The organism is Chitinophaga sp. YIM B06452, assembly GCF_039655965.1.
Taxonomy (GTDB): Bacteria; Bacteroidota; Bacteroidia; order Chitinophagales; family Chitinophagaceae; genus Chitinophaga.
Genome location: NZ_JAWLKY010000001.1, coordinates 576714 through 692056 on the forward strand (window position 1 = coordinate 576714; position 115343 = coordinate 692056).

At 53.4% G+C, this 115343-nt stretch carries 100 protein-coding genes and 1 pseudogene (2 of these 101 cut by a window edge); 40 read left to right on the forward strand and 61 right to left on the reverse strand.

Features of this window, described 5'->3' with window-relative positions; genetic code table 11:
- From surE to metG, 5 genes and pseudogenes are all read right to left on the reverse strand, one after another.
- Positions 1-109 carry the 5' portion of a 5'/3'-nucleotidase SurE gene (gene surE / locus R3I13_RS02000; protein ID WP_346316241.1) on the reverse strand. It extends 665 nt beyond the left edge of the window, so 109 of the gene's 774 nt are visible here — the first part of the coding sequence; the start codon lies at positions 107-109; its stop codon lies beyond the left edge, outside the window.
- A 53-nt stretch (positions 110-162) separates the two neighbouring features.
- The gene (locus R3I13_RS02005; protein ID WP_346316242.1) at positions 163-945 is read right to left on the reverse strand and encodes an ABC transporter permease; all 783 of its coding nucleotides are present in this window, start codon (positions 943-945) and stop codon (positions 163-165) included.
- Between the two features lie 26 nt (positions 946-971).
- The gene (locus R3I13_RS02010; RefSeq protein ID WP_346316243.1) at positions 972-1865 is read right to left on the reverse strand and encodes an ABC transporter ATP-binding protein; all 894 of its coding nucleotides are present in this window, start codon (positions 1863-1865) and stop codon (positions 972-974) included.
- A gap of 33 nt (positions 1866-1898) precedes the next feature.
- The gene (locus R3I13_RS02015; RefSeq protein ID WP_346316244.1) at positions 1899-4298 is read right to left on the reverse strand and encodes a 3-hydroxyacyl-CoA dehydrogenase/enoyl-CoA hydratase family protein; all 2400 of its coding nucleotides are present in this window, start codon (positions 4296-4298) and stop codon (positions 1899-1901) included.
- A gap of 113 nt (positions 4299-4411) precedes the next feature.
- Positions 4412-6514 (reverse strand): annotated as a pseudogene (metG, locus tag R3I13_RS02020) (methionine--tRNA ligase); the annotation flags it as partial.
- 139 nt (positions 6515-6653) lie between these two features.
- Here metG and R3I13_RS02025 point away from each other — a divergent pair.
- Positions 6654-7568 (forward strand): LD-carboxypeptidase, encoded by a 915-nt coding sequence (locus R3I13_RS02025; protein ID WP_346316245.1) that lies wholly within the window; start codon positions 6654-6656, stop codon positions 7566-7568.
- A gap of 41 nt (positions 7569-7609) precedes the next feature.
- Here the strand turns inward: R3I13_RS02025 and R3I13_RS02030 are convergent, their stop codons facing one another.
- Genes R3I13_RS02030 through R3I13_RS02040 form a run of 3 tightly spaced genes read right to left on the reverse strand, consistent with a single transcriptional unit; the run spans position 7610 to position 10627 of the window.
- Complete coding sequence (locus tag R3I13_RS02030; protein WP_346316246.1) at positions 7610-8425, reverse strand: alpha/beta fold hydrolase; 816 nt, start codon at positions 8423-8425, stop codon at positions 7610-7612.
- A 20-nt stretch (positions 8426-8445) separates the two neighbouring features.
- Positions 8446-9252 carry a HesA/MoeB/ThiF family protein gene (locus tag R3I13_RS02035; RefSeq protein ID WP_346316247.1) on the reverse strand — a complete coding sequence of 269 codons (807 nt, stop codon included), beginning with the start codon at positions 9250-9252 and terminating at the stop codon, positions 8446-8448.
- A gap of 31 nt (positions 9253-9283) precedes the next feature.
- Positions 9284-10627, reverse strand: coding sequence for a HAMP domain-containing sensor histidine kinase (locus R3I13_RS02040; RefSeq protein WP_346316248.1), 1344 nt, complete (start codon positions 10625-10627; stop codon positions 9284-9286).
- A 448-nt stretch (positions 10628-11075) separates the two neighbouring features.
- Between R3I13_RS02040 and R3I13_RS02045 the strand changes: the two genes are divergently transcribed.
- Positions 11076-11627 carry a YqgE/AlgH family protein gene (locus R3I13_RS02045; protein WP_346316249.1) on the forward strand — a complete coding sequence of 184 codons (552 nt, stop codon included), beginning with the start codon at positions 11076-11078 and terminating at the stop codon, positions 11625-11627.
- Between the two features lie 77 nt (positions 11628-11704).
- Here the strand turns inward: R3I13_RS02045 and atpC are convergent, their stop codons facing one another.
- Together atpC and atpD are read right to left on the reverse strand one after the other, a co-directional pair.
- Positions 11705-11956, reverse strand: a complete 252-nt coding sequence (gene atpC, locus R3I13_RS02050; protein WP_346316250.1) for an ATP synthase F1 subunit epsilon — start codon at positions 11954-11956, stop codon at positions 11705-11707.
- Positions 11957-11982: 26 nt separating this feature from the next.
- Positions 11983-13482: a F0F1 ATP synthase subunit beta gene (gene atpD / locus R3I13_RS02055; protein ID WP_346316251.1), complete on the reverse strand. Its 1500-nt coding sequence runs from the start codon at positions 13480-13482 to the stop codon at positions 11983-11985.
- A 216-nt stretch (positions 13483-13698) separates the two neighbouring features.
- Between atpD and R3I13_RS02060 the strand changes: the two genes are divergently transcribed.
- The gene (locus R3I13_RS02060; RefSeq protein ID WP_346316252.1) at positions 13699-14940 is read left to right on the forward strand and encodes an FN3 domain-containing metallophosphoesterase family protein; all 1242 of its coding nucleotides are present in this window, start codon (positions 13699-13701) and stop codon (positions 14938-14940) included.
- Between the two features lie 65 nt (positions 14941-15005).
- On the opposite strand, the gene R3I13_RS02065 is transcribed toward R3I13_RS02060, so the two are convergent.
- The 4 genes from R3I13_RS02065 to R3I13_RS02080 all read right to left on the reverse strand — a co-directional run bounded on the left by R3I13_RS02065 (position 15006) and on the right by R3I13_RS02080 (position 19766).
- On the reverse strand, positions 15006-15626 hold the full coding sequence (locus R3I13_RS02065) for a hypothetical protein (RefSeq protein ID WP_346316253.1): 621 nt from the start codon (positions 15624-15626) through the stop codon (positions 15006-15008).
- Between the two features lie 65 nt (positions 15627-15691).
- Entirely contained in the window at positions 15692-17158 is a 1467-nt protein-coding gene (locus R3I13_RS02070; protein ID WP_346316254.1) for a TolC family protein, read from the reverse strand.
- On the reverse strand, positions 17151-18500 hold the full coding sequence (locus R3I13_RS02075; RefSeq protein WP_346316255.1) for an ABC transporter permease: 1350 nt from the start codon (positions 18498-18500) through the stop codon (positions 17151-17153). Before R3I13_RS02075 ends, R3I13_RS02070 begins: the two co-directional genes overlap by 8 nt.
- An 18-nt stretch (positions 18501-18518) precedes the next feature.
- Positions 18519-19766: an HlyD family efflux transporter periplasmic adaptor subunit gene (locus R3I13_RS02080; RefSeq protein ID WP_346316256.1), complete on the reverse strand. Its 1248-nt coding sequence runs from the start codon at positions 19764-19766 to the stop codon at positions 18519-18521.
- Positions 19767-20054: 288 nt separating this feature from the next.
- On the opposite strand from R3I13_RS02080, the gene R3I13_RS02085 reads away from it, so the two are divergent.
- From R3I13_RS02085 to R3I13_RS02120, 8 genes are all read left to right on the forward strand, one after another.
- Positions 20055-21221: a hypothetical protein gene (locus R3I13_RS02085; RefSeq protein ID WP_346316257.1), complete on the forward strand. Its 1167-nt coding sequence runs from the start codon at positions 20055-20057 to the stop codon at positions 21219-21221.
- Between the two features lie 94 nt (positions 21222-21315).
- On the forward strand, positions 21316-23202 hold the full coding sequence (locus R3I13_RS02090; protein ID WP_346316258.1) for a DNA polymerase III subunit gamma/tau: 1887 nt from the start codon (positions 21316-21318) through the stop codon (positions 23200-23202).
- Between the two features lie 108 nt (positions 23203-23310).
- Positions 23311-24978, forward strand: a complete 1668-nt coding sequence (locus R3I13_RS02095; RefSeq protein WP_346316259.1) for a pyruvate dehydrogenase complex dihydrolipoamide acetyltransferase — start codon at positions 23311-23313, stop codon at positions 24976-24978.
- Positions 24979-25191: 213 nt separating this feature from the next.
- Positions 25192-25581, forward strand: coding sequence for a VOC family protein (locus R3I13_RS02100; protein WP_346316260.1), 390 nt, complete (start codon positions 25192-25194; stop codon positions 25579-25581).
- Between the two features lie 182 nt (positions 25582-25763).
- Positions 25764-26270 (forward strand): MarR family transcriptional regulator, encoded by a 507-nt coding sequence (locus R3I13_RS02105; RefSeq protein WP_346316261.1) that lies wholly within the window; start codon positions 25764-25766, stop codon positions 26268-26270.
- Between the two features lie 80 nt (positions 26271-26350).
- Positions 26351-27301 (forward strand): TIGR01777 family oxidoreductase, encoded by a 951-nt coding sequence (locus R3I13_RS02110; protein ID WP_346316262.1) that lies wholly within the window; start codon positions 26351-26353, stop codon positions 27299-27301.
- 75 nt (positions 27302-27376) lie between these two features.
- On the forward strand, positions 27377-27748 hold the full coding sequence (locus R3I13_RS02115; protein WP_346316263.1) for a CoA-binding protein: 372 nt from the start codon (positions 27377-27379) through the stop codon (positions 27746-27748).
- A gap of 164 nt (positions 27749-27912) precedes the next feature.
- A complete protein-coding gene (locus tag R3I13_RS02120; protein ID WP_120518413.1) occupies positions 27913-28386 on the forward strand; it encodes a ribonuclease H-like YkuK family protein in 474 nt (157 codons plus the stop codon).
- Here R3I13_RS02120 and yihA read toward each other — a convergent pair.
- Complete coding sequence (gene yihA / locus R3I13_RS02125; protein ID WP_346316264.1) at positions 28383-28991, reverse strand: ribosome biogenesis GTP-binding protein YihA/YsxC; 609 nt, start codon at positions 28989-28991, stop codon at positions 28383-28385. The two genes, R3I13_RS02120 and yihA, sit on opposite strands and share 4 nt — an antisense overlap.
- Before the next feature lie 42 nt (positions 28992-29033).
- Here yihA and ubiE point away from each other — a divergent pair, with 42 nt between their 5' ends.
- From ubiE to R3I13_RS02150, 5 genes are all read left to right on the forward strand, one after another.
- Positions 29034-29777 (forward strand): bifunctional demethylmenaquinone methyltransferase/2-methoxy-6-polyprenyl-1,4-benzoquinol methylase UbiE, encoded by a 744-nt coding sequence (gene ubiE, locus R3I13_RS02130; RefSeq protein WP_346316265.1) that lies wholly within the window; start codon positions 29034-29036, stop codon positions 29775-29777.
- Positions 29750-30454: an outer membrane beta-barrel protein gene (locus R3I13_RS02135; RefSeq protein WP_346316266.1), complete on the forward strand. Its 705-nt coding sequence runs from the start codon at positions 29750-29752 to the stop codon at positions 30452-30454. Before ubiE ends, R3I13_RS02135 begins: the two co-directional genes overlap by 28 nt.
- A 17-nt stretch (positions 30455-30471) precedes the next feature.
- Complete coding sequence (locus R3I13_RS02140; protein WP_346316267.1) at positions 30472-31809, forward strand: dihydroorotase; 1338 nt, start codon at positions 30472-30474, stop codon at positions 31807-31809.
- 127 nt (positions 31810-31936) lie between these two features.
- On the forward strand, positions 31937-33265 hold the full coding sequence (locus tag R3I13_RS02145; RefSeq protein ID WP_346316268.1) for a DNA mismatch repair protein MutS: 1329 nt from the start codon (positions 31937-31939) through the stop codon (positions 33263-33265).
- Positions 33266-33307: 42 nt separating this feature from the next.
- Positions 33308-34900, forward strand: coding sequence for a YifB family Mg chelatase-like AAA ATPase (locus tag R3I13_RS02150; RefSeq protein ID WP_346316269.1), 1593 nt, complete (start codon positions 33308-33310; stop codon positions 34898-34900).
- Here R3I13_RS02150 and R3I13_RS02155 read toward each other — a convergent pair.
- A complete protein-coding gene (locus tag R3I13_RS02155; protein WP_346316270.1) occupies positions 34897-37035 on the reverse strand; it encodes an elongation factor G in 2139 nt (712 codons plus the stop codon). The genes R3I13_RS02150 and R3I13_RS02155 overlap by 4 nt on opposite strands.
- A gap of 211 nt (positions 37036-37246) precedes the next feature.
- Between R3I13_RS02155 and R3I13_RS02160 the strand changes: the two genes are divergently transcribed.
- Together R3I13_RS02160 and R3I13_RS02165 are read left to right on the forward strand one after the other, a co-directional pair.
- Positions 37247-39049, forward strand: coding sequence for an ABC transporter ATP-binding protein (locus R3I13_RS02160; RefSeq protein ID WP_346316271.1), 1803 nt, complete (start codon positions 37247-37249; stop codon positions 39047-39049).
- Between the two features lie 86 nt (positions 39050-39135).
- Positions 39136-39600, forward strand: a complete 465-nt coding sequence (locus R3I13_RS02165; RefSeq protein ID WP_346316272.1) for a DUF983 domain-containing protein — start codon at positions 39136-39138, stop codon at positions 39598-39600.
- A 57-nt stretch (positions 39601-39657) separates the two neighbouring features.
- Here R3I13_RS02165 and R3I13_RS02170 read toward each other — a convergent pair whose 3' ends face one another.
- Positions 39658-39900: a hypothetical protein gene (locus R3I13_RS02170; RefSeq protein WP_346316273.1), complete on the reverse strand. Its 243-nt coding sequence runs from the start codon at positions 39898-39900 to the stop codon at positions 39658-39660.
- Positions 39901-39983: 83 nt separating this feature from the next.
- Between R3I13_RS02170 and R3I13_RS02175 the strand changes: the two genes are divergently transcribed.
- On the forward strand, positions 39984-41186 hold the full coding sequence (locus R3I13_RS02175) for a hypothetical protein (protein ID WP_346316274.1): 1203 nt from the start codon (positions 39984-39986) through the stop codon (positions 41184-41186).
- Positions 41187-41268: 82 nt separating this feature from the next.
- Here R3I13_RS02175 and R3I13_RS02180 read toward each other — a convergent pair whose 3' ends face one another.
- The 10 genes from R3I13_RS02180 to R3I13_RS02225 all read right to left on the reverse strand — a co-directional run bounded on the left by R3I13_RS02180 (position 41269) and on the right by R3I13_RS02225 (position 54527).
- Positions 41269-41844 carry a hypothetical protein gene (locus R3I13_RS02180; RefSeq protein WP_346316275.1) on the reverse strand — a complete coding sequence of 192 codons (576 nt, stop codon included), beginning with the start codon at positions 41842-41844 and terminating at the stop codon, positions 41269-41271.
- A 23-nt stretch (positions 41845-41867) separates the two neighbouring features.
- Positions 41868-44216 carry a TonB-dependent receptor gene (locus R3I13_RS02185; RefSeq protein ID WP_346316276.1) on the reverse strand — a complete coding sequence of 783 codons (2349 nt, stop codon included), beginning with the start codon at positions 44214-44216 and terminating at the stop codon, positions 41868-41870.
- Positions 44217-44292: 76 nt separating this feature from the next.
- Positions 44293-44634 (reverse strand): hypothetical protein, encoded by a 342-nt coding sequence (locus R3I13_RS02190; RefSeq protein ID WP_346316277.1) that lies wholly within the window; start codon positions 44632-44634, stop codon positions 44293-44295.
- An 88-nt stretch (positions 44635-44722) separates the two neighbouring features.
- Positions 44723-46300, reverse strand: coding sequence for a DUF1501 domain-containing protein (locus R3I13_RS02195; protein ID WP_346316278.1), 1578 nt, complete (start codon positions 46298-46300; stop codon positions 44723-44725).
- 19 nt (positions 46301-46319) lie between these two features.
- Positions 46320-47963: a DUF1800 domain-containing protein gene (locus R3I13_RS02200; RefSeq protein ID WP_346316279.1), complete on the reverse strand. Its 1644-nt coding sequence runs from the start codon at positions 47961-47963 to the stop codon at positions 46320-46322.
- A gap of 255 nt (positions 47964-48218) precedes the next feature.
- Positions 48219-49397 (reverse strand): acetyl-CoA C-acyltransferase, encoded by a 1179-nt coding sequence (locus R3I13_RS02205; RefSeq protein WP_346316280.1) that lies wholly within the window; start codon positions 49395-49397, stop codon positions 48219-48221.
- Positions 49398-49443: 46 nt separating this feature from the next.
- Positions 49444-50292, reverse strand: coding sequence for a DUF4249 domain-containing protein (locus tag R3I13_RS02210; protein ID WP_346316281.1), 849 nt, complete (start codon positions 50290-50292; stop codon positions 49444-49446).
- Between the two features lie 2 nt (positions 50293-50294).
- On the reverse strand, positions 50295-52940 hold the full coding sequence (locus tag R3I13_RS02215; protein ID WP_346316282.1) for a TonB-dependent receptor: 2646 nt from the start codon (positions 52938-52940) through the stop codon (positions 50295-50297).
- A gap of 35 nt (positions 52941-52975) precedes the next feature.
- Positions 52976-53956, reverse strand: a complete 981-nt coding sequence (locus R3I13_RS02220) for a FecR domain-containing protein (RefSeq protein ID WP_346316283.1) — start codon at positions 53954-53956, stop codon at positions 52976-52978.
- Between the two features lie 64 nt (positions 53957-54020).
- On the reverse strand, positions 54021-54527 hold the full coding sequence (locus R3I13_RS02225) for an RNA polymerase sigma-70 factor (protein ID WP_346316284.1): 507 nt from the start codon (positions 54525-54527) through the stop codon (positions 54021-54023).
- A 139-nt stretch (positions 54528-54666) separates the two neighbouring features.
- Here R3I13_RS02225 and R3I13_RS02230 point away from each other — a divergent pair, with 139 nt between their 5' ends.
- The 7 genes from R3I13_RS02230 to R3I13_RS02260 all read left to right on the forward strand — a co-directional run bounded on the left by R3I13_RS02230 (position 54667) and on the right by R3I13_RS02260 (position 59060).
- Entirely contained in the window at positions 54667-54990 is a 324-nt protein-coding gene (locus R3I13_RS02230) for a metalloregulator ArsR/SmtB family transcription factor (protein ID WP_346316285.1), read from the forward strand.
- A 6-nt stretch (positions 54991-54996) separates the two neighbouring features.
- Positions 54997-55464: an SRPBCC domain-containing protein gene (locus R3I13_RS02235; protein WP_346316286.1), complete on the forward strand. Its 468-nt coding sequence runs from the start codon at positions 54997-54999 to the stop codon at positions 55462-55464.
- A gap of 6 nt (positions 55465-55470) precedes the next feature.
- Positions 55471-55863, forward strand: coding sequence for a DoxX family protein (locus tag R3I13_RS02240; RefSeq protein WP_346316287.1), 393 nt, complete (start codon positions 55471-55473; stop codon positions 55861-55863).
- An 11-nt stretch (positions 55864-55874) separates the two neighbouring features.
- Positions 55875-56462 carry a YdeI/OmpD-associated family protein gene (locus tag R3I13_RS02245; RefSeq protein ID WP_346316288.1) on the forward strand — a complete coding sequence of 196 codons (588 nt, stop codon included), beginning with the start codon at positions 55875-55877 and terminating at the stop codon, positions 56460-56462.
- 31 nt (positions 56463-56493) lie between these two features.
- Positions 56494-57072, forward strand: a complete 579-nt coding sequence (locus tag R3I13_RS02250) for a YdeI/OmpD-associated family protein (protein ID WP_346316289.1) — start codon at positions 56494-56496, stop codon at positions 57070-57072.
- 173 nt (positions 57073-57245) lie between these two features.
- A complete protein-coding gene (locus tag R3I13_RS02255) occupies positions 57246-58277 on the forward strand; it encodes a quinone-dependent dihydroorotate dehydrogenase (RefSeq protein ID WP_346316290.1) in 1032 nt (343 codons plus the stop codon).
- 3 nt (positions 58278-58280) lie between these two features.
- A complete protein-coding gene (locus R3I13_RS02260; protein WP_346316291.1) occupies positions 58281-59060 on the forward strand; it encodes a TerC family protein in 780 nt (259 codons plus the stop codon).
- A 201-nt stretch (positions 59061-59261) separates the two neighbouring features.
- On the opposite strand, the gene R3I13_RS02265 is transcribed toward R3I13_RS02260, so the two are convergent.
- The 3 genes from R3I13_RS02265 to dnaB form a co-directional block, all read right to left on the reverse strand.
- Positions 59262-59972: an RsmE family RNA methyltransferase gene (locus R3I13_RS02265; RefSeq protein ID WP_346316292.1), complete on the reverse strand. Its 711-nt coding sequence runs from the start codon at positions 59970-59972 to the stop codon at positions 59262-59264.
- Between the two features lie 9 nt (positions 59973-59981).
- The gene (locus tag R3I13_RS02270) at positions 59982-61343 is read right to left on the reverse strand and encodes an MATE family efflux transporter (protein WP_346316293.1); all 1362 of its coding nucleotides are present in this window, start codon (positions 61341-61343) and stop codon (positions 59982-59984) included.
- Positions 61344-61421: 78 nt separating this feature from the next.
- A complete protein-coding gene (gene dnaB, locus R3I13_RS02275) occupies positions 61422-62999 on the reverse strand; it encodes a replicative DNA helicase (protein WP_346316294.1) in 1578 nt (525 codons plus the stop codon).
- 484 nt (positions 63000-63483) lie between these two features.
- Between dnaB and pheT the strand changes: the two genes are divergently transcribed.
- On the forward strand, positions 63484-65916 hold the full coding sequence (gene pheT, locus R3I13_RS02280; protein WP_346316295.1) for a phenylalanine--tRNA ligase subunit beta: 2433 nt from the start codon (positions 63484-63486) through the stop codon (positions 65914-65916).
- A complete protein-coding gene (locus tag R3I13_RS02285; protein WP_346316296.1) occupies positions 65917-66222 on the forward strand; it encodes a hypothetical protein in 306 nt (101 codons plus the stop codon).
- 145 nt (positions 66223-66367) lie between these two features.
- Here R3I13_RS02285 and R3I13_RS02290 read toward each other — a convergent pair whose 3' ends face one another.
- Together R3I13_RS02290 and R3I13_RS02295 are read right to left on the reverse strand one after the other, a co-directional pair.
- Complete coding sequence (locus tag R3I13_RS02290; protein WP_346316297.1) at positions 66368-66814, reverse strand: RES family NAD+ phosphorylase; 447 nt, start codon at positions 66812-66814, stop codon at positions 66368-66370.
- Between the two features lie 12 nt (positions 66815-66826).
- Positions 66827-67315, reverse strand: coding sequence for an antitoxin Xre/MbcA/ParS toxin-binding domain-containing protein (locus R3I13_RS02295; RefSeq protein WP_346316298.1), 489 nt, complete (start codon positions 67313-67315; stop codon positions 66827-66829).
- Between the two features lie 225 nt (positions 67316-67540).
- Between R3I13_RS02295 and R3I13_RS02300 the strand changes: the two genes are divergently transcribed.
- The 4 genes from R3I13_RS02300 to R3I13_RS02315 all read left to right on the forward strand — a co-directional run bounded on the left by R3I13_RS02300 (position 67541) and on the right by R3I13_RS02315 (position 71138).
- The gene (locus R3I13_RS02300) at positions 67541-67834 is read left to right on the forward strand and encodes a cell division protein ZapA (RefSeq protein ID WP_120518383.1); all 294 of its coding nucleotides are present in this window, start codon (positions 67541-67543) and stop codon (positions 67832-67834) included.
- Between the two features lie 157 nt (positions 67835-67991).
- Positions 67992-69554 (forward strand): ribonuclease Y, encoded by a 1563-nt coding sequence (gene rny, locus R3I13_RS02305; protein WP_346316299.1) that lies wholly within the window; start codon positions 67992-67994, stop codon positions 69552-69554.
- A gap of 101 nt (positions 69555-69655) precedes the next feature.
- Complete coding sequence (locus R3I13_RS02310; RefSeq protein WP_346316300.1) at positions 69656-70261, forward strand: DUF1080 domain-containing protein; 606 nt, start codon at positions 69656-69658, stop codon at positions 70259-70261.
- A 55-nt stretch (positions 70262-70316) separates the two neighbouring features.
- The gene (locus tag R3I13_RS02315; RefSeq protein WP_346316301.1) at positions 70317-71138 is read left to right on the forward strand and encodes a purine-nucleoside phosphorylase; all 822 of its coding nucleotides are present in this window, start codon (positions 70317-70319) and stop codon (positions 71136-71138) included.
- Here R3I13_RS02315 and R3I13_RS02320 read toward each other — a convergent pair whose 3' ends face one another.
- Positions 71139-71618: a LytTR family DNA-binding domain-containing protein gene (locus R3I13_RS02320; protein WP_346316302.1), complete on the reverse strand. Its 480-nt coding sequence runs from the start codon at positions 71616-71618 to the stop codon at positions 71139-71141.
- A gap of 210 nt (positions 71619-71828) precedes the next feature.
- On the opposite strand from R3I13_RS02320, the gene R3I13_RS02325 reads away from it, so the two are divergent.
- Positions 71829-73343: a serine hydrolase gene (locus R3I13_RS02325; RefSeq protein ID WP_346316303.1), complete on the forward strand. Its 1515-nt coding sequence runs from the start codon at positions 71829-71831 to the stop codon at positions 73341-73343.
- An 8-nt stretch (positions 73344-73351) separates the two neighbouring features.
- Here the strand turns inward: R3I13_RS02325 and R3I13_RS02330 are convergent, their stop codons facing one another.
- The 4 genes from R3I13_RS02330 to atpG all read right to left on the reverse strand — a co-directional run bounded on the left by R3I13_RS02330 (position 73352) and on the right by atpG (position 76669).
- Positions 73352-74071: a hypothetical protein gene (locus R3I13_RS02330; protein WP_346316304.1), complete on the reverse strand. Its 720-nt coding sequence runs from the start codon at positions 74069-74071 to the stop codon at positions 73352-73354.
- Positions 74072-74109: 38 nt separating this feature from the next.
- A complete protein-coding gene (locus R3I13_RS02335; protein WP_346316305.1) occupies positions 74110-74388 on the reverse strand; it encodes a hypothetical protein in 279 nt (92 codons plus the stop codon).
- 141 nt (positions 74389-74529) lie between these two features.
- Positions 74530-75684 (reverse strand): SMC-Scp complex subunit ScpB, encoded by a 1155-nt coding sequence (gene scpB, locus R3I13_RS02340; RefSeq protein ID WP_346316306.1) that lies wholly within the window; start codon positions 75682-75684, stop codon positions 74530-74532.
- Between the two features lie 100 nt (positions 75685-75784).
- Positions 75785-76669, reverse strand: a complete 885-nt coding sequence (gene atpG, locus R3I13_RS02345) for an ATP synthase F1 subunit gamma (RefSeq protein WP_346316307.1) — start codon at positions 76667-76669, stop codon at positions 75785-75787.
- A gap of 443 nt (positions 76670-77112) precedes the next feature.
- Between atpG and R3I13_RS02350 the strand changes: the two genes are divergently transcribed.
- Positions 77113-78474, forward strand: a complete 1362-nt coding sequence (locus tag R3I13_RS02350) for a DUF1080 domain-containing protein (protein WP_346316308.1) — start codon at positions 77113-77115, stop codon at positions 78472-78474.
- A gap of 103 nt (positions 78475-78577) precedes the next feature.
- Positions 78578-78922, forward strand: a complete 345-nt coding sequence (locus R3I13_RS02355) for an MmcQ/YjbR family DNA-binding protein (protein WP_346316309.1) — start codon at positions 78578-78580, stop codon at positions 78920-78922.
- A gap of 37 nt (positions 78923-78959) precedes the next feature.
- On the opposite strand, the gene R3I13_RS02360 is transcribed toward R3I13_RS02355, so the two are convergent.
- The 13 genes from R3I13_RS02360 to R3I13_RS02420 form a co-directional block, all read right to left on the reverse strand.
- A complete protein-coding gene (locus tag R3I13_RS02360; RefSeq protein WP_346316310.1) occupies positions 78960-80276 on the reverse strand; it encodes an IPT/TIG domain-containing protein in 1317 nt (438 codons plus the stop codon).
- 24 nt (positions 80277-80300) lie between these two features.
- Positions 80301-81209 (reverse strand): phosphodiester glycosidase family protein, encoded by a 909-nt coding sequence (locus R3I13_RS02365; protein WP_346316311.1) that lies wholly within the window; start codon positions 81207-81209, stop codon positions 80301-80303.
- A gap of 18 nt (positions 81210-81227) precedes the next feature.
- Positions 81228-82517, reverse strand: a complete 1290-nt coding sequence (locus R3I13_RS02370; protein WP_346316312.1) for a RagB/SusD family nutrient uptake outer membrane protein — start codon at positions 82515-82517, stop codon at positions 81228-81230.
- A gap of 48 nt (positions 82518-82565) precedes the next feature.
- Entirely contained in the window at positions 82566-85904 is a 3339-nt protein-coding gene (locus R3I13_RS02375; RefSeq protein WP_346316313.1) for a TonB-dependent receptor, read from the reverse strand.
- A gap of 93 nt (positions 85905-85997) precedes the next feature.
- Positions 85998-87170, reverse strand: coding sequence for a FecR domain-containing protein (locus R3I13_RS02380; protein ID WP_346316314.1), 1173 nt, complete (start codon positions 87168-87170; stop codon positions 85998-86000).
- Positions 87171-87236: 66 nt separating this feature from the next.
- The gene (locus tag R3I13_RS02385; RefSeq protein ID WP_346316315.1) at positions 87237-87833 is read right to left on the reverse strand and encodes a sigma-70 family RNA polymerase sigma factor; all 597 of its coding nucleotides are present in this window, start codon (positions 87831-87833) and stop codon (positions 87237-87239) included.
- Positions 87834-87989: 156 nt separating this feature from the next.
- A complete protein-coding gene (locus R3I13_RS02390; RefSeq protein ID WP_346316316.1) occupies positions 87990-89324 on the reverse strand; it encodes a Gfo/Idh/MocA family oxidoreductase in 1335 nt (444 codons plus the stop codon).
- A gap of 305 nt (positions 89325-89629) precedes the next feature.
- On the reverse strand, positions 89630-91000 hold the full coding sequence (locus R3I13_RS02395; protein ID WP_346316317.1) for a nucleotide pyrophosphatase/phosphodiesterase family protein: 1371 nt from the start codon (positions 90998-91000) through the stop codon (positions 89630-89632).
- 49 nt (positions 91001-91049) lie between these two features.
- Positions 91050-92258, reverse strand: coding sequence for a metabolite traffic protein EboE (gene eboE, locus R3I13_RS02400; protein WP_346316318.1), 1209 nt, complete (start codon positions 92256-92258; stop codon positions 91050-91052).
- 40 nt (positions 92259-92298) lie between these two features.
- A complete protein-coding gene (locus R3I13_RS02405) occupies positions 92299-93450 on the reverse strand; it encodes a 3-dehydroquinate synthase (RefSeq protein ID WP_346316319.1) in 1152 nt (383 codons plus the stop codon).
- Between the two features lie 110 nt (positions 93451-93560).
- Positions 93561-94463, reverse strand: a complete 903-nt coding sequence (eboC, locus tag R3I13_RS02410) for a UbiA-like protein EboC (RefSeq protein ID WP_346316320.1) — start codon at positions 94461-94463, stop codon at positions 93561-93563.
- Between the two features lie 44 nt (positions 94464-94507).
- On the reverse strand, positions 94508-95494 hold the full coding sequence (locus R3I13_RS02415; RefSeq protein WP_346316321.1) for a TatD family hydrolase: 987 nt from the start codon (positions 95492-95494) through the stop codon (positions 94508-94510).
- Between the two features lie 64 nt (positions 95495-95558).
- Entirely contained in the window at positions 95559-96437 is an 879-nt protein-coding gene (locus tag R3I13_RS02420) for an EboA domain-containing protein (RefSeq protein WP_346316322.1), read from the reverse strand.
- A 621-nt stretch (positions 96438-97058) separates the two neighbouring features.
- Between R3I13_RS02420 and R3I13_RS02425 the strand changes: the two genes are divergently transcribed.
- Complete coding sequence (locus R3I13_RS02425; RefSeq protein WP_346316323.1) at positions 97059-97466, forward strand: transmembrane 220 family protein; 408 nt, start codon at positions 97059-97061, stop codon at positions 97464-97466.
- A 368-nt stretch (positions 97467-97834) separates the two neighbouring features.
- On the opposite strand, the gene R3I13_RS02430 is transcribed toward R3I13_RS02425, so the two are convergent.
- The 7 genes from R3I13_RS02430 to R3I13_RS02460 all read right to left on the reverse strand — a co-directional run bounded on the left by R3I13_RS02430 (position 97835) and on the right by R3I13_RS02460 (position 107044).
- Positions 97835-101245 carry a ThuA domain-containing protein gene (locus tag R3I13_RS02430; protein ID WP_346316324.1) on the reverse strand — a complete coding sequence of 1137 codons (3411 nt, stop codon included), beginning with the start codon at positions 101243-101245 and terminating at the stop codon, positions 97835-97837.
- A gap of 100 nt (positions 101246-101345) precedes the next feature.
- Positions 101346-102071: a ThuA domain-containing protein gene (locus R3I13_RS02435; protein WP_346316325.1), complete on the reverse strand. Its 726-nt coding sequence runs from the start codon at positions 102069-102071 to the stop codon at positions 101346-101348.
- Between the two features lie 11 nt (positions 102072-102082).
- Positions 102083-102802: a DUF1080 domain-containing protein gene (locus R3I13_RS02440; protein WP_346316326.1), complete on the reverse strand. Its 720-nt coding sequence runs from the start codon at positions 102800-102802 to the stop codon at positions 102083-102085.
- A gap of 27 nt (positions 102803-102829) precedes the next feature.
- Entirely contained in the window at positions 102830-103237 is a 408-nt protein-coding gene (locus tag R3I13_RS02445; protein WP_346316327.1) for a c-type cytochrome, read from the reverse strand.
- A 65-nt stretch (positions 103238-103302) separates the two neighbouring features.
- On the reverse strand, positions 103303-104355 hold the full coding sequence (locus R3I13_RS02450; RefSeq protein ID WP_346316328.1) for a sugar phosphate isomerase/epimerase: 1053 nt from the start codon (positions 104353-104355) through the stop codon (positions 103303-103305).
- 254 nt (positions 104356-104609) lie between these two features.
- On the reverse strand, positions 104610-105773 hold the full coding sequence (locus tag R3I13_RS02455; RefSeq protein ID WP_346316329.1) for a Gfo/Idh/MocA family oxidoreductase: 1164 nt from the start codon (positions 105771-105773) through the stop codon (positions 104610-104612).
- A gap of 32 nt (positions 105774-105805) precedes the next feature.
- Positions 105806-107044 (reverse strand): MFS transporter, encoded by a 1239-nt coding sequence (locus R3I13_RS02460; protein ID WP_346316330.1) that lies wholly within the window; start codon positions 107042-107044, stop codon positions 105806-105808.
- A gap of 367 nt (positions 107045-107411) precedes the next feature.
- Between R3I13_RS02460 and secA the strand changes: the two genes are divergently transcribed.
- The 4 genes from secA to R3I13_RS02480 all read left to right on the forward strand — a co-directional run bounded on the left by secA (position 107412) and on the right by R3I13_RS02480 (position 113125).
- Entirely contained in the window at positions 107412-110732 is a 3321-nt protein-coding gene (gene secA / locus R3I13_RS02465; RefSeq protein WP_346316331.1) for a preprotein translocase subunit SecA, read from the forward strand.
- Positions 110733-110818: 86 nt separating this feature from the next.
- A complete protein-coding gene (gene deoC / locus R3I13_RS02470) occupies positions 110819-111481 on the forward strand; it encodes a deoxyribose-phosphate aldolase (protein ID WP_346316332.1) in 663 nt (220 codons plus the stop codon).
- Between the two features lie 43 nt (positions 111482-111524).
- Positions 111525-111950, forward strand: coding sequence for an SPOR domain-containing protein (locus tag R3I13_RS02475; RefSeq protein WP_346316333.1), 426 nt, complete (start codon positions 111525-111527; stop codon positions 111948-111950).
- Positions 111947-113125 (forward strand): M20 family metallopeptidase, encoded by a 1179-nt coding sequence (locus tag R3I13_RS02480; protein WP_346316334.1) that lies wholly within the window; start codon positions 111947-111949, stop codon positions 113123-113125. Before R3I13_RS02475 ends, R3I13_RS02480 begins: the two co-directional genes overlap by 4 nt.
- Positions 113126-113186: 61 nt before the next feature.
- Here the strand turns inward: R3I13_RS02480 and R3I13_RS02485 are convergent, their stop codons facing one another.
- The 4 genes in view from R3I13_RS02485 to R3I13_RS02500 are tightly spaced (at most 16 nt apart) and all read right to left on the reverse strand, a layout consistent with a single transcriptional unit that may run on beyond the window.
- A complete protein-coding gene (locus R3I13_RS02485) occupies positions 113187-113927 on the reverse strand; it encodes a hypothetical protein (protein WP_346316335.1) in 741 nt (246 codons plus the stop codon).
- A gap of 12 nt (positions 113928-113939) precedes the next feature.
- The gene (locus R3I13_RS02490) at positions 113940-114317 is read right to left on the reverse strand and encodes a GntR family transcriptional regulator (protein ID WP_346316336.1); all 378 of its coding nucleotides are present in this window, start codon (positions 114315-114317) and stop codon (positions 113940-113942) included.
- A gap of 16 nt (positions 114318-114333) precedes the next feature.
- Positions 114334-115155: a hypothetical protein gene (locus R3I13_RS02495; protein ID WP_346316337.1), complete on the reverse strand. Its 822-nt coding sequence runs from the start codon at positions 115153-115155 to the stop codon at positions 114334-114336.
- A gap of 11 nt (positions 115156-115166) precedes the next feature.
- Positions 115167-115343: the final stretch of an ABC transporter ATP-binding protein gene (locus tag R3I13_RS02500; protein WP_346316338.1), read on the reverse strand. It continues 660 nt past the right edge of the window; 177 of the gene's 837 nt are visible here — the last part of the coding sequence; the start codon falls outside the window, past its right edge; its stop codon occupies positions 115167-115169.

The window sequence follows — 115343 nt, forward strand, 5'->3', positions numbered from 1 at the left end:
CTACCACCACCACTTTTCCCAGGGGCCTCACGGCTTCGATGAGATTGCGTATGCCGGGGGCGGTAATGCCGTCGTCGTTCGTTACCAGTATCAGGTTTTCCTTCTTCACGATCTTACTTTTGCCAACAAATTTACATGCTGGGATTTATAAAATAGGGTTAATTATAGATCAACCTTCTTCATTTTATACCAGGAGAAGTATGTGAAAAGAGCAATATAAGCCCAGGCGATCAGCGTATACTCGGTTTTGGACGGGCCCGGTCCGCCTTTGCGCATCAGGTCGCGGAGCCTGTCGAACATCCCGGGAACGAGCCTGTCCGTACATTCAAGCGGTAAAAACCCGCCGAGGTGATACTTCACTTTAAAATCGAGCAGGCCGGCAATGGCGAACTCCCCTACGTATACATACATGATATAGATGCCGATAGCGATGCCGGCCCTTTTCATGAATACGCCGAGAAAGAACGCCATGGACAGGTATGCGAGGCTTTGCGTAAAAGTGTACCAGATGAAAATACTGCCATCGGTCACATCCCCGCCGCCGTTCTTCAATCCAAAAACGAGCGCTGTAACTGCAATTACGAGGGTAATGAAAAGCGATCCGGAAATCAGCACCCCGAATTTGGCGTTAATGTATTGGTTCCTGCTCCAGCCGTCTATGATATTCTGGCGAACGGTGCGGAAATTGTTTTCATTGGTGAGGAAAATGATCAGCATAATGCCGATCACCGGGGTCGCCAGGCTTCCGATCCACGCGGTGGTATCCCATACTTTCGGGAACGTGAAGGCGTTCAGGAACCGCGCTACCATTTCGTTTGTGGAGTTCAGTATGCTTTCAAACGCCCAGGTAAGCAGCGGCACAGCCAGCAGGAACAATCCGGTCAATATCCAGAAGGTGCGGTACGCTCTTACTTTGAGCCATTCTATTTTGAGAAGTTGTATCATTTTTCTGCGGTCAGGTTAAAGTGGTGTCAATTGGTAAGCTCGATGAACCTTGCTTCGAGGCTCTTGCGTTTTACGGCCAGGTAGCTGAGCGTGATGCCCTGTTCGAAGCAGGAACGGTTCAGCTGTTCGGCGGTTTGCCCGTCCCCGAATATCACCTGTATGCTGCCGTTGTGCCTGCGGAGGCTTTTCAGCCCGGGCATGGCGTTCAGCACATGTTCCAGCCGTTCAAGGTTGGAAGCGCTTAGCTCTATCATATCCTCGTTGGCCAGCACTTCATCCACATGACCGGAGGCCACCAGGTCGCCCTTTTTGAGGATGGCCACATGGGTGCACACTTTCTCCACTTCGTCCAGCAGGTGGCTGGCCATGATCACAGTGGTGCCTTCACTGCCGAGGTTGCGGATCAGTTCCCTGATCTCCGCGATGCCCGCGGGGTCCAGCCCGTTGGTAGGCTCGTCCAGCAGCAATACTTCCGGCCTGCCCAGCAGGGCGCCGGCAATGGCCAGCCGTTGTTTCATACCGAGGGAAAAGGTGCTGAACTTCGAATCCTTCCGCTCCCACAGCCCCGCAAGACGCAGCACGCGCTCAATATCATCCGCACCACGGCCTTTGATAGCTGCGCTGATCTCCAGGTTGCGGACGGCGGAATAGTAATGGTAGAAGTTCGGCGTTTCCAGCAGGGAGCCTATCCGCTTGCGCTGGTCGTGATGCGGCGGCAGGCCGAACCAGCTGTACGTTCCGGCGTTGGCTTTCAGAACGTCCATGATAATGCCGAGAAGGGTCGTTTTGCCGCTGCCGTTAGGCCCCAGTACCCCGAATACACTGCCTTCCGGAACATGGAAGGAAACGCCGTTGAGCGCCCGGATAGACCCGTAGTGCTTGGATACCTGGTGAAGGGACAGGATTTGCTTAGTTTCCAAAGTCGGTTATATTAATTCAAATGTAATATATAACTAATTACGCACGGGCTTCCCGGTTTTCAGCACGCTTTGCAGCCTTTCGAGCGTTTTTCTTTCGCCGCTGAGGCTCAGGAAGGCTTCCCTTTCGAGGTCCAGCAGGTATTGTTCGCTCACCAGCGTAGGTTCTGAAAGGTCGCCGCCGCACATGACGTAGGCCAGCTTGCGGGCGATCTTCGCGTCGTGTTCGGAAATGTAGTTGCCGAAGTGCGTGGCGTTGATGCCGGTGAGGATCGCGCCGAGGGCCGAACGGCCCAGCACGCGGATATCTGTGCGCTCAATGGGTTTCACATAACCGGCATTGGCCAGCTCTATGGCTTTCTCTTTAGCGTCGGCGATCACGCGGCTCTGGTTCAGGCTGATGGCGTCGGTGCCTTCGCGCAGCAGTCCCAGCTCAAAAGCTTCCTGGGCCGAAGTCGCCACTTTGGCCTGCGCGATGGTAAGATACCGTTCCTGCAGCACCGGGTTTTCGATCTGCCCTTCGCGGTACTGGTCCGAGGCGCGCAGCGTCAGCTCCTTGGTGCCGCCGCCGCCGGGTATCAGGCCCACGCCCAGTTCCACGAGGCCAATATACGTTTCGGCAGCCGCCTGCACATGGTCTGCATGCAGGCTCATTTCACAGCCGCCACCAAGGGTAAGCCCGTGCGGCGCCACTACCACCGGGATGGAGGAATAACGGAGACGCATAGTGGTTTTCTGGAACAGGCGCACGGCCATATCCAGCTCGTCGTATTCCTGCTCGGCCGCCAGCATGAAGATCATGCCCACGTTGGCGCCGGCTGAAAAGTTCGCAGCGTCGTTGGCGAGTATGAGGCCGCGGAAGTCTTTCTCCGCGCGGTCTATCGCCTTATGCACGCCTTCCAGCACCTCGCCGCCGATAGTGTTCATCTTCGTCTTCCATTCGAGCGACACGATGCCGTCGCCCAGGTCGTACAGGTTGCAGGCGCTGTTCTTCCAGATGATGTTGCCGGAGTGGTTCTCCAGGATGATGAACGCATCTTCGCCCGGCACAGCTTTGTAGCCCTTCGAAGCGAGGTCGTAGTAATATTTTTTGCCGTTCTCGATCTTGTAAAAATTCTTCACGCCCGCAGCCAGCATATCATTCACCCAGGGCGCAACGGTAAGGCCTTTATCCGTAATTGTTTTGATACCGGCTTCCACGCCCAGCAGGTCCCAGGTCTCGAATGCGCCGATCTCCCAGCCGAAACCTGCTTTCATCGCATCGTCCACCTTGTAGAGGTCATCCGCAATTTCGGGGATACGGTGAGAGATATACGAAAACAGCCTTGCATGAAATGCCTGGTAGAACTGCCCTGCTTTGTCCGGAGATGCAGCCAGCATTTTAATGCGCTGCTTCAGGTCTTCCACGGGTTTGGCGGCTTCGATGCCGGCGAATTTCGTTTTCACTTTCGGACCGTATTCCATGGTCTTCAGGTCGAGGGTGAGTATTTCTTTCCCGCCTTCGCCTTTGGTCTTTTTATAAAAGCCCTGCCCGGTCTTATCGCCCAGCCAGTTGTTCTCCACCACTTTTTGCAGGAAAGGCGGTATCTGCATAATGTCGCGCGCTTCGTCGTTGGGACAATTATCCGCAACGCCTTTCGCCACTTTCACCAGCGTGTCTATCCCCACCACGTCCGCCGTGCGGAAGGTAGCGGATTTCGGGCGGCCGATCACGGGTCCGGTCAGTGCATCCACTTCATCTATCCCCAAACCCATTTCCTGCATGATGTGGAAAATGGCCATGATGGAGAACACGCCCACGCGGTTGGCAATGAAAGCCGGCGTGTCCTTGCAAAGCACAGTGGTCTTACCGAGATAAAGATCACCGTAATGCATGAGGAACTCCGTCACTGCGGGATCAGTATGGGGCGTGGGAATGATCTCCAGCAGCCGCAGGTAACGCGGCGGGTTGAAGAAGTGCGTGCCCAGGAAATGCTTTTTGAAATCTTCGCTGCGGCCTTCCGCCATCAGGTGGATGGGGATGCCGGATGTATTGGAAGTGATGAGCGTGCCGGGTTTGCGGAACTGCTCCACCTGCTCAAATATTTTCTTTTTGATGTCCAGGTTCTCCACCACTACTTCTATCACCCAGTCGCAATCGGCAATGGATTTCATATCGTCGGTGAAGTTGCCTGTTTTGATATGCCTGGCTGCTTCTTTCGTGTAGAGGGGCGAGGGATTGGATTTAACGGCGGCCTGCAGGGCTTCGTTCACGATCCTGTTCCTCACAGCGGGATGCTCTGTCGTTAATCCTTTGGCCTTTTCCGCATCATTGGGTTCTTTGGGCACCATGTCCAGCAACAGCACCTTTACGCCTACGCCTGCAAAATGACAGGCTATCCTGGAGCCCATTACGCCGGAACCCAGCACTGCAACTTTGTTGATCCTTCTTTGCATATTATTTCCGCTTTAGAATAATGAATTTAGCATTTTTCTTGTTTGAACGGCGCAGCGCAAAGAAAAAAGGCCCCGGCGATATGCCGGGGCCTTTGTATGTTATGTTTTCGTGATCAGCTCACCCCGCTGCCGGGCGCTACGGCCTGGTCAGGGTTTACGAACACCAGTTTGCCATCTTTATCTTCGGCCATCAGTATCATGCCCTGGCTTTCAATGCCTTTCATTTTGCGCGGCGCAAGGTTGGCCACCAGCGTCACCTGTTTGCCAATGATGGCTTCAGGCGCGTAATGCAAAGCAATGCCGGATACAACGGTGCGCTGTTCCGTGCCGAGGTCTATCGTGAGCTTCAGCAGCTTGTCTGCCTTGGCTACTTTTTCTGCATGGGTAATGGTGCCGACCTTCAGTTCCAGCTTCGCGAAATCGTCGTATTGTATTTCTGCTTTGGCAGGCGCCGCTTCTTTCGCCGGTGCTGCTGCGGTTGCAGACTGCTGTGCAGCTGCTGATTGTTTCAAGCCTGCATGCAGCTTCTCTACCTGCGCTGTTACCTGCTCGTCTTCGATCTTTTTGAACAGCAGTTCAGGGGCGCGCAGGGAATACCCGACGCTCACGAGCTTCATGCTGCCGGCGTTTTCCCATTCCAGCATACGGTCCACCACTTTCAGCATATGACAGATCTTCTGCGCGGTGAATGGCAGGAAAGGGTTGATGAACACGGCAAGATTGGCCGTAAGCTGTAGGCATACGTGCAGGCAGTTGTCTATCTGCTGCTGGTTCTGCGCTTGCAGTTCGGGCGTTTTGGCCAGTATCCAGGGATGTTTTTCCTGGAGGTAGCGGTTGCCTTCGCGCGCCACGTTCATCACTTCGTTCAGCGCATCGCGGAAGCGGTAGGTTTCGAGCGATTCGGAGATCTTCATCTTCGCGTCCTGCAGCATGGTAAAGATGCCATCGTCCGACGCATCTTTCACGGCTGCGTGCATCGGGGGCACCTTGCCGCCGCAGAGCTTGTGCATCAGCACCATCGTGCGGTTCACGAAGTTGCCGAGGTTCGCCACCAGCTCGTTGTTATTGCGGTCCTGGAAATCTTTCCAGGTAAAATCATTGTCTTTGGTCTCGGGCGCGGTGGAGCAGAGCACATACCGCAGCACGTCCTGCTGGTCCGGGAAATCTTTGATGTAATCATGCACCCACACGGCCCAGTTGCGCGAAGTGCTCACCTTCTCCCCTTCGATGTTGAGGAATTCGTTGGCCGGCACATTGTCTGGCACCACAAACCCGCCGTGCGCCTTGAGCATGGCCGGGAAAATAATGCAGTGGAACACGATGTTGTCTTTCCCGATGAAATGGATCAGCCGTGTATCTTCTTTGCACCAGTAATCGGCCCAGTTCTCCGTCAGCTCTTTGGTGGCGGAAATATACCCGATGGGCGCATCGAACCAAACGTACAGCACTTTGCCTTCAGCATCAGGCAGCGGCACTTTGATGCCCCAGTTGCTGTCGCGCGTCATGGCGCGGGACTGCAGCCCGTTGTCCAGCCAGCTTTTGCATTGCCCGTACACGTTAGCCTTCCATTCCTTATGATCTTCGATGACGTATTGTTTCAGCCAGGGTTCATAGTTTTGGAGCGGCATGTACCAGTGCTTCGTTTTCTTTTTCACCGGCACGGCGTCGCTGAGGGCGGAACGGGGGTTGATCAGGTCGTCAGGGCTGAGGGAACTGCCGCAGCGCTCGCACTGGTCGCCGTAGGCTTTGTCGTTACCGCAGTTCGGGCAGGTGCCGATGATGTAACGGTCTGCCAGGAACACCTGTTTCACCTCGTCGAAATATTGTTCGGATTCCTTCTCTTCGAAAAGACCGTCGTCGTACATCTTTTTAAAGAAATCCGCCGCCGTCTGGTGATGCACCTGGTTGGAGGTACGGGAGAAAATATCGAAAGAGATGCCCATGGAGGCAAAAGATTCTTTGATGATCGCGTGGTATTTGTCCACGATGTCCTGCGGGGTCACGTTTTCCTGCATGGCCTTGATGGTGATGGGAACGCCGTGTTCATCCGTACCGCAGACAAATTTCACGTCCGCTTTCCTGGCCCTGAGATACCGTACGTAGATGTCAGACGGCAGGTAACAGCCGGCCAGGTGCCCGATGTGGACCGGGCCGTTGGCGTAGGGAAGGGCTGCCGTAACGAGGTATCTGTTAAATTGTTTCATTGATGCTTCCTCCGTTGAAAAAAATGTAAATTATTCAGAAAAATAGGGAAATGGATTTGCAGTTAACCCAATAACGACTACTTTGGCCGTTGAATGGGATAAGATTCCTTCTTCCTCATTTAATCAGCAAAGGTAAACTAAAGACTTTAGAATGATCAAAATTCCGCCCTATCTAAAAAAAGGCGACCTGATAGGGATCATGTGTCCCAGCAGCAAAATGGAGCTTCAAGCCGCCGAATTCGCCGCCAGTGTAATAGAGTCCTGGGGCTTCCGCGTACACCTGGGCATCACCGTAGGCACCAGTTTTCATAATTTTTCCGCGCCGGACGAGCTGAGGCTGGAGGAATTGCAGGACATGATAGACGATCCCGGCATCAAAGCTATCGTGTTCGGCCGCGGGGGCTACGGCATGGTGTCTATCCTGGACCGGATCAATTTCTCCCGCTTCCGTAAAGATCCCAAATGGCTCTGCGGCTACAGCGACATCACCACGCTTCACACCCATATACAGGAACGTTATAAGATCCCGACCATCCATTCCCTCATGTGCAGCGGCATTTCCCTTTCCACGAAAGATAACGCCTACGTGGGCAGCCTGCGCGACGCGCTGCTGGGCAAACGCAGCAAATACGAAACGCAGCCACACGCCATGAACCGCAACGGCAAGGCAAGCGGCAAACTTGTAGGCGGCAATCTCACGCTGCTCACCAATTTGTCAGGCTCTGTTTCGCAGCCTGATACCAAAGGGAAAATACTGGTGCTGGAAGACGTGGGCGAATACCGCTATAACGTGGACCGGATGATGTACAACCTCAAACGCGCGGGCTGGCTCAGCAAGCTGGCCGGGCTGGTGGTGGGCTCTTTCACGGAAGAAAGGGAAACAGAAACGCCTTTCGGGCAAACGGAATTCGAGATCATCCGGAATATGGTGCAGGAATACGATTACCCGGTGTGCTACAACTTCCCGGTGGGCCACCAGGAAGCGAATTACGCGCTGAAACTCGGCATCCCGCATGAATTGAAGGTGAGTGATAAAGGTGTGAGCCTCAAGGAAATAAAAGTATAAATTATTGACAGGGGCCAGGCCCCGTCCGGGGTTGACCCGCCCTACAGCTTCAGCAAAGAATCCAGCTTGGCCTGGAACAGCGGGTATTCGTGCAGGTTATTGTGCTTGCCGCCCTTGATCGTAAACAGGGTATCTCCCGGTTTAAAACATTCATCCGCCAGCTTTTTCCCCGACGCATAAGGAACTGTTTCATCTTTCGTGCCGTGAAAAGCCGCTACCGGCGCCGTTACTTTCGGCAGGTATTCGTTGGCCGGCAGCTTGAAATCGAGCAAAATGCTGTGGGGATAGATCGGGATGGACGATGCGGCAACGTCCTGCAGGCTGTAATAGGGCGTTTCCAGTATCAGCCTGCGGCAATCGCGGATGGCGGCCAGCTGGGCTGCAATGCCCGTCCCCAGCGACTTCCCGTAAATAACGATCTGCCAGGGCGCAAAACGGCTGCGGGCCACTTTGTACATCAGCAGGGCGTCTTCATACATGGCGGCTTCAGTTAACCGGCCGGTGCTTTTCCCGAATTCGCGGTAATCCATGATCAGCACGTCGTAGCCGTTGCGGGTGAATTCGGGCATGTATTGGGCGTAACGGTTGATGTTATGCGAATTGCCGTGAAAATACAGCACCATGCCCCGCGGGCGTTCGGCTTTGAAGAGCACGGCGCTCAGCTTCACTTTTTTATTGACGGGAATGAGCAGTTCCTGGAAAGGAATATCGAATTTATACTGGTAATTGGCCGGCAGCACTTCCGGGTGGAAGATCAGCTTGTCCTGCACGAAATACAGTACCAGCCCCGCTCCCAGGTATATGCCGATGGCCCAGAGGGCTATTTTTTTCAGATTTTTCCTGAGGTCCATCAGCATATCCGTATACTTTAATTGGTTTAGTCTTCCACGTCGGGCACTACTTCCAGCCCATATTCTTCCGGCGTCAGCAGGCCTGTTTCTTTCACGGCCGCGATCTTTGCGGGGTCGGATGCCAGGTCGGCCACGGTGAACTGCTGGTGCAGGTAGTTGAACGTGTGCAGCTTACCGGCGAGGCCCGGCACATCTGCCAGGTATTTGATGATCTCGTTTACCATCAGCAGCGCGGTAGCGCCATGCGTGGCGCCCATGGCCCCTGCGTCGAAATTGCGGAATTCATCCAGCAGGTATTCGTTGCAGCGGTAAGAAGCCAGCGTGGGATTGTTGTCAGGCTTCATGTTGAAGCCGCCCCACCAGGCTGTCCAGTTATGCACTTCTCCGGTCACGAAAGGTTTGTCCAGCAAAATGCAGGCGTCGTTCACCACGAGGTGCGTGGCGCGGTGCTGCGAGCAGTCCACCACCAGGTCGAAGCCGCTGAACACCTGCTTTGCATTGTCCGGCCTTATTTGTATGAGAAAAGGGTAATGCTTGTTCCAGGGATTGAGCGAAAACAGCCTGCTGGCGGCCATTTTAGCTTTGTGTTTGCGCAGGTCCTGCATATTGTAAAGCGGCTGGCGGTGGAGGTCTTCTTCGAGTATCACGCCGTAATCCGCTATGCCTATCACGCCCACGCCTGCCGCGCTGAGGTATTGTATCACCGGGCTGCCGAGGCCGCCTGCGCCTATCACCAGTATCCGGCTCTGCTTCAGTTTTTCCTGCAGGCCTACTCCCATGCCGGGCACCGCTATCGGGTGCTTGTATCTTTCCAGTTCTTTTTCTGACAACATTCTGCTTACTATTACTCGGTGCAAAGATAGCCTACTCCTGCGGAAACTCCATCGTGAAGCGGCTTCCCTTCCCTAAAATACTTTCCACCTTGATGCGGCCCTTATGCGCGTCCACAATGGCTTTCACATAGGTAAGCCCCAGCCCGAAGCCTTTTACGTTGTGCACGTTGCCGGTATGCGCGCGGTAGAATTTTTCGAATATGCGCGATACGGTATCGCGGCTCATGCCAATGCCGTTGTCTGCAATGGAGATCACAAGGAATTTACGTGTATTGGCAGTCGTGATACGCACTTCCAGGTTATCTTTCGAATATTTGATCGCATTGTCGAGCAGGTTGAAGATGAGGTTGGAGAAATGCACTTCGTCTGCTTTGATGATGGGCTGGATGGCGTTCAGCTGCAGGTCTACCTTGCCGTTCTTCCCGTCCAGCTGCAACTGCAGGTTCTCCACGGTGCTGTTGATCAGCTGGTGAACGTCTATCGGCTGCAGGTTGAGCGTCAGCTCTTCCTTTTCCATGAGCGCGGAATTCAGGATGGATTCCACCTGCTTGTTCATGCGTTTGTTCTCTTCCTTGATGATGCCTGAGAAGTAACGGATCTTGTCTTTATTGTCCATCACGCGCTCGTTGCCGATGGCGTCTATGGCGAGAGATATCGTGGCCAGCGGCGTTTTCAGCTCATGGGTCATATTGTTGATGAAGTCGCTTTTGATCTCGGACAATTTTTTCTGTCCCAGCATGGTGCGGATGGTGAGCGCAAAAGCGGTCACGATAATGGCGGTGAACAGGATGCCGCCAAAGATCATCCAGCCGAGGGATTTGAAGACGGTCAGGCTGCTCTGCGGCACAAATACGTGCAGCACTTCGAAGGTGGGCGAGTTGATGTTTTCCGCGAGCGGCACGATGATCTCCTGGTACAGGGCCGAATCGGTCTCGCGTTTGTTCAGCCGCTCAATGAAACTGGTGGAATACATCTGGATGAGCGCGTTGCTCACGATGCCGAATTCGAACACGGTATCGAGCTTGCGCTCTTTCATGGCCTTCCTGAGGAGGCCCGATACCTCGGTGCTTTCAAACTGCGCGCTTACGGGAATGGTCGGCTTGATAATGCCGTCTGTAATGGGTTCCAGCGTAAGGCGGTTGGAAGCGCCGTCCTGCTTGAAGCGGTCTATCTTGATGCGGGCGATAGGCGCGATGGAGCGGTTCATCAGCTCATTGCGGACGGCCTCTACGGCGTCCACCATTTTTTGTTCCTTTTCTTCCTTTTTGATATGGGCGGCATTCAGGATCCAGCTGTACTGGATGTAAATGATTCCCAGGAGGGATAAGGTGATCAGTGCGATTATGACAGGAAATATCTTCTTTAGTGGCAGCATGTTACGGACCTATAAAACGCTAAATATACCGAATTTCCCGGCGGGGGAAACTATTTGCTATAGCAACTATGATACAAAATTAAACCGTGAAAAGCCACATCTGTAGGGATGTATGATAAAAAATATCACTTTAACGTAATTTTAACGCAGAATTTATGCTGTAATTATTGGCAGTCCCCTTATCTTTGCATTGTTATCTGGTACCAAATTTGATACTGGTAACATACAAAAAGCGAATAAACTTTCTACATACATCGACGTGGATTCGTTCCATAAGCGATTTAGATTTTGGTTGATAAAATGGTAAGGGATCTTTCTAGGTCCCTTTTTTATTTTTACCCTGTTTCACATTCTCCTGGTTTTCCCCGGTTTAATAGGAAAAAAATAACGCCTGGTTTGGCTTTTGTTGGTTAAATTTGGATAGAGCTCAGGATAAAAAGGTAATGACATGGATACACTTGCGCCTGGAATATTGCTGATCGCGGACCCATTTCTGAAAGACCCGAATTTCGCCCGCACCGTAGTACTGCTGTGTGAACACCAGGAGGAAGGCAGCTTTGGTTTTGTGGTAAACCGGCAGTTCGACCAGCGGCTCGACGAGTTGATCCCCGCAGTGCTGACCCCGAATATCCCCGTTTATTTTGGCGGCCCCGTACAAATGGATACCATTCATTTTATTCACCAGGTGCCCGACCTGATCGAAGGGGGATTTGAAGTGTTTCCCGGCATCTACTGGGGTGGAGATTTCGCCACGGTTGTGGAATTGTTGAACACCGGTGCGCTGGACCTGCAGAAGATCAAATTCTTCATCGGTTACTCCGGCTGGAGCAGCGGCCAGCTGGAGGGTGAGCTGAGCGAAAAAAGCTGGATACTGAGCCGCATCAACCCGCCTTTACTGTTCTCCCGCGACGAGCAGGAGATCTGGAAGCAAAGCCTCCAGAACATGGGCCACAACTTCGCCATGATGGCCAATTTCCCGATCGATCCTTCCCTAAATTAACGGCTACCGTTATACCCGCATAAAAAAACCGTCCCGGCTAAGCCAGGACGGTCGTAAAAAATTGCCTTGCGGTGAGCTTACAGCGCGGTGGCGCCTTCTACCAGCACCGTCGCCTTGTTGTTCAGCACCTCCACGAAGCCACCTTCGATAGTGTACTGCTCCGAATGGCTCTTATCTTTCAGCACCTTCATTTTGCCTTTACCCAGGGCGGCTATCAGCGGGGCATGGCGGTCCAGCACTTCGAAGGAACCGTCTGTGCCCGGCAGCTGCACGCCGTATACTTCCCCTGTATACAGCTTTCTTTCCGGTGTCAATATTTCCAATAACATGTTAATCGGTTTTGTTTTGAAGAGCCTTATTTAGCGGCAGACATCAGCTTCTTGCCTTTCTCGATAGCATCGTCGATGGTACCTACGAGGTTGAAAGCTGCTTCAGGATACTCGTCCACCTCGCCGTCCATGATCATATTAAAACCACGGATGGTTTCCTCGATGGGAACCAGTACGCCTTTCAGGCCGGTGAACTGCTCTGCCACGTGGAAGGGCTGGCTCAGGAAACGCTCCACGCGGCGGGCGCGGGATACGGTAAGTTTATCTTCGTCGCTCAGCTCGTCCATACCAAGGATGGCGATAATGTCCTGCAGCTCTTTATAGCGCTGGAGGATCATTTTCACACGCTGTGCGGTGTTGTAGTGAGATTCGCCTACTACAGCCGGGGTAAGGATACGGCTGGTGGAATCCAGCGGATCCACAGCGGGATAGATACCCTTGTCCGCGATCTTACGGGACAGTACGGTAGTAGCGTCAAGGTGGGAGAAGGTGGTTGCAGGAGCCGGGTCGGTCAGGTCATCCGCAGGTACATACACCGCCTGTACGGAGGTGATGGAACCGTTCTTGGTGGAAGTGATACGTTCCTGCATCAGGCCCATTTCAGTGGCCAGGGTGGGCTGGTAACCTACCGCTGAAGGCATACGGCCAAGCAGCGCGGATACTTCGGAACCGGCCTGGGTGAAACGGAAGATGTTGTCTACGAAGAACAGGATGTCGCGGCCGCTGCCTGCAGTGCCGTCGCCGTCACGGAAGTATTCCGCCATGGTCAGACCGGAAAGGGCTACACGGGCACGGGCTCCGGGAGGCTCGTTCATCTGGCCGAACACGAAGGTGGCCTGTGAACCTTTCAGTTCTTCCTTGTCCACAGCAGCCAGGTCCCAGCCGCCATGCTCCATGGATTCTTTGAATTTATCGCCGTAACGAACGATGTTCGCTTCGATCATTTCGCGCATCAGGTCATTCCCTTCACGGGTACGCTCGCCTACGCCCGCAAATACGGACAGGCCGGCGTGGCCTTTTGCGATATTGTTGATCAGTTCCTGGATCAGTACGGTTTTACCTACACCCGCACCGCCGAACAGGCCGATCTTACCGCCTTTTGCATAAGGTTCGATCAGGTCGATCACTTTGATACCGGTGAAAAGCACTTCGGTATCGGTAGCGAGGTCTTCGAAACGGGGGGGCTGGCGGTGGATGGGAGCGCCATTGGTGGTGTCCAGCTGGCCCAGACCGTCAATAGCTTCACCTACCACGTTGAACAAACGGCCTTTGATAGCCTCACCGGTAGGCATTTTGATGGGAGCCTCGTTATCGACAACTTCCATACCGCGTACCAGGCCGTCAGTGGAATCCATGGCTACAGTACGAACGCTGTCTTCCCCAAGGTGCTGCTGAACTTCCAGCACCACTTTCTGGCCGTTTTCACGGGTCAGAACGAGGGAGTTGTAAATTTCCGGCAATTTTCCTTCAAAATGCACGTCCACAACGGGACCGATGATTTGTTTGATCTTACCTGTGTTAGGCATATTTCTTAGAAGTTTATAGAATGCAAGTAAATGTGCTGATGCAAAATTTCGCGCAAAGGTAACAATTGAAGCCAGAAAACCCAAAATTCCGGGAATTTGATTTGGGGTGATTTTCGTCAGGTTTTCCCCGCCAGGATTACAAATATATTAAGTTTTAGCAATAAGATATGATTTACGGCCACTGCCTGCTATTTTTATCGTTCAATTACTCTTTATATGGAAAAAGATAAGCCCTCATTAGACCGCCGGGACTTCCTCGGCAACATCACCAAAGCAGGCATCCTGGGCGCCATCGGCCTTACACCCGTAACCCGCGCAGCGGCCGCCACAGCAGAAGCCATACCCGTTTCAACCGTACTGGCTGGCGAGCACGCCTTCCTCTGCCCTCCTTATCTTCAAAATCCTGAACCAACAGGCATCACCGTAATGTGGATGAGCAATAAGCCCACCTACAGTTGGGTGGAATACGGGGAAACCAGCGCCCTGGGCAAAACCGCGCATAATGTGCAAGCCGGTATCGTGGATTCGTACGACAGGCTGCACCGCGTGCGCCTCGCCAACCTGAAGCCCGGCACTACCTATCATTACAAAGTGCTCTCGAAAGAGATCGTGGAATTCAGGCCCTACAAGCTCACCTACGGCGAAACCATCAGTTCCGAAACCTTCAGCTTCACCACCCCGGGCAAAAACCCGAAAGAAGTTAGCTGGCTGGTCTTCAATGATATACACGACCGCGGGGCAGACAGCTTCCCACACCTCATGGCGATGAACAAAGACCCATACGACTTTGTGTTCCTGAACGGCGATATGTTCGACTACCAGGAAGATGAACAGCAGATCATCGATCACCTGCTCGCGCCCCTGGGCAAAAGCTTTGCTTCGGAAAAGCCCTTCATTTTCACCCGCGGCAACCACGAAACCCGCGGCAAGTTCCGCCGTGAGCTGGGCAACTACTTCGACGGGCCATATGTTTTCTCCAAACAATGGGGACCGGTGCATTTTACCGTGCTGGATACGGGGGAAGACAAAGAAGACGAACACCCGGTATATGCAGGTATCGTGAACTTCGATGAATACCGGCGCCAGCAGGCGGAAGACCTGAAACAGATCGTACTGTCCCCCGCTTTTAAAAAGGCGAAATTCCGGGTGGTGATGATGCACATCCCGCATTATTATTCCGGCGACTGGCACGGCACCATGGAATGCCGCAAACATTTCGCGCCCATCTTCGAGCAGGCGAAAATAGACCTGTTCGTTGCAGGGCATACGCACCGCCCCGGCATTCACCAGCCTGTTGCGGGCCAGCACTCCTACCCGATCGTGATAGGCGGAGGGCCGAAAGACGGCAACCGTACACTCATCAAAGTCAAGGCCACCGAAAAGGACCTGAACCTCGTGATGCTGAAAGATGATGGGTCTGAACTGGGAAGGGTGGACCTGAAAACAAAGAGAGGATAGACCTGACTGATGCTTTTATATACAACCGTACCGGGCTTTCCCTGCGATCGCCCGGTATTTTTATGTCATTGCGGAAGCGGCTTCGCCGCCGGCACGCAGGCATAAGGATCAGGATCGCCGGGCGCCGCTTTTTTATCATGGCTCCAGCAGAAGTTCATCGCCTGGCTGGTTACGCTCATCAGGCGGATATTGACTTTCGTGCCTTTCCTGCTGTTGGAAGCCTGGATCGTTTGCGCGCCTTTCGCGGCAATATTGTGGATGGTGTAAGGCTCACTCTTGAACACATCGCCGTTCCCGCGCAGGTATTGCACCATCACCACAGCATTGTCCAGCGGGTATTCGGTCTGGTTGCGCAGGGTGATCTGCAGGTTGCGGATGCCGCCCAGGAAGCCGGTTTTATAATCCCCCGTGTTCAGTGAAATATACTGTTTCCAGTTCTTGCGGAAATATTCCCTGCGGTCTACGAACGTTGCCTGCGCCTGTGCCTGCATATCCTTGCGGCCGGCTATCTGCTCCGCCGTGCGGTTGCTCAGGGTCAGGCTGTTCTTCAGGTCGCGGTTCTCGCGCAGCAGCTGCTCGTTCACATGCAGCAGTTCTTTCGCCCTGCGCTGGTCGCGGCACGACTTCACTGCCAGCACCACGATCACGAAAAGCATAACGGCCAATACGATCCATCTTTGACTCATACGGCTGTTACAGAAAAAATAATGCCGGATTTCCTGCGAAACCCGGCACCATACCCAGTACAAATTTATTTCTCTTTGAATTCGTAGCGAATCTTTTCATTTTTCTCGAAGTCGTACAGCGTGAGCTTGCGCACCGTGTAATAGGCTCTCCAGAAGTTCCGCAGGGCAAACACATATCCCTGGGAGGCCTGGTCCTTCTCGCTTTGCGCCAGGTTGAGGTCTGTAATGCTGATCTTGCCGATCATATACCTGGCCTTGGTGATCTCGTAACGCAGGCGGGCAATGGTGTCTGCCTTGGCGGCGCTGGCCAGCAGGTTCTTCTGGATGTTGAACTGCTGCGTTTGCAGGTATACTTCCTGCTCAAACTGCCGCTCCGCCTGCTGCACATCTATCTCGATGAGGTCGCGGTTGGCCTTGGCCTGGCGCACCCTGTAGCGCGCCCTTCCCCAGTCCATCAGCGGGATGCCGATGCCTACGGAAAAGTTCTGCTGTATCTCTCCGCCGGAGTACACCTTCCCCAGCGTCTGCCCGTTATTGGTCTGCCCCAGCTGCGCCCGCAGGTTGAACTCATAACCGCTATACGCGCGGGCTTCGGCAACGTCCTGGCTGGCTTCCAGCCGCCTGCGCCTGAATTCGAGCACAGACTGGCGGTTGTTGGCGGCTTCGGCCACGGCTTTGTCCAGCGGTACGTTGAACAGCGGTACGGTTTCAGGTGCTGCAAGCTCTATCACTGCGTCCTTAGGCATGTTCAGGAAACGTTTCAGTTCCTGGTAGGCCATTTCTTTTTGCAGGGTAGACTGTTCGAGCGTATTGCGGGCGTTCAGCAGGCTCAGCTCTATCTGCAGCAGCTCGTTCTCCGCGATCTTGCCGAGGTCGAAGCGGCCTTTGGAAATTTTATACAGCGTGTCCTGGTTGGCCACGTTCAGCTGGTAGATCTTTTCCTGCGTCTGCGCGGCCAGCGCTTCGAAGAACATAGACGCGCCGTCGAGCGCGGCGGTTTCCAGGTCTTCTATGTACTGGCGTTTGCTTTCGTCGTAGATGATGGGCGACAGCTTGCGCTCCCAGTAGAAGGGGTTGTACACGATGCTGGGCTGGTTGTAGTTGATGGAAAAGGGCGTGGCCAGGTAATTGGTCGTATTCGTGGCAGAGAACTCGTCGAAGCGGTTCAGGTTGGATTGCACGGAAAAGGTACCGCCCGTCCATGGTACGTTCTGGCGAAGGCCGAGGTTGATGGCGGTGTTGGAGGTGGAGCGGCGTACGTATTCCACTTTGCCGTCAGGCTGCAATATCTCTACGGTCTCACCAAAGGGAGAGCTGCTGTTGTTGAGGCCCAGCACCAGCTGCGGCAATTGTCCTGCCCTGAAATACCGGTAAGCATACAGCGAGTTCAGCGCGCGGCTCTGCGCGCGGTAATAGCTGGGAGAATTACGCTGGGCAAGGGCTACCACGTCCTGCAACACAAGGCTCTGCTGCGCCTGGCAAATGGTAAAGCTGCACAGCAGGCAGGTTATTATAAATCTGATTTTAAGCATGGCGTAAACATTCAATTGGGTTCTGGTTTGCCGCTTTGCGCGCGGGGGAAATGCCGAAGATGAGGCCTACGGAGGAAGCCAGCACAAAGGATAACAGGATGGAAAGCGCGGAAATGATGGTCCGGATATCCGCCACTTTGTCTACCGTATAAGCGCCGGCCACCCCGAGGATTATGCCGATGATGCCGCCGCTAAGGCTGATGAGCACGGCTTCGAAAAGGAACTGCATCACGATGTCGCGCTTCTGCGCGCCCAGCGCCATGCGTATGCCGATCTCCTTCGTGCGTTCCAGCACGCTGGCCAGCATGATGTTCATAATACCGATACCACCCACCAGCAGCGAAATACCCGCGATGGCGCTCAGTACGATATTAAAAACGTCTTTCGTTTTCTGCTGCTGCTGAAGAAGCTGTTCGGGAATGGATACTTCAAAGTCCATCACGTCCGAATGCCGGCGCTTGAGCATGCGGCTGATGATACCGGCGGATTCAGTAAGCTGCTCGGGCTGCGATACTTTCACGATCAGCTGGTCCAGCTGGTGCACCGGCACGTCGGGGATATTCACGCGCTCGCCTTCGTCGAACCAGCCCTGCTGCTCCTGGATGCGGATGGCGGGATTGCGGTAACGGGTGAGCGTGGTTTGAATGGGCACGTACAAGTCCATGTTGTAATCCCTGATGCCAAGGTTCTCTTTGGTGGCGCTACTGATGAGTTTTTCATCGGTTACGCCTACTACTTTCAGCCATTGCTGGCCGCATTTGATGGTTTTGCCGATCGGGTCTTCAGACAAAAAGAATTTCCTTTTCACGCCCGCGCCAATGATGCAAACGCCTTCGCCGCCCCGCAGCTGCTCCTGGTTGAACATCTTGCCTTCTGATAGGCCGATGTTGTTCAATTCAAAGAAAGCCGGCTCCACGCCTACCATTTTAAGTTTTTTGCTTTTGCCGTTGTAGATCATGTCCTGGTCCAGGATCATCTCAGGACTGATCGCATCTACCGTAGGCACCATGCGCCGGATGCTGTGCGCGTCTTCGAGGCTGAGCCCTTTGGAGAATTTCTGTTTTTCCTTTTCCTGGCCTGCGGCGGCTTTCTGCTCTTTTTCATCTTCCTCTTTTTTATCCTCCGTTACCGGTTTGATCACGATGTTGTTCACGCCCACCAGCTTCATCTGGTTCATGATCTCTTCTTTCGCGCCTTTACCGATGGCCAGCATGGCAATTACCGCGCCCACGCCGAAAATAATGCCCAGCGCGGTCAGGAAGGAACGCAGCCGGTTCGCCACGAGCGAATCCAGCGCGATGCCGAGATTGTTCATGTTACGGGCACCCCATAATTTTCGCATAAAGTTTGTTTTATGAGGTTATTTTAAAACGACAAGGCTGTGATGTTTGGCGGATTCGGGCTCGGACATATACACTTCATCGCCGGCCTCCAGGCCTTTTTCGACGATCACTACTTCGTCGTTGCTCTTGCCCAGCTTCACTTCGTGCTTCTCTATGCCATTGCCCCTGCGGAGGTATACGAAGCTTTTTGATTTTTCGCTGAACACGGATTCGAGCGGTATGGTGAGCTTATCGGGGATCTGGTTGATCAGGATGTTGTTGGAAGTGGTCATGCCGGGCTTGAGGATGGAATCGACCTTATCCAGCTTGATGAGCACTTCAAACACCTTGGCGTTGGAGCCGGGGCGGTTTTCGCCGATATTGGCCACGGACGTGACGATGCCGGTGAGCTTCACTTCAGGGAAAGCGTCGAGCCCCATGGATACTTTTTGTTCTTTTTTGATCTTGCTGATGTCCACTTCGTTGATATAGGTTTTGGACAGCATGGTGCTGAGGTCCGGCAGCATGCAGATGCGCGGGTCCCAGGAGCGGATGGCGGAGCCGGCTTTCTTTTTGCCGCCGGTGGAATAGTCGGGGATGTATACCAGCAGGCCTTTTTTGGGCGCGGTGATGCGGAATTTGTCGCGGAGGTCTTCCAGCGCGGCCAGCTGTTCCTGCTTGCGCTTCACTTCGCGGGCGGCCTGTTCCATTTTGGCGGTGGCCTGCCTTTGCTGGATCTTATACTTTTCACCGAGCTGCTTCAGGTCGCGGTCTGCCTTCTCCAGGTCCAGCTCTGCCTGGCGGATGGTGGCGGGCGGTTCAAATTTGCTCAGCTCCAGCGCGATCTTTTTCTGTTCCATCTGGAAGCGGAGATTGGTGATATTGTCCCGCGATTCGCGCATCTGGAGCGTAGTATCCAACGCGGTCTGGGAAAGGGTAGTGATGGAACGGTCCAGCTCCAGCTGCACGTCGCCGATCTTTTTGTTCACCACGGCGGGGTCCAGCGTGGCAATATAATCCCCTTCCTTTACAGTGATACCTTCCGTCACCATATCCTGTATCTTGATCTCTTCATAGATCTGGTGCGTCTGGAGAGGCGGAGCCTGGATGTACACGGTGTTTTCGGCCATCAGTTCGCCGGGACTGACCACTACGTCGCGGAAGTGCTCTTTCTTCACTTTGGCCACAGCACTGGGGCCGGCTGCCTTCTTGCCGAAAACGAAATAGGCAATGATCGTACAAACGAGGAGTAACGCGGCAATGAGCCACCATTTTTTCTTAAACATAGGTTAATAGTGTGTGGTATATACAAGGGTGAAATAGCTACTGATCTATCTATCATAACGCAATGGCTCTCTGCACAGCATGGTTTCTTGTCAAGATGCACGGGTTCAACGATTCCATAAAATTATAAGCTGAATACTAAAGGAAACGTTAATTGTGACCAGTACCGGGATTTTCATTATAAACATTGATTTAAAGGGATAAGCTCTCTTTTTGCACTCAAACCCAACAATTTGCATTTCCCTGATAACGGTCTCGCAATTACTTTTATTTTTGCCCAAATGTCCCTGATGAAATTATTTGTCGTAAACGACGCAAGAACAGCCCGGGAATTCCTGGACGTACATGTGATACTGAACAAACACCATGAAGGCTGGATACAGCCGCTGGACAAGGATATAGAAGATGTATTCAGCCCGGAAAGAAATAAAACATTCCGTTCCGGCGAATGCGTGCGGTGGGTGATGAAAGATGCATCAGGCAAACTCATTGGCCGCATCGCGGCATTCGTAAATAAGAAATACAGGACCATGGGCGACGAGCAGCCCACGGGCGGCATCGGTTTTTTTGATTGCATCAACGACCAGGCCGCGGCCAACCTGCTGTTCGACACCGCCAAACAATGGCTGCAGGAAAGAGGCATGGGAGCAATGGACGGGCCGATCAACTTCGGCGACCGCGACCGCTGGTGGGGGCTGCAGGTGGAAGGATATGTGAACCCGCCGTATGGCATGAACTACAACCCGCCTTATTATGAAACGCTCTTCAGGAATTACGGTTTTGAAACATTCTTCAACCAGGTATGCTTCGCGCTGAATGTGAAAGACCGGATACAGGACAAGTTCTACGAGCGCCATGCGGCACTGGCGAAGGACCCGAACTATTCCGCGCGCCACATCAAAAAGAACCAGCTCGAAAAATTCGCGCAGGATTTCACTACCGTGTACAACAAAGCATGGGCGCAGCATGGCGGGGGAAAGGAGATCACCAAAGAGCAGACCATGACGCTGTTCAAAAAAATGAAACCGGTGCTGGATGAGAAGATCGTATGGTTCGCCTATTACAAGGAAGACCCGATCGCCATCTGGATCAACCTGCCTGAGCTGAACCAGTACTTCAAACATATGCACGGCAAATTCGGCCTGCTGCAGAAGCTGCAGTTCCTCTGGCTGAAAATGATCGGCGCCTGCCGCAAGTTCACCGGCATCGTGTTTGGCGTGGTGCCCGAGTTCCAGGCGAAAGGGGTGGATGCATATATCATCGTGGAAGGCGGCACCAAGGTGATCCAGGCGCAAAACCTGTATGATGATTATGAAATGCAGTGGATCGGGGATTTTAACCCGAAGATGATGAACATCGGCCAGAGCCTGGGCGCTTACCCGAGCCGCAGGCTGGTTACTTTCCGTTACCTGTTCGACCGCACGAAGGAATTTAAGCGCCACCCGATCCTGAAATAGCAGGAACAGCCATGGTGGCCGGTTCGAGCTTTTTCCCTTTTTACTTTTTGATTTTTGCGTTACTTTCGGCTTTTGGAAAGGAGCGAGTCCCATCATGGAAAATTTTATAGTATCCGCCCGTAAATACCGTCCGCAGAACTTCTCCACGGTAGTTGGGCAAGCCCATATCACTACTACACTCAAAAATGCCATCCGCAACAACCAGCTGGCCCATGCCTTCCTGTTTTGCGGGCCGCGCGGCGTGGGTAAGACCACCTGTGCGCGCATCCTGGCCAAAACCATCAACTGCGAGAACCTCCAGCCCGATGGCGAAGCCTGCAACGAGTGCAATTCCTGCCGCACCTTCAACGAAGGCAGCTCCTTCAACATCCACGAGCTGGACGCGGCTTCCAACAACTCCGTAGACGATATCCGGACGCTGGTAGACCAGGTGCGCTTTGCCCCCCAGGCCGGTAAGTACAAGATATACATCATCGATGAGGTGCACATGCTCAGCTCATCGGCCTTCAACGCTTTCCTGAAAACGCTGGAAGAACCGCCATCCTACGCGATCTTCATCCTCGCCACCACGGAAAAGCACAAGATCCTCCCCACCATCCTCAGCCGCTGCCAGATCTTCGATTTCAAGCGCATTACCATACAGGACACGGTGGACCATCTCCAGGAGATCGTTACCAAGGAACATATGACCGCCGAAGGCGACGCCCTTCACCTGATAGCCCAGAAGACCGACGGCTGCATGAGGGACTCCCTCAGCACGCTGGACAAGATCGTGAGCTTCACCGGCGGCAAACTGACCTATCAGAACACCCTCGAACATCTCAATATCCTCGACTACGATTATTTCTTCAGGGTCATGGAATCTGTGCTGGCGCAGGATATCGCCGGCGCCCTGCTGATCTTCGACGAAGTGCTGCAAAAAGGTTTCGAGGGAGACAACTTCCTGGGCGGATGGGCGGAATTCCTTCGCAACCTGCTCGTTTGCAAAGACGATAAAGTGCTGCACCTCATGGAAGTGAGCGCCAACCTGAAAGAGCGCTACAAACAAATGAGCGGCCGGGTGAGTTCCGCTTACCTCGTTACGGCGCTGCATTTGCTGAATGAGACCGAGATCGGCTACAGGATGGCCCGCAACAAAAGGCTGCATGTGGAAATGGCGCTGATCAGGCTGTGTTACCTCCAGCAGGCGGTAACCCTTGTGAGCAACGACCAGACAGGCGAAGTGGTAAAAAAAAACCTGATTCCTGAAGGAGCTCCCCAGCGCCTGAGGGCCCCGCTGCCCCAGCCGATCTACGGCAAACCCGCTACCAGTAAAACAATCACACCGCAGGAGCCCAGGCTCACCATAGAAGTGGAAAAGGGCGCAGCCGCCCCGGCGGCCTATGCCGCGCCTGAAAAAACGGCCCCGGCCTACACGCCGCCGCAGGAAAAGCCGGCAGCGCCCGTTCAGCAACCGGCGTATACCGCTCCACCGCCTTCCCAACCCGCTCCCGCAGCAGGGAATGGCGCTGCCAAACCCAAGCTGACCGGCCTGGCAGCCATGAAAGAAGCCATGGCAGCCAAACAGCAGCAGGTTTCCAACGTAACGTCCAGCTCCGTGCCCCTTACCGCCGGCGCCATCGCCGTGTACTGGGACGAGTTTATCGACCGGTTCAGGCAGGCCAACAAAATGACCGTGGTGAGCAATCTCCAACTGGCCCAAACCGCCATGCTGGGGCCTGAAGAGATCTGCATCGTGAGCCGCAATATTGTGCAATACCGGTTCATGGAAGAAGAAAAGCTGGAAATATCCGAGTTCTTCAAGCAGAAATTCCGCAACAACGCCCTCATTCTGACCCTTCAGCTGGACGAAAGCCAGCAGGAAAAGGCAGATACCGGCCCCGCGCCGCTTTCGAGCCGGGAACAATACGCGCGCATGGTAGAGAAATACCCGCTCGTGAAAGAATTGAAAGACAGATTGAACATGGAACTTGATTTCTAAACCGTTACCCGGTCCGGGGAATGGTTATTTTTTAAACACCCGCCCCCCGCATGCATTGCGTTTTTGCGCAAAAACATGTAGGTTTGGGCAAAATTTCGAAGAAACACTATGGCAGAAGTTATCAGAATGCCCCTTTTAAGTGATACGATGACAGAAGGGGTGATTGCGGAATGGCATAAGAAGGTAGGCGATACCGTAAAGTCCGACGATATAATTGCCGAAGTGGAGACCGACAAGGCCACCATGGAGGTAATGGGATATGCGGACGGCACGTTGTTATATATTGGTGTGGAGAAAGGAAAGGCCGCCAAGGTAAATGAGATCATAGCCATTGTGGGTAAACCCGGCGAAGATTACAAACCTCTGCTGGAAGGCAACGGAGGCGCCCAGGCCGCCGCTCCCAAAGCAGACGCAGCCGCCCCCGCCCCGAAAGCGGAAGCCGCTCCTGCCGCTGCTCCCGCTGCAGCACAGGTAGACAAAGGCGCGCTGGACGCAGCCCTGAAAGACGCTACCGTGATCCGCATGCCGCTGCTCAGCGACACCATGACCGAAGGAAAGATCGTAACCTGGAATAAAAAAGTAGGCGATACCGTGAAGTCAGACGACGTGCTGGCCGAAGTGGAAACCGACAAGGCGACCATGGAAGTGATCGGTTATGCAGACGGTACCCTGCTGTATGTGGGCGTTCCCGAAGGCCAGGTGGCCAAGGTGAACGGCATCATAGCGATCGTAGGTAAAAAAGGCACCAACGTAGAACCCATACTGGCAGCCGAAACATCCGGCGGCGCCGCAGCTCCCCAGGCTGCTGCAACCGGTGGTTCAGCCGCTCCTGCCGCATCCGCTCCCGCAGCGGAAGCAGCGCCTGCCGCAGCCGCCTCCGGCGACGGAAGGGTGAAAGCCTCTCCCCTCGCTAAAAAGCTCGCTGAAGAAAAAGGCATCGACATCAGCCAGGTGCCCGGCACCGGCGATGGCGGCCGTATCGTGAAAAAAGATGTGGACAGCTTCGTGCCTTCCAAAGCCGCCCCTGCCGCAGCTCCCGCAGCCGCTGCCGGCGCTCCTGCCCCGAAAGTGGCCGCATTTGCGCCCGCAGGCCAGGAAGGCCATACCGATACCCCCGTATCGCAGATGCGCAAAGCCATCGCGCGCCGCCTCGGTGAAAGCAAGTTCTCCGCTCCGCACTTCTACCTTACCATGGAGATCAACATGGACAAGGCGATCGAAGCCCGCGAAGCCATCAATAAAGTATCTCCCGCCAAGGTTTCCTTCAACGACATGGTGATCAAAGCCTGCGCCATGGCGCTGCGCCAGCACCCTGACGTGAACAGCAGCTGGCTGGGAGACACCATCCGCCATCACCAGCACATCCACATCGGCTCCGCCGTGGCGGTAGACGAAGGGCTGATCGTTCCTGTGATCCGCTTTGCAGACCAGAAGAGCTTCTCCCAGATCGCGGCCGAAACCAAAGTGCTGAACGATAAAGCGAAGAACAAGAAATTACAGCCGCAAGACTACACCGGCAATACCTTCACCGTATCCAACCTGGGTATGATGGGCATCGAGCAGTTCACCGCCATCATCAACCCGCCTGATTCCGCCATCCTCGCGGTAGGCGCCATCAAGGAAACAGTGATCGTGGAAAACGGCCAGTTCAAAGCCACCAACGTCATGAAAGTGACCATGAGCTGCGACCACCGTACGGTAGACGGCGCAGTGGGCTCCCGCTTCCTCGTAACGCTGAAAGGCTACCTGGAGAACCCGGTTACCATGTTCGTATAACAATATTGCAGTATATCAAAGGCCGTTCCGCTACCGGGACGGCCTTTTTATTTTCTCCCGACCGCATCTCCGTACATCCGTTCCCGTTAAAATACCATCATTCCGGGCTGCATAAGATTTTCCACTGTCTTTTTCGTTCAGTTTGTTTGAAAAAAATCTAAAAATCTCGCCATATTTTATTAAATTGATATCCATTCCCCCAAATAATACGCAATGCCGGTTCCCAAAAATGCCCTCAAATGGTTTGAAATACCAGTCAGCAATTTTGATCGGGCCAGAAAATTTTACAACACCGTATTTAATTTCGAGCTGCAGGAAGCCCGGGTGCGGGGCAACCGTATGGGATTGTTCCCCTGTGGCGAACAGCACGGCGGCGTGGGCGGGGCGATCGTGGAAGGGCCTGATGCGGTGCCAAGCCAGCGTGGCTGCGTAGTCTATTTTTATTGCGGGCCGGACCTCTCGGAGGTGCTGGAACGCGTACCCGGCGCTGGCGGGCGCATCGTGCATGAAAAAGCGCCTATCTCCAACGAGCAGGAAATGGGTTACCAGGCTGTATTTACAGACAGCGAAGGCAACCGGATCGGGTTGCACTCGGAAGCATGAGGCTTATCATCACATATAAATTTCTCTAAATCGATTTACTACGGTTCCATTATGGTATCCCTACTAAAGCCTTACTAAAGCCCTACTAAAGCCCCGGCTTATATGCACGTCTTTCTCCATTCTCTCCTAAAATAATTTTCAATAACTTTTGAAAGTTCAAAAACATTCTATAGCTTTGAGATATGAAATTGCCAGAAGCCAAAGCACAGTTCATCCAGGCATGGGGCCTGCTGGGCGCGCAATGGGGCGTTAACCGCACCATGGCGCAGATCCATGCCCTCCTCCTCATCGCTCCCGAACCTATGAGCGCTGAAGAGATCATGGAAGCGCTGGACATCTCCCGCGGCAATGCCAACATGAACGTACGCGAGCTGATGAACTGGGGCATCGTGGAAAAAGTGCTCGTGCCCGGCGAAAGAAAAGAATTTTTTATCGCAGAGAAAGATATCTGGAAAGCGGGCACCGCCATCGCCCGCGAAAGGAAAAAACGCGAGCTGGACCCTATCCTCAAAGTATTGCTCCAGCTCAACAAAGTGGAAGGCGACCAGAAAGACAAACACGTAAAGGCTTTCCGGGAAACCATCCAGAACATCCAGAAATTCGCGCACCAGACCGATGCCGCGCTCAACGCCTTCATCAAATCCGAAGAACACTGGTTTTACAGCACCCTGCTGAAGGTGATCCGCTAAGATATGCTTCCCGGGCAGCCTTCATCATTTTTATATTATAATGTTTCATTTTTTTCTGAAAGTTCTAAAACATCCCTTGTATGAAAAATAAAAAGATCGTGATAGCAGGAGGCTCCGGGTTTATCGGCGCCGGGCTCATTGAATATTTCGGCGGCAGCAACGATATCGTGGTACTCACCCGCGGGAGCGGGTTGAACGGGCATGCCCGGCCCAACGTTACCTATGTGCAATGGGACGGCCGCCATACCGGCCCCTGGACGGAAGCGCTTGAAGGGGCGGACCTGCTGGTGAACCTCTCCGGCAAAAGTGTGAACTGCCGTTACACCGAAGCCAATAAAGCCGCGATATTCGACAGCCGCACCGCCAGCACCACCGCGCTGGGCGAGGCTATCAAAGGGCTGAAACAGCCGCCCGCGCTCTGGATCAACGCCGGTTCTGCTACCATCTACCGCCATGCGGAAGACCGGCCGATGGATGAATTCACCGGCGAGATCGAAAATGATTTTTCCGTGCAGGTTTGTAAGAAATGGGAACAGGCTTTCAACGATATCGCGCTTCCGCACACCCGCAAAGTGATCCTGCGCATCGCGGTGACGCTGGGGAAAGGCGGGGTGATGGAACCTTACCTCAACCTCGTGAAATTCGGGCTGGGCGGCCGCCAGGGCAATGGCAGGCAGCGTTACAGCTGGGTGCACGTCACCGACGTGGCGCGGATGATGGAATGGCTCTGCCACCACCCGGAATGCGAAGGCACGTATAACTGTTCCGCCCCCAATCCCGTAAGCAACACCGAATTCATGGCCACCCTGCGCAAAACCGCGGGCCATCTCTTCGGCCTTCCCGCCCCGGCGTGGATGCTGAGCATCGGCGCCGCGCTGATAGGCACGGAAACGGAATTGCTGCTCAAAAGCCGCTGGGTGCTGCCCACGCGTATCACACAGGCCGGGTTCACCTTCAAATACCCGCATTTGCGCGAAGCCATGCAACAGATCGTGGGACAATTGCCCCGGAAGGCGTATCATTTGTTCTGAAATGCAACAATGTCATGCATTCCATCGTGGTATAACTTTTGAGCCGTTCTGCATGGAATCATTAACTTTGGACCCATGGCAGATACACCTAAACTGACCGTTGTTCTCGGCGCTTCGCCCCACCCGGACCGCTACAGCTACCTGGCCGTTACCCGGCTGAGGGCGCACGGCCACCCGGTGCTCGCCATCGGCCAGCGGGACGGCAACATCGGCGATACGCCCATCACGGCAGCGCATCCGCAGGCAGAAGGCGTTGATACGGTCACGTTATACCTGAACCCGCTCCGGCAGCAGGAATACTACGATTACATCCTCAGCCTGAAACCCAAACGGATCATTTTTAACCCCGGCACGGAAAACCCCGAACTCATCCAGCTCGCTGAAGCCAACGGCATCAAGGCACAGCCCGCCTGCACGCTGGTGATGCTGAGCACCGGCCAGTACTAATCCACACAATTTCCCCAATCCTCCACCCTTCATATTGCGGTAACACTCACTGCAGTAAAAAGTCGTATATTCGGACAATACTTCATACATCCTGTTAACCCCTCCGGCCAAAGACCCAACAGACAGGCATTCGTATACGCTTTACCGTTCTAAACTTACAACCCATGAAATGGAGAAGATTCAACGGCGAACCTATTCAGTTGCCCATTAAGGAGGAAGTGCGGCACGCCATCGTCCGGGAAACCGGCCTTGGCCACCGCTTAAAGGTCTGCATCGGCACAGACTCACAGGTAAAAGGGCTTGAAACGGAATTTGCCACCGTTATCGTGTTCCTGCGTGAAGGCCACGGCGGGTTCATGTTCATCCACAACGAAAAAACGCGGGACGTTTATTCCATCAAAGAAAGAATGCTGGTGGAAGTCGCAAAAAGCATCGAGATCGCGTATGAATTATGCGACCTGTTCACCGAGTACGATGTGGACATGGAAGTGCATGCAGACATCAACACCAATCCCCAGTTCAAAAGCAACCTGGCCCTCCGGGAAGCCATGGGCTACATCCTCGGGATGGGGTTTGCCTTCAAGGCCAAGCCTGAAGCATTTGCCAGCAGCTCCTGCGCCAACAAGATCGTGAATTAAGCGATGCGCTGAAAGCGCCCGTTCATTTCGTCGATAAACTCCAGGATCTTGTCCCGGCCTGTTTTCTTGACGGTGGATGTGACGTAATTCGCCGGCAGGAACTGCCAGGTTTCGCGGAGTTTGTTCAAAAAAGCCTTCACATTACGGCTGGTTTCCAGCTGCGTGTTCTTGTCTGCCTTTGTAAAAACCAGCTGGAACGGCACCTGCCACTCCCCGAGCTGGTTAATGAACTCTATATCGATCTTCTGCGGGGTCAGCCGGCTGTCTATCAGCACAAACACATTCACCAGGTTGGGCCGTTTCCTCAAATAATTTTCGATCATCTGCTCCCAGCTGCGGCGCTGGCTCTGGGAAACCTTCGCAAAGCCATACCCTGGCAGGTCCACGATGTACCAGTCTTTATTGATCAGGAAATGATTGATCAGCTGCGTTTTACCCGGTGTGCCGGAGGTTTTTGCCAGGTTATGCTGGTTGGCCAGCATATTGATCAGGCTGCTTTTGCCCACGTTGGAACGGCCGATGAAAGCGTATTCCGGCATATCCGGCGGAGGGCACTTTTGCCAGTCCACATTACTGATCAGGTATTCAGCAGATTTGATCACCATAATTTTCCCATTTTGCGGCCCTTCTGTTACCTTTGCCCCACTATGGCGAGCAATGATGTACAGAAAGTGGTTCCTTTTGAAGGGTCAAAATTAAGCAAGAAGGAGCAGATAGCCCACATGTTCGATGATATTGCAGGCAGGTACGACTTCCTGAACCATTTCATGAGCATGGGCATAGACGTTCAGTGGCGCAAAAAAGCCCTCAGGCTGCTGCAGCCCCTTCAGCCCAAAACCATGCTGGACGTGGCCACAGGCACCGGCGACGTGGCCATTATGGCCCAGCGCATGCTGCAGCCCGAAAAGATCATCGGCATAGATATTTCTGAAGGAATGCTGGCCCTGGGCCGCGAAAAGGTCACTAAAGCCGGGCTGGACAGCGTTATTACCCTCCAGCAGGGCGACAGCGAAACAATAAGTTTCCCCGATGCAACGTTTGATGCCATAACGGCGGCCTTCGGCGTCCGGAATTTTGAGAACCTTGAAAAGGGGCTGGCGGAAATGTGCAGGGTGCTCAAACCCGGCGGGAAAGCGGTGATACTGGAGTTTTCCAATCCCACCAAAACGCCCGTGAAACAGTTGTATAATTTTTATTTTCGCTACATTACGCCCTTGATCGGGAAATGGATAGCCCGGAACAAAGCAGCATACAGCTATTTGCCCGACTCTGTGAAGGCTTTCCCGCAAGGCCAGGCGATGTGCGATATTTTACACAAAGTTGGGTTCCAGGCTGTTACATGCAAAACGCTAACCTTCGGAATATGTTCAATTTATTGCGCTACCCGCTAACGGGGGCATTGTTACTCCTTTTAAGTACCATATCACTCTCTGCCAGCGCGCAAATGAACATGGAGGAACATGACCGCAAGCCCTACTACTTCGGCATCACCCTGGCCGCGAACCAGTCCTATTTCAGGCTCTCGCATTCAGACCTCTTCCTCCACCAGGATTCCATCATGGTGGCAGAACCGCTGAAGACCGTCGGCTTCAACCTCGGCCTGCTGGCCAATCTCCGCCTCAGCAACCGGTTCGACCTCCGCTTCAACCCGCAGCTCTTTTTCGCCAATAAGAACCTCTATTTCCGCGAAAACTACCCGGACCGCGCCACCGAAAAGAAAGTGGAATCCATCGTGGTGAGTTTTCCCCTGCAAATAAAATTCAAATCGGACCGCATCGGCAACATGCGCGTATACACTATCGCCGGCATGAAGCTGGACCACGACCTCGCGTCCAACAAAAGCGTGCGCCTGGCGGAAGATCTCGTGAAGATCAACAAGACCACTTATGGTTATGAACTTGGCGCGGGGTTCGAATTTTATTTCCCTTCCTTCATCTTCACCCCGGAATTCAAGATCAGCAACGGTTTGAACGATGTGCACGTGCGGGACCCCAACCTCCGTTATTCCAACGTGATCGACCAGCTCAATTCCCGCATGATCGTGTTTTCCATCCATCTTCAGGGGTAAAGTTTTACCTTTGCGGCATGCAAAATGTCATCATCAAAAATATATCCGTAGTAAATGAAGGCGTTACCAGCGTGCAGGACGTGCTGCTGCGCAACGGCCGTATCGAAAAGATCGCCCCGCAGATCAGTGAAACAGGCAAAGAGATAAACGGCACCGGCAAGCACCTGCTGCCCGGCGTGATAGACGACCAGGTGCACTTCCGCGAGCCCGGCCTCACCCACAAGGCCACCATCCGCTCAGAAGCCCGCGCAGCCGTGGCCGGCGGCACCACCAGCTTCATGGAAATGCCCAATACCAAGCCTGAAGCCGTTACACAGGAAAGATTAGAAGAAAAATACGACATCGGCGCCCGTACCTCGCTGGCCAACTACTCCTTTTTTATGGGCGTGGCCAACGACAATGCGGAAGAAGTGCTGAAGACCAATGCGAAGAAAGACCGCGTAGCCGGCGTGAAGATATTCATGGGCTCATCCACCGGCAATATGCTGGTAGACAATTTCCTTACCCTCGAAAAGATCTTCTCCGAAATAGAACTGCTGATCGCTACCCATTGCGAAGATGAAAAGATCATCCGCGCCAACATGGAGAAATACAAGCAGGAAAAAGGCGACAACCTTTCCGCGGCAGACCACCCGCTGATCCGCAACGAAGAGGCCTGCTTCGAGTCCTCGCTCGTGGCCGTGCAGTTTGCCATGAAACATAATTCCCGCCTGCACATCCTGCATATTTCCACCGAAAAGGAATTACAGCTGTTCAGCAACCTGCTGCCGCTGAAAGAAAAAAGGATCACCGCCGAAGTGTGCGTGCATCACCTCTGGTTTACCGCCAACGACTATACGAAATACGGCAACCTCATCAAATGCAATCCCGCCATTAAAGCGCCGCACCACCGCGAAGCGCTCTGGCAGGGCCTGCTGGACGATAAGCTGGATATCATTGCCACCGATCACGCGCCCCATACCTGGGACGAAAAGCAACAGGCCTACCTGCAGGCGCCTTCCGGCGTGCCGCTGGTGCAGCACAGCCTGCTCATGATGCTCGAGCAGGTAAAGGCAGGGCGTTTCTCCATCGAAAAAATGGTGCAGAAAATGAGCCACGCCCCGGCAGATTGTTTCCGCGTGCGCGAAAGAGGATACCTGCGCGAGGGTTATTTTGCAGACTGTGTGATCGTGGACCTCAATGCACAAACGACTGTCAGCAAATCCAATATCCACTACCATTGCGGCTGGAGCCCGTTTGAGGGACATACCTTCCCGGCGGCCGTTACCCATACCTTTGTGAATGGCCACCTGGCATACGAAAACGGTACGTTCAACGAAAACCAGCTGGGGCAACGGTTGTTATTCAACGCATAAGCTGCTGCCAATGAGCATAACGGGCCGGGAACCATGCGTTTCCGGCCCGTGTCATTTATGGAAAATTCACGGGCCTGCATCTTCCACGTTAACATGTTTCACTGTAAATTCACCAAAAATTCTGCGCATGGAGCTGGATAAAACAACCTACCTCGACCTGTCGATCTTTAACCGGGAAGACGAATATTCCCTGTTCCATAAGCTGGATTTTACCACTACCTCGGGCGGAAGGGAATACCTGCGCACGCTTTTCAGCAACCCGCTCAAAGACACCGAGGCCATCCGCAACCGCCAGCAAATGCTGCAGTTCCTGCTGGAAAAAGAAGACGCCTGGCCGCCGATGATCACCAACGGCACCATCGTGGTCGTGGAAAACTATCTCAATGCCGAGATAGAACCCATCTCCACCTCCGAAGGCCCGCTCCTGTATGTCAACGCGCTCATCACCAAAACCATTTACGCGCCCGATTTCGGGTTCATTAAATTTTCGTTCGACCAGCTGCTGAACCTCATCAATGGTTTCAGGTTCCTGACGGAAACCTTCCAGGCCACCGAAGCACCGGCCAACCTGCGCCTGCTGCTGGAAAGGGCGCGCATCCTCATCAACCAGCGCGAGTTTCACGACATCACCGCCATGCATGAACGGGGAACGCTGAATTTCGTGCAGATACTGCGCTACGACAAGCTCATCCGCAAGAGACATAAAAAAGTGCTCTGGGAGCTGACCGAGCTGTATACCCGGCTGGACGCGTATCACAGCATGGCCATGGCTATCCGTCATTTTAAGCTCAACTTCCCCGTGTTCTCAGAAGAAGGCAAACCTCATATCGAGATCAGGCAACTGTACCACATGATATTGCCGCAGCCCGTTGCCTACGACGTGGCGATGGACCCGCACCGGCATTTTATTTTCCTCACAGGCGCCAACATGGCGGGCAAGACCACCTTCATCAGGGCGGTGGGCATTGCCGTGTTCCTGGCGCACCTGGGCATGGGCGTGCCCGCGGAGAACATGCGACTGAGCTTCTTCCACGGCATCCTCAGCAATATCGACGTGAAGGATAACATCTTCAAAGGGGAAAGTTATTTCTACAACGAAGTGCAGCGCATCAAGAACACCATCATCAAGATCAGCGACGGCAAGAACTGGCTGATACTGATCGATGAAATGTTCAAAGGCACGAACGTTGAAGACGCGAAGAACTGTTCCCTGGCCGTGATCCGCGGGCTGCTGAACAATCACCGCTGCCTGTACATCCTTTCCACGCACCTGTACGAGATCGCGGAAGAGCTGCGCGGCGAAGACCAGATCATTTTTAAATATTTCCAGTCGGAAGTGATAGACGACAACCTGCATTTCACTTACGAGCTGAAAGACGGCATTGCGAAAGAAAAGATCGGGTACCTTATTTTGCGGAAAGAAAAAGTTATTGAGCTGCTGGCGAACATGAAATAAGAAATTCGTTATCTTCGGAAGGTAACAACCATTGTTTGTCCCATGCTCGTCAAGATCTTCGGCAGCGCCATTCACGGCGTGGAAGCCATTACCATTACGATAGAAGTGAACGTAGCCCCGGGCATACGTTTCTGCCTGGTCGGGCTGCCCGACAATGCCGTTAAGGAAAGCGAGTTCCGCATCGAAACGGTGATCAAGAACATCGGTTATAAAATGCCGCGCATGCGCACCGTGGTAAACATGGCGCCGGCAGGCATCCGCAAGGCGGGCTCCGCTTACGACCTGCCTATTGCCCTGGGCATCATTGCCGCATCGAATCAGGTTGCTTTCACCCGTTCCCCGCATACATACATCATCATGGGCGAGCTTTCGCTGGACGGGGCGCTGCGGCCTATCCGCGGCGTGCTGCCGATGGCCATGCAGGCGAAAAAAGAAGGTTTCAGCGGCATCATCCTGCCTATGCAGAACGCGCGGGAAGCAGCGGTGGTGGAAAGTTTGGAAGTATTCGGCATGCCGCATATCAGCGAAGTGCTGGCCTTTTTGCAGGGAGCAGAAAGACCGCCTGAAATTCCGCAGCCTTATTGCGCGGACTTTTCTTCCGAGGTGGATTTTGCAGAGATCAAAGGGCAGGGTACGGTGAAGCGCGCCATGGAAATAGCGGCGGCGGGCGGGCATAATATCATCCTGATAGGGCCGCCGGGAGCGGGCAAAACGATGCTGGCGAAAAGGCTGCCTACCATATTGCCGCCGCTGAGCCTTGAAGAAGCATTGGAAACCACCCGCATCCATTCTGTAGCAGGCAAGCTGGGTGAAGCGACCGGCATTATCACCATGCGCCCTTTCCGTTCGCCCCACCATACCATGAGCGATATGGCCATGGTAGGCGGCGGCAGCATTCCGCAGCCGGGTGAAATATCGCTTGCGCAAAATGGCGTTTTGTTCCTCGACGAATTGCCGGAATATAAACGCTCAGTACTGGAAGTACTGCGCCAGCCGATGGAAGAACGGAAGGTCACCATTTCCCGCGCGCGCAACTCAGCAGATTTTCCTGCCACTTTCATGCTGGTAGCCGCCATGAATCCCTGTCCCTGCGGCTATTTCAACCACCCGCAGAAAAGCTGCACCTGCATGCCGGGCATGGTACAGAAATACCTGAACCGCATCTCCGGCCCGCTGCTGGACCGCATAGACCTGCATGTGGAAGTGACACCGGTAAACCCGTCGTCGCTGGCAAGTACGGTACAGGCGGAAACAAGCGAAGAGGTACGTAAACGGGTGATCGCTGCGCGCAACAGGCAGGCCCTGCGTTTCCGGGAACTTAATAAACCCTTTCTCCCGGCTTCCGCCGGTTCCGGCGCAACAAGCTCTCCAGGAGCCGCTGTTTCCACGTATTCCAACGCGCAGATGAACGCAAAACAGTTACATCATTATTGCCGCCTGCCGCCCGAGGCGAGGGAACTGCTTTCGCAGGCCATGAAAAAATTGCAGCTGTCCGCCCGTGCGTACGAACGGATCATTAAAGTGAGCCGCACCATTGCAGACCTGGAAGATTCGGCAGCGATCACGCCGCATCATATCGCCGAGGCCATCCAGTACAGAACGCTGGACAGGGAGAGCTGGGGGCGGCAGTTTTAATGCGTGCCGTTCGTCTGCTCCACTTTCTTGTAATCCTCGCTCAGCTTCTTCTGCACATCGGCAGGAACAGGCGCGTATTCGGCGAACACCGCTTTAACTTTCGCTTTGCCCTGGGTAACGTTGCGGAGCGCGGCATAGAGCTTGTCCAGCTCGGCCTGCGGCGTCCGGGCTTTTATCACCTGGCTGGAAGAACCGCTGTCCATACCCGTGATCACACTGCGGTGGGTCTGCAGCTCGCTCATGATGTCGCCCATCATAACGTCGGGGGCGGTGGCTTCCAGGTCGTAGACCGGCTCCAGCAGCTGCGGGGCTGCCTGGTGGAAGGCTTCGCGGAAAGCCATCATGCCGGCTATTTTAAAGGAAATATCGTTGCTGTCTACTGGATGCATTTTGCCGTCGTACACGCTTACGCGTACGTCGCGCACGTAAGAGCCGGTGAGCGGGCCTTCCTGCATTTTTTCCATCACGCCTTTGAGGATGGAAGGCAGGAAACGCGCGTCTATCGCGCCGCCCACGATACAGTTGTTGAACACCAGCTTGCCGCCCCAGTTCAGCGCGATCTCTTCCGTATCGCGCACGGGCCATTCTTTGCTCACGGGCATGCCATCGTAGTAGGGTTCAATTTTCATATACACCTCGCCGAACTGCCCCGCGCCGCCGGATTGTTTTTTATGCCGGTAGCTGGCCAGGGCCGGCTTCTGGATGGTTTCGCGGTAAGGAATGCGCGCGGGAAGATATTCCACCTGCATGTTGTAGATGTTTTCCAGCCGCCATTTGGTCACTGCCAGGTGCAGCTCGCCCTGGCCGTGGAGGATCACCTGCTTCAGCTCGCGGTTGTATTCTATTTCCAGCGTAGGGTCTTCCGTATGTATCTCCGCGAGCACTTCGCCGAGCTTTTCATCATCCCCTTTGTTTTTCGCCACAATGGCCACCCGCACTTTCGGCGGAGGAAAGTGAATAGGCTCGATCTGTGCGGTGAAATTCTTTTCGTTGAGTGTATGATTGGTGAAAGTATTTTTCAGTTTGAGAGTGCAGCCGATGTCGCCGGAGCGCAGGCGGTCTACCGGCTGGCGGTTCTTACCGTCTGTGATGAACAGCTGGTTGAGCCTTTCCGTGGTGCTGCCCTTTTCATTGTACAGCTCCTGCCCTGTTTTTACTTCGCCGCTCATGACCTTGAAAAAGGAGAGTTTCCCGATATGCGGTTCCAGCAAGGTTTTGAATACGAACAGGCAGGTGGGGCCGGCGGGGGCGCAGGGCACTTCCTTTCCGTCTTCAGAAAGCTCGGGCGGCATTTCCACGGCAGAAGGCGCCACATTGTCGATAAAGCCCATCAGGCGGCCGCTGCCCATGTTGTTCCTGGCGCAGAGGCAGAAAACGGGGAATACCTGGTGCTTCATCATCCCGATCTTGATGCCCTGGCGCAGTTCGTCTTCATCCAGGCTGCCTTTTTCGAAGAACAGCTCCATCAGGGCATCATCGTTCTCCGCGGCTTTTTCCACGAGGGCGTTGTGCAGGTTGTCAGCCTGCTCACGCTCCTCCTCCGGGATGGGGAGTTTTTCAGGTTTGCCGCCTCCCGCGGGGAAGCGGTACATGGTCATTTTCAGCAGGTCGATAATGGCATTGAAACCGGGGCCCTGGTTCACAGGGTACTGCATAATGGTCACAGCATGGCCTAAAAACCCCCTGGCCTGTTCCAGCACCTGGTTATAGTTGGCATTTTCATGGTCAAGGTGGTTAACCGCGAGGATGGTGGGCCTGTTGTAACGGTCCACATAGTCCCAGATCAGCTCTGTGCCTACTTCCACGCCATTGTAGGCATGCAGCAGCAATACCGCGGTATCGCATACGCGTACGGACGATATCACTTCCCCGGCAAAATCTTCCAGCCCCGGGGTGTCGATGATATTGATCTTGTAATCGCGCCATTCCGTGTGCAACGTAGTGGCGTATACGGAATTGCCCCTTTCGTGCTCCACTTCATGGTAATCCGATACCGTGTTCCGCTCCTCCACGGAACCGCGTTTACTGATGATGCCGGCCTCGAACAGCATGTCCTCGGCCAGCGTGGTTTTGCCGCTCTTGGCAGCGCCAATGAGCACGACATTTTTAATGTGTTTTTCATCATACATTTTCATACGGCAGGAGTTTTAGCAGTGATGTACGCCGGGTTCTTGCGTATGCCGTTCGGGGAATAGTATCAGTTTTAAGGCTCAGAACATGCTGGTGGATAACCTTCCGGCTTATACTATTAAATTACGCAATTTTTAGGGTAAATACCGTGATAAGTACAGTTTAAAATTAATGTTCCAACATCAATACAGCCCCTTTTTCCAGTAACTTTGCCCCATGAAATTGTTGCTTAAATATCTTCAGAACTATAAATGGCTCATCGCGCTGGCATTGCTGCTGGCGGCTGTCAACCAGGTGTTTTCCCTCATGGACCCCTGGATATTCGGGATGATCGTGGACAAATTCGCATCACACCCGGCCACCCTTCATGCAGAAGGCAAAGGCCCTGTGATCTTCCGCAGCGAGAACCAATATATCACAGGCGTGCTGCTGTTGTTGCTGGCTTCCATCGGCGTGGCCATGGTCAGCCGCATTGCGAAAGCTTTCCAGGATTATTTCGTGAGCGCCATTACTCAAAAGCTGGGCGCGCAGATGTATACCGATGGCCTGCGCCATTCCATGCGGCTGCCTTACCAGGAATTTGAGGACCAGCGCTCCGGCGAAACCCTGGCCGTGCTGCAGAAGGTGCGGCTGGACAGTGAAAAATTCATTTCCGCTTTCATCAACATCCTTTTCACCACCTTCATTGGCGTGGTGGTGGTGATGGCATTCGCCTACAGGGTGCATTGGAGCCTGGTTTTCGTGTACTTCGGCGGCAGCGTGATACTGGGCTGGCTGATGAATGTGCTCAGTAAAAAGATCAAGACCATCCAGAAGAGCATCGTGAAAGAGACCACCGTGCTGGCAGGCGCCACCACGGAGAGCCTGCGGAACATCGAGCTGGTGAAGAGCCTGGGGCTTACCCACCAGGAGATCCGCCGCCTGAATGCGAACACCATGAAAATATTGCTGCTGGAACTGAAGAAGGTGCGCAGCGTGCGCAGCATCGCGTTCGTACAGGGCACTTTCGTGAACCTGCTGCGTTCCAGCATCCTGTTCCTGCTGCTGTGGCTGGTGTACGGGGATGTGGCCACCATCGGCCAGCTCTTCACCCTGCAGCTGTACTCCTTCTTCCTCTTCGGACCATTGCAGGAATTGGGCAACATCATCCTCGCCTACCGCGAAGCACAGGTTTCCCTCGGCAATTTCGAGCGGATACTGCAAACGCCGGTAGAAGCAACGCCCGAGAACCCGCCCAAGCTCTCCAATATCCGCGAACTGACATTCAACCAGGTAGGATTCAAACACCTTACCGCGCTCAACAAAGCACTGGACGATATCAACTTCTCCGTAAAAACAGGCGAGACCATCGCGTTCGTTGGTCCTTCAGGAAGCGGGAAGACCACGCTGGTAAAGCTTTTGGTTGGCTTGTACAAACCCGGCGAAGGCGACATCCTCTACAACGGGCTCAACAGTTCGAGCATAGACATCGAGGAGCTGCGGCACCAGATCGGGTTTGTAACGCAGGACACGCAGCTGTTTTCCGGCACCATCCGCGAGAACCTTGCTTTCGTAAACCCCAGGGCCACGGAAGAAGAAATGATGAGCGCCCTGCAACGCGCATCCGCCTACAGCCTGCTGGCCCGGGCGGAGAAAGGCATAGACACCGTGATCGGCGAAGGCGGCATCAAGATCTCCGGCGGTGAGAAACAACGTTTGTCCATTGCCCGCGCACTGCTGCGCCAGCCGCGCCTGCTGGTGTTCGACGAAGCCACTTCCGCGCTGGATTCCATCACCGAAGAAGAGATCACCCAAACCGTGCGCCAGGTGACCTCCAGCAAAGAACATATTACCGTGATGATCGCTCACAGGCTGAGTACCATCATGCATGCAGACCGCATTTACGTGCTCGAAAAAGGCCGTATCGTGGAAACCGGTACCCACTACTCCCTGCTGGATGAAAAAGGGCTGTATTACGCCATGTGGCGCCAGCAGATCGGGGAAAGGAAAAGCTCCGAAAGCGCACAACCCGTGGCATAAACCGGGTTTCATAATAAACTTTATAAGCAGGGCAATGATAGTTATCATTGCCCTGCGCCGTTAAAAAAACGTAACTTTGCCGCACCATGAAGAAAAGACCGAATTATTTCCTGAGCATGCTCAAAATGAAATGCCCGCATTGCCGGAGGGGAGATATGTTCCGCACAAAGAACCCTTTCCACTGGCGGCTTTCCAGGATACTGGACATGCACGAGCATTGCCCCGTATGCGATCAGAAATTTGAGCTGGAAACAGGTTTCTGGTTCGGCACCGGCTACGTAAGTTATGCGCTGGGCGTGGCACTGTCCGTCTTCAACCTGATCTGGTACTGGCTGATATTCGGCATGTCCTTCTGGGACAACAGTATTTTCTGGTGGTTAGGCGTGAACGGGGTTATCCTCATAGTCGCACAGCCCTGGCTGATGCGTATTTCCCGTGTTATTTACCTGTACTTCTTCGTGTATTACGACGAAGATACAGCCGGCCTGCCGGATGCAGATCATAAGCATGGTGAACACTCCCGTCCGCACCCGGCAGGGCATTCACATTAAATGGTATACTAAAGATATTGATTCAGGAAGGGCCGTGAAAACGGCCCTTTTTGCTTTTCATCCAAAATCTGAGCAGTATGTCAGATCATCTTTAGTCCGTTTAATATGTTCGAAACCGGCTTCCCGGTTAATAGTTTCATCAACTAACAAATATATCCTTTCCACTCCACTCTTTTGCGGCTTTTTTGTACGAACGGCAGCAGCGGGGTTTTGGCGCACATCAGATACAGTTATAAACGGTAAGCACATGCATATTTGCGAAAATGCATGGTAAGTCGCGTTGACATATTTCTTCTTCATGTAAAATACAGCTTTTTACTATTTGCAACAACGATGCATTTAATTAGATTTGCAACTTTGTTGCACTTATTAAAACACCATCAATGAAAAGAATCCTGACACCCGTAACGCTTGCTTTACTATTGCTGGCGGCCTGTAAGAAAAACGACCACCCTGCGGAACCTGAAAAGCCGGAAGCGGAATACCTGCGGCTGGTGGTATCTGATGCGGAGAAAGCGCAGATCACTGTACTGGAGCCGGTTTCAAAGAAAACGGCCGTCTACCCCGTGCACTCCGCCAAACCCACGCTTTACGCCACCAGCACAGGCCAGTTTGCGGCCGTTATCAGCCGTGCGGCCAACCTCGTGGAATTTCTTAATACCGGCATCGAAGCGCATGGCGGGCACCTGCATGTTCATCCGCAGGAAATGTCGCCCGTGCAATTCACCCAGGCAGGCCCCACGCACTTCTTTGCGCATGAAGGGCTGAACGCCATCTTCAACGACGGCGCGGGCAGCCTCAGCCTGTTCAAAGACAGCGACCTGGAAGACGGCGAAGGCCGCGTACTTCCCGTAGCAGCGCCACATCACGGCGCTATGGTGATCTACGACGACCACACCATTGCCGTGACGCAAAAAGACGGCTCCGCCAGCGGCACCCTGCCGGAAAAAGTAAAGATCATCGACCGCTTCGGCGCAACGCTGCATGAGGCGAAGATCGTGACCAAAGGCATTCACGGCGACGCCGGGAACGGCAAGCTGGCGGCCTTCGGCAGCCAGGACGGTATTCTCATCGTCCAGCAAAATGGCACTCAGTCTTTGATCAATTATCCTGCTGACTTTGGTACCAATTGGCTCGGCACCGTGCTGGGCAGGAAAGGCCTGCCGCATTTCTTCGGCTACACCGCCGCGCTCGGCCTTTACAAGATCGACCCGGCCAATTCGCAGATCACGCCGGTGCTGAAGAACGACAATCAAAACATCGTGCAGTATGTGCTGGACACGGATGGGAAATTCCTGTACGTGCTGCTGAAGAACGGCAACATCAAAGTATTCGATGCAGTGACCGCGCAATTAAAGACAGAAGGGAAAGTGACTGCCGCCATTGCAGATGGCACAGCGGCAGAAAGCATTCCGTCCTTTGCCGTTTCGAAAAAGATCGTATACATCACCGACCCTGCAAACGGCGCAGTGAAGATGTTCCACGCCGGCAACCTGAAAGAAACAGGCAGCCTGAACGTAGGCGGCAAACCCTACAAGCTGCTGGTAGTAGGCGACCAGTCAGGGTTGCAGGTGGAAGACCATTGATCAACAGGGCCATCATCCATTAAAACAAAAGAGAGCGCCCATAAAGGCGCTCTCTTCCACTTTGTATTACTTCCGGTTTCCGTTATTTGATCTCTATCGGGAATTCCGCGCTGGCGTCAGTGCTGCCCGGGCCATAAGTACCGTTCTTGGTACCGGGCTGGTGCCTTACCACCATACGCAGGAACCCGGTGAATGCGGCTTTGGTAGCCACGGAAACTTCCAGCCCGATGGGCAGGTTGTTCGCGTCTTTATCCAGCGGGATAACGGTGGCTGCCGTGTTTACCGAATCGGTAACAGGCGCATTGGCATTCACGAAAAACAGGTGGAACAAACGGTGCTCGTCTGCTTCTTCTTCAATTTCTTCGGTCACATTGTCCGGCGGATTTTTGGTTTCATCCAGCACCTCTGTGGCCAGCGTATAAGTTGTGTTGGCTTTCAGGTTGATCTTGTCTATCACCGGCGCGGTCCCGCCGGAACCATCCAGGTCTTTCCAGGTAGCGATCACTTTTTCAGCAGGTACGGCCTTATTGGTAAAAGTGAGCTTCACCGTGGTGATCTCTTCATTTTCGTTCTCGGTCGGCGTTTCGTTCTTTTCTTTTTTGCAGGCGGCAAATAACAGTGTAGCGGCAGCGGCAAATAATGCGATATTCTTCTTCATGTGTTGTTCGTTTTAAGAAATTGTCAGGATGCTTTTTTGCCGAATTGCAGCGGCAGTTTGAGTTTCAGGTAAACATTGGTTCCCGGTTCGTCCGCGAAGTAGCGGAAGAAATTCAGGTAATCGCGGTAACGCGTATTAAAAATATTGGTGGCGCCCAGGATCACAGAAAGCGGCTGCCTGCCCAGTTGCAGCGTGCTGCCGGCTTCCAGCCCTACCAGGTTGTAGGCATGGGGCGGCGGCATCAGGTCCTGCCCGCGCGGATCGTTCTTGTTCGTCAGGCTGGCAGGGATGCGCGTTTGTTTCAGCACATTGCTGAGGTTGATGGAAATGTAGTTGTCCTTCATCCGGGCGGTGTTGCCGGGGAAAAAGCTGAGTTCATGCTCAAACCGGTCAGACGGCATGTTGATGAGCCAGTCGTGTTCCGATTCATTGTAAGCCCGCAGCAGCGAGGCTTTGGTGGTCAGCTGCCATTTAGGGAGGAACTGCCAGCGCAGCTGCGCGTCCATGCCTTTCATGTTCACGTCCGACTGGCGGTAGTAAGTGAACGGGAAAGCGCCGCGGATGGTCACCACGATGCTGTCCGTCGGTTGCAGGTAAATGAAGTTCTGAATGTGGTTGTAATAGAAATTCACATCTGCTTCCAGCTTGTCGGATATATCGTAGTGGAAAGCGGCGTTGAACTTGGAAGCGGTCTCTCCTCCCATGAACGGATCGCCCTGTTCAATAACGGCGGCGCCATGGTGAAGCCCGGAAGCATACAGCTCATTCACGGCTGCGGGGCGCCAGGCGCGCGCTGCGTTCACGGAAACATGGAAATGGTCCGTTATGCGGTATTGCGTGCCCAATGAGGCTGAAAAGCTGGAATACTGCTGCTCGGGAAAATTGATATCCCCCGTATTGTCCCGCAGGTTGAAGTATTCTTTATAGTCGTAACGGAACCCTCCTTCCAGCAGCCATTTCGAATCATTGCTTTCCCACTTCTCCGTCCAGAACACGCCGTATTGCAGGCTTTCGTAGTTCGGGATGAACAGCCTGCGTTTGTAGCTGTTCTCCTGGTACATGTACGATACGCCCACGGTGCCGCGCAGTCCTTTCCAGCTGTTGTGGTCCCAAACCAGGTCGCCCGTCCAGGTGGTGAGGTTCAGGTTCATCTGGTTCACTGAGAGTGCGGAATTGCGGTCCAGCTCGTCGCGGTAGTTGAACTGGCGCGCGAATGTCAGGTTCAGCTTGCCTGCTTTTCCTGTATTCACGTAACCTTTTACCTTGAACAGCTCGTGCTCCACGTGCTGGTACGGCCTTTCGATATCGTAGCTGAAACCTTCCGTGAATTCCGGCCGTGGTTTCTGCTCTTTGATCAATTGCTCCAGGTCTGTACGGTTGCCGATATGCGAGCCTTCGAATACGCCGAGGTTGGTATTGAACTGGCTGTAGAACAATTCCACGCCGTACTTCGGTTTTTTCCAGCCTGCCGCAGCGGAGAAATTGAATTCTTCCACGCCGGTGTTATCCAGCCAGTAATCCGGCGTGCGCGTGTTGCCGCCTTTGCGCAGGGTTCCCTGCAGGCGCCAGCTGAGGCCGGGCACGGCGGGCACCTGTTGCTCAATGATCGCGGAGAGCGCGCCCAGGCGGTTGTTGGAAAACCCCGCCATGTTCACTTCCCCTGCCAGCCCGGGAGTTACGGGCAATGCTTTCGGTTCTACCAGCACCACGCCGCCAATGGCGTCTCCGCCGTAACGCAGCGCGCTGGCGCCTTTGATCACCACCATTTTATTGGCGAGAAAAGGATCTACTTCCGGCGCATGCTCTGAGCCCCACTGCTGGCCTTCCTGCCGGATGCCGTTGTTGAGGATGAGCACGCGGTTGCTGTGCAGGCCGTTGATCACGGGTTTGGAAACGTTCGGCCCGGTGGTCATGGACGTAACGCCGTTCACTTTCTTCAGCGCTTCGCCGAGGGTAAGACCGCGCGTTTGATCCAGCGCATGCCCGCTCAGCGATTCTACCGGCGCGGTGGTCACTTCTTTGGCGGCATGGCCGGTAACGGCTACTTCCTGCAACTGGGTAATGCTGTGCGGCAGGGAAATATTCCGCCGCTCGTCCCCGCTCACCTGCCAGCCCATTTCAACGGGCAGGCAGCCGATGTGGCTGATGCGCAGGGTATAAAAACCGGGGCAAAGCCCGTCTATGACATACGCTCCATTGTCTGTGCTCTTCACGGAAAGGCCATTTTCCTTCACTATGATGGTGGCGCCTGCAAGCGCCTGTTTGGTCTGGCTGTCCGTTACCGTTCCGCTCAGGCGGATGGTACATTGTGCGCCGGCCGTGCCTGCCAATAACAGCAGTGCAACGCCCATCAGCGCGATTTTCCTTATCATCTTGTATGAATCAATACGTCACCGGCAACATGCTTCCGCAGCCGCCGAAAATAAATAATCAAAAAGGGGAGGTCCGCTATGCTACCTGCGGCGGTGCGCGAAGGGAAAAGAAATAAGCGGGACAGGAAAAGATATAAGCAGGCAAGCCCTCAACGGGGTTCGCATAGGAAATTGCAGCAGCGGGAAGATGAACGGTATGCGCGGGAAGATATACATCTACCGTCCAGGTCAGCCATTCGCAGTGGCGGTGCTCGGAAGACAGTACCGGGCCGCTTTCGTAGGCGGCTTTACAGATCACCACCTCGTCCACTGTATCCTCGTGGCCGGTAAAATGGTGCACATAATCCCTGGGCGTAATGTATAAACAGAACACGCCCAGCAGAATAATAGCTCCTATGGAATGGATCAGCTTTCTCACTTTACCGGTTATGCCAGCAAAGATAAGAAAAAGAGGACGAATGCAACAGCGTTGCACGGCAGAATACACCAGCGGTAACGGCTGCGGCTTAGCGCACCTTCAGCATGGTACGCACCTGCTGCGTTGCGCCGTTCTGCAAACGGATGTAATAGATGCCTGAAGGCAGATCGGTTTCGTAATCGATCGTATAGTTGCCGGCTACATGCACCCTGTCTGCCAGTGTGGCCATCAGGCGGCCCATGGTATCGAATACCTGGAGCATCGTATGCCCTCCGCGGGATTTGTAGGAAATGACCGTTTTACGCTGGAAAGGATTGGGATAGTTGGTCACCAGCACATCGTCGTCGTTCACGCCGGGCACGTTGGTCACCACGCTGCAGGCCAGGCCGTTGATGATCGGCAGGCTCTGGTAGTTGTTCAGCATGATCTTGTTCAGGTCCGCCGGTTTTACGCAGAACCATTGTTCTAACAGCGACGCATATACGGAACGGAAGTCGTACTGCATGGGTACGTTATCGATGGGCTTTGAGGCATCAGGTATTTCAGGCGTATTGCCCAGCACCTGCTGGTTCACATAATCGCCGAAGATGATCATGGGAGCGGCAGCGCCATGGTCTGTACCCATGCTGCCGTTGGATTTGATGCGGCGGCCGAATTCGGAGAAGGTCATGCCCACCACGCGCTGCGATTTTTTCATATCGCGCAGGTCTTCGGTGAATGTTCTTACTGCTTCGGAAATATTCTGGAGCAGTCTTGCGTGGCCGCCGGTGGTGGTATCGCCGCTGTTGGTCTGGTTGGCGTGGGTATCAAAACCGCCGATGCTCACCATGTACAGCCTTGTTTTGAGGCCGCCGCCCACGAGGCGCGCTACTATTTTCAGCTGTTCGCCGAGGTAGTTGTTGGCCGGGTAAGTGCGCTGGTTGGTCACTTTCGAGGCCGCCGCTTTAATGGCGTCCGCGAAGCGGTTGGTCTGTTTCTGTATGAGGCGGATATACTTTAGCTCTTTTCCCGCGCGGGTATTGGGCACATCCTGTTCACGCCCTTCAATCAGGTCGTAAAAATCTGTTGCACTGGTAACGGCCATGCCCATATTGCCGCCGCTGCCCACGAAAGAGGGAGAAACGATGGAACCGATCTGAATGGCCAACGGGTCGGGCATTTCAGCGTTGGGATAGGCGTCGGGGAAACCGGGATATTCGGTATCGAGGTAACGCCCGCCCCAGCCCGTGTCCAGGATGGTGTTGGCGTCTGAACCGGTGAGCCAGATATCTGTTGCACGGAAGTGCGAGAAGTTGGGAGAAGGATAACCCACGCTGTGAATGATGCTCACGTGGCCATCGTCGTACATGTCGCGCAGGCCCGTCATGGCGGGGTGCAGGCCGGTCTTGGTCTGCCCGGCGAGCTTCAGCACGCTGCCTGAAGGAATGGCGATGTTGGTACGCGCAGCCTGGTATTTATCGTATTGGTCCAGGGGAATTACCATGTTCAGCCCGTCGTTGCCGCCGTTCAGCTGGATCATCACGAGCACGTGATCATTGTCTGTAGCGGTAGATTCCAGCGCGGCCAGCAAAGGCGAAGCGCCGAAAGCCTTTACGGCAAAGCCGTTGATGAAAGACGGCAGTATAGCGGCCGGCGCGGTATATTTGAGGAAGTCTCTACGTTTCATAATAGGTTTTCAATATTGATCAGGCTAAATGATATTCAGACAGGTTCATGATGGAATGGTAAAGGTCTTTCAGCATGCTCATCACCAGCCCGCGCGCCATGGGGTCTGCGGGTGCGGCTTTGTATGCATTCCATGCAGTTGTCCAATAGTAATCCTGTTCCTGGCCTTTCAGCAGGATATTATTTTTCAGGTATGTTTTCATAGCGTCTGAGATCCCCATCCGGTACAGGATGCTGAGCGCGTCGTTGATCAATGCAACGGGGTCCGCAGGGTCGGGCAGCTGATCGGTGAAGATCAGCGGGTCTATCTGCAAAGTAGCGCCGCCGGAAGAATAGCCGGTGGTGATCAGCCTGTCCGCCATGGACGTGCGTTTCGGCAGTGTATCCGTATTGATCCACAGCTCATGGAATTGCGGGGCAAGGTAATAAGCGTCCCATCCTGACACGCCGGGCGGGTCGCCAATGTTCTGCTGCTGCTGGGCTGCCGCGTTCTGCAAAGCTCTCCATTGCGGGTATGCCTGTGCATAGTTCGCCGCGGGCGCAAACTGTACGCCGAATTCACGGCAAAGACCCACGGTAAAGTCCACCGGGCTTTTGATCAGGCAGCTCATGTTCAGCGGGTCGTAGAAGTGCTCGCTCTTGAGCAGCGCGCTGAGCAGCGGTTTTATTTCGTAATTGCCGGCGCGGAAAATGTCTGCCAGCGGCGTGATCACGTTCTCTTCCGCGTTCTGGTCTATTTCATAGTAGATGAAGAACTGGTAGAATTTGCGGCAGATGAATTTAGCCACTTCATGCTGCTGGAAAATGATGGCCAGCATATCGTCCAGCTCGGTGGTGCCCATTTCGCCGGTCTTGCCGGTGATCACTTTGTTGGAGAACCAGGAGGAGAACTGTTTATTGGTGATGTCGTGTTTGGTGGGGTCGAAGTAGGAAGTGATATTCACTTTGTCTACTTTATAGCCGGTGAGCACATGCGCGGCGGCCCTTACGTCTTCTTCCTGGTATTGGGAATCGGGGCCTTTGCCGCAGGTGAACAGCTCCAGCAGTTCGCGTGCATAGTTTTCGTCCGCCGCTGTTTTTTCGTTCAGGTAACCGTTGAGATACACCAGCATTCCCGGGTCCAGCGTCACGGCTTTGGTGAGTGTTTTGAAGTTGCCCAGCGCATTATTGCGCAGCATCACGTTGTGCTTGTACATAAAACGCGCATCGCCGATGGTTTGCGTTTCGGTAGCAAAGTGATTATGCCAGAAGAGCACGAGCTTTTCGTGCATGGTCCTTTCCTGGTTGAGCATTACGCCCGTCCACCAGGCTTTATAGGAAGCCCGCCGGTCGTTGTTCAGGTCTTCGTCTCCATCGGGAGCGTTTACCCAGGTTGCGCCTGGCGCAACGCCGGTGGTATCTGTGCCGTAATTATTCACCGGGGGCGCGGGCGTATTCACATTGGGCTGCAACAGCGCGTCCACGGCCTGGTCGAGCGTCATAGCCTCAAAGTGTTTCACATCCGCGGGCGTAGCGCCAAACATGCAGCGCTTCAGCAAATGCACCACCTGCGCTCTTCCCCATTGGCCTGTATAAGGGCTCAGCCCTGAAAAGGTCCTGGAAACGTTTACTTTCACCGTTTTTTTGCGGGAAGGGGCTAGTGTTAAGAAGTCTCTACGGTCCATCTGGGATACGGTTATTGACGATTCAAAGAAATGGTTTTGGCTGTTGCTCTATTGTTCGGCTGTTCAAATGCTATACAGGGGATAGTCAGCAATAGCGGTTTTCCGGTACCAAATTAGCAAAAACTTTAATTCAATCATATTATTTTATATGAAATAACATCTTAAATATTTTTAGCAGGTAAAACTTCATGAAAAAAGCCTGGCGCAGGAATGCTGTGCCAGGCTTTCATATTGATTCCGTGTATGGTATATCGTTTACGCCAAATTCTCAATGATCCCCGCAATGCCCTGGCCGCCGCCTACGCAGGCGGATACGATGCTGTATTTTTTCTTCAGCCGCTGCATTTCGTGCATCACCTGGATGGTGAGTTTGGCGCCGGTGCAGCCGAGTGGATGGCCCAAAGCAATGGCGCCGCCGTTGATGTTCACGATGTCGGGGTTCAGGCCCAGCTCGCGGATCACGGCAATGGACTGGGAAGCAAAGGCTTCGTTCAGTTCCACGAGGTCTATGTCCTGCAGGGTTTTCCCTGCCTGCTGCAATACCTTGGGAATGGCCGCCACCGGCCCGATGCCCATGATGCGCGGATGCACGCCGGCTGAAGCGCAGGCTACGAGGCGGGCCTGGGGTTTAAGGCCCAGTTCTTTCACCATCTTTTCACTCATTACGATCACAAAAGCAGCACCGTCGCTGGTTTGGGAGGAATTGCCCGCTGTTACGGAGCCTCCCGCCGCAAACACGGGTTTCAGCTTGGCCAGCGCTTCCAGGGAAGTGTCTGCACGGGGGCCTTCGTCGGTGTCTACGGTGAAATTGCGGGTTTGTTTTTTCCCTTTTTCGTTGAGGTATACATCTTCGACGCTGATGGGAAGTATGCCGGGCTTGAAATACCCGTTCTTGATGGCGTTAATGGCTTTCAGGTGGGAGTTCAGTGAAAACTCGTCCTGGTCTTCACGGCTCACGTTGAATTCTTTGGCCACGGCTTCGGCCGTGAGGCCCATGCTGAGGTAATAATCCGGATTGGTGGTGGCCACGCTGTAGGCCGGCACTGTTTTCCAGCCTGCCGTGGGCACGAGGCTCATGCTTTCGGTGCCGCCTGCGATGATGCATTCCGCCTGCCCGCTCCTGATCTTGGCCGTGGCGATCGCGATGGTTTCGAGACCGGAAGCGCAGTAACGGTTCACCGTCATGCCCGGCACTTCTATGCCCAAAGCCCTTACGGAGATCATCCTGCCTATCTGGAGCCCCTGTTCTGCTTCAGGAACCGCGTTGCCCACGATCAGGTCGTCCACCCTCTTCGGGTCCAGCTGCGGAACGGACTGCAGCAACCCGGTGATCACATCCACCGCCAGGTCGTCCGGCCGGTAAAAACGGAAACCTCCTCTCTTGGACTTCGTGACCGCTGTCCTGAATCCTGCTACGATATATGCGTCTTGCATGGCTAATCCTTTTTTTGGTGTTAATCAAATTTACGGAATTTGATCCTTATTTGACTTCCACCGTCAAACGCGCGGCATTCACGCCGCCGAGTATGCCGTAACCCTTTACCACATTGGTATACACCGTGCTCGGGTCTACCAGCAGGTTGCCCTGGTTGGCGGTTTGCAGCTCCAGGGTTTTGAGATACAGCCAGCTGCTGCGGGTAAGGCCGGTCACTTCCAGCAGCAATATTTCATTTTTCACATTCACGTCCTTCGTTTGCATCACGATGGTGATCTCCCGCCCGTCGAACCGCTCGTCGGGGATAAGGGTGGATTCCAGGTAATTTTGAGTGACCATGTCTGTGAAGCTGTTGTTGTAGGAAGGATCGAAACGGTAGAGGCGGCGCTCGCCGGGAATTATTTCGCCGCTGCTGGTCTTCGTGCCTTTGAAGAGGCGGAAGCGGTAGAAATCCGCCCCCGGCAAGTCTTTCAATACGAACTTAATGCGGTTGCCGCCGCCCTGCGCGAAAGGCTCTGCCAGCAAGGGTTTGCGCGGGAGCGTATCCTTCGCCGTGACCGTGTCCAGCCCGGATGCGGATACGCTGATATTATATTCCACACCGGGTTTGGCCGGCTTCGTGGAAACGAAATAACCTTTCCCGTTGATGACGTCCCATCGCAAAGGCAGCACTTCACTGCCTGCTTTCAGCTCTACCGCGGCGCCGGGCACTTCCGGGAAGATGCTGCTGCCAGGCGGCTGGGAGCGGGTAATGCGCAGGTACACCACACTGTCAGGCTGGATAAAACTGTTCACGACCAGTTTATCGCCGTCATAAGGCACGTCCATCTCCACTTTTTTTTCGCAGGCGGTGAACAGAACGCACAATACTAAATACCATTTGATTGCTTTCATAATTAAAACCTGATTGCGTAGGAAACACTGGGCAGAACCGGCAGGATGCTCAACAAGGTCAGTTCCCGCTTTTGTGTTTCCTCATTGCGTTTATAATAATAAAAGAACGGATTTTTCTGGTTGTACACGTTGTACAGGCTGATGTTCAGGATGTACGTCACGCGCTTCCGCGCTTTGGTATGCGTGGCCCCGATATCCAGCCGGTGAACCTCCTGCATGCGCAGCGTGTTGCGGTCCTGCACAAGGTCTACCTGCCCGGGATCAGTGGTAGTAGGCGGCAGGTGCGGCGAAGGATCAGTGATCTGCTCGTAACTAGCCTTGGGCAAGGTCAAAGGCATGCCGGTGGAATACTGCCACTGGCCGGACAACTCCCATCGTTTCCCCAAACGCTGTGTGAGCACCACTTCCAGCTCGTGCCTGCGGTCATATTTGTAAGGAAAAATGGCGCCGTTGTTCACATTCGGGAATGAGCGTTGCGACCATGCCAGCGTGTAAGCCACCCAGCCACGGAAATTTCCCTGCTTCTTTTGCAGGAACAATTCGCCGCCATAGCTCCAGCCCCGGCCAATGATCACCTGGTCTTCCCAGCTGCTGGTGGCGGAATTAAAGTTCTCCAGATTCTCCACGTATTCTATTACATTCTCCATGGATTTGTAGTAGCCTTCCACGGAAATTTCGTATTTACCTTCATTGGTGGTTTTGGCCAGCCCGGCCGCCACCTGCTTGGAATACATCGGCGGCACTTTGTCTGTCGCGGCCACCCAGAGGTCAGTAGGCAGGAAGGTGGCGTTATTGGAAAGCAGGTGGATGTATTGCGTCATCATCGTGTACGACAGCTTCAGGGCCCATCTTCTCGGCAAAATGTAACGGAAGCCCAGCCGCGGCTGCACGGAGAGGTAAAAACGGTTGTTCACCAGGAAACCGGAGGTATGCACGCCGAGGTTCATATGCACGGAATCGCGGATCTTCCAGTCGTCTTCCGCGTATAGGGACAACTCCACGCCTGCGTTCGTCTGATCGTTATACGCAGTGTCCGTCAGCTCCTGGTCGTCGGAAACGTTGTTGAACCGCGTAATGCCCGGCTGGAAGATGTGCCAGGTAGCCTGTGCGCCGTATTTTACAGCATGCTTGGGGCTGGGCCGGTAGTCGAAATCGATCTTGGCGCCGGCATCCTGCACTTTGGATATGTAGCGCCCGGACATATTATCAGACTCCCTGAGAGCCGGCGTATCAAGCGCCATGTGTTTGTAACGGTAATCGGTGACGAAATAGAACTGCGAATAGTTGAGCGTGACGTTGGAAAAAAGTTGCGGGTTGAAGATGTGGTTCCAGCGGAGGGCATAAGCCTGGTTGCCCCAGCCCAGCCGGAAGCGCATTTCTTCGTGGTATCTCTTGGGTGTGTTGTTAATGGAATCGAACACGATGTCGCGCTTGAGGCTCATATTATCCTGCCCGCCATAGGCGCTGAGGTACAGGCGGTCTTTCGGCGAAAAGATGTGATTGATCTTGATATTGGCGTCATAGAAATAAGCAAAGAAGTCGCCGTCCTTGCCAAGGTTCAGCCGCTCCTTCGTAAGGTCCTGCAGGAGGAGGTCCGCATACGTGCGGCGGCCGGTGGCGATGAAGGACGTTTTCCCTTTAAAGATCGGCCCTTCCACCATGAGCTTCGACGCGAGCAGCCCGAGAGACACTTCGCCGTGGTATTTATACATATCCCCATCCTTCATGGAAATATCCACCACGGAAGAAAGCCTTCCGCCGTAACGCGCCGGGAATGCACCTTTGTAGAGGTCCACGTTTTTGATGATATCGGGATTAAAAACGGAGAACACGCCGAAGAGGTGCGTGGAATTGTATACCGGCGTACCATCCAGCAGTATCAGGTTCTGGTCGGGACTGCCGCCGCGCACATGGATGCCGCTGGAACCTTCCATGCCGCCGCTTACGCCGGGCATGGCCTGTATGGTGCGCAGCACGTCTGCTTCACCGAGCATACGCGGCATGGTTTTCACCTGCGACACAGACAGGTTCACTTTACTCATCTGCGTTTGCTCCTGCAGGCGCGGAAGCGTTTCCGTTACTTCCACTTCCTGTAAAGTATTGCTGGGGCCTAGCTTTACGTGCAATTGCCTGTTCTCTTTATCTTTCATCGGTATTTGCGCGGGCGTGTAGCCGGTGTAGGAAACCAGCAGGCTGAGCGTGTCCCGGGCGGTGGTAAGACTGTAAAACCCGAACTGGTTGGTGGTGGTGCCTACGCGGAGGGTGGGCGAATAAACGGTGGCGCCGATGAGTTTTTCGCCGGTATGCGCATCTTCAACATACCCGCTGATCGTGCGGGTGGTGGCCTTGCTGGCGGTGAGCACCAGTTGGTCGCCGATACGCCTGAATTCGATGCCGTTCTCGGAGAACATTAGTTCCAGCACGCGGCGGAGCGGCATTTCATGAACGTTGATATCTATCCTGCGGCTCATTTTCACCACATCTGAACTGTAGGAGAAGTGTATGCCGTAAGTTTTTTCGATTCTTTCACAAATGGCGGAGAGCGGCTGATCGTTCAGCGAAAGGGAAATCCGCGTTCGCCAGTTCCATGCAAAAACCTGGAGGGGCAACCAGGTTAAAAGCATACCCAGCAGAACTTTCCTCATCATTCTAAAACAAATTAACAGTTACAAAGGTCAGGTTATTATGGTTGCAGGGTAAACTGCTGCGCTCCGGTTTTCTCTGCGGAGGTATTGGTAATAAAAGCAATGGCCGCCATCACGTTATCGATGGTCTCATTTTCAAAATTGGAAGTGATGGCCTGGCGCAGGAGTGATGTATCTTTCACTTCCACCTGCACGTTATACATCGCTTCTATGGATCGTATCACATCTTCCAGCGGCACATCCCTGAATACGAGGCGTTTCATTTCCAGGTCTGGTATGTGCGCCGCAACGGTAAACGGTTCTTTCGTTTCATTGCGCCGCAGCAGCATTCCTTCAGTGAGCACCACGCTCTCGCGGCGGTCCGGGTCGTTTACCTGTATCTTCCCGCTGGAAACATGTATCACCAGGTTTCCGGCTTTATAATCTACGGTAAAACGGGTGCCGAGCACTTTTATTTCAGTGCGGCCCAGGAGAATGACGAACGGGGCGTGGGGGTTGGGGCTGATATTGAATTCCCCTTTGCCTGTAAATGCCACCCGGCGTTCGTTTTTCCCGAAACCGCTTTCCATTTTCATTTCCGCGCCGGGGTACAATTGCACTCTACTGCCATCAGGCAACGCGGCATGCTGCCCGCCGGCAAACACCTGTTCTTCCCGCCCTCCTGAAGGCAGCAACACCCAGGTAACACCAAGCGCCAGCACTAACACAGCGGCGGCGATGCCCAGCCAGCGGTAACTGCCGCGTATAGGTATTACCGTAGCAGGCCGTTTCGCCTCTTCAACTTTCCCGGCAATACCCGCCCTGAGCCTTTCCCAGCTTGCATCCGTACTGAGGCCGGGGTACGCGGCCACGGGGAGCGGCACTTCCAGCATCCTGCGGATGGCAGCAAGCGCTTCCTCGTTGGCCGGCGCCTCGCTCCGCCAGGCATCTACCCATTGGCGCTCGGCTGCGTCAGCCTCGTCCAGCAGGTACTTGCACAGCAAGGAGTATAAAGCCTCATCAGGTTGCAAATTGCTCATGAACAGTTGTAAAGTTATCAGTTACGTAAAAGACGCACACAAAGGCGCTTTCCCCCTATTCTTATCAAAAAAACAGGTTCAGGTACTCCCTCAGCTCCTGGTGGAGGATCTTGAGCGCCTTACCCATTTGATTTTCAACGGTTTTAACGGAAATATTCATGACCGTCGCGATCTCCGCATATTTCAGCTGCTCCTTCCGGCTGAGCAAAAAAACCTCGCGGCAACGCTCGGGCAACTTTTCCAGCGCCAGCTGCAGCTTCTGCTCCAGCTCCCGCGCCTGCACAGACAGGTGAACGATATCATCCTGCATGCGGCCAAACGACAGCTCCTTCTCCGCCCTCACATTCTGCTTGCGCCATTGACTGATGGCAGTGTTGCGGATGGCCGTAAAAAGATAGGAACGCTCAGACCCGTTGATCATAATGCTTTCCCGCTTCTCCCAAAGCTGGGAGAAAACAAGCTGCACTACTTCTTCCGCCTCATACGGGTCGCCCGTATAATGAATGGCGAAGGCAAGGCAATGCGCATGATGCTCCCGGAAGAGCCGTTCAAATGCCTGGAGGTCCAACATATTATAATCCGGGCAAAATTAGGCGGCCACGGCTGATTAACCAAATAGGGAATGTTAAAATAAGACGCCCGCTTGCCGGTTTAAAAAAATTTGTGTAGTTAAATAACTACACATATATTTGTAGTCAAATAGCTACACGATGAACCTGAGAAGAGATGTTTTCCAAGCCATAGCAGACCCGACGAGGAGGGCTATTTTGCTGTTGGTGGCCTCGCAGTCCATGACGGCAGGCGCAATAGCTTCGAACTTCGACACCGCCAGACCGACCGTTTCGAAGCACCTGCAAATACTCACTGAATGCGAATTGCTCCGGCAGGAACAAAATGGCCGGGAGATCTATTATCATTTAAATCCCAGGAAAATGAAAGAGATAGCGGACTTTCTTGAGCCGTTTCGCAAGATGTGGGACGACCGGTTCAACAAACTGGAAGCGATCATGAAAACCTACAAACCCAAAAAATAAACTGTTATGGAACTGAAAACCAAAGTCAAAGCCGAGGAAGGCAGGCAGGACCTCTTCATCACGAGGGAATTCGACCTGCCCCTGGAATTATTGTTCAGGGCATATACCGAGCCTGAGCTGCTGGAACAATGGATGGGCACTATGGTGCTGAAGCTGGAAAACAAAAAGTACGGTGGCTACCATTTTGAGACCAAAGACCAAAATGGCAATGTGGTGCTCGTGATAAATGGCGCCATTCATGAATTCACCCCAAACGAAAAGATCACCCGTACTTTTGAAATGATGAATGCGCCTTACGGCGCGACGCTGGAGTTCCTGGAATTTGAAAAACTCACTGAAGACACGAGCAGGCTCAACATGCACGTAGTATACCGCTCCAATGCGCTGAGGGACGAGAACCTGAAGCTGCCGTTTAAACAAGGCGTCAACTGGGCGCATAATGAACTGGAAAAAATTGTAAGCAAACTAAAATAAACCGTTATGACTGCGACAAAAAGAAATAAGATCATCTACTGGATCGCTACTATCTGGCTTGCCCTGGGCATGGTATCCACCGGGCTGGTACAGCTGCTGCAGGTAAAAGAGGAAGTGGAAGTGGTGACCAACAAATTAGGTTACCCGCTGTATTTCCTAACGATACTGGGTATATGGAAAATCCTGGGCGTTATAGCGGTACTAATCCCTAAATTTGCTTTACTGAAAGAGTGGGCGTATGCGGGCTTTTTCTTTGCCATGTCCGGCGCAATCATTTCACATATCGCAACCGGCAATTCTTTCGGCGACGTAGCCCCGCCGTTATTGTTATTGGTCCTGACTGTGCTATCATGGTACTTCAGGCCTGCGGATAGAAAAACCGTTTCTGTTAATCAATAAAACTGAGTAACATGAATAACATGAATCCCAAAGTTGATTTTTATTTCAGCAAATCCGAGAAGTGGGAAAAAGAGATGGAGAAAATGAGAGAGATCGCGCTCAGCTGTGGACTGACCGAAGAACTGAAGTGGGGCTGCCCCTGTTATACGGATAATGGCAGCAACGTAGTGCTGATACATGAGTTTAAAGAATACTGCGCGTATTTGTTCTTCAAAGGCTCCCTGCTGGTGGACCCTGAAGGTATCCTGATCCAGCAGACGGAGAATGTGCAGGGCGCACGCCAGATCCGGTTCACCAATATCAGCGAAGTTAAAAAACTGGCGCCGGTGGTGAAAAGGTACATCTATGAAGCCATTGAAGTGGAAAGGGCCGGCATGAAAGTACCTTTAAAAAAGACGGCAGATTTTAAAGTCCCTGAAGAATTTCAACAAAAACTGGACAAACAACCTGCTTTGAAAAAGGCATTTGAAGCATTAACGCCCGGGCGGCAAAGAGCCTATCTTTTCTATTTTTCCGCACCCAAACTATCCAAGACCCGGGAGTCGAGAGTGGAGAAATATATGCCACAGATCCTCAGTGGGAAAGGATTGGACGATTAAGCGGATTATAGCATATTCAAACACGAACAACATGAACCCGAAGGTTGACTCATTTATCAGCAACGCAAAAAAATGGGGGAAAGAGCTCGCGGTGCTCCGGAAGATCATTCTTGACTGCGGGCTGACCGAGGATTTCAAGTGGTGGCAACCCTGTTATTCGTTCCAGGGCGCGAACATCGTGATAATGGGCGAATTAAAGGACAGCTGCGTGCTGGGCTTCTTCAAAGGCGCGCTGCTGCAGGACCCTGATGGCGTGCTGATCCAGCAGACTGAAAATTCCAACACCTCGCGCATCATCAAATTCACCAGCGTGCGCGAGGTAACCGCCATGGCACCCGTGCTGAAGGCCTACATCTACGAAGCCATTGAAGTGGAAAGGGCCGGGTTGAAAATACCGTCCAAAAAGGTGGAAGAATTTACCATCCCCGAAGAACTGCAACAGAAAATGGACGAAATGCCCGCCTTTAAAGCCGCTTTCAATGCGTTGACGCCGGGGCGGCAGCGGGGCTACCTTCTTTATTTTTCCGCGCCCAAACAATCCAAAACCAGGATATCACGGATCGAAAAATACATGCAGCAGATCCTCGGCGGAAAAGGGTTAAATGATTAGCACCCCTTGCGTCATTGCGAGGAGCTGCAAAGCCAAAGCGGGGGCGCGACGAAGCAATCTCCTTCACTGGATTGATCCACTCCAATATTTGAGATTGCTTCGTCGCATTTCCTGCTGCACAGTATTCCCTATTGCTCCTCGCAATGACGGACTTTTTATATCTTTGCGCGTACATGTACGGTTTCATTAAGAAAATACTTTTCCGCTTCCCCCCCGAAAGCATTCACCACAGCGTGATGCGGGGATTAAAAGTCGTGAACGCCCTTCCTTTCGGCCGCAACGTGCTGGACGCTTTCTGCCAGCCGAAAACCAACGGCCTGGAAAGGAAACTCTGGGGCCTTACTTTCTCCAATCCCGTAGGCCTGGCAGCAGGTTTCGACAAAGACGCGCGCTATATCGACGAGCTGGCCCATCTCGGCTTCGGTTTCGTGGAGATCGGCACCGTTACTCCCCTGCCGCAACCGGGCAACGACCAGCCACGGCTGTTCCGCCTGCCGGAAGACCAGGCTCTCATCAACCGCATGGGTTTCAATAATGAAGGCGTAAGAGCTGCCGCCAAAAGGCTGCAGAAAAGACGGTCGAACATCATCGTAGGCGGCAACATCGGGAAGAATAAACTCACGCCCAACGAAGACGCGGTGAGCGATTACGAAAAATGTTTCCACGCCCTGTTCGACGGGGTGGATTATTTCGTGGTGAACGTCAGTTCGCCCAATACCCCCGGCCTTCGCGCCCTGCAGGAGAAAGAGCCGCTCAAGCAATTGCTCCATCACCTGCAAACCCTCAATTCACAAAAAAGCAAACCCAAGCCCATCCTGCTGAAGATCGCCCCTGACCTTACCAACGAACAGCTGGACGATATCATCGAGATCGTGCAGGACACAGGTCTGGCGGGCATTGTGGCCACCAATACCACTATCAGCCGCGAAGGCCTTTCCACCCCGGCCGCCGAACTGGAAAAGATCGGCATGGGCGGGCTAAGCGGGCTGCCGGTGAAAAGCAGGGCCACCGAGGTGATCCGCTACATTCATAAAGGTTCCGGCGGCAACATACCCATCATCGCCGTAGGCGGCATTTTCACCACTGCCGACGCACAGGAAAAACTGGATGCCGGCGCCTCCCTCGTGCAGGTATACACCGGTTTCATCTACGAAGGCCCCACCATCGTTAAAAAGATCTGCCAGGGATTATCATTACAATCATAGATCATGGAAGAATTACTGACCTTAGATTCTCTTATCAGCCTGCTGACCCTCACCGTTATGGAAGTGGTGCTGGGTATAGACAATGTTATTTTCGTTTCCATCGTAATGAACCGCCTGCCGGAAGCCAAAAGATTACAGGCAAGGCGCATCTGGATGTTCACCGGCATCGCCGTGCGCATCATCCTGCTGCTGTTCATCGGTTATATCGTAAGAGCCGTAGACCCGCTGTTCTTCATCTTCGGCAAAGGCATTTCCCTCCGCGACCTCATCATGCTGGCGGGCGGCCTGTTCCTGCTCATAAAGACCACCCTCGAAATTCACCATAAGCTGGAAGGCGAAGACGACGAAACGCCCAAGGTGGGCGCGAAAGGCGGCGCTACGCTGTTAAATGTGGTAGGGCAGATCATCATCATCGATATGGTATTCTCCTTCGACAGCATCATCACAGCGGTAGGGCTGGCCAAGCACGTAGAGATCATGATCGTGGCGGTTATCATTGCCATGTTCATCATGTTCACCTTCGCGCCGCGCATCAGCAATTTCATTCACAAACATCCCACGCTCAAAATGCTGGCGCTTTCCTTCCTCATCATGGTAGGCGGCATCCTGATCATTGAAGGCTGGAATGCCGAAGCGGCGCACAACCTTCACCTGAAGAACTACGTGTATTTCGCCATGGCGTTCTCTTTCGCTGTAGAGCTGCTGAATATGAGGATGCGGAGAAAATCCGATCCGGTAAAGCTGCATGGGCCGGTGAATCCGAAAGAAAAAGATTTGAAATAACGAAAAAGGGGTTGCGGAATGCAGCCCCTTCTTTTTTTGCACTATACTGACATTATATTACCATCGAAACAAGATACAGGCATCATCGCCGGAAACCCAAGTGGCTGGCGAGGAATACCCGAATAAAAGGTGGACATGACGTGGACTTGGTCCGGACTTGACGTAGGGTAAAATAGCATCAGCCAGAGAAACCACGCTTTTCTACTTCGCCGCATTCACCGCCGCCATCAGCGCGCATCCCACCATCCCCGCCGTTTCCGTACGCAGGCGGGTATTGCCCAGGCTCACGGGTGTGAAACCATATTGCAAAGCCAGGTCCACTTCCTGCGGGACAAAATCCCCTTCCGGGCCGACCAGTAAAATAGTATCTTTCCCGGGCTGCATCGCAGCGAGCAGGTGCGGCTTATCGCCGGGCAGGCAATGGGCAATGAAACGCTGTCCTGTAGTGCTCATCAGCGATTCCAGCGGGGTGGGTTCCGACAGTTCCGGCAGGAACCATTGGCGCGATTGCAGCATCGCAGACACGAGGATGTTTTCCAGCCTTTCCGCCTTCAGCTTTTCCTTTTCCGTACGAAGCGTTACCAGCGGGATAATACCCTGCACGCCGATCTCCACCGCTTTTTCGAGGAACCATTCCATGCGCGCCGCATTTTTTGTAAAGGCAATGGCTATACGGATCCCCGGTTCGGGGTGCGGCATGCTTTCCACGTTCGTGATGGCAGTTACGCATTTTTTGCGGTGATCGTCTGTGATCTCCGCTTCGTAGCGGTGGCCTTTGCCGTCTGCCAGCAACACCTTATCCCCTTTCTGCCGCCGCAGCACCTGGATGCAATATTTACTCGTGGGCTCGTCCATCGTGAACGATGCGGCGCCTGGTATCAGTTCCTTTGCATAAAATACGGGTAACTCCATCCTGTAAAATTATATTTTTCCGGCAGTCCGTTCCAAACCGCGGGTGATGGCCTGGAAGCGGAAGAACAATAAAACGGAAGCGATCAGCAATCCCAGCGAGAGCCCCCACCAGATGCCATACACGCCGAAGCCGAACGTGAAGCCCAGCAGGTAACCCACCGGCAGTCCCAGCACCCAGTATGCCAGCATGGTGATCACCGTGGGCAGCTTCACATCGCCCAGCCCGCGCAGCACGCCAAGGCCTACTACCTGCGTGCCGTCGAACAGCTGGAAGAATGCCGCGATAAGCAGCAAGCCCGACGCGATGTGGATCACCGCCGGATCTTGTATATACATGGCCGGCAGGATGCGGTTGCCCAAAACGAACACCAGCGCGGCCATGCCCATCAGTACCAGCACCATATGATAGCTGGCAATGGCGGAATGCCGCAGGTCTTTGAAATTCTGCGCGCCCAGGTTGTTGCCACTACGGATGCCGGCAGCCGCGGATATGCCGCTGGCCATCATATAGGTCATAGAAGCCAGGCTGATCGCGATCTGGTGGGCCGCCTGCTGTGCGGAACCGATCCATCCCGCCATGATCACAGCGCCGCTGAAAGCACTCACCTCAAAAATATACTGCAATGCCACCGGCATGCCCAGCCCCGCGATCTTCTTCAGCGAAGCGGCGCTGATAGCCCTGAAATGGAACGTGGACAGGTACTCTTTAAAACGCGGGCTTTTGAGCACATACCAGGCCATGGTAATACCCATCAGCAGCCGGTCTGTAAAAGTAGCGATCCCCACGCCCGCAATGCCTATACGCGGCATGCCGAGCAGGCCGTATACCAGCACAATGCCCAGCAGGATATTCAGCAGGTTGCCGATAATGCTGATGTTCATCGCCTGGCGCGTAAAGCCCAGTCCCTCCGCAAATTGTTTGAACGTGAGGAACACCATCAGCGGGATGTAAGACGCGGCAAGGTACCGCAGGAATATCTCCGCCTGCGCGGCTACATCTGCGGGTTGTTTCATCCGCTCCAGGTTGTTGCCCACCAGCAGTATGCCGCCGGTCAGCACCAGGCCCGTGATCATGTTGATGATAAAACTATGCGCCAGCAAATGCCCGCAGTAGCCGCGGTTGTTGCGCCCGTTTTCCTGCGCGATGAGCGGCGTAAGGCCGTATGACATGCCGATGCCGGTGACCATAAAGATGGAGAACAGGCTCACGCCCAGGGAAACCGCCGCCAGCGGCACCTTCCCGGTATGGCCGATGATGATGCTGTCGCTCAGGCCTACGAGGGTGTGGCCCAGTTGCGAGATCACTACCGGGTAGGCGAGGTGGAAATTGTGGGTGTAATGCGTTTTGTATTTGGTGTATATGCGTTTCATGGTGTATGATCCATTAAAAAAGCCGGTTTCTTTTCAGAACGGACCGGCTTTTTAGTATCTGTTAAAGATGTTTCCCGTTTAGAACGGGGCATCCCCGAATGCGTCGTCTTCAAAATCCATGTCGTTCATCTTCGATCCTTTCTGGATGAAGATCTTGGCTTCATCGTAACCGCCGCTGCCGGGGTGGCCTTTCATGCCCGCGAAGGAACCGCCGCCTGCCGGCGCCGGTGGCCCGTCCACGAAACCATCGTCTTCAAAACGCTGGAACTGCAGCACAGCGCGGAGTTTCACGGTATCCAGCTGGCCGTTACGGTGTTTGGCGATACGCACGTGGGTTTCACCTTTATTGGATTCGCCGTGCTCGTTGGTCGTGATGTCGTAGTACTCAGGGCGGTAAATGAACATTACCATGTCCGCATCCTGCTCGATGGCGCCGGATTCGCGAAGGTCGCTCAGCTGGGGCATCTTGTTGCCGTCCTTCCTTTTCTCCACATCACGGCTCAGCTGTGAAAGCGCCAGTACCGGCACATGCAGCTCCTTGGCCAGGCCTTTCAGGTCGCGGGAGATCTTGCTGATCTCCTGCTCGCGGTTGGTATTGCGCCCGTCTGCCGCACCGCTCATCAGCTGGAGGTAGTCGATGATGATGATGCCTACCCCATGGTTGTGCACCAGCCTGCGGCATTTGGCGCGCAGCTCAAAGATGTTGAGGCCGGGTGTATCGTCTATGAATATGGGCGCTTTGGCCAGGCGTTCGATACCGTGGGTCATCAGCTTGCGCATTTCATGCTCTTCAAGCTTACCCCTGGTGATCTTCTCGAGGTGGATCTCGGATTCGGCGGAAAGGATACGCTGAACGATCTGCCCGCTGGACATCTCAAGGCTGAACACAGCCGCGCCTTTCGGGAATTTCGGGTGAAGGGCCGCGTTCCTGGCCAGGTTCAGCGCAAAGGCCGTTTTACCCACCGCAGGGCGGGCCGCCAGGATGATCAGGTCGGAGGGTTGCCAGCCGTAAGTGATCTTGTCCAGCGACGGGAAGCCGGACGGTACGCCGGTGATATCGTCGCCTTTGTTGCGAAGGTCCTCGATACGCTTAATGGTATTCACCAGTACGCGGTCGATGGAATCGTAGTTCTTGCGGAGGTGGTTATTGGTAACTTCAAACAGCTTGGATTCCGCGGCGTCCAGCAGGTCGAACACGTCGGCGGTATCTTCATACGCTTCGCTGATGATCTCCCCGGAAATGCGGATCAGCTCACGCTGGATGAATTTCTGCAATACGATACGGGCGTGCGCTTCGATATTGGCGGAGGAAACCACCATATTGGTGAGGCGGGTAACGGCGAAGGGGCCTCCCACCAGGTCGAGCTCGGCGGAGGCCTTCAGCTCTTCCACCACGGTGAGGATATCCACCGGCATCGATTTTGCGGCCAGGCGCTGCATGGCTGCAAAGATCTTCTGGTGGGCATCTACATAAAAACATTCAGATTTCAGGATCTCGATCACAACATCAAACGCCCCTTTTTCAAGCATAAGGGCACCCAGCACTGCTTCTTCCAATTCTTTCGCCTGAGGGGGGATTTTGCCGTAAACCATTGTAGATATGTCTACACCCGGCTTCCTGCGGGTATTACGGTCTTTCTTCAGATTGAGATCCATTTATATTTTAGGCGTTAATAAGGTTAAAAAAATGGTTACCGGATGGTTTTGGCTCATTTGTTTACAACATTTTGGGCACGTTGAATCTTTCGCTTTCTTTAACAAATTGTAAATTTTTTCAGCCAGGGAAACTAAGGTAAAGGCATTTTTCCGATAAAACCTTCTTCCCCCGGAACTATATTTATTCGTCGGCAATCCACCGCTAAAAGCACAGACTCCACCCGGTTATCCACCGTTTCGCACAGGGTTATCCACCAAAATGGCGGAAAATCCATAGCAAAGGTCCGATTATTCACATTTTTTGTGCAAAAAGATTTTCCACATTTTCTTTGGGAAAATTCCCCGTTTCCGTACAGCAGAAGTTGTTAACTTTACGCGGCACAATCATGGCTGTACGAAGCGTGCAAAAGTGATTGAAATAATTGATTTTCACAAAATTAAATCGATACCACGGTATCGGGCAGGATAATACAAGGAGCATACAATGACTATTTCGTACAACTGGCTGTGTGATTATTTACCGGTGAAACCCACCCCGGAGGAACTTTCTGTGATCTTAACGGCCATCGGCCTTGAAGTGGAAAGCCTCGAGCGGTTCGAAAGCGTGAAAGGCAGCCTGGAAGGACTCGTGATCGGCGAAGTATTGAGCGTGGAACAACACCCCAATGCAGACAAGCTCCGTTTAACCAAAGTGAATATCGGCAATGGCGAACCGCTGTCTATCGTATGCGGCGCCCCCAACGTAGCCGCCGGCCAGAAAGTAGTCGTAGCCCCCATCGGCGTTACTATTTACCCCTCTTCCGGCGAGCCCCTGACCATGAAAAAAGCCAAGATCCGCGGCGAAGAAAGCTTCGGCATGATCTGCGCGGAAGACGAAATAGGCCTTGGCGCCAGCCACGAAGGCATCCTCGTGCTGGACCCGTCCCTCCAACCCGGCACCACCGCCCGCGAGCTGTTCAAGCCCGTGCAGGACTGGGTATACGAGATCGGCCTCACCCCCAACCACATGGACGCTATGAGCCATATGGGCGTAGCCCGCGACGTTTGCGCCTGGCTGAACAATAACGAAAATACCTCCGTATACCAGGTTCGCAAACCAGGCATACACGCCGCCACCAAAGCCGCACAGCCGCTGAATATCGGCGTGGAAGTGAAAAATACCGAAGCCTGCCCGCGTTATTGCGGCCAGAGCATCACCGGCGTGAAAGTAGGCCCATCCCCCGCCTGGATGCAGCACCGCTTGCAGGCCATCGGCGTAAGGCCCATTAACAATATCGTAGACATCACCAACTACGTGCTGCACGAAACCGGCCAGCCCCTGCATGCATTTGATGCGGACCAGGTGAAAGGCAACAAAGTGATCATACAGAACCTGCCCGCCGGCACGCTCTTCCTTTCCCTGGATGGTAAAGAACGCAAGCTGGACGCGGGCGACCTCATGATCTGCGACGGGGAGAACAACCCGATGTGTATCGCAGGCGTCTTCGGCGGCCTCAATTCCGGCGTTAAAGCTGAAACCACCAATATTTTCCTGGAAAGCGCCTACTTCAGCGCCACCGGCATCCGCAAAACTTCCGTGCGCCACGGCCTCCGTACAGACGCTGCCGTACGTTTCGAAAAAGGGCTGGACATTACGCTCGCTCCTTTCGCCCTCGAAAGGGCTGTTGCCCTCATCAACGAACTGGCGCATGGCGCGCCCGCTTCAGAGATCATAGACGCCTATCCGTCGCCCGCGGCGCCCAAACACATAGACATCACTTACGCCTATATCAATAAACTCAGCGGCCATACCTACGCCCCTGAGAAAGTGAAGAACATCCTCTGCAGCCTTGGCTTCACCGTGCATTCCGAAAACGATACGGAACTGCGCGCCACACCGCCGCTGCACAAACCGGATATCAATATCCCGGCGGACATCGTGGAAGAGATCATGCGGATAGACGGGCTGGACAACATTCCCATCCCTGAGTTCGTGCGCATGGTGCCCAGCCGCCAGGCCCAGCCAGACAAAGAGCGCGTGAAGGAAAAAGTGGCGGATTACCTTGCCTCCAACGGCTTTTCCGAGATCTTCACCAACTCTATCACCAACAGCCAGTACTACAAGCACCTGGATGAAGATACCCTGGTGAAAATGCTGAACAGCCTCACTTCCGACCTGGACGTAATGCGCCCTTCCATGCTGGAAACCGGCCTGGAACGCATTGCCTACAATCTGAACCGCCGCAACGAAGACCTGCTGTTCTTCGAATTCGGGAAAACCTACCGGAAAGAAGAAGTAGGGCAATACCCCGAAACGGCTCATCTCAGCCTGTACCTCACTGGCCAGAAGCTGCCGGAGAACTGGATGCATAAGAGCCAGCCGGTGGATTTCTATTACCTGAAAAGCTTCATCGGCAACATCCTGCAGCAGCTGGCCCTGCCTGCCGCGCAGATGACCGCCACTAGTATACACGGCCTTCAGCCCGCATTTGAAATAAGCGTGAACGGCAAAACCGTAGCCGTTGCCGGCGGCGTGGAAGCGAAAAAACTGAAGGAATTCGATATCAAACAAGCCGTTTGGTATGCGGATTTTTATTGGGAAGAGATACTGAAACAGCTGCAGACAAAGGATTCCTTCTACGAAGAGATCCCCCGCTTCCCGGCCGTGCGCAGGGACCTGGCGCTGGTGCTGGACAAAAACGTTACTTTCGCCGCGGTGGAAACAGCGGCCCGTTCCGTGAAAACATCCCTCCTGCAACATATCAACCTGTTCGACGTTTTTGAAAGTGAGAAGCTGGGCGCCGGCAAGAAGTCTTACGCTGTGAGCTTCACCTTCCAGGACAAGCAGAAAACGCTGACAGACCAGGAAACGGATGCACTGATTAACAAGCTCGTAAAAGCCTTCGAATCACAATTGCAGGCGGAGATCCGCAAATAAATGGAGATCGAACAGTATATACAAAGCATCGAGGACAAGCTGCAACAGCTGTTCAGGAAGCTGCAGCAGTCGCAGGCAGACAATGCCCTGCTGCGCGAGCAGGTGCAGCAGCAGCAGGATGAGCTGTTGCAGCACCAGCAAACCATCGAGGCTTTAGATGAGAAGCTGAAACTTGCCAAAATAGCCACTATCACGCAGGGCAACGGGCTTTCCGAAGAGGAAGACGCGTTCCGGAAGGAGGTACGTGGTAAGATCAACGATTATATAAGGGAGATCGACCGCTGTATTGCGTTACTCAATTCCTGATTTTCCGGTTGCCGGCCAATGCCGCCGCCTCTCTGCTGTCGGCAGGATATACCGATTATTATTGTTATTGATGCTCATTTCCTGTAGCCGGAAATGCATTTGTTTTGGTGTTATCTGGCATGGGACATACATGTGTTTAACCTACTCAAATTCCTGCCGGGGGCTGTTTACGGTTCGGGGGATAATCGTCTATGATCCTGATCTCTTTTGCCAGCGGATGCCGCAGGTTGACCAGGTAATTCCACTGGCGGTTCATTTCGGGTGAAGGAAAGGCCAGTACCAGTTTTTCCGCCTGCTGCAACAGCGCCGAGCCAAACTCCCGGGTTTCGAAGCCGAAAGGAAACTGGTCCCAGCCTACTGGCAGCTGCTCTTCCCTGATATACCGGATGCTGTCCGGCACTTCATATTCAACGATCACATACCCGTCAGGCACGGTGAACAGCCCTGTCACCAGGTCGCTTTCCACCAGGCACATCGCAGGGTGATCCTTGGCATGCAGGCAGGGATCCGTCGCGTAATTCCAACGGTCTGCCTTACCGCTTGCGCTCATATCCCGGCAGCGGTCTTTTTTTACCATTCTATACAACTTCATAAGTAAAAATTTCTACGAGTGCATTTCCATGCGCATCAGCTGCTGCTTCACCTCTTCCATACCGGTAATGGTATCGAGCATGGCGAGGGGCACCACCCCGCCAAGGTCGCGGGAGGGCTGGCGCAGCCAGCGGTGGAATAATTCCCTGCTGTTGAACACGTTATAGCCCAGGCTGAACACATCGGCAATCGCAATGATGCGGTCGCTGATGTTCCGGTTCAGGATATCCTTCCCCTTTTTAAGGTGAAGGGAACGGTTAGTTACGACCAGCAGGGCACTCAGTGTATCGTAATCCAACTCGAATATCTCTTTGAGGCGGGTCAGCTGCTCCTTGGTCACACCGGATTTCACAACTTCGATCTTCTTTGTAAATAATACCTTTTGCATTTTTACGATCGATTCGTAAGATACCAGCATGTCGTGCCCGTCTGTTACCGGCTTGCGGGCGGCGGCGGCTTTTTTGCCGGCGCCCGATTTAGCCTTGTCTGGCTTTGAGTTCATAGCGAAGATAAGTTTTTAATTGACATTTGTATACCCGCCTCCGTGAATTTTTTCGGATTGATTGTATTACTCTCAAAATGAGATCAGGAAATTCACGAATTCGTATATTTTTATCAATTATAAAGATAATATTCACACTATTGTGAAAAAACCCAGCAATTATTTTTCCACTTCCCGAAGCCCGCGCTTTTGTTACATTTGCAGCGTACACCAACCCAACATATAATGGAACCTCTAATACCCGTCAATATTGTTGTTGCAGACCGCACCTACAGGATAAAGATCCGCACGGAAGAAGAAGAAGATGTGCGGAGAGTCATGAAAGAAGTGAATGAAAAGATCATCGAGTTCAAAGCCGCCTATGCCGGGAAAGATATCCAGGATTATATCGCCATGGCCCTGATCATGTATGCCACCCACCCAGCCACCAGCGGCGGAAAAGCCCAGGCCGGGGTAGCCCCTTTCCTCCGGGAAAAGCTGCAACACCTTGACAATCTGCTGGATGAGCAGCTTAAATAGCCCGGCACTGCAACGTTTAGCATCCATAAATTATTCATTATCACAAGCTCCCCTGTGCTTTGCTGCTATTTTTTTGTTATTTTCGCGGGTCGGCTTTAGCCCTTTCGCTGGAAACGGGCCAGGGACGTAATTATAAATACTATTTAAATATTGAGATATGACTGAAATAACGATTATAGTCGCCGCGGCGGTCGCCCTGGCGGTAGGTATAATACTCGGAAAACTGATATTCGCTAAAAACACCAAAATAAAGATCCAGGAAGCAGAAGAACAGGCCAAAAGAATCATCGCTGAAGGCCAGCTGAGCGCAGAGAACTTAAAGAAGGACAGGCTGCTGGAAGCCAAGGAGAAATACCTCCAGATGAAGTCTGAACATGAGAAAGAGGTGTTGCAGCGCAACCAGAAGATCTCCGAGTCTGAAAACCGCATCAAACAGAAAGAACAATCCCTGAACCAGAAAAACGAGAACATACAAAAGCAGGTTGCCGAAAATGAAGCCATCAAGGAAAACCTCGCCCGCCAGATAGAACTCGTGAACATCAAACGTTCAGAACTGGAAAAACACCAGGAAGAGCACATCCGCCGCCTGGAAAAAGTGGCTGCCCTCACTGCTGAAGAAGCGCGCCACCAGTTGATCGAAAGCCTCAAGGAAGAAGCCCGCACCCAGGCCCTCAGCCACATCCAGGAGATCATCGAAGAAGCCAAGACCAAGGCCAACAAAGAAGCCAAAAAGATCATCATACAATCCATCCAGCGCACTGCCGCCGAGCAGACCATCGAGAACGCCATCACCGTGTTCAACCTGGAAAGCGATGAGATCAAAGGCCAGATCATCGGCCGCGAAGGCCGCAACATCCGCGCCATCGAAGCGGCTACCGGCGTAGACCTGATCGTGGACGATACCCCGGAAGCCATCGTGCTTTCCTCCTTCGACCCGTTGCGCCGCGAAATTGCGCGCCTCAGCCTCCAGCGCCTCGTGCAGGACGGCCGTATTCACCCCGCCCGCATCGAGGAAGTGGTGGAAAAGACCAAACGCCAGCTGGAAGAACAGGTTATGGAGATCGGCGAACGTACGGTGATAGAACTGGGCATCCACGGCCTGCACAAAGAGCTGGTGCGCATGGTCGGTAAAATGCGCTTCCGCTCCTCTTACGGCCAGAACCTGCTGATGCACTCCAAAGAGACCGCTAACCTCTGCGCCGTGATGGCCGCCGAGCTGGGACTCAACCCGAAGCTCGCCAAACGCGCCGGCCTGCTGCACGACATTGGTAAAGTGCCCGACGAAGAATCTGAACTGAGCCACGCCCTCCTTGGCGCCAAACTGGCTGAAAAATACGGCGAACATCCTGCCATCGTGAACGCCATCGGCGCGCACCACGATGAAATGGAAATGGCCTACGTGATCTCCCCCATCGTGCAGGCCTGCGACGCCATCAGCGGCGCCCGCCCCGGCGCACGCCGTGAGATCATGCAGAGCTACCTGCAAAGGATCAAAGACCTGGAAAACCTTGCCATGGGTTACGACGGCGTGGAAAAAGCATACGCCATCCAGGCCGGCCGCGAGCTGCGCGTGATCGTTGAAAGCGAAAAAGTGACAGATAACGATGCAGACCGCCTCAGCTTCGAGATCGCGAATAAAATACAGAACGATATGCAATACCCCGGCCAGATCAAAGTAACGGTGATCCGTGAACGCAGGGCGGTGAACGTTGCAAGATAATATCCTTTCACACGCAGGAACGCCGTCCCGGTTTAGCCAGGACGGCGTTCTTTTTTATGCCCGTTTTTCCCTATCTTACCCGTCCACAAAACTATGATAAGATGAAAAAAAGATGGCTGACGCTGGCCGTGTTCGGGCTACTCTCCGTAAGCACCGCCTTCGCGCAAAAGCAGCAGAAATTATTCAACGGCAAAAACCTCGACGGCTGGAAGATCCATGGCACGGAGAAATGGTATGTAGAAAAGGGTGAACTGGTATGCGAAAGCGGTCCTGATAAAGAATACGGCTATCTCGCCACCGACAAGACATTCAAGGATTTTGAGCTCACCGTCGATTTTAAGCAGGAAGCCAACGGCAACAGCGGCGTCTTTTTCCACTCTTCCCTGGAAGGCACCAAGATATCCGGCTGGCAGGCGGAAGTTGCGCCCCCGGGCAGCAACACCGGCGGCATCTATGAATCATACGGCCGTGGCTGGCTTATTAAACCCACTGCGGATAAGGACAAGAACCTGAAGATGGGCGAATGGAACACGATGAAAATAGTAGTGAAAGGCAATAACGTGACCACCTACCTGAACGGCGTGGAAATGATCACACTCGACGATGAGAAGATCGGCGCAAAAGAAGGCCAGATCGCCCTGCAGATACACTCCGGCGGCGGCATCAAAGTGCACTGGAAGAATATAAAGATCAAAGAGATCAAATGACCGTGAAAAGGAAAGAGTCTTCTCTTTCCTTTTTTTATTTCGTTTATTTTGCAACATGACTTTACAGCAACAGCTTTCAGAAACCACCGCATACCTTCGCCAGCAGGGCTTTGGCGACGCCGTTGCCGGCATTGTGCTGGGCACCGGGCTGGGTGAGCTTATTCACCACATCAATGTTCAAAAGAGCATTCCTTACGGCACAATCCCGCACTTCCCCGAGTCTACCGTGGAAACGCACAAAGGGCACCTCATCTACGGCTTCATCGGCAAAACGCCCGTGATCGCCATGCAGGGCCGTTTTCATTATTACGAAGGATACACCATGCAGCAGATCACCTTTCCCATTCGCATCATGAAAGCCATGGGCGTGCAGCAGTTGCTGCTCAGCAATGCTGCGGGCGGCATGAATGCGGCGTATAAAAAAGGAGACCTGGTGCTGCTGAACGATCATATCAACCTTCAACCGGAAAACCCGCTGCGCGGCCCGCACGACGCCGCTTTCGGCCCGAGGTTCCCCGACATGAGCAGGCCTTACAACCCCTCGCTGGGAGACAAGCTGAAAGCCGCCGCTATACAGCACAACAAGCCACTGCACGAAGGCGTGTACGCCGCCGTGATGGGCCCGAACCTGGAAACCCGCGCGGAATACCGCTTCCTTCGCATGATCGGCGCAGACCTTGTAGGCATGAGCACCGTGCCCGAAGTGATCGTGGCCAACCAGGCAGGCCTGCCCTGCGCCGCGGTATCGGTGGTAACGGACGAATGCGACCCGGATCACCTGGAACCCGTATCCCTCGCGGAGATCATTGCAGTGGCCGGCAAGGCAGACAAAGTGCTGAGCAATATTTTCGCCACCGTGATCGAAAGCATGAGCTGATCATTCCCCCAGCCACTTCCTGAATTCCGGCGCGCGAAGACGGCTTACAATGATGTCTTCTTCCAGCGCGGGCTTCAGCTGCACTTTCAGTTTCCCGTTGAACCAGGCCTGTACTTTCACGATACTGCGGTAATGCGCGATGCATTGGCGGTTGAGGCGGAAGAAGTCTGCCCCGCCCAGTTCAGACGAAATTTCATCCAGGCTTTTTTCCAGGAGGTGATCGGTATTGCCATGCGTGCGGATGCACGACATACGGTCGCGCACATAGAAATACGCGATGTCGCTCACAGGCAGGGAAATGAGGCGGGTGCCGCTTTTGACGAGGTAGCGCTGAGGGAGCGCAGGCATGCTGAAGCTGCTCAGCAGGCTGCCGACCTGGGCAGACATCCGGAGGATCTCCACTTCATAGTCAAAGGTCTCGATAATATCTTTCAGCTGTAAAGCAGCAGCGGCTTCCGTTTCGTTGATGAGTATTTTCATATCCGGGGTATCTGGCCTCAAATGTAAAATACCCGGCCTGGAAGGTATATTCAAATCGATGAAGCACCTGGAGCGGCGATGAAATGCCGTTCCAGGGGGATGAAATGAAAGCCGGCCATGATTGGTCCCATATTACAGGGTATTCGTCACATTAGCCGCTATCCGCCGCCGGATTATCCGCAATTTGGCAGTAGAATAAAAATCCCGGCTATGCTCAGACAAGCTCTATTTGGCGTTCTTATGGCCCTTTACGGCGTTCCTGCCTTCTGCCAGTCCGGTGCGGACGGTGATATTGCGTATTCACGGTCCTCACTGGCAACCATAACGGATAGTGACACACAACTGCCGGACAGAGCGGACGCCCTCCTCAGCGCATATTTCAAAAGCAAGCGGTACAGCACCGCCGCAGACAGCCTGACAAAGGCCGAGGCCCTCATTCAGGCAAAAGCGGATACCCTGCTCAGCGCGTATTTCAAACGCAACCAATTCAGCGGTACTGCGCTGGTAGCGCTACACGGCAAGGTCATCCTGCAAAAGGGATACGGATGGCGGAATATTGAAAAAAAAATTCCCCATGACGAAAACAGTATCTACCACGCCGCTTCCATCACCAAAACCTTTACCGCCACATTGGTGATGAAACTCGCAGAGATGCAAAAACTTTCCCTGCAGGACAAGCTCAGCCGGTATTACCCTGGTTACCCCAAAGGCGACAGCATTACGGTCGCGCATTTGCTTTCGCATACTTCCGGCATTTTCAACTACACGAACAACGGCGAATTCATGCAAACCAGGTCTACCCAACCGGCCACAGAAGCGGAGATACTGGCCCTCTTCCGGGACATACCGCTGGATTTTCCGCCGGGCACGGGCTGGAATTACAGCAACTCCGGTTACATGCTGCTGGGTTACATTATCCAGAAAGTGACGGGACTGAGCTACGAAGCAGCCATCAGGAAATACATTTTTAACCCGCTGCAAATGCAGCACAGCGGGTTCGACTTCGCGCACCTGCAGGATGCCGGCAAAGCCAGCGGCTACCATGAAGACTCAACCGGCGCGTATACGCAACCTGTATCCAGCACAGATTCCACAGTTTCCTTTGCCGCCGGTTCTATTTATACCACTGCGGGCGACCTGTTCAAATGGCACCAGGGATTGATGCGCTACGCCATCGTGAGCCCGGCAGGCTGGCAGGAAATAAGCACTTCCAGGCGGAACAGCTATGGTTACGGCTGGGACATCGACAGCATCTGCGGGAAATACACCGTGGGCCACAGTGGCGGCATGCAGGGGTTCAGGACCAACTTCATCCGGATACCGGCAGATGATATCTGCATCGTTCTGCTGAGCAATACTGAAACCCAGGCGCTGCATACCCTGACGGAAAAGCTGATCGCTGTTCTATACGACATGCCTTACCAGTTGCCGGCCACCAGAACGGTCATTAAGCTGGATACGGCTGCGCTGAAGAAATACACCGGCACTTACCTGCTGGCAGAAAAGGACCTCAGGATCCACATCGTTCTCGAAGACGGGAACCTGGTAGCTTACCCTGAAAGAGGCCCCCGTTCTGTACTTTGCGCAACAAGCCCTTCATGCTTCTTTTTGAGGGAAGACATGGATTTTGAAACATGTTTCCTAACAGATGCAACGGGAAGAGGGGTTAAGCTTACGATCGATCAGCATGGGCGCAGAGGAACGGCCAACCGGGTGGAAGAATGAAAAGCAGGCTATATTCCATGTTTCTTTTTAACGAATGCAAACCATTGCCTGGTGAATTCATCATCCGTCAGCTTCAGGGTATCTTTGAGGTTTCCATTATTCCGGATAAGGGATCTCAAAGCAATGGTTCCATGGGTTTCAGCTATAAACTGCGCGATAAAATAGCCCACTTCATAAATTCTCGGGCTGGAAAATTCGTTTAGCTCTTTAAGAGAAGGCGGGGCCTGATCTACCAAATAAGGAAGCATGCGCGGGTCCCAGGGAAAGTTGGCCTCATAAATAGCAACAGCTTCCCAAAGCCATCGCGGGTTATTACCGATGGTGCTGTTGATATTCAGTGAAACACAATGCACAAACTCATGTTTCGTGTTCCTGATCATCGTATGATAGTCCTGCCTGGGATCGTTGGGCGAGATCATGTGTATTTCCGACGCATTGATGGCCTGCCCAACCGCCCATTCGGGAAAATCCGGGAACACCTTGGTTAGTGCGGCAATGTTTTCATAGAAATAAACGTCTACAACAGGAACGTTACCCGGTTGAAGATCTGCCGTTATTTTTGGATAACCGGCTTCAAGGCTGTCTGCAATTTCTTTGATATTCCGGTCATCGAGGGGCGTATAATGGATTTTGAAATGTGCTGTTGGATAAACCCTGTCTGCCTTACCCATACTTACACAACCAATGACAGCAACGAGCATACCGGTAAAAAAGACAATCCTGGCCATTTATGCAAATTTGATCTTAGATAATTGACCGGAACCGGTTATTCATCTTCGTCTTCCTCATCATTCAGCCGGTCGTCCGCATCTTCAATCTCTTCTTCGAGATCATCTTCTTTCTCGATGTCGTCATCGTCGTATTCGTCTTCTTCATATTCTTCCAATTCATCGTCCTCGTCGTCTTCATCCTCTTCTTCATCTTCGTCTTCACCCTGGGCGGCTGAAGCCAGTACTTTCAACATGGTTTGGTAATCTGTTTCCTGCAGGCCTTGCAGGGTTTCCCATTCTATCCCGGCGGTGCCGTCGCTTTTTTTCGTGATCATTTTTGAAAAGTTTTAGGATATGGAATTTACGGAAAATTGATATTGAAAGATGAATATGAATTATTGTAATTGATGAAGAAATAATGGGAAATATGGCAAGAAAAAAGCCGGGCGTTGTTTCCCGGCTTTTTTAAGATTATGTTATCTTTTGTTTTCGTCATTTTCTTCATCCTCGTCTCCTTCTTCATTTTCATTATCCCCGTCTTCATCTTCCTCTTCTTCGCCATCTTCATCATCCTCTTCATCTTCATCCTCATCGTCTTCTTCCTCGTCATCGTCTTCTTCTTCGTCCTCTTCATCCTCATCGTCTTCCTCCTCATCCTCTTCGCCTTCATTCTCTTCATCATCTTCCTCTTCCGCTGCATCTCCTTCGCCTTCCTTTTCTGCTGCTATATCTTCTTCAGCTGAAACTTCTGCTGCTGCCTCTTCAGCTTCTTCATTCTCCTCATCAGCAACCTGTTCTGTTTCTGCGTCCAGACTTTCCTCGTCCTGCGCCTCTTCTTCCACAACCTCTTCTGCCGTTTCTTCCAAAGAAGAAACCACACCGGGCGTTCCTTCTTCCGTTTCACCGGGCACATCAGCGATATGCTCTTCGGTCGGTTCGTCGTCCATCATGATGGTGGTGGTTTCCGTCAACTCTCCGTTTTCCGAGATCACCAGGTGGCCTTCTTCGTCGGTAATTTCTTCATCCACCCGCAGCGCTTCCGTATCACCTTCCAGCGACAGCTGCGTGGGCGGCACAAAATCCTCTTCGAACACTTCCTTCAGCTTAGGCAGGTCTTTCGGAGAATTGAGCCCGAAATAGTCCATAAAAGCTTTGGAAGTGGAATACAGCAGCGGCTTACCGGGCAGCTCCTCGCTGCGCCCGGAGATCACGATCAGCTCTTTTTCCAGCAGCTTGGTGATGGAATAATCCGTGCTCACGCCGCGGATATGTTCTATCTCCCCTTTGGAGATCGGTTGTTTGTAAGCAATGATGGCCAGGGTTTCCAGCGCGGCGGTAGAGAGCCTTTTCAGGAACTTCTCGCCATTCAGCTGCGCCACGGTCTGGTAATAATCCTTTTTGGTCAGGAACTGGTACCCGCCGCCGCTTTCGCGAACGCTGAAAGCGTAAAATTCTGAATTATACTTCTCCTGGATGGCTTCAATGGCAGCTTCCACCTGTTCCTGCGTGGCCCGGTCTTCCAGGAAGGCCAGGGCGTTGTTGAGCAGCTCCAGGATGTCCGTCACCGGCAGGGGCCGGTCTGCGGCAAAGATCAGTGCTTCTACATGCGGTATGAGCTGGGAAATTTCCATGGACGGTGGTTTGAAACAAAAATGTCAAAGGCCGAAAATAAGACCTTTGACATTCTTTCAGAAATATAAAAAATGTGCTGTTGATTATTTGTGAATAAGATCAACCCATCAGGGCCGCGGCGCCGCTCACGATCTCGGTCAGTTCCGTGGTGATCGCTGCCTGGCGGGCGCGGTTGTATTCGATCTTCAGGTTGCGCAGCAGTTCGCCGGCATTGTCTGTCGCCTTGTCCATCGCGGTCATGCGGGCGCCGTGCTCTGAAGCATGCGCGTCCAGCACTGCTTTGAAGAACTGTGTGTTCAATATTTTCGGCATCAGTTCGGCCACCAGGGTAGCTTTCTCAGGCTCGAATATGAAGTCGGCTTTCTGGCCTTTCCCGTCTTTATTTTCCACCTTCGCGATAGGCAGGAACTGTTCTGCCTTGAAACGCTGGGTAGCGGCGTTCTTGAACTCACTGTAGATGATCTCCACCGCGTCGTATTCGCCTTTGATGAAACCTTCCATGGCTACGGAAGCCGCAGCTTTCACGTTCTCAAAAGTGAGCTGGGTGAACAGGCTCCAATAGCTGTCGTTTACCTTATAGCCGTTCTTGGAAAAATGCTCGAAAGCTTTTTTACCGATGGGAAGGATTTCCACATTGCCTTTGGCGAACTGCTCGGCGTACTTTTCGCGGATGGTCTGTTTGGCCAGCTTGATGATGTTGGAGTTATAAGCACCGCACAAACCGCGATCGGAGGTGATCGCCACGATCAGCACCTTCTCCACCTGGCGGTTGGCAGCCAGCGCCATGTCAAAATCACCCTCGGTATTGCTCACGATGTTTTGCAGCATTTCCTGCAACTTCTCAGCATACGGGCGCATTTGTACAATGGCATCCTGGGCACGGCGCAGCTTGGCAGCACTTACCATTTTCATGGCCTTGGTGATCTGCTGGGTGGACTGGATGGATTTAATACGGTTACGAACTTCTTTAAGCTGTCCAGACATATATATTAAAAGATTTATATAAAGAGGTGTTATCCCCCCTATTTTTGGCTGCAAAGGTAAGTAAAGGAGTGATATTCCGGAATAGCCTCCGGGATATTTTCTCCTGATTCTGGTCAGGTTCCCATGCTAAACAGCTGTAAAGGGCCTTGGATGAATAGAATAATCGTATTATCTTGGAATCGGCCTATGCTAAAATGGCAAAAACCTGTATTATTTAAACAGGTTTAGCCAGGGAATATTTTTCTTGCAATCGGTTGCAAATATTGATGATATTTTTCTATCTTGTTGGCCGCCTGAGCGCATCTTACTGGTGCATAACGCTTAGTGCAGCGCCGCCCGGGCAGGGCGTTTTACCATCGGTCAACTAAAAACAAAACTGAAAAGCAGCAGGTGCAAAGCCCGGATTGCAAACAGCGGCTTTACTGGTACACAAATCTATTTCCATGAAAAAGTATATCCTTCTCGGATGCGGCCTGCTCTGGCTTACTGCCGCTTCCGCTCAGGGCGGCAAATGGCAGAACCTCTTCAACGGCAAAGACCTGAAAGGCTGGAAACAGCTGAACGGGAAAGCTATCTATTCAGTTAAGAACGGCGAGATCGTGGGCACCACTGTTTTGTCTGAACCCAACTCTTTCCTGGCAACCGAAAAAAATTACGGGGATTTTATTTTTGAAGTAGAATATAAGCTGGACAAGGATTTCAATTCCGGCATCCAGTTCCGCAGCCAAAGCAATCCCGAGTACCAGAACGGCCGTGTATATGGCTACCAGATGGAAGTAGACCCTTCTCCCCGCCGCTGGAGCGGCGGCGTGTACGAGGAAGGCCGCCGCGGCTGGCTCTACCCGCTTGACCTGAATCCGGGTGCGCAGAACGCTTACAAACCTAATACCTGGAACAAATACCGCATCGAATGCCGCGGCACCGAGATCCGCACTTATATCAACGGCAAAGCTGCAGCCCATGTGATAGACGCAGAGCTGCCTTCAGGCTTCATTGCCCTGCAGGTGCACGGCATCGGTAAAAAACAGGAAGACGCCGGCAAGAATATCCGCTGGAGGAACATCCGCATCATCGAAAACCCGGCGCCTTCGCAATATTCTCCTTACGATACGGTGTACGTGGTAAACAACATTCCCAACACCCTGTCTGAACAGGAAAAACGCCAGGGCATCCGCCTCCTCTGGGACGGCAGCACTACCAAAGGCTGGCGCGGGGCTTACAAACAAGCCTTCCCTGAAAAAGGCTGGAACATCAGCGACGGCACCCTCAACGTAGAACCCTCCACCGGCGGCGAAAGCACCAATGGCGGCGATATTGTAACGGATGAAGAGTTTTCCGCCTTTGACCTGGAATTTGATTTCAGGCTGACCGAAGGCGCCAACAGCGGCGTGAAATATTTCGTGACCGAATCCGAAGGCAACAAAGGCTCCGCCATTGGCCTGGAATTCCAGGTGCTGGACGATGAGAAACATCCGGACGCCAAGCTGGGCGCAGCCGGCAACCGTAAGATCGGTTCACTGTACGACCTCATTCCGGCCTACAAATTGTACGCTTCTCACAAGAAAGTGGGCGAATGGAACCATGGCCGTATTGTAGTATACCCTGACAACCGTGTGGAGCACTGGATGAACGGGCATAAAGTAGTGAGCTACGTGCGCGGCGACAATATCTTTAAAGCCCTCGTGGCGCGCAGCAAATACGAGAAGTATCCCAATTTCGGCATGGCTGAAAAAGGACATATCCTGCTGCAGGACCATGGCGACGCCGTGAGCTACCGCAGCATCAAAATAAAGATTTTGAAGTAGTCAGCGACTATTTCATTGTTCACTGTTTTTCAATCGACATCCCGACTCTTCGGGATGTCTTTTTTTATGGTATTCTCACTAATTTTATAAGTAAATCATTAGTATGATCGACAAACTCCGCAGCATATGCAGCCGGTTCCCGGGCGTTACGGAAGACATTAAATGGGGCGCAGACCTTTGTTTTTGCGTGGGCCCGAAAATGTTCTGCGTAGTAGGCATAGAGGCGCCGCATAACTTCTCCTTCAAATGCTCGGAGGAAAATTTTGAAACGCTGACGGAGCGGGACGGCATCATCCCGGCGCCCTATATGGCAAAACACCTGTGGGTGGCCGTACGCAAGCCTTCTGCATTAAAAAAAGATGAACTGGCGCAGCTGCTGGAAGAATCTTATACCCTGGTGAGAAGCAAGCTGCCGAAGAAAGTGCAGGAAAAATTGGGACAGTTATAACAAAAGAAAGAGAGGCCGCGGCCCCTCTTTCTTTTGTTTATTTCATCAGTGTGATCTTCCTGATACAATGGTTGGTAAGGTCCGCCACATAGATCGTCCCTTCTCCATCCACGCATACATCTGTAGGCCCGTTCAACTGGGCCGCCGCCCCGGGGCCATCCGCATATCCTTTCACGGTGCCGGCTACGGTACTCACCATACCTGCTGTACTGATCCTGCGTATTTTATTGTTGTTCAGATCGGCGATAAGGATGTTCCCGTTCTTGTCGCCTGAAATACCGTATGGGTCTGCAAAGCGTGAGTCTGCCGCATCGCCGTCGCGGTAGCCGGTGGTACCGTCTCCCGCAATGACGGTTACCGCGCCGGCAGGCGTTACTTTGCGGATGCGGTGGTTCAGCCTGTCTGCCACGATAATATTCCCATCTTTATCCACATCCAGGCCGCTGGGATTTTTGAATTGCGCCGCGGCGCCCGTACCATCGGCAAAACCTGCAGTGCCGCTACCGGCGAGAGTTGTAACAGTACCATCCGCAGCTATTTTACGGATACGGTGGTTCAGGTTATCCGCCACATACACATTGCCCGCGCCATCTGCCGCCACATCCAGCGGCTGGTTGAATTTCGCGGCAGCGCCCTGCCCGTCTGCATAACCAGCTCCATTGCCGCCTGCGAGCGTGCTTACTTCACCCTGCGGCGTGATCTTGCGGATGGCATGGTTATCCCTGTCTGCCACATAAATATTCCCCGCCGCATCCGTTGTAGCTTTCCAGGGCAGTTTGAAGCGCGCTGCGGCGCCCGTGCCTTCCATATACCCGCCGGCTGTATTACCCGCCACCAGAGATACCTGGCCGGCGGTCATGAGGCGGATAAGGTTGTTGCCCCTGTCTGTTACGATCAGGCGGCCGTTCACATCCACGGCCACCCCTTCAGGATTACGGAAAAGCGCGGTGGCGATAGGGCCGTTTGTTGCGCCGGGAGTAGTGCTGCCGGAAAAAGTTTCAACGATATACTCTTCCATCGCCGGAACATAAGCATACACGGGGCCTTCAACCTTATTGCCGCCCACAGTCACGGAAACGGGACCGGTAGCGCCGGAAGCCGGGCTTACCACCTGGAGCTGGCCGGCGGAAGCTTCTATCACGACAGCATCCGAGCCGTTGAACTGCACTTTATTTTCCCCGCGCACATAACTGAAATTCTTTCCTTTCAGCGTTACGATAATACCCGCCGTGCCTGAGGATGGCCAGATGGCGGTGATCACCGGGGAAGAAGGCGCCTGTTTATCATCGTCCTTATTGCAGCCAATGCCCATGCATAACGCCAGCAATAAACATCCCGTTATAATTTGTTTCATGATATAGTTCTGTTGCGTTGAGGATTATTGTTGCATGACCATCCAGGCGTTACCCACGGCCCTGTTGGTGCCGTCGCTGGGGCGGTTGCGCACCTGCCATACGTCTGCCAGCGGATGTTTGATCATAAAAGTACTGGAACCGCCGCCGTCTACGTTGATCGCGATGATGGAACCGCAGGCTTTCAGCATCTGGCCCAGCTTGGTGATGGTGATGCCGTTGGAATAATAGAAGCTGCGCCCGTCCACCACAATGAAGTACAGCTTGCCGGAAGCGTTCATGCCAATACCGGTGCGCGGTTCAACGGTGATGTCTGTCTGTGACAATACCTGGTTGTCTTTTACCAGCAACTGCCCGCCTCCCAATGCATCCTGCAGCTCGTCCTGCTTTGCGGTGAAGTCGTTGCGGTCGCCAAGGAACACTTCGCCGTTCTTGAGCACGGCCATAAAAGTGGCGCTGCGGGCATTGGCCCAGGTGGTTTTGATCACTTTACCGTCTTTTACGAATATGCCGCGGGGTTCGCCTGTAGAGGTGTTGAAGAAATCCGCGTTCACGGCAGCCATTACTTTCGAGCTGGCTGTTTGTGTGTACTTCGCGATATCGGGCACCGTTTGCATTGCGTAGGCCGTAGCATTGTAAGGCGTACCGGCTTTGAGTTTCAGGCCGGGATGTTTCGTGTCCACTTCCAGGATGAATACGCGCATGGAATAACCTTCGGTGCTCAGGTAATGGATGTCTGTTTCCACGATACCGGGACTTACTTCGAAAAGCGTGTCGGAAAATACCTGCGCCACCACGCCCGCACTGTCCACGATCTTTTTGGTGAGCGGGCTTTCGATGGTCACCGGGGCCTGGGCCACGCTGTCTTTCTCGCAGCTCACGCTGATAGCTGCGAACAACAGCAGAACGGGAATGAGTTTCAATTTATTCAACATAAGAACTGAATTCAGTAATTAATAATTTTTGTTTTGTTCGAGCAGATTGTTCAGCGCCAGTTCGTTCATCGGTATGGGGAATTTCACTTCGCGTTCCGCAATGCCGAGGTCTTGCACGGCGCGGCCCAGCCGCACGAGATCGTACCAGCGGAAACCTTCGCCGAGAAATTCCTTTCTTCTCTCCAGCAGTACGGCATCTATATAAGCCTCATCCGTAGCGGGTTGTATGGGATCGAGACCACGGAACGCACGCAGTTCGTTCAGCCTGTCCAACCCGCCGCTGCGGCCATGCGCTTCGGCGCTGATGAGGTACATCTCCGCCAGGCGCACCACCACGATCGGGTCTGTACCGGATTGCCCGCTGGGGTATTTGTTGATCACGCGCAGCCCCTGGAATGTTTCGACAGACATGGCCGTGCGCTTGTCCCCTGCGGTGAACATGTCCATCACTTCCTGCGTGGGCCGGTATACGTAGCTGCCTTTCACGGTGTGGGCATAGGTGTAAAAAAGCGTGCTCACGCGGATGGATGATTCAATAGTGAGGTTCTTGAAGGAAAAAATCTCTTCAGTGTTTTGCGTGGCGCGGAATATTTTTTCGAAAGCGTCGAGGGCGAAGAGGCCGCTTCCAATCACTTCTTCCGCCAGCCGGCCTGCTTCCGGCATTTTGTTCTGCGCCAGCTTTACCCTGGCCATCAGGGCTTTCGCCGCGATGTTGGATACCTGGTAATATTGACCGGTCGCATAGGCGGGCGCCTGCGCTATTGCCTGTTCCAGCTCTTCTTCGATGAATGCCCAGGTTTCCGCTTCGGTGTTGCGTTTTACTTTGGCGGTGGTGTTCTTGCGCAGCACCGGTACGCCGCCCCAGCGGGTGGCAAGGTTGTAGTAGAGATAGCCGCGGAAGAAATGCGCGATACCGGCTATTTCTCTTTTCCTTTCCGTATCGGGCATGTTGTTCAGCGTTTCCAGCAGGTTGTTCACCTGGAAAAGCGCGGAATAATAACCGTTCCAGGCGGCAGACATCAGGCCGTTTTCCGGCCGCAGCACGTTGGTGATAAAGGTATTCAGCCCTCCGTCGCTGGTAGCGCCTGCGTTGATCAGGTTGCCGCCGGTAATGTCGAAGGAAATGTAAGATTCAGCGCCCGGGGCATTTTGCATGCGGTTGTAGATCCCGGTCAGGAAAGCTTCCACGTCGGCTTCAGACAAGGTGTTGGTGGCCACGGCGGAATGCGATTTCACATCCAGCATTTTGCTGCAGGAAGACAGCGAAACACTTGCGGCCAGTATGAAGAGCATCAGGGTTCGTTTCATCCGTATATTTTTTCTCATGCTTCGTTTCATAACAATATTTTGCATCGGTTAGAAATTCAGGTTTATACCGAGGTTGAAGCCGCGCGGCTGCGGCAATACAAGATTGTCTTCGCCGATAAAACGGGGATCGAGGTTGGAAGACACTTCCGGGTCGAGGCCGGAGTATTTGGTCCAGAGCCAGAGGTTATCCGCCTGGGCATACACGCGCAAACGCTTGATGTGCGCACGTTGCAGCAATGACCTTGGCAATTCATACCCCAGCGACACCGTGCGCAGGCGCAGGAAAGAACCGTCTTCCATCCAGCGGGATGAATTGTAGAGATTGTAAGCCAGGTTGTATATCGCGCGCGGTGTGGTATTGCTGGTGCCGGGCCCTGTCCACCTGTCTTCCGCCACCCTGGCCACATTGTTCACCGCGTTCTGCCCCAGCCTTTCGATCGTAACGCGGGAAGAAGCGTACACTTGCTGGCCTACAGAATAATTGAAGAAAACGGTGAGGTCGAAGTTGCGCCAGCGGAATGTGTTGTTCCAGCCGCCGAAATAATCAGGATTGGAGCTGCCCACGATCTGGCGGTCGTTGATATCGATATTACCGTCGCCGTTCACATCTTCGTAATGCACGTCCCCGGCCCTCACGCCAATAGCTTTCAGCGGCTCGGGTACGTCCTTGTCGTCCTGGAAAATACCGATCATTTTATACACCCATATGCTGCCGATGTCGTAACCTACCTGCAATGCCCTGTTGCTGCCGATGGACAGCACGTCGCTATTGCCGATGAGCGAGGTGATACGGTTTCGGATAAACGAAATATTGAAATCGGACCTCCACTGTAACTCACCGAACTGGAAATCGGTGCCCAGCGCCACTTCAAGCCCGTTATTACGCATAGAGCCGATATTGCTGGTGAGGCTGGTGAAGCCGGATGTGGCGTACATGGGCATGTTGTACAGCAGGTTGGTCGTGTTCTTCACGAAGTAATCCACCGTCAGGTTCAACCTGTTTTTCATCAGCGAGAGATCGACACCGGCGTCGAACTGGTTGGCTTTTTCCCAGGTAAGATCATTGTTGCCGAAACCGGTAATGCCAATGCCGCTCTTGCCGTCGTAGTTATAACCGCCGCCGGTGAGGGATTGGTAGGCATAATTGCTTACGCCTTCCTGGTTGCCGGTAGATCCGTAGCTGGCGCGCACTTTAAGGTCTGAGCCGCTGAAGGTCCAGAAAGGTTCTTTAGAAACCTGCCAGCCTGCGGACACAGACGGGAAATACCCGTACCGGTTATCCGGCGAAAAGCGGGAAGAGCCGTCTGTACGGATAGAAGCGCCCAACAGGTATTTTTCTTTCCAGGCCACGTTCGCACGGCCGAAATAGGATTCCATGGCGTTGCCGTAGAGGTTAGTGTTTGCATTCGTGATCACGGAAGCCGCTGCCAGCACATCGAATGAAGGCGCGGGGAAACCGTTGCCGTCTATACCGCTGGTGGAGGTCATCACGCGCTGGAAGGAATGCCCGCCCAACAGGTCCAGCTTCACTTCGCCGAATTGTTTGTTGTACGTAAGCGTATTTTCCACCAGGATGTTCGTCATCCACCTGCGCTCGTCTATCAGCCTGCCATTGCCGGTGCCGTAGGGATGCGCCTGGTTGTAGTACACGTAATCGTGCGTCAGCCCGAGGTCTGTGCCGAAGGAAGTTTTATAGGCCAGTGAGGGAGAAAAGCGTATCTCCGCGAAAGCGTTGCCCAGCATGCGGTAGCTCTTCAGCGAGGCTACTTCTTCTTTTAATATTTGAAGGGGATTGTGATACACGAGATCGGGCGTGCCGCCCACGTAATAGCTGCCATCCGGTTTGTAAGGCCGGTCGAAGGGACGGTGCGGAAGGCTCCTGCTCATTACGGAAGACCCGAGGTTGGAGCCGGGCACCCGGTTGTTGTCCGAATAGCTGAAACTCAGGTTCACGCCGGTTTTCAACCAGCTGAGCGGTTCGGATACGAGGTTGATGCGGCCGGTGTATTTTTTCAGGTCGTTGTAGATCACGGTGCCTTGCTGGTTCAGTACGCCGCCGGAAATGTAGTAGGTGGTCTTCTCGTTGCCGCCTGATGCGGAGATATCCAGGTTCTGCGACCATGCTGTGCGCAGCACGAGCTTCATCCAGTCTGTTTCGGGCAGGCCGGGATAAGGATTATCTACCTGAGGGATGAACTTGCTGTTGCCGGGTTCATAACCATATTGCCGGTTGTAATTATCGATCGCTTCGTTGGCCACTTCAAGGTACAGTTTGGAATCGGCCATTTTTACTTTACGAAGATTAGGCACTTCCTGCATGCCGGCCCATGCGTTTACAGCCAGCTGGCCCGCGCCTTTGCGGCCGCTTTTGGTGGTGATGATCACGACGCCGTTGGTGGCACGGGAGCCGTAAATAGCGGCGGAAGATGCGTCTTTCAGCACTTCAATGGAAGCGATGTCTGCCGGGTTCAGCTGCGCCAGCGGGTTCATTTCGCCACCGAAATTGAAGATCGCCGCGTTGTGCGGGATGATGGGCACACCGTCTATCACGTACAGCGGTTCGTTGTTCGCGCTGAGCGAGCCGGTACCACGAACGCTTACACGCACCGCACTGCCGGGCATACCGGTGGATGAGGAGATGTTCACGCCCGGCATGCGGCCCTGCAACATCTGGTCCGGCCCCAATACAGGCCGTGCGTTCAGGTCGTCGGGCTTGAAGGTGCTGATGGAACCGGTAAGCTCGGTCTTCTTTTGTGTACCGTAGCCTACCACCACTACCTGCTGCATGTTGCGGCTTTCGCGCTGCAGCAATATTGTGAGGCTTTTGTCGTCTTTTACAGCTACAGTCTGCGTGGTGAAGCCGATGTAGGAAAACACCAGCACCGCCTGTTCGCTCACATTACTCAGCTGGAAACGGCCGTTGGCATCGGTAACAGTACCGCCTGCAGCGCCTTTCACGGAAACAGACACGCCGGGAAGAGCTTCCCTGTTCTCGTTATCCAGCACCACGCCGGAGACGGTGATGGCTTTCACTTGCTGCTCTGTTTTGTCTTCCGGCCTCATCAGTATCACCGTTTTGTCTACAATGCGATAGGTAAGCGGAAGGCCTTCCAGGCAACGGTCCATCACTTCCCGGATGGTGGCGTTGCGCAGCTGCAGGGTAATGCTGGCCTTTACGCGGGCCATATTCTCGTCCCGGAAAATGAACAGGTAATCGCTTTGCTGGCGGATGATCTTAAACACCGCTTCCAGTTTTGCATTGCTCACGGTCACATTCAGCGGCACATCCTGTACCCTGGCGAGGGCCGTGAAATGCAGCCCTGCCAGCAGCACGGTCAGCAGCAGGTGTTTCAGTGCAAGGAGCGCCTTGTTTCTGTAGTTCAACATGGGTATGTTTTTAAGTTCCATAAATTCTATAGGGCAATACACCGGCTTTACAGGCAGTAACCTGCCGGTTCAGATGATCGTGTAAAGCGTTTATTATTGACTGACTTTAACGGTCCTTCCCTCTACCGTAAAGTGTACATTGGCTGTCAGCTCGAGTATTTTCAACGCCTGCGACAGGTATTCCTGTTTGCGCATGGCGCCTGTTACATGAACTTTCCCGGTTACCTTATTGTCATACACCACATCCACATCGTACCATCGGCCGATCTCGCGCATCACGGCCGAGAGCTCGTCGTTGCGGAAATTGATGATGCCGTTCTTCCAGGCTGTGGCCCCTTCCGGATCGCCGTCTTCCATCGCCAGCGCATTGGATACGGGCGTGAAAGTGCTCTGCTGGCCCGGCTTCAGGGTCACCTGTTTGCCGGAAGATATTACCCGCACTGCGCCGGACGTAAGCGTGGTAGTAAATTCCCGCTCATCATGATACGCTTTGATGTTGAAGCTGGTACCAAGCACCTGTACTTTCATGCCGTTCATGGTCACATAAAAAGGCTTGAAAGCATCGGCGGCCACTTCAAAATAAGCTTCCCCTGAAAGTTTCACTTCCCTTTCCCCGCCGTTGAAGGCAACCGGGTATTCCAGGCTGCTGGCGGCATTCAGCCATATCTTAGTACCGTCCGACAATTGTACGCGGTATTGCCCGCCCCGGGGTGTGATCAGCGTGTTCCAGCTTAGGCCCGTGTTATTGGCTTCGTCGTAGATCAGCGATGCATCCTGCTTGCGGATGCTTGCGTTGTTGGCAACAGCGCCGTCAGCCGTTTGATCGAGCAGTACCGATCTGCCATTGCCCAATACCAGGCGCGCTTTGTTGCTGCCCGGCGCAATGTCGCCTTCGTGAAGACTGGCCGTTGCCGCAACTTTCGGAATCTTCTTTTCATCCTGCTGCCGGAAACTGAAGCGGGCGATGCCGCCTGCGAGGATGATGATACCTGCAACCACGGCAGCCGCGCGCCAGGGGAAACGGCGCATGGGCGTTATTTTCGTTGGCTGGGCAGGCTGCATCTGCGCATGAATGCGGCTGAGAATATTTTCCCGCACGGAAAGGTCAGGCACGGGAATATTCCTTTCATGGAACTGCGCCAGCAGCATTTCTTTCAGCTCCGTGCCAGGCGTATGTTCCAGGTAATGAAGCAGCCAGCGGCATTCTTCATCCGTCCATTCCTGTTTTGCCAGCAGTTCGGCAAGATATTGTTCAGGTTGCTTCAATCAGGTACCTTTTGTAATAAATACACCGGGTGATGTAAAAAGGGGGGTTGGGGTGAAATATTTTTTTCAGGAGAAATAGGCAAGGGTCAAAGGCGCTGCCACGGCGAGCGTCTGCCATTCGGGCTGCAGGCGGATATAATCGTGGATAAACCGGCTTGCTTTGGTGATGTGCTCTTTTACAGTATTGTGGGATATCTGGAGCTCTGTAGCGGCTTCTGCATAGGTTTTGCCCTGCATCTTGCAAAGCAGGAATACTTTTTTACGTTGCGGCGGCAATTGTTCTATTGCTTTTTCCAACACTTCCAGCTGCAGGCTGGTGTGGTTCCATTCTTCGGCGGCATATATATCAGACTGCTCTGCAAAGCCTTCCATCTGCAGCCTTTGGCGCAGCGCGGCGCGCAGGTGGTTCACAGAACGGTTGTAGCTCACCACGAACAGCCAGTTGCCCGGGGCAGTGCCGGCTTTCAGCGTATGCCGTTTTTCCCAGAAGCGGATGAACACTTCCTGCACAATATCCTGCGCAGCAACAGGTTCCCGCACCAGGCGGAGAATGTTGGCGTAAACAGAAGGGAAATACAGGCGGTAGAGGGCGTCAAATGCCGCAACGTTATCCTCCCTTAGTGCATCCACTAATAATATTTCTTCTGACTCCCTGGAAGACATGCTGATTCCTATGTTTAAACTGGTGACCTAAACGCGGGTGTTGGTTTCCGCGGAGGCAAATATTCAGCTTTTGGTTGAGCGGTTATGCCCGCGGGAGCCAATTTAATAATTAAATAATACAAAATGAAAAGGGCCGTGTTTAACGGCCCTTTTTCGTTAGACTTTAGGTTCCCAGCCCTTTTGGTAGGACCGTCCCCAAAGCTGAGCTGCTTCCTTGTTATGCAGAATATGACCGTTGGCAGGATCGATAGTGAGAATGGAGCCGCTGCGCTGGGAGATATTGCCCAGGTGGCAGAGCAGCACGCTTTTGGCGCCTTCTCCCACGCCATAGTTCAGCTTTGCGTTGCCGCGGATGGCTTCCATCCAGTTGCTGATGTGCACTGCGTCCAGGAATTCCCCTGCGGGACTTACCACGTTGGTCGCATCGCGGTTCTCGGTCTTGTTTTCTTTTACTTCTTTTACGACGTTGCCTTTCAGGTCAAAGATCTTGTAGTTGTCGCCGCCGTCGCAGTAAAGGGAGCCTTTTTCGCCGAAGATGGTGAACCCGCGGCCGGTGCCTTCCAGCTTGAAAGGATGTGAACTGCGGCCTTCCCAAACAATGGAGCGGTTGCCTTCGAACTCGAAAGTAATGGTTTGCGTATCGGGCGTTTCCCAGTCATCGCCGGAATAAGCCAGGCGGCCGCCCGCGGAGGTCACTTTGGTGGGATAATCCACACCCATAAACCAGCGCATGCAATCCACCTCGTGGGTGCCGTTGTTGCAGGCCTCGCCGGTGCCCCAAAGCCAACGCCAGTGCCAGTCGTAATGCACCACGTTATCTATAAAATCACGGCGTGGCGCAGGGCCCTGCCAAAGCTCCCAGTCAAGGTTCGACGGTACGGGCACTTTTTTGCCTACGCCTATCGGCTTGCGGTCGTTCACATACCAGCCCCTGGCGAAGTACACGCGGCCGAGTATCTTATCTTCCTGTATCTCTTTATAAGCCTGCTGCATATTAGGCCAGGAACGGCGCTGGTTGCCCATTTGCACCGTGCGTTTATATTTCGCCGCGGCTTCCACCACCAGCTCGCCTTCGCGGGGATTGTGGCCTACGGGTTTTTCAACGTACACGTGTTTCCCGGCGGCGCAGGCCATGATGGCGGCGGGCGCGTGCCAGTGGTCCGGCGCGGCGATCATCACCGCGTCCAGGTCTTTCCTTTCCAGCATTTTGCGTACATCTCTCAGCACTTCCGGCTTGCGGGACTGCTGGCTGACGGCTTTCAGGCCTTTTTCAGCGGCTTTGTCGTCCACATCGCAAATAAAGCCGATCTCGGCATTGGGCAGCTTGGAAGCCACTTTAGCCAGCCAGCTGCCGCGGGAGTTCACACCCATCATGCCTATCACCAGCTTGTTGCTGGGTGCGTTCTTGCCAAATACAGGGAAGTTCAGGACGGTGATCCCTGCCCCTACGCCGGCCATGGCGCCGGTCTTCAGAAAGTCTCTCCTTTTCATAATATAGTTTGATTTAGCCTTGCTTACCGTGCCTGCGTTAACGTGGCGGACAGGGTTGGGAAACCCTTGTCCCTTTTGATAGCAATCGGTTGCAATTAAATGTAAGGAAGAATAGGAAAATATTGTGAAAAAATAGATGAGCGGGAAAATGAATTATTGAATTTTTGGGCGGATGCACAGGTTAAAAGGGCCTAACCAATTCTGTTTTATTTAGATATGAGCCGATTAAATTTGCTGACCGGCTCATTTTTGGGGCAAACTTGAGCCGGTTAATTTATGGTCATTCGAAATGATCTCATCAGAACTTACCCTTCCAGCCCGATATGCTGCAGGATAATATCATGCACATCCACCGCGAGCACGTTTTCTTTTACGGCCTGCGTGGTGATCAGCACGGGATGGTCCTTCGCATCTTCGGCGAGCCTTCCGTGGGAGCCCTTTATCAGCGTGGCATCCAGGGGGATCACGTCCATCAGGTAGCGGAAGCCGAGTTTTTTCTTCAGCACTTTACCGATCACTTTCATTTTCACGAAAGGATCAGCGGGGTTGAGGAACATTTCCACTGGATCGTAACCCGGTTTGCGGTGAATATCCACAATACGCGCGAAATCCGGCGCTTTGGCGTCGTCTTCCCAGTAGTAATAGGTGAACCAGCTTTGCGCATCGGCCACCAGTACAAAATCGCCGCTGCGCTCGTGATGCAGATGATGGTCATGCTTGCCTTCCCGGTCCAGCACCATTTCCACGCCGGGAATGTTTTCCAGCAGCTCGCGCACCTGCTTCGCGCAACAGGGATCGTTGATGTAAACATGCGCCACCTGGTGATCTGCCACGGCAAACGCCCGGGAAGCGCCAGGGTCCAGCAGTTCAAGGCCTCTTTCGACCCTTACGCTGATCAGCCCTTTTTCACGCAGCAGCCTGTTGATATGAATGGGTTTGCTCACGTTCGTGATGCCGTATTCGGATAATATGATGATCTCGCTTTGCCGCTGCTCATAGTATTCCACCAGTTGCCGCACTACCTTATCGACCGCATTCAGCTCGGGCGCTATTTTCGTATAGTCATGGCCGAATTTCTGCAGGCAGTAGTCGAGGTGGGGAAGATAAATGAGCGTGAGATTGGGATCATGCCATTTGTCTGTAAGAATAGACGCATCGGCGATCCATTGTGTGCTTTTGATATTGGCGCCGGGGCCCCAGAACTGGAAGAGCGGGAACTGGCCCAGCTCCTGCTGCAAACGGTCGCGGAGCGAAGCAGGGTGAGAATAGCAGTCAGGCATCTTCCTGCCATCTGAAAGGTACTGCGGGCGCGGTGTAACGGAGAAGTCTGCACTGGAATACATATTGTACCACCAGAACATTTTTGAACAGGTGAAACCGGGATGCAGCTGGCGTGCGCGCTCCCAGACCTTTTCGCCGTAAACGAGCTTGTTGGATTGTTTCCAGAATTTGATCTCGGAATCTGTGTGGTCGTACCAACCATTGCCTACAATTCCATGTTCGCTGGGCCACTGGCCGGTGAGGTAAGTGGATTGCACGGCAGTGGTAACGGCGGGCAGCATTGGCGCAATAGCAGATGTGTGGTGCTTTTTAGCGTAAGCTGCCAGGAATGGCGTGTGTTCGCCGATCAGCGCAGCAGACAATCCTACTACATCTATTACCACGGTCTTTTTCATAGTTTCTATCTTCTTCGCGTTACAATTCGGCCCCAAAACTAGGGCCCTGTCAGGATAATTCCAACTGTTGCAACACCCATTTCATTTCCCGGGCGATAGATCCGCCCATTTCCTGTTTTAACCCCGGGGGGAGCACTTCCCAGGTATAGGTTTCTACTTCAAGGTGTTGGGTAAACGGTTTGGCTGCCTGCAATGCCAGCACGCGGCTGATGTCGTCGCGGGTGGAGGTAAGCACGCCAAAATCCTGGACAAATACCGGCACATGGAAATGCGCGCGCCATTCCTCGAGGTCTGCCCTGCCTGCATCTGCAAGCGCTTCGGGCATATCAGGGTAGTGCACTTTCTGATCGTTGCTCATCCGCGCGATCACCTGGTGCAGGTATATCTTTTCGTCAAAAGCCGCAAACGCATTGATAACCGGCTCTCTCCCCTCTTTGGGGAAAAGGCCTTTCAGCGCAGCGCTTATCTGTATCTTACCAACTTTCAGGCCAAAGAAGTGCAGGCGTTCCAGCACCACTTTCGGGTCCTCGTAACTCACCGCAAAGTGGCAAACGTCGTAGCACAGCTGCACATGGTTCTTGATGGCAAGCGTGGCTTCTTCTTCGGTCATGCCGAACTTATCGGTGAACATCATCACGCCCGCGGGCAGCAGGTGCTGGAAATACCAGTCAAGATATTCTTTGGAATTTTCCAGCATGCCGTCGGGCTCGGGCTCTACGTCTAAATGCAGCAGCGGGCCGCCGCTTTTGTGGATGCTGATCAGCTGCTCCACGACCAGCAGCATGTTGAGCGTGGCGCTTTCCATCACGGATTTATGTTCTTCGCCGCAGCGGTGCCAGATGCGGTAAGACAGCGGGGAGGTAGACACGCCGCCTTCCATGCCTTCGGGCAGCAGCGCCGCCAGGATGCGGAAAAGGCGGATGGTATAGGCCACGCGTTCCGCGGTAGCCCAGTCCGGCGTATGCACCTGGTCTTTTACGCGTTCCCTGTGAAAACCGCCGTATGGAAAACCGTTCATGGTAAACACGTAACAATCATTTTCCCGCAACCATTCACGGAAGGCATTTAAAGGCGCTTCTTTCGACAATTCCAGGCTGGCCAGGTTGCTCAGCCGCAGGCCGATGCCGAAAGGCTTATCGGGACTTACCTGCGATTTTACGGCAGGTATGAACTGTTGCAGCTGCGCGAAATGTTCGCTCCAGCTTTCGCCCGGGTGGATGTTGGTGCAATAAGTCAGGTGGCCTGATGGCGTATGCATGTTTTAAAGTCTTATGCTGGTCTGATCAATCAAAGCCGCGTCACCATTTGTCGCGCAGCATGTTTACCGCTTTGCGCAGCGTGGCATTATCTATGGAATGCACTTCCTTTCCTTTGCCAACGCCTTCAAGCAGGGCGATGGTAAGCCTTCCGCCAAGGTGTTCCCGGAATTCTTCCAATCCCGCCATGATGGGAGAAGCATCGTCTTCGATTTCCAGCAGCGGGTGGTACAGGGGCAGGCGCAGCTTTTTCAGCAGCTGGATGATCCTTTCAAGGGAATCTGCATCCAGCAGGCCCGTGAGCCAGGAGTATACACTATCCATCGCGATGCCGATAGATACGGCTTCGCCGTGGCGCAGTTCAAAATCGGTGAGCTGCTCCAGCTTATGCGCGCTCCAGTGGCCGAAGTCCAGCGGGCGCGAAGAGCCGCTTTCGAAAGGATCGCCGGCGCCGCCGATGTGTTGTATATGCAGTTCCGCGCAGCGGCGGATGAGATATTGTAGACTTTTGGATTCACCTACCGAGAGTTCTTCCGCATGCGCCTCCATCCATTCAAAGAAGGCCGCATCCTTGATCAGCGCCACTTTCACCGCCTCTATCATGCCGGAGCGCCAGTCGCGTTCGTCGAGCGTGGTGAGATAATGCGCGTCGTTGAACACGGCTGCGGGCGGCGCGAAGGTGCCCAGGAAGTTCTTTTTGCCGTGGTAGTTGATGCCGTTCTTCACGCCCACGCCGGAATCATTCTGCGATAATACGGTAGTGGGTATACGAATATGCTTGATGCCGCGGTGACTTACCGCGGCTACGTAACCAACAAGATCCAGCACGGAGCCGCCGCCGATAGCCACCACGTAGGAGTGCCGGTCTATCGCATGCTGGTCGATCTCGTTCACGAGCCAGTAAAATAACTGCAGATCGTTCTTGGAAGCCTCACCGCCGGGCACCACGATGATGTCCTGCACCAGTTCGTAATTATCCAGGCCGCTGCAATACGCGGTGATCTGTTCCTGGAGTGTATCGTGATGTTTGGTCACGCCATCGTCCACGATAAAAAGCAATTTCTTGCGTATGTCTTTTTCCGCACGGGAATCCAGGAAACCGGAAAATACCGGGTTGGATGGGTCAAATAAATGTTCTGTAAAAAAAACCTTGTATTCGAACTGAACGCTGAAGGATTGTTGAATGTACGACATAGCTAAGCTCCGCCCCGTTTGCCGGGCAATTTTTAAACGGTTAAATGTACAAAAAAGGATGTTACCGGCTGTTATTTTTTACAGCAGGCAGGTACTTTAGTCAGAACAGTTCAGGTAACGGCGAAGGCCCTGGAAAGCAGGATAGACAGCGGCAGGAAGGCCAGCACAACCAGGGGATAGGGAAACACCGCAAACGCGGCTACCCATGCGGCATTCATGGCAATAAGGCCGATGATGCCCCCTTTCACGGCCTTCCCGATATTGGGCCCTGTCGGCTCTTTCATGGCCTTCAGCAATGGGGTGAGGATGAGATATAATAAAACGAGCAGGTAAATTCCCACCATCAGCGCTTCACCTTTCATCAGGCCCTGCCAGAAAATGATAGCGCATACAATAGCATAGCCGGCGGCGGCCAACCTGAGCGTACGTTTTTTTCCGCCATGCACTTCGTCGCGGGAGATCATGGTGATGGATGCGATGTAGAGCACCGGCACTATAGCCAGCCAGCCGTATTGCGGCAGCGATGCGGGAATGACGCTGATGCCCAGCAGGAGGTTCAATCCCCTGCACAGGCCCATGTTAAAAGGGCCGAGCACTTTATGATGTTTACCCCATTTATCATACACGAGCGCCGCCACCGCAATGCCGATGGCAATGAACCCGGAGATCTCGCCTACCGTGAAAGCGGCCAGTACGCCGAGCAGCAGCAGGTATACGCCCAGCACCACCGCTTCCGTTTTTGAAATAACGCCGGAGGGAATAGGCCGTTCGGGCCGTTCTATACGGTCCAGCGAAGCATCGAAAATATCGTTGAACACCACGCCCCCGCCGTAAAGGCCGATAGTGGCTATGGCAAGACAGGTAACCTGCAAAACTGACTGAACGTCTGTGAGGCCATGCGCGAGAAAACCGGAGATTGCAATGCCGGCCAAAATATCGGTAATGGCCGTCAGTATATTGGCGGGCCGCATCAGTCGCAAGTAGCCAAGCAGTTTGCTGAGGATATAGTTCACTTGTTTGTCAGGTTTTCAATACAATAAAGCAATGGATAAAATTGTTACCGGATAATGGTGGATTGTTTATTCGGCCTGGGTTGTTGCCCTCCGCGCAAAACCGTGCTCCCATTATATTTCAGGCTTTGATCAATTTCCCCGGGTTGTTCAAAATCCGCTTCGTTGATCTGGCCGCTTTGTGCAAACGCGGTGATGGCGTTGCGATAGGTGACCAATTCCACATCCGCTTTTGAGATGCCACGCTCCAGCATGAGCGCAGCCGTTTTGGGCACTGCCAGCGGATCGCTGATGCCCCAGTCTGCAGCGGAGTTTACCATGATGCGCTCCGTGCCGTATTGTTTCACCACTTCCACCATACGTTCGTTCCCCATTTTGGTAAAAGGATAAATGGTGAACGCTGCCCAGAAACCGCGGTCCAGCACTTCTTTCACGGTCTCTTCATTGTTGTGGTCCACGATCACCATATAGGGGTCGAGTCCCATTTCGATGGCAATGTCCATGCTTCGTTGTGTGCCTTGTTTTTTATCGCGGTGCGGGGTGTGTATCTGCACGGGCAGACCGGCTTCTTTGGCCAGCAGCAACTGCGCGCGGTAATATTTTTCTTCCAGCGCTGTCTGGTCGTCGAAGCCTATTTCACCAACGCCTACCACGCCTTCTTTATAAATGAAGAGCGGCAATATTTCCATCACCTGTTCGCTAAGCGCTTCGTTGTTCGCTTCTTTCGAGTTCAGGCCGATGGTGCAATAATGTTTGATACCGAATTGCGAGGAGCGGAACCTTTCCCAGCCTACAAGGCTGCTGTAATAATCCCTGAAGGTATCCACGCCGGTGCGGGGCTGGCCAAGCCAGAAAGCAGGTTCTATGATGGCTGCCACTCCGGCGTCTGCCATGGCCTGGTAATCGTCCGTGGTACGGGAGGTCATGTGTACATGCGGGTCAAAAAAACGCATGCCTTTGATGGCCTCCAGGTAAGCCGGGTTGAGCGATTGGGGTACGAGATCTTTTTCCGTCAGCTGAGCACTACAACACATAAGAATTATAAATTACGATCGGGTTTAAATTAATAATAATGGGCAGGCTGTCCAATAACATAAACTAGTCATTTACACGACTGGCAACCGTGTTCCAGGTAAGCTTTCCGGAGCTTATATCCGTTTTCATTTCCTTTCTTGTTTCCAGCAGGTCCTTCGCGGGCTGATATGCAGATGCAGCGCAGGCGAGCGCAGCTGCTTCCCTTTCAGCGTGTTGTTCGGAGAACCAGATCCTTTCAACGTCTTCAAAATTGCCGGCATGGATGAACGGCGCTACGATGCGCCAGATGAGCGGGTGCACGGTCCTCCCGGCGGCCCATCGTTCGTGCGCGAAGTCCGTCAGGATGCGGGCGAGCGCGGGATTGGCGCGTTCGTCTATTCCTACGATATGCTGCACAGGCTTGTCGGTGAAGAACGCTTTCATGACCAGCTGGTTCCAGGCAGGTTCGTCTAAATACTGCGCTGGATAAGGATTTCGCAGCATAATCGCTTCCAGCACAACACCTATGTTGGAGCGGATACCTTCCGCGGTGCGCATCTTCCAGGCATCTGGAAACGCCAGTAGAGGCAATGCGCCGTAAAGAGCAACCAGCTCATTCATTTCAGCTGCATGAAAAAGATTTTCTACCGCCTGCGTGTATGTTTTCTGATCCGTGGGCGGCAGCTGCATCAGCCACCAAACCCTGAACAGGCGGTCGGTTGTATAATCTTCCAGCTGAAAGGGCTGCAATGCCGCGGCCTGTCCGGCGGTTACATTAATAGTATCACGGCCGAGAAAACGTGGCGCGGCCGTAAATGCGAGATTAAATGCCTGCATGGAGTGTTGTTCCTGCCAGGCGCGCAGTTTATCTGTGATCCACTGTTGGCCTTTTTCCTGTGTATTGGCGGAGAGTATCTGGTATAGCGTTCCCGAAACTGATTCCCTGTTAAATGCGTATCCCATGGGGCTAAAATAATCATTTTCAGGCTTAGACGAAGGGGGATAATTTTTAAGCAGTAAGGAGAAACGGGGCCGGGCGGGCGCTTCAACAGCCTTGTAAAAATAAAAGAGAGGCAACTAGTGCCTCTCCTTCCGCCATTCTAAAACCTGATTAGTAACCAGGATATTCTTCAGGGGATGCGGTCCCCAATGTCGTTTTCAGGGTTATCTATTCAAAAGCCGTGCCGGGTTACCGGTGCTTTCTACTGCAATATAAGAATTAAAAATCGTTCGGCGCTCACCCCAAAGTGTCAAAATTTTAACATTCCCTTTGGAAAAACGATTTTGCAGAAGAGGAAAATCAAGCTGGCTGTCTATATTAACGGCACTTCCTGGATAAAAGTGCCTGATTCAAAGTGGAATTTATAAAGACAAACAATTATGTAGGACGAGTCAGCGTAGATTTTTATTCATGCAAAGGTTCAATACAATTTTGTTGTTTCTTGTGTTCTAAAATTATAACATTTATTTAACAACCACAAACATCTTAGCCACTTTTTTTTTAAACCCGGCAATGTGATGCTGAAATGGCGGATTTTCCGTAAGTTTAATCAATTTAGCTCATATTATTTCACTTTTTACATCATGAAGATATTCAATGTAGTTTTTGCTGTGCTGTTCGTATTATTTGCCGCTTTGCAGTGGAACGATCCGGACCCTTACATCTGGATGCCGATCTACCTCTACGGGGCTATTTTCTGCGCCCTGGCCGCAGCGGGCAACTATTACAAGGGCTGGTACCTTTTCGGCATCGTGGCCGCCCTGGGCTATGCCGTATACCTGTTCTTTACAAAAGACGGCGTGCTCAGCTGGATGACCGAGCACAATGCCGAGAACATCGCCGGCACCATGAAAGCCTCCCAGCCCTGGATCGAGGACACAAGGGAGTTTTTCGGCCTGTTCATTATCATTATCGTACTGCTGGTGAATTTCGTCAGCACCAGCCAGAAACGCGCGAAAAAAATGCGGAAGAAAATGATGAAGATCGGGTGATATAAATGATTTATTCTCAAAGAGCCATTCTTATCAAGGGTGGCTTTTTTTGTGATTAGACGCGGATGAATTAGCGCCGCTTAAGGGCTTCGCTTAACCGGGTCCAGTCTTTTCTGATTTCATAAGGTACAATGTTTCCTGGATCGAATTCCATTCTAATAACGATATGATTACCAAGCCCTTCCCATTTTCGCATGCCACAACCAGCGTGTCATGATTGTCTGCGACTTTAGCAAGGTGCGTCTTTAGGGATCGCCTGAACTCATTCTAGTTTATGACTTCCATAAAATTGATTTCTACAACAATAAGGAAAAAAAGGCAGGACGATCGTCCTGCCCTTTTTTTGACAAATTATCGCCTGCAAGGTGTTATTTAGCCAAAAGCCTTACCACATCCACGCCTACCGGTGCTTTCTCAGCGGGGTCTGCCGCTTTGAACACCAGGTAAAGCGCATGTTTCTTCCCGTCTGTAACGGCCGGGAAGGAAATGGTAGCCGTGTTAGGCTTGCCGGAAGCCGCGCCCGCCCCGATGTTCACGGCAGAGCCCAGCTGCTGGCCGCCCTGGCTGTCCAGGTGCGCGGAAACGGTATAGCCGTATTGCGGCGCTTCCTGCACAAAGTAGCTCAGCTCCAGCCCGGTTACGTCCGTCAGGTCCATTTCGCGGTAACCGGTCCAGGAATTGGCCGTGGGGATCAGCAGTTTTTTACCGTTGATCTCGACAGTGGCCGCAGCGTCGGATTTTACGTAGCTGCCCGCCTGGAACCGCGGGTTGCGGAGCTCGGCATTGGCTACGCCGGTAATCGGACGGATACCTTTACCACCTTTGTCCGTATAGGAAGCCATCAGGTAAAACACGCCCCTGTCTTTCAGCTCGCCGCCCATTGTGGGGTCCACAGTGCCGGAAACCGGCAGGCTGGGCTCCTGTTTGGCGCCCCCGGCCAGGGAGAAGATGTATTCCACGATCTGTTTGGCTTCCGCATTCGAAATATTCGGGTGCGCGCTCATAGCCGTTTCACCCCAAACGCCGCCACCACCTTTGATGATCTTCTCAGCAAGGTATTCGGGCGATTTGGGATCGGCTTTATATTTTTCAGCCACCTGGATAAAGCTCGGGCCGATGGACTTCTCATTGGGTTTGTGACAGGTTTTGCAGTCGGAAGATTCCATGATGTTCTTCCCTGCGATAGCGCCTGAAATAACCTGGTGGCCCTGGCTCATGGCGGCTTTATCCCTCCCTTCCATGTACACGCCTTTCACGTAAAGGTTGGCAACATCCAGCGTACCGGCGGCGGTGCTGCCGTCTTCTTTATCCGTTACGCTTACGCTGTAACGCACTTGTTTGCCGGGGAAATAGAATTGCTGGTTGCCCAGGATATTCACTTTCACTTCGGGCGTTTCGTTGCCGGCGTATACATTTATCATCTTGGTGCGGGAAGTGGCGCCCTTGCTGTCTGTAACGTCCACGAACACGGGGTATTCACCGGCGGTGGCGAAAGTATATTCAGCAAAAGGCTCTTTCGTTTCAAGCTTGTTGCCGTTGCCGAAGTTCCAGAGGAAAGTGATGGCATCGCCGTCGGGGTCTACCGCGTCTTCCGCTTCCAGTTTCACTTTGAAAGGTAATGCGCCAGTGAGCTTATCCACTTTCAGCGTGGCTTTCGGCGCGCGGTTGCCGCCGTTGTAATCGATGCGGGAAAGACCGGCGTCCGCATTTTTGCTGAACCAGCCGTTGCCATATTCGAGCACGTACAACCTGCCGTCAGGACCCATTTCCATATCGATCGGGGCATTGAACTTAGTGGAAGGCATGAAGCGCTCCATCTTCTGGTAGTTGCCGTCCTTATCCATGGTCACGGCCATGATCCAGCCGCGGATCCAGTCGTAGATGAAGAGTTTGCCGTTGTAATAATCCGGGAAACGTGTTTCAGCGGGATAGAACTCGCTGTAATACACAGGGCCTGCTTCTGCGTTACGGCCGCCTGCGCCTGTCAGCGGGAATTCTTCAGACTTCCCGTAAGGATACCAGATGAACGCGGAAGTAGCCGGTGGCAGCTCGGTTAAGCCGGTATTGTTGCGCGAGTTGTTGATCGGTTTGGCAGGGTCGAATGCGGGACCGGAAACGCCGGTCTCATAATCGAAAGCACGGTAAGGTTGGTTGTTCGCGATGAACAGCGGGTAACCGAAATAACCTGCTTTTTTAGCCTGGTTGACCTCGTCGTATCCCTTGGGACCGCGCAGTGAGTCATTGTTGGAGGCATCCGGGCCTACGTCGCCCCAGTAAACGTAATTGGTCTTACGGTCTACTGAGATGCGGTAAGGGTTACGGGTACCCATGGCATAGATCTCCGCTTTCGTTTTATCGGTAGCCTTAAAGAGGTTGCCCTCGGGAATTTCGTAAGTGGCGTCTTCCTTCACGCGGATGCGGATGATCTTACCACGGAGGTCGTTGGTGTTGGAAGAGGTTCTCCGCCCGTCATACTGCAGGTGCCCCGGGCGGTCGTCCAGCGGGCCAAAACCCTTGCTGGTGTAGGGTTGGCCGGGCTCGTCGAAGGGCGTGGTATTGTCGCCGGTGGAGAGATACAGCAGGCCGTCTCCGCCGAAAGCGATGGAACCGCCGGTGTGGCAGCATATCTGGCGTTGTGAATAGAACTGCAGGATGATCTTTTCGCTTTCAGGGATGACTTTATTGTCTTTGAACGTAAAGCGGCTCAGCCTGTTCACGGAAGTATCGGCGGGGGAATAAAACAGGTAGATGTAATTGTTCTTCGCAAAGTTGGGGTCTGTTGCGAGGCCGAGCAAACCTTCTTCAGCGTTCACGCCTTTCACGTCGGTTTTGTGATATACGTTCAGGAAGCCCACCTGCGTGAGGTTCTTCCGCGATTCGCTGTACAGCAGTATCTCGCCGCGGCGCTGTGCTACGAGCACATCGAGATTGGGCAGGATGGCCATTTCGGTCGGCTCAAAAAATTCGCCGCTGGTGAGCATTTGTTTGGTAAAGCGGTCTTCGTCCGGCACACGCTGTGTTTTTGCAGCAGCGTAATCCAGCACACGGTTCTTGCCAATGGCGTATTGGATACCGCCGAGAATATGTTTGAGGTAAGTAGGTTCGGTGTAAGATTCTTCGGTGTGGCCCAGCTCGGTATACCAGGCACGGCCGCCGTCGTATTCATGATACCAGCTGATGCGGTGGTCGTCTCCCATGGTGCCGCCTTTGTAGGTCTTCTCATCCACTTTCATCAGCACTTTCGTGTCTTTGTTCACGTTCTTGAAGTTGTACCATTCATCGGTATGCTCCCATGTTTCGGGGATCTCAGCGGTGGAAGGGTGGTTCTTGTCCGTTACCGTCAGTTTGGCTTTCGCGGTACCGGCAGGATGGTCGTTGAAGTAAGCGCCCACGAGCTTGCCGTACCAGGGCCATCCGTATTCGGTATCGGTGGCTGCGTGAATGCCCACAAAGCCGCCACCTGCCTGGATGTAGCGTTCAAAGTCCGCTTCCTGGCGGTTGTCGAGCACATCACCGGTGGTGTTCAGGAAGATAATAGCAGCGTATTGTGCCAGGGAATCTTCGGTGAAGAACGCGGCGTTCTCGGTGGTGTCTACATCAAAACCGTTATCGGCGCCCAGTTGCTGAATAGCTTTGATGCCGGCAGGTATAGAGGCATGGCGGAATCCTTCGGTTTTGGAGAACACCAGCACTTTTGGCTTGCCGGGCCTGGATTTGGAGCAGCTTGCGATGCCAAGGCCCATAACAACCAGGGCCAGCAGTAATAAAGAATTTTTCATTGAGTAATACATGTTTGTATTGGAAACGTGGTTGTGCTAAAGCAGGTAGAGACGCAAAATTTTGCGTCTCTACCTGCTGATATGTTGCATGGCCCTGCGGTCATTTCTTTATGCGGGTTACATATTGAATCCCTCCGAGCACATGTTTCAGGAATGCTTCTTCCTTGTAAGATTCTTTCGTATGGCCCAGTTCCGTGTAAAAGGTCCGGCCGCCATCGAATTCCCGGTACCAGCTCATGGGATGATCATTCCCGTTCTTCCCGCCCTCGTAAGAGCTTTCATCGATCCTGATCAGCACATGCAGCCCCGGTACGATGCTTTTGAAATTATACCACTCGTCTTTTCTCACCCAGTTTGCATCCAGGTGTTTGGTGGAAACGTGCGAACGGTCTACTACCTGCAGGGTAGCGGTTTGCTGATGGGGATGGCTTAAGAAATAAGCGCCCACCAGCTGGTTGTACCATGGCCAGTCGTATTCCGTGTCTGTAGCGGCATGCACGCCAATGTAACCGCCGCCTTTTTTGATGTACGATTCCATCGCGGTTTGCTGCTCCGCGTTGAGCACATTGCCGGTGGTGTTCAGGAACATCACGGCTTTGTAGCGTTTCAGGTTGTCCGCTGTAAAAAGCGACGCGTCTTCGGTGGTATCCACGTCAAACCCGTTCTTCGCGCCAAGGTCTATCATGGCCAGTTTGGCCACCGGGATGCAGTCGTGGCGGAAGCCCGCTGTTTTGCAGAACACCAGCAGCCTGGGCTTTGCCTTTTTGAAGGAAGAGCCGGCCACGAGTACTACGAGCAGGAGCAGGATGTATTTTTTGCTGAGCATAGGTGCTGTTACTACAGTTCTCTGATCTTGATATTCCGGTACCATACTTTATCGCCATGGTCCTGCAGCGCAATGTGCCCTTTGGGATAAGCGCCGAAGCCTTCCCAGGTCTTGAACTTGCTTGCGCCTACGAGCGTTTTCCACTCTTCGGTGCCCATGGTCGTTTCAGCGGTTTTGTGGCCGTTGAAGATGAGGGTGAGCTTTCCGTCTTTTTTGATGATCTTGGCGGTATTCCACTCTCCTACGGGTTTAGCGTATTTGGAAGGCGCCGCGATCAGGTCGTACAGGTCGCCGGAGTTGTGTTTGTGGATCTTTCCGTCGGCATGTTTGGCGTCGTCGAGCACCTGCATTTCAGGACCGGTGGCGTAGGTGGCCCTGAACTTCGGGTCTTCATGCACACCGAAGATGATGCCGCTGTTGCCGCCTTCGGAGATCTTCCATTGCAGTTCCAGTTCATAGTTTTCGTATTCACCGTCTGTAATGAGGTCGCCGCCGGAAGCGCCCGCTTTCTTGGCATCGGTGTCCAGGAAGAGCGCGCCGTCTTCTACTTTCCATGCGCCGGGTACTTCCTGCTTCAGGTAGCCGCGCCATCCTGCGGTGGTCTTACCGTCGAACAGGAGTTTCCATCCTGCTTTTTTTTCTTTGGCAGTGAGGGAAGGTCCCTGTGCGTATGTAGCCGTGGCGCCCGCAAGCAGGCCCAGCAGCAACGTGGAAGTGAATAAACGTTTCATAAAAAAAAGGTTGTTTAAAGGATGAATTTATTTCACGGTGAGAATGTACTTCACCATTTCTTCCGCGTCGGATTTGGAGATCGCGGCGTGCGGCGCCATGGGCACTTCGCCCCAGTTGCCTGAACCGCCTTTGATGATCTTGTCTGCCAGCGTGGAAACATTCTCCGGCGTGTTAGGATATTTGGCCGCTACTTCTTTGAAAGAAGGGCCGATCACTTTTTCAGTTTCTTTGTGGCAGGTTGCGCAGTCCTGTGCGGCCATCAGTTCTTTACCTTTGCCTTTAACGTCCGCTACCATCGAGTTGTCTGCCGCAGGTGCGGTCGTTTCTGTTGAAGATGTTGAGCTTCCTTCTTCTTTCTTTTCTCCACCGCCGCCGCATGCAGCCATAAGGAGTACCGCGCTCATGCATACCGGCATCCACATTGTTTTTTTCATCGTTAACCGAGTTTTTATAATTGAGAAAAATCGTTTTAGGTCAAAAGACGCGCTGCGCCCGGACTTCAGATACCGAGTATCCTTCTGTTCAGGTCATCGTCTGCGCCGGTTCCCGCGAAATCGTCGAACGCTTTTTCGGTAACGCGGATGATATGGTCTTTGATGAAAGGAGCGCCTTCCCTTGCACCGTCTTCAGGGTGCTTGAGCGCGCATTCCCATTCAAGAACGGCCCAGCCGGCATAATCGTATTGCGTCAGCTTGCTGAACACGGCCTTGAAATCCACCTGCCCGTCGCCAAGGGAGCGGAACCTGCCGGGCCTTTCCACCCAGCCCTGGTAGCCGCCGTAAACGCCGGAGCGCCCGGTGGGATTGAATTCGGCATCTTTCACATGGAACATTTTGATCCTTTCGTGGTAGATATCGATGTAGGCAAGATAGTCAAGACATTGCAAAACAAAATGACTGGGATCATACAGCAGGCAGGCCCGGGCATGATTTCCGGCAGCTTCCAGGAAACGTTCGTAGCTGGCGCCGTCGTGCAGGTCTTCGCCCGGGTGTATCTCGTAGCAAAGGTCCACGCCATTGGCGTCCATCTCGTTCAGGATAGGCAGCCAGCGGGAAGCGAGTTCTTTGAAACCTGCTTCCACCAGTCCCGCCGGGCGTTGCGGCCAGGCGTAAAAGGTATGCCACATCAGCGCGCCGCTGAAGGTAGCGTGAGCGTTCAGGCCAAGGTTGCGGCTGGCTTTGGCGGCGTACATCAGTTGCTGCACGGCCCATTCGGTGCGGGCCTTGTTGTTTCCGCGCACTTCCTTGGGAGCAAAGCCGTCGAATAGCTCGCCGAAAGCGGCGTTAACGGCCACCAGCTGGCCCTGCAGGTGCGTGCTCAGCTCGGTGATCTCCAGCCCCGCGCTGTTCACGATGCCTTTGATCTCATCCGCATAGGTCTTGCTCTCGGCGGCCTTTTTCAGGTCTATCACCCGCGCGTCCCAGGTAGGGATCTGCACGCCAACAAAGCCCAGGTCTTTCGCCCATTTACAGATGCTCTCCAGGGTATTGAAAGGGGCTTTATCGTCCAGGAACTGCGCCAGGAAAATACCGGGCCCTTTGATTGTTTTCATCCGTTCAAGTTATTTTTTGTTATCTGCTTACTTACACCAACGCATCTCCGTTCGCGTCATTGCGAGGAGCAGCAGGGGGTGCGCGGGAGCGCGACGAAGCAATCTCCAAATATTGAGTGTATCAAACTCAGTGAAAGAGATTGCTTCGTCGCCCCTCCCGCTTTGGCCGCGCTGCTCCTCGCAATGACGTGCTTTTTCATCTGTAACTGTTTTTAAAGAAATCCAATATCCGTCAATTCGCACAAAACGGCCAGTTAAATCTCGAATTTCGTCCATTTTTCGGTACTGGCGGAAGATTTCACCACCATATCGATGAACGCCATGCCGCGGATGCCCTCGTTCACGGACGGGAAGTCCAGCGATTCGGGAGCCGGCGTCGTGCCCTCTATCTTAGCTGTTAAGGTCTGCGCAAAATTGCGGTACAGGTTGCCGAACGCTTCCAGGTAACCTTCAGGGTGGCCGCCCGGGGTACGGCAGTTGTGCGTGGCATAGCTGCTCAGGTGCGGATTGCCGGCGCCCGCGCGGAGGATCTCCGTGGGTTTGTCCAGCCATTTCACCAGCAGGGTGTTGGGCTCCTGCTGTGCCCATTCAAGACCGCCCTTTTCGCCGTAGACGCGGATCTTGAGCGCATTCTCTTCGCCCGCAGCCACCTGCGACGCCATCAGCACGCCTGCGGCGCCTTCGTTGAAACGCAGCAGCACCGCGCCGTCGTCGTCCAGCATACGGCCTTCCACCATCACGTTCAGGTCTGCGCAGAGCTTGTCTATCTGCTGGCCGGTGATGTATTCGGCGAGGTTGGCGGCATGTGTGCCAATGTCGCCCATACAGCCGCTCTTACCGGAACGCTTCGGGTCTGTGCGCCAGGCTGCCTGGGCATTGCCTTCACGCTCGCTGAGTTTGCTGAGCCAGCCCTGCGGGTATTCCACCCATACCTTGCGGATCTTGCCGAGCACGCCGTTCTTTACCATCTGGCGGGCCTGCTTTACCATGGGGTAACCGGTGTAGGTATGTGTGAGCAGCAGGGTAAGACCGGTCTGCTCTACTTTTGCTTTCAGTTGTTTGGCTTCGTCCAGCGTAAAGGTGATCGGCTTTTCGATCACTACGTGGAAACCTTTGTCCAGCGCCATCATGGCGGGTTCAAAGTGCGCGAAGTTGGGCGTCACGATGGTGATGAAGTCCAGCCTTTTGTCTGCAGGCATGCCGGCTTCATTTTCCAGCATGGTTTTGAAGTCGGTATAAATGCGGTCGCTCTCCAGGAACAGCGAGCGTCCGGAATCCTGTGCGATCTCGGGGTTGATGCTCAAAGCCCCTGCTTTCAGTTCGATCAGGCCGTCCATATTGGCGGCAATACGGTGGATGGCGCCAATGAAGGCGTCTTTTCCACCGCCGATCATTCCCATTCTAAGTTTCCTGTCCATACTATATTTTAATTTCGATATGATTACTTGGATTATGCGGTTTGTGCTTCTGCACTCAGGTTCACCTTGCTTTTATTCCTGTAGGCGAAGTAGAGGACGGCAAATGCCACGATGAGGATGATCGGCATGATCATCACGGTGGTAAGCGTTTCCCTTCCCGCAACCAGGTTTGCAGTGGCGGCATCCGCACCGGCCTGGAGGGCTTTGGCTTTATTGTTGTCGAACCAGTTGCCCATGAAAGGCAGGATCACGGCTACGCTCAGCATACCTGCGCCGCCCATGATGTTGAGGCCGATGGCGCCGGTCTTGGGAATGTATTCGGATACAAAACCCAGCATGGTGGGCCAGAAGTAACAGGTGCCGATGGCAAATACAAATGCGGCCGCGAAAGTTACATAACCGGTGGCATTGCTCAGCCAGTACAGGCCGATGGTCGTGAAAATGGCGGAGAGCAGCAACATGCCCGCAGGGTTCAGCTTATGCACTACAGGACCTGCAAAAAGGCGGCCGATGGCCATAATACCGTTAATAAATACAAATATCAGGATGGCTGAAACGCCTACCTGGCCCAGCAGTGTTTCGATCCACTGGCCGGTGCCCAATTCGGTGGCCGCGGTGAGGAACATGCAGAGTACCATGAATATGAAAAGAGGGCCTATGCAGGCTTTCAGCATATCGCTGTAAGAAACGCCGGCGCTTACCCTTTCTGTTTCAGGGAATTTAGCCGAAGAAAAGAGGAACCCGTACAGCGCGATGGGAACCAGGAGGATGCCCATGAGCCACTGCCAGCTCAGCTGCAGCTGGTCTATCATCAGGTAGGCGATCAGGCCGCCGATCACGTTACCGCCGGGGAACCACATGTGAAAACGGTTCAGCATCTTGGTTTTTTCGCCGGAGTAAATGGTGGCTACCAGGGGGTTACAGGCTGCTTCTATGCTGCCGTTGGCAATACCGATCAGCAGGGTGCCGAGGAACAGCGGCCAGAAGCTCATGGAGAAGATGGTGAGCACCACCCCGGCAATGTGACCGAAGAAGGCTACATACAGGATCTTTTTCATGCCCACAACGTCCACAAGCGGGCCGCCAACGATCTGGGCCAGGGTGAAGCCCCAGAAAGCGGTGCCGGCAATAATGCCTACCTGTTCGTTGCTGAGCGTAAAGTCCGATCCCCATAAAGACATGATCCTTGCGCGGATGGCGAAGGTCATAGCGGTTACAATTAATGAAAGACAGCTGGTGTAAAAAAGCTTTGTTGGCTGTATCTGCTTCATAGACGTGATTTTATAAAAAATTCAATAGCGGATTTAAAACCTTTAAATTTATAAAAAGTATTTCCATATTTTCATCTTTTCTTGATGAACAGCCGGCGATTTATTAAAATGCAATATACAATTCGTGTTCAATAGACAATTATTTTTTCCGCCGCGGTATAATGACAGGCTGGCATTATTTCCCGGAAAATCAAAGTTATTCCCGCATTTCCCTCGTGCATCCCCTAAAAATTCCTAATTTTACGAGCCTCGGAAAACAGGGACCTAATTCCTGCCACCTTGGCACAACCCCGTGGCCGGGCTTAATATTTGACTGTATTTCTCCCGCCACGAGGTTATTTTATCTTTTGAAATCGAAAATTTTAACATGCTAGGTTTTTTAACAAAGCTTTTCGGAGGAAACAAGTCTGAGCGCGACATCAAGCTCATCCTCCCTATCGTGAAGCAGATTAACGAGGAGTTCGAAAAACTGTCATCCCTTACCATCGACGAACTGCGGCAAAAAACGCAGGACTTCCGCGGCCGCATCAAAGCCCACCTGGCTGACACAGACAAGGAGATTGCCGACAAAAAAGCAAGCGCTGAAGCCGAAGAAGACGTTAACAGCAAAGACCTTACCTACCGCGAGATCGACAAGCTGATCAAGGAGCGGGATAAAAAAATAGAAGAGATATTGCAGGCCATCCTCCCCGAGGCATTTGCCGTGGTGAAGGAAACGGCGCGCAGGCTGAAGGAAAACAGCAGTATCACTGCCAAAGCCACTGACCTGGACCGCCAACTGGCCGTAAAAAAGGACTATATCACCATTGAAGGTGACAAAGTGACCTGGAAAAATACCTGGACCGCCGGGGGCACCGAAGTAACCTGGAACATGGTGCATTATGATGTACAGCTCATCGGCGGTACCGTGCTGCACCAGGGCAAGATCTCCGAAATGGCCACCGGTGAAGGTAAAACCCTCGTATCCACCCTGCCCGCCTACCTGAACGCCCTTGCCGGCGAAGGCGTGCACATCGTGACGGTGAACGATTACCTCGCCCGCCGTGATAGTGAATGGAACGGCCCCCTGTTCGAATTCCTCGGCATCACCGTGGATTGCATCGACAAGCACCAGCCCAACTCCTTCGAGCGCCGCGAGGCCTATAAAGCAGACATTACCTACGGTACCAATAACGAATTCGGTTTCGATTACCTGCGCGACAACATGGTGCACAGCCCCGAAGAAATGGTGCAGCGCAAACACCATTTTGCCATGGTGGATGAGGTGGACAGCGTGCTGATCGACGATGCGCGTACGCCGCTCATTATTTCCGGTCCCATCCCGCGCGGAGACGAGCAGGAATTCCATGCCCTGAAGCCCCGCATCCAGCGCCTGGTGGAAGAACAGAAAAAAGTAGTGAACGCCAGCCTCATCGAAGCCAAAAAACTCATTGCAGAAGGAAAGGACGACCCGAAATCCGGCGGCCTGGCCCTGATGCGCGCTTACCGCGGCCTGCCCAAGAACAGCGCCCTTATCAAATACCTCAGCGAGCCCGGCATTAAAGTACTGCAACAGAAAGCAGAGAACTATTACATCGCCGACCAGCAGCGCGAAATGCCGAAAGTGGACGAAGGGCTTTACTTCCACATCGAAGAAAAAAATAACAGCGTAGACCTTACCGAAAAGGGCATTGCCCTCATCACCGGCGCAGGCGAAGATCCCAACTTCTTCCTCATGCCCGACGTAGGTTCCGAAATAGCAGAGCTTGAAAAGCTCGACCTTCCCGCGGAAGAAAGGCTGCTGCGCAAAGACCAGCTGCTGCAGGACTTTGCCATTAAATCAGAACGCATCCACTCCGTACAGCAGCTGCTCAAAGCCTACACCCTCTTCGATAAAGACGTGGAATACGTGGTAATGGACGGCAAGGTAAAGATCGTGGATGAACAGACCGGCCGTATCCTCGAAGGCCGCCGCTATTCAGACGGCCTGCACCAGGCCATCGAAGCCAAGGAAAACGTGAAAGTGGAAGCCGCCACCCAAACATTCGCCACCATCACCCTGCAGAACTACTTCAGGATGTACCATAAGCTGGCGGGCATGACCGGTACGGCCACCACCGAAGCCGGCGAGTTCTGGGAGATCTACAAGCTGGACGTGGTGACCATCCCCACCAACCTTCCTATTGTACGTAAAGACGCAGAAGACCTGGTTTACAAAACCAAACGCGATAAATACAAGGCCGTGATCGAAGAGATCAAAGGCCTGAAAGCGGCCGGCCGGCCCGTGCTGGTAGGTACCACTTCCGTAGAGGTATCCGAGCTGCTGGGCAAAATGCTGACCTTCGAAAAAGTACCGCACAACGTACTGAACGCCAAACAGCACGCCCGTGAAGCGCAGATCGTAGCCGAAGCAGGCTTGCCCGGTGCCGTGACCATCGCCACCAACATGGCAGGCCGCGGTACGGACATCAAGCTGGGGCCCGGCGTGAAAGAAGCCGGCGGTTTGGCTATCATCGGCACCGAACGCCACGAGAGCCGCCGTGTAGACCGCCAGCTGCGCGGCCGTGCCGGCCGCCAGGGCGACCCCGGCACCTCCCAGTTCTTCGTATCCCTCGAAGACGACCTGATGCGCATGTTCGGCTCCGAGCGTATCGCTTCCCTTATGGACCGCATGGGTTACAAAGAAGGCGAAGTGATCCAGCACAGCATGATCACCCGCTCCATCGAAAGGGCGCAGAAAAAAGTGGAAGAGAACAACTTCGGCATCCGCAAACGCCTGCTGGAATACGATGACGTGATGAACAAGCAGCGCACCGTGATCTACTCCAAACGCAACCACGCCCTGTTTGGCGAACGCCTCGCGATAGACATCGACAATTCCTTCTACGAAGTAGCGGAATCGCTCGTGAGCACTTACCGCGAATCCGGCGACTATGAAGCCTTCAAGCTGGAAGTGATCATGAACTTCGCCGTAGATACTTCCATCAGCGCAGATGAGCTGCAAAAAGGCAACGTACAGGAGATCGCTGAAAAACTCTATGCCGAAGCCGTTCACAATTATCACCGCAGAACCGCGGAAGTGACCGGTGGCACCTTCCCCGTGATCAAAAAGATCTACGAAGAGCAGGGCCAGCATATCGAAAATATTTCCATTCCTTTCACAGACGGCAAAAAAGGCATCAACGTGCTGGCGCCGCTGAAAAAAGTGGTGGAAACCGGCGGCAAGGAAACCATCGCCGCGCTGGAACGCAGCATTACCCTGGCATTGATAGATGAAGCCTGGAAAGAACACCTCCGCGCGATGGACGACCTGAAACAATCCGTACAAAGCGCCGTGTACGAACAGAAAGATCCTTTGCTGATCTATAAATTCGAGGCATTCGAGCTGTTCAAGCAAATGAGCGCAGACACCAGCAAGGAGATCGTATCATTCCTCTGCAAGTGCGGCATCCCGGGCCAGCAGGGCGAATCCGCAGAGATCACCGAAGGCCGTGAGGAAAAAACAGACATGAGCCGCATGCGCGCCACTCACCAGGAATTCGAGGAAAACGGCAATGGCGCAGGCGCTGCACGCAGGGAAGAATACGCTCCCGCCGCGGAAGAACACAAACCCGAGCCGGTGCGCGTAGGCCCCAAAGTAGGCAGGAATGATCCCTGCCCCTGCGGAAGCGGCAAGAAATTCAAGAACTGTCACGGGAAAGACCTGTAAATAACATTATACACCCATTCATCTTAACGGAGTTACCCGGGCCCGCCTGCGTAACTCCGTTATCAATTCGGGATAAACCGCCTGCCATGAAGATCAACCGGTATATTGACCATACGGTATTGAAACCCGTTACCACCGTGGAGGATATCAAAAACCTCTGCATACAGGCCGTGGAATACGACTTTGCGGCCGTTTGCGTGCCTCCTCCTTTTGTAAAGCTGGCCAAGACCTTCACCGGCGGCGCTACTACCAAAGTGGCCACCGTTACGGGTTTCCCATTCGGTTACAGCGCTATCGAAGCCAAGGTGGCCGAAAGCGTGCTGGCCATCATAGATGAGGCGGATGAGCTGGATATGGTGGCCAACCTCATTGCCATCCGCGGGGGCGACTGGGGCTACCTGGAGAAGGAGATCGCCACCATTATGCCCATTATCCGTAATAAACAGCGCACGCTGAAGGTGATCATCGAAAGTGGCATATTATTGGAGGATGAGATCGTGAAGTGCTGCGAACTGTATGCCCGGTACGGGGTGGATTTTGTGAAGACCTCCACCGGCTACGCCGAAAAAGGCGCAACCGTTGAAGCAGTGGCCCTGATGCGCAAACACCTGCCTTCCAACATTCAGATCAAGGCTTCCGGCGGGATTCGTACATTTGCTTTTGCCCAGGAACTGATCAACGCCGGGGCGACCAGGATAGGAGCAAGCGCAAGCGTGGAGATCATGAAACAGGCGGCAGCCATGCAATAATGGAAAAACTGCCTTCAATTTCTGCAATCAAACGATTTATTATATGATGTTAAGAACAGGCTGTTTAATTCTTTTTTTGTTCTCCGCCGCTGCCCTGCACGCGCAGGACGGCGCTACCCAACAGGGAGGCGTGAAGGTCATAAAAGACAGCCGGGTAGACATCCTCATCAGGAAACAGATCTACATCAACAACCTGGCTATCCGCAACCAGCCCGGCTTCCGCGTACAGGTGCTCACCACCAACAAACGCAACGAAGCGCTTGACGCCAAGGCCAAAGTGATGCAGCTTTACCCCGATTACCGGAGCTACGTGGATTTTGAAGCACCCTATTTCAAAGTGCGCATCGGCGATTTCAGAACAAGAGACGAAGCCACCGACCTGCGCAACAAACTCTCGAACCTGTTTAGCGGCGGCGTATTTGTGGTACCCACCATCATCAACGTGTCACCGGAAAAAGAACAAGAATGAAGAACCGGATCAAGTCCCTGGCCAGTGAATACGCACCGGACCTTATTTCATGCAGAAGACATCTCCACTCCCACCCGGAACTTTCTTTCCAGGAATATGAAACCGCTAAGTTCATACAGCAAAAGCTGGACGAATACGGCATTGCCTACCGCGCAGGCGTGGCGGGCACCGGTATTGTAGCCCTTATTGAAGGAAAGAACCCTTCCAGCAAAGTGATCGCCCTGCGGGGAGACATAGACGCCCTGCCCATAGAAGAAGCCAACAACGTTCCTTACAAATCACAGCACCATGGCGTAATGCATGCCTGCGGCCACGATGTGCACACCACCGTGGCGCTGGGCGCAGCCCGCATATTGCAGCAGGTGCGCGATGAATTTGAAGGCACCGTTAAAATATTATTCCAGCCCGGGGAAGAAAAACACCCCGGCGGCGCCAGCCTGATGATACAGGACGGCGCACTGGAAAATCCCAAGCCGCAGGCCATCCTGGGCCTTCACGTACTGCCTGCCCTGGAAACAGGCCTGCTGGGCTTCCATGCCGGCAAATACATGGCCAGTGCGGATGAGATCTACATCACCGTAAAAAGCAAAGGCGGCCATGCCGCTGCCCCGCATCTCACGGCAGATACCATTCTCATCGCCTCCAACCTGGTGGTGAGCCTGCAGCAGATCATCAGCCGCAACAACGACCCGTTCTCCCCTTCCGTATTATCTATCTGCGCTTTCAACGGCGGCTTCACCACCAACGTGATACCCAGCGAAGTGAAGCTGATGGGCACTTTCCGTGCAATGGACGAAACCTGGCGCTTCAAGGCCCACGAGCTGATCCGCAAGCAGGCCACAGAACTGGTTCATGCCATGGGCGCGGAGATCGACATCGATATTCTTGTCGGTTACCCCACGCTCTACAACAATGAAACCGTGACCGCCACTGCGCGCAAGCTGGCGGAAGAATACATGGGCGCCGAAAACGTGGGCGATACCGAAATGCGCATGGGCGCCGAGGATTTTGCATTTTACTCGCAGGTGATACCTGCCTGCTTCTTCAGGCTGGGCACCGGCAACAAAGCAAAAGGCATCACCGCCGGCGTGCACACGCCGCTCTTTGACGTAGACGAGCGGAGCCTTGAAATAGGCGCCGGCACTATGGCCTGGCTTGCCACGCAATTCAAATAACTGAAACGGTCCCGGTAAATACCGGGACCGTTTTCATTCTTTCCACTTTCTGAGACTAGAATTATTGCTTGTTCAAATAAGCCTGCATAATGGCCGGGCTTCCGGCAATGCTCACGCGCGCCATTGAATCCACGCTCCCCTGTACGATCTTGCCGAACCGGTGCGGCGTGTTAAAATAAAACGACGAGAGGCCTTTCATTTCGTACCACAACGAATCTACTTCCTGGTAGGGCGAGAGGTTCACATAGCTGTTCCTGCAGTAAACAGACAGTTCCGGCAGTTTCATTCTGATGAACGTTACATACCGCGTATTTTCCGCCACCACTTTAAAAGGTTCCTCCTGCGACATGTCAGGGATGTCTGCCATCCCGTCCAGCACTGTGAGGGAAGCTAACGCGGGCGCATATACTTTCAGCGAATGGTCATCATAATTCAGATCGTTCCTGTCGCGCACCAGGTCTATTTCATATCTAAGAAAAAGCGTGTCGCCCCGGTAAGATTCTTTCAGGTATCTGTCAAGCTTTGCGTTCATGATTACCTGCGGCAGGAAACGAGGGCCGACCTCCAATGAGATGTTGCGCTGTTCCTGTATATAACGGGCGTCCTGGAAACCGTTCACCAGTTTCCCGTTGAACACCAGGTGGCGGAAGGGTTTCAGCGGCCGGGTTATATTTTCTGACGCTACTATTCTCCTGTTAAAGTTCCCTTTGGCGTACTGCACTTTCAGCAGCAGGTTGAACAGGATGATCATGCCCGTAAGCACCACGAGGAAACCGGCGAATATCTTGTTGCTCTTTTTCATGTTTGATGCGATTTATTGCGCCTTCAGCTGGCGCTGTTTGAACTTTTCATACCGGGCCTTCAGCTCGTCCAGCTCAACGCCCAGCAGGTACATTTTCCGGAAGAACAGCGGCAGCTCTTCCTGCAGGAACTGTTCTCTGCGCACGGCAAGTATCTTTTTCACCGCGTCTTCGCCCACGAAATAACCAAGGCCGCGGCGCGTGTAGATGATGCCCTGCTGCTGGAGATATTCGTAAGACCGCATGACGGTGTTGGGATTTACTTCCAGCGTAACGGCCAGCTCGCGAACGGAAGGCACCTTGCCTTCGGGCGGCCAGTGCTGGAGTTGCACCTGGTCGCATACATAATCGGCGATCTGGAGATATATGGGCTGTGTTTGATTGAATTCCATAAAAATAATTGAGGCGTTACAGTTCCTGCTCGCGCAGTTTGAGATAAGCCAGGTATATGAACACGACGGGAATAAGGCAAAGGAACAGTGTGAATATCCACTGCTGGTCTGGCGGCAGCACGAGGTTATACGTCCGGAATCCGCCCTGCTGGCCCTCCGTGCCGTTGGTAATGGTGAGATACCTGAGCGGCGTGGCCGCCCAGTAAATGAACCGCGTACCTTCATGGTTTGCGGGCTGCGTGCTGCTGATCATCATTTTGCCAAGCATGCTGTTGAAAAAAGAAAACACGAGTATAGGCACACACAGCATCACCAGGGTTTTCACAAACGTGAGCTTCCTGAACCATATCGCGCAGAGGAATACTACCGGCAGCAACAGGAATAATATCGTCACCGCCTGTATCTCTACCTCACCATTAAAGAAATACAGCTCGTTCGGATGGCCCAGCACATGTATATCCACCTGGTTCACCAGCGCGTTGCATAACATGTAAATGAACGTGATGGCGAGGGGAAAGAGGATAAACACGAGCAGGAAGGCCACTGCCAGCCTTTCCAGGGCAGATACCGGCAGCATAAGCGCCTGTATCCTGCCGTGCCTGCTGCCGAACTGCCGGAATACCAGGGTGCCGAATGTAATGCACGAAAAGAGCAGGGTGAAATCATAACTTTCTTCCTGCGCAGCGAACTCGAAGCCAAAGTCGCCATTGGCGGCACGGAAGAACATGTATATGAACAGCAACCCCGCTACAGCGGCCGATCCCAGCAGGTAAAACCTGCGGTTCACCGCAAACTGCAGCTTTAATAAAAGTATGAAACGGTGGAAGGAGAATTTCATCTTAACAGGTTTTAATGGTTAAACAAGGGAAGTATCTTTTCTTTCTCAGCCATCACCGCGTTGAAGAACATTTCCATATCCATACGGCTTTGCTCCGCCCTGCGGTTTACCGCCACCACGGCATAGCCTTTCAGCCCGCCTTCGCTGTAGATGGGCGCTTCCGTTTCTTCGAGGCTCATCACCTGCCT

What these genes read in the sequence shown, in the direction of transcription:
- R3I13_RS02005 (WP_346316242.1), bottom strand. Translation starts at nt 945, where the DNA reads ATGATACAACTTCTCAAAATAGAATGGCTCAAAGTAAGAGCGTACCGC.
- R3I13_RS02015 (WP_346316244.1), bottom strand. Translation starts at nt 4,298, where the DNA reads ATGCAAAGAAGGATCAACAAAGTTGCAGTGCTGGGTTCCGGCGTAATG.
- R3I13_RS02025 (WP_346316245.1), top strand. Translation starts at nt 6,654, where the DNA reads ATGATCAAAATTCCGCCCTATCTAAAAAAAGGCGACCTGATAGGGATC.
- R3I13_RS02030 (WP_346316246.1), bottom strand. Translation starts at nt 8,425, where the DNA reads ATGCTGATGGACCTCAGGAAAAATCTGAAAAAAATAGCCCTCTGGGCC.
- R3I13_RS02035 (WP_346316247.1), bottom strand. Translation starts at nt 9,252, where the DNA reads ATGTTGTCAGAAAAAGAACTGGAAAGATACAAGCACCCGATAGCGGTG.
- R3I13_RS02040 (WP_346316248.1), bottom strand. Translation starts at nt 10,627, where the DNA reads ATGCTGCCACTAAAGAAGATATTTCCTGTCATAATCGCACTGATCACC.
- R3I13_RS02045 (WP_346316249.1), top strand. Translation starts at nt 11,076, where the DNA reads ATGGATACACTTGCGCCTGGAATATTGCTGATCGCGGACCCATTTCTG.
- atpC (WP_346316250.1), bottom strand. Translation starts at nt 11,956, where the DNA reads ATGTTATTGGAAATATTGACACCGGAAAGAAAGCTGTATACAGGGGAA.
- atpD (WP_346316251.1), bottom strand. Translation starts at nt 13,482, where the DNA reads ATGCCTAACACAGGTAAGATCAAACAAATCATCGGTCCCGTTGTGGAC.
- R3I13_RS02060 (WP_346316252.1), top strand. Translation starts at nt 13,699, where the DNA reads ATGGAAAAAGATAAGCCCTCATTAGACCGCCGGGACTTCCTCGGCAAC.
- R3I13_RS02065 (WP_346316253.1), bottom strand. Translation starts at nt 15,626, where the DNA reads ATGAGTCAAAGATGGATCGTATTGGCCGTTATGCTTTTCGTGATCGTG.
- R3I13_RS02070 (WP_346316254.1), bottom strand. Translation starts at nt 17,158, where the DNA reads ATGCTTAAAATCAGATTTATAATAACCTGCCTGCTGTGCAGCTTTACC.
- R3I13_RS02075 (WP_346316255.1), bottom strand. Translation starts at nt 18,500, where the DNA reads ATGCGAAAATTATGGGGTGCCCGTAACATGAACAATCTCGGCATCGCG.
- R3I13_RS02080 (WP_346316256.1), bottom strand. Translation starts at nt 19,766, where the DNA reads ATGTTTAAGAAAAAATGGTGGCTCATTGCCGCGTTACTCCTCGTTTGT.
- R3I13_RS02085 (WP_346316257.1), top strand. Translation starts at nt 20,055, where the DNA reads ATGAAATTATTTGTCGTAAACGACGCAAGAACAGCCCGGGAATTCCTG.
- R3I13_RS02090 (WP_346316258.1), top strand. Translation starts at nt 21,316, where the DNA reads ATGGAAAATTTTATAGTATCCGCCCGTAAATACCGTCCGCAGAACTTC.
- R3I13_RS02095 (WP_346316259.1), top strand. Translation starts at nt 23,311, where the DNA reads ATGGCAGAAGTTATCAGAATGCCCCTTTTAAGTGATACGATGACAGAA.
- R3I13_RS02100 (WP_346316260.1), top strand. Translation starts at nt 25,192, where the DNA reads ATGCCGGTTCCCAAAAATGCCCTCAAATGGTTTGAAATACCAGTCAGC.
- R3I13_RS02105 (WP_346316261.1), top strand. Translation starts at nt 25,764, where the DNA reads ATGAAATTGCCAGAAGCCAAAGCACAGTTCATCCAGGCATGGGGCCTG.
- R3I13_RS02110 (WP_346316262.1), top strand. Translation starts at nt 26,351, where the DNA reads ATGAAAAATAAAAAGATCGTGATAGCAGGAGGCTCCGGGTTTATCGGC.
- R3I13_RS02115 (WP_346316263.1), top strand. Translation starts at nt 27,377, where the DNA reads ATGGCAGATACACCTAAACTGACCGTTGTTCTCGGCGCTTCGCCCCAC.
- R3I13_RS02120 (WP_120518413.1), top strand. Translation starts at nt 27,913, where the DNA reads ATGAAATGGAGAAGATTCAACGGCGAACCTATTCAGTTGCCCATTAAG.
- yihA (WP_346316264.1), bottom strand. Translation starts at nt 28,991, where the DNA reads ATGGTGATCAAATCTGCTGAATACCTGATCAGTAATGTGGACTGGCAA.
- ubiE (WP_346316265.1), top strand. Translation starts at nt 29,034, where the DNA reads ATGGCGAGCAATGATGTACAGAAAGTGGTTCCTTTTGAAGGGTCAAAA.
- R3I13_RS02135 (WP_346316266.1), top strand. Translation starts at nt 29,750, where the DNA reads ATGTTCAATTTATTGCGCTACCCGCTAACGGGGGCATTGTTACTCCTT.
- R3I13_RS02140 (WP_346316267.1), top strand. Translation starts at nt 30,472, where the DNA reads ATGCAAAATGTCATCATCAAAAATATATCCGTAGTAAATGAAGGCGTT.
- R3I13_RS02145 (WP_346316268.1), top strand. Translation starts at nt 31,937, where the DNA reads ATGGAGCTGGATAAAACAACCTACCTCGACCTGTCGATCTTTAACCGG.
- R3I13_RS02150 (WP_346316269.1), top strand. Translation starts at nt 33,308, where the DNA reads ATGCTCGTCAAGATCTTCGGCAGCGCCATTCACGGCGTGGAAGCCATT.
- R3I13_RS02155 (WP_346316270.1), bottom strand. Translation starts at nt 37,035, where the DNA reads ATGAAAATGTATGATGAAAAACACATTAAAAATGTCGTGCTCATTGGC.
- R3I13_RS02160 (WP_346316271.1), top strand. Translation starts at nt 37,247, where the DNA reads ATGAAATTGTTGCTTAAATATCTTCAGAACTATAAATGGCTCATCGCG.
- R3I13_RS02165 (WP_346316272.1), top strand. Translation starts at nt 39,136, where the DNA reads ATGAAGAAAAGACCGAATTATTTCCTGAGCATGCTCAAAATGAAATGC.
- R3I13_RS02170 (WP_346316273.1), bottom strand. Translation starts at nt 39,900, where the DNA reads ATGAAGAAGAAATATGTCAACGCGACTTACCATGCATTTTCGCAAATA.
- R3I13_RS02175 (WP_346316274.1), top strand. Translation starts at nt 39,984, where the DNA reads ATGAAAAGAATCCTGACACCCGTAACGCTTGCTTTACTATTGCTGGCG.
- R3I13_RS02180 (WP_346316275.1), bottom strand. Translation starts at nt 41,844, where the DNA reads ATGAAGAAGAATATCGCATTATTTGCCGCTGCCGCTACACTGTTATTT.
- R3I13_RS02185 (WP_346316276.1), bottom strand. Translation starts at nt 44,216, where the DNA reads ATGATAAGGAAAATCGCGCTGATGGGCGTTGCACTGCTGTTATTGGCA.
- R3I13_RS02195 (WP_346316278.1), bottom strand. Translation starts at nt 46,300, where the DNA reads ATGAAACGTAGAGACTTCCTCAAATATACCGCGCCGGCCGCTATACTG.
- R3I13_RS02200 (WP_346316279.1), bottom strand. Translation starts at nt 47,963, where the DNA reads ATGGACCGTAGAGACTTCTTAACACTAGCCCCTTCCCGCAAAAAAACG.
- R3I13_RS02205 (WP_346316280.1), bottom strand. Translation starts at nt 49,397, where the DNA reads ATGCAAGACGCATATATCGTAGCAGGATTCAGGACAGCGGTCACGAAG.
- R3I13_RS02210 (WP_346316281.1), bottom strand. Translation starts at nt 50,292, where the DNA reads ATGAAAGCAATCAAATGGTATTTAGTATTGTGCGTTCTGTTCACCGCC.
- R3I13_RS02215 (WP_346316282.1), bottom strand. Translation starts at nt 52,940, where the DNA reads ATGATGAGGAAAGTTCTGCTGGGTATGCTTTTAACCTGGTTGCCCCTC.
- R3I13_RS02220 (WP_346316283.1), bottom strand. Translation starts at nt 53,956, where the DNA reads ATGAGCAATTTGCAACCTGATGAGGCTTTATACTCCTTGCTGTGCAAG.
- R3I13_RS02225 (WP_346316284.1), bottom strand. Translation starts at nt 54,527, where the DNA reads ATGTTGGACCTCCAGGCATTTGAACGGCTCTTCCGGGAGCATCATGCG.
- R3I13_RS02230 (WP_346316285.1), top strand. Translation starts at nt 54,667, where the DNA reads ATGAACCTGAGAAGAGATGTTTTCCAAGCCATAGCAGACCCGACGAGG.
- R3I13_RS02235 (WP_346316286.1), top strand. Translation starts at nt 54,997, where the DNA reads ATGGAACTGAAAACCAAAGTCAAAGCCGAGGAAGGCAGGCAGGACCTC.
- R3I13_RS02240 (WP_346316287.1), top strand. Translation starts at nt 55,471, where the DNA reads ATGACTGCGACAAAAAGAAATAAGATCATCTACTGGATCGCTACTATC.
- R3I13_RS02245 (WP_346316288.1), top strand. Translation starts at nt 55,875, where the DNA reads ATGAATAACATGAATCCCAAAGTTGATTTTTATTTCAGCAAATCCGAG.
- R3I13_RS02250 (WP_346316289.1), top strand. Translation starts at nt 56,494, where the DNA reads ATGAACCCGAAGGTTGACTCATTTATCAGCAACGCAAAAAAATGGGGG.
- R3I13_RS02255 (WP_346316290.1), top strand. Translation starts at nt 57,246, where the DNA reads ATGTACGGTTTCATTAAGAAAATACTTTTCCGCTTCCCCCCCGAAAGC.
- R3I13_RS02260 (WP_346316291.1), top strand. Translation starts at nt 58,281, where the DNA reads ATGGAAGAATTACTGACCTTAGATTCTCTTATCAGCCTGCTGACCCTC.
- R3I13_RS02265 (WP_346316292.1), bottom strand. Translation starts at nt 59,972, where the DNA reads ATGGAGTTACCCGTATTTTATGCAAAGGAACTGATACCAGGCGCCGCA.
- R3I13_RS02270 (WP_346316293.1), bottom strand. Translation starts at nt 61,343, where the DNA reads ATGAAACGCATATACACCAAATACAAAACGCATTACACCCACAATTTC.
- dnaB (WP_346316294.1), bottom strand. Translation starts at nt 62,999, where the DNA reads ATGGATCTCAATCTGAAGAAAGACCGTAATACCCGCAGGAAGCCGGGT.
- pheT (WP_346316295.1), top strand. Translation starts at nt 63,484, where the DNA reads ATGACTATTTCGTACAACTGGCTGTGTGATTATTTACCGGTGAAACCC.
- R3I13_RS02285 (WP_346316296.1), top strand. Translation starts at nt 65,917, where the DNA reads ATGGAGATCGAACAGTATATACAAAGCATCGAGGACAAGCTGCAACAG.
- R3I13_RS02290 (WP_346316297.1), bottom strand. Translation starts at nt 66,814, where the DNA reads ATGAAGTTGTATAGAATGGTAAAAAAAGACCGCTGCCGGGATATGAGC.
- R3I13_RS02295 (WP_346316298.1), bottom strand. Translation starts at nt 67,315, where the DNA reads ATGAACTCAAAGCCAGACAAGGCTAAATCGGGCGCCGGCAAAAAAGCC.
- R3I13_RS02300 (WP_120518383.1), top strand. Translation starts at nt 67,541, where the DNA reads ATGGAACCTCTAATACCCGTCAATATTGTTGTTGCAGACCGCACCTAC.
- rny (WP_346316299.1), top strand. Translation starts at nt 67,992, where the DNA reads ATGACTGAAATAACGATTATAGTCGCCGCGGCGGTCGCCCTGGCGGTA.
- R3I13_RS02310 (WP_346316300.1), top strand. Translation starts at nt 69,656, where the DNA reads ATGAAAAAAAGATGGCTGACGCTGGCCGTGTTCGGGCTACTCTCCGTA.
- R3I13_RS02315 (WP_346316301.1), top strand. Translation starts at nt 70,317, where the DNA reads ATGACTTTACAGCAACAGCTTTCAGAAACCACCGCATACCTTCGCCAG.
- R3I13_RS02320 (WP_346316302.1), bottom strand. Translation starts at nt 71,618, where the DNA reads ATGAAAATACTCATCAACGAAACGGAAGCCGCTGCTGCTTTACAGCTG.
- R3I13_RS02325 (WP_346316303.1), top strand. Translation starts at nt 71,829, where the DNA reads ATGCTCAGACAAGCTCTATTTGGCGTTCTTATGGCCCTTTACGGCGTT.
- R3I13_RS02330 (WP_346316304.1), bottom strand. Translation starts at nt 74,071, where the DNA reads ATGGCCAGGATTGTCTTTTTTACCGGTATGCTCGTTGCTGTCATTGGT.
- R3I13_RS02335 (WP_346316305.1), bottom strand. Translation starts at nt 74,388, where the DNA reads ATGATCACGAAAAAAAGCGACGGCACCGCCGGGATAGAATGGGAAACC.
- scpB (WP_346316306.1), bottom strand. Translation starts at nt 75,684, where the DNA reads ATGGAAATTTCCCAGCTCATACCGCATGTAGAAGCACTGATCTTTGCC.
- atpG (WP_346316307.1), bottom strand. Translation starts at nt 76,669, where the DNA reads ATGTCTGGACAGCTTAAAGAAGTTCGTAACCGTATTAAATCCATCCAG.
- R3I13_RS02350 (WP_346316308.1), top strand. Translation starts at nt 77,113, where the DNA reads ATGAAAAAGTATATCCTTCTCGGATGCGGCCTGCTCTGGCTTACTGCC.
- R3I13_RS02355 (WP_346316309.1), top strand. Translation starts at nt 78,578, where the DNA reads ATGATCGACAAACTCCGCAGCATATGCAGCCGGTTCCCGGGCGTTACG.
- R3I13_RS02360 (WP_346316310.1), bottom strand. Translation starts at nt 80,276, where the DNA reads ATGAAACAAATTATAACGGGATGTTTATTGCTGGCGTTATGCATGGGC.
- R3I13_RS02365 (WP_346316311.1), bottom strand. Translation starts at nt 81,209, where the DNA reads ATGTTGAATAAATTGAAACTCATTCCCGTTCTGCTGTTGTTCGCAGCT.
- R3I13_RS02370 (WP_346316312.1), bottom strand. Translation starts at nt 82,517, where the DNA reads ATGAAACGAACCCTGATGCTCTTCATACTGGCCGCAAGTGTTTCGCTG.
- R3I13_RS02375 (WP_346316313.1), bottom strand. Translation starts at nt 85,904, where the DNA reads ATGTTGAACTACAGAAACAAGGCGCTCCTTGCACTGAAACACCTGCTG.
- R3I13_RS02385 (WP_346316315.1), bottom strand. Translation starts at nt 87,833, where the DNA reads ATGTCTTCCAGGGAGTCAGAAGAAATATTATTAGTGGATGCACTAAGG.
- R3I13_RS02390 (WP_346316316.1), bottom strand. Translation starts at nt 89,324, where the DNA reads ATGAAAAGGAGAGACTTTCTGAAGACCGGCGCCATGGCCGGCGTAGGG.
- R3I13_RS02395 (WP_346316317.1), bottom strand. Translation starts at nt 91,000, where the DNA reads ATGAAAAAGACCGTGGTAATAGATGTAGTAGGATTGTCTGCTGCGCTG.
- eboE (WP_346316318.1), bottom strand. Translation starts at nt 92,258, where the DNA reads ATGCATACGCCATCAGGCCACCTGACTTATTGCACCAACATCCACCCG.
- R3I13_RS02405 (WP_346316319.1), bottom strand. Translation starts at nt 93,450, where the DNA reads ATGTCGTACATTCAACAATCCTTCAGCGTTCAGTTCGAATACAAGGTT.
- R3I13_RS02415 (WP_346316321.1), bottom strand. Translation starts at nt 95,494, where the DNA reads ATGTGTTGTAGTGCTCAGCTGACGGAAAAAGATCTCGTACCCCAATCG.
- R3I13_RS02420 (WP_346316322.1), bottom strand. Translation starts at nt 96,437, where the DNA reads ATGGGATACGCATTTAACAGGGAATCAGTTTCGGGAACGCTATACCAG.
- R3I13_RS02425 (WP_346316323.1), top strand. Translation starts at nt 97,059, where the DNA reads ATGAAGATATTCAATGTAGTTTTTGCTGTGCTGTTCGTATTATTTGCC.
- R3I13_RS02430 (WP_346316324.1), bottom strand. Translation starts at nt 101,245, where the DNA reads ATGAAAAATTCTTTATTACTGCTGGCCCTGGTTGTTATGGGCCTTGGC.
- R3I13_RS02435 (WP_346316325.1), bottom strand. Translation starts at nt 102,071, where the DNA reads ATGCTCAGCAAAAAATACATCCTGCTCCTGCTCGTAGTACTCGTGGCC.
- R3I13_RS02440 (WP_346316326.1), bottom strand. Translation starts at nt 102,802, where the DNA reads ATGAAACGTTTATTCACTTCCACGTTGCTGCTGGGCCTGCTTGCGGGC.
- R3I13_RS02445 (WP_346316327.1), bottom strand. Translation starts at nt 103,237, where the DNA reads ATGAAAAAAACAATGTGGATGCCGGTATGCATGAGCGCGGTACTCCTT.
- R3I13_RS02450 (WP_346316328.1), bottom strand. Translation starts at nt 104,355, where the DNA reads ATGAAAACAATCAAAGGGCCCGGTATTTTCCTGGCGCAGTTCCTGGAC.
- R3I13_RS02455 (WP_346316329.1), bottom strand. Translation starts at nt 105,773, where the DNA reads ATGGACAGGAAACTTAGAATGGGAATGATCGGCGGTGGAAAAGACGCC.
- R3I13_RS02460 (WP_346316330.1), bottom strand. Translation starts at nt 107,044, where the DNA reads ATGAAGCAGATACAGCCAACAAAGCTTTTTTACACCAGCTGTCTTTCA.
- secA (WP_346316331.1), top strand. Translation starts at nt 107,412, where the DNA reads ATGCTAGGTTTTTTAACAAAGCTTTTCGGAGGAAACAAGTCTGAGCGC.
- deoC (WP_346316332.1), top strand. Translation starts at nt 110,819, where the DNA reads ATGAAGATCAACCGGTATATTGACCATACGGTATTGAAACCCGTTACC.
- R3I13_RS02475 (WP_346316333.1), top strand. Translation starts at nt 111,525, where the DNA reads ATGATGTTAAGAACAGGCTGTTTAATTCTTTTTTTGTTCTCCGCCGCT.
- R3I13_RS02480 (WP_346316334.1), top strand. Translation starts at nt 111,947, where the DNA reads ATGAAGAACCGGATCAAGTCCCTGGCCAGTGAATACGCACCGGACCTT.
- R3I13_RS02485 (WP_346316335.1), bottom strand. Translation starts at nt 113,927, where the DNA reads ATGAAAAAGAGCAACAAGATATTCGCCGGTTTCCTCGTGGTGCTTACG.
- R3I13_RS02490 (WP_346316336.1), bottom strand. Translation starts at nt 114,317, where the DNA reads ATGGAATTCAATCAAACACAGCCCATATATCTCCAGATCGCCGATTAT.
- R3I13_RS02495 (WP_346316337.1), bottom strand. Translation starts at nt 115,155, where the DNA reads ATGAAATTCTCCTTCCACCGTTTCATACTTTTATTAAAGCTGCAGTTT.